The 113,941-nt window shown below is 56.5% G+C and carries 112 protein-coding genes and 1 tRNA gene (2 of these 113 only partly in view); 50 read left to right on the top strand and 63 right to left on the bottom strand.

Annotation, left to right across the window (positions count from 1 at the left end; all coding sequences use genetic code 11):
* The 16 genes from NBV64_RS17585 to tatC all read left to right on the top strand — a co-directional run.
* Positions 1 to 346: the 3' end of an ABC transporter ATP-binding protein gene (locus NBV64_RS17585; protein ID WP_009455490.1), read on the top strand. Its footprint begins 446 nt before the window's first position; the window shows 346 of its 792 coding nt (coding positions 447-792); its start codon lies beyond the left edge, outside the window; it ends in the stop codon at positions 344 to 346.
* Positions 347 to 441: 95 nt separating this feature from the next.
* Positions 442 to 1,200 (top strand): ABC transporter permease, encoded by a 759-nt coding sequence (locus NBV64_RS17590; RefSeq protein ID WP_051359148.1) that lies wholly within the window; start codon positions 442 to 444, stop codon positions 1,198 to 1,200.
* 4 nt (positions 1,201 to 1,204) lie between these two features.
* Entirely contained in the window at positions 1,205 to 1,453 is a 249-nt protein-coding gene (locus tag NBV64_RS17595; RefSeq protein ID WP_009455487.1) for a BolA family protein, read from the top strand.
* A complete protein-coding gene (gene murA, locus NBV64_RS17600; RefSeq protein ID WP_250756254.1) occupies positions 1,446 to 2,708 on the top strand; it encodes a UDP-N-acetylglucosamine 1-carboxyvinyltransferase in 1,263 nt (420 codons plus the stop codon). The genes NBV64_RS17595 and murA overlap by 8 nt, the downstream gene beginning before the upstream one ends.
* A complete protein-coding gene (gene hisG / locus NBV64_RS17605) occupies positions 2,705 to 3,379 on the top strand; it encodes an ATP phosphoribosyltransferase (RefSeq protein ID WP_009455485.1) in 675 nt (224 codons plus the stop codon). Before murA ends, hisG begins: the two co-directional genes overlap by 4 nt.
* Positions 3,380 to 3,508: 129 nt before the next feature.
* Positions 3,509 to 4,813 (top strand): histidinol dehydrogenase, encoded by a 1,305-nt coding sequence (hisD, locus tag NBV64_RS17610; protein WP_250756255.1) that lies wholly within the window; start codon positions 3,509 to 3,511, stop codon positions 4,811 to 4,813.
* A 25-nt stretch (positions 4,814 to 4,838) separates the two neighbouring features.
* Positions 4,839 to 5,426: an imidazoleglycerol-phosphate dehydratase HisB gene (hisB, locus tag NBV64_RS17615; protein WP_009455482.1), complete on the top strand. Its 588-nt coding sequence runs from the start codon at positions 4,839 to 4,841 to the stop codon at positions 5,424 to 5,426.
* Between the two features lie 20 nt (positions 5,427 to 5,446).
* Positions 5,447 to 6,094 carry an imidazole glycerol phosphate synthase subunit HisH gene (hisH, locus tag NBV64_RS17620; protein ID WP_250756256.1) on the top strand — a complete coding sequence of 216 codons (648 nt, stop codon included), beginning with the start codon at positions 5,447 to 5,449 and terminating at the stop codon, positions 6,092 to 6,094.
* A 77-nt stretch (positions 6,095 to 6,171) separates the two neighbouring features.
* Positions 6,172 to 6,912: a 1-(5-phosphoribosyl)-5-[(5-phosphoribosylamino)methylideneamino]imidazole-4-carboxamide isomerase gene (gene hisA / locus NBV64_RS17625; protein WP_009455480.1), complete on the top strand. Its 741-nt coding sequence runs from the start codon at positions 6,172 to 6,174 to the stop codon at positions 6,910 to 6,912.
* Positions 6,909 to 7,700, top strand: a complete 792-nt coding sequence (gene hisF, locus NBV64_RS17630) for an imidazole glycerol phosphate synthase subunit HisF (RefSeq protein WP_250756257.1) — start codon at positions 6,909 to 6,911, stop codon at positions 7,698 to 7,700. The genes hisA and hisF overlap by 4 nt, the downstream gene beginning before the upstream one ends.
* Positions 7,700 to 8,104 (top strand): phosphoribosyl-AMP cyclohydrolase, encoded by a 405-nt coding sequence (gene hisI / locus NBV64_RS17635; RefSeq protein ID WP_009455478.1) that lies wholly within the window; start codon positions 7,700 to 7,702, stop codon positions 8,102 to 8,104. Before hisF ends, hisI begins: the two co-directional genes overlap by 1 nt.
* Positions 8,101 to 8,454: a phosphoribosyl-ATP diphosphatase gene (locus tag NBV64_RS17640; RefSeq protein ID WP_021447244.1), complete on the top strand. Its 354-nt coding sequence runs from the start codon at positions 8,101 to 8,103 to the stop codon at positions 8,452 to 8,454. The genes hisI and NBV64_RS17640 overlap by 4 nt, the downstream gene beginning before the upstream one ends.
* 83 nt (positions 8,455 to 8,537) lie before the next feature.
* Positions 8,538 to 8,906: a histidine triad nucleotide-binding protein gene (locus tag NBV64_RS17645; protein WP_026483636.1), complete on the top strand. Its 369-nt coding sequence runs from the start codon at positions 8,538 to 8,540 to the stop codon at positions 8,904 to 8,906.
* A 12-nt stretch (positions 8,907 to 8,918) separates the two neighbouring features.
* Positions 8,919 to 9,152 carry a Sec-independent protein translocase subunit TatA gene (gene tatA, locus NBV64_RS17650; RefSeq protein ID WP_021447245.1) on the top strand — a complete coding sequence of 78 codons (234 nt, stop codon included), beginning with the start codon at positions 8,919 to 8,921 and terminating at the stop codon, positions 9,150 to 9,152.
* A gap of 22 nt (positions 9,153 to 9,174) precedes the next feature.
* The gene (tatB, locus tag NBV64_RS17655; protein WP_247966298.1) at positions 9,175 to 9,669 is read left to right on the top strand and encodes a Sec-independent protein translocase protein TatB; all 495 of its coding nucleotides are present in this window, start codon (positions 9,175 to 9,177) and stop codon (positions 9,667 to 9,669) included.
* Positions 9,666 to 10,433 (top strand): twin-arginine translocase subunit TatC, encoded by a 768-nt coding sequence (gene tatC, locus NBV64_RS17660; RefSeq protein ID WP_009455473.1) that lies wholly within the window; start codon positions 9,666 to 9,668, stop codon positions 10,431 to 10,433. Before tatB ends, tatC begins: the two co-directional genes overlap by 4 nt.
* 279 nt (positions 10,434 to 10,712) lie before the next feature.
* Here tatC and NBV64_RS17665 read toward each other — a convergent pair whose 3' ends face one another.
* On the bottom strand, positions 10,713 to 11,885 hold the full coding sequence (locus NBV64_RS17665; protein ID WP_009455472.1) for a S1C family serine protease: 1,173 nt from the start codon (positions 11,883 to 11,885) through the stop codon (positions 10,713 to 10,715).
* 25 nt (positions 11,886 to 11,910) lie between these two features.
* On the opposite strand from NBV64_RS17665, the gene NBV64_RS17670 reads away from it, so the two are divergent.
* The gene (locus tag NBV64_RS17670) at positions 11,911 to 12,687 is read left to right on the top strand and encodes a Nif3-like dinuclear metal center hexameric protein (protein ID WP_009455471.1); all 777 of its coding nucleotides are present in this window, start codon (positions 11,911 to 11,913) and stop codon (positions 12,685 to 12,687) included.
* A gap of 181 nt (positions 12,688 to 12,868) precedes the next feature.
* On the opposite strand, the gene mscL is transcribed toward NBV64_RS17670, so the two are convergent.
* On the bottom strand, positions 12,869 to 13,324 hold the full coding sequence (gene mscL / locus NBV64_RS17675; protein WP_009455470.1) for a large conductance mechanosensitive channel protein MscL: 456 nt from the start codon (positions 13,322 to 13,324) through the stop codon (positions 12,869 to 12,871).
* A 126-nt stretch (positions 13,325 to 13,450) separates the two neighbouring features.
* Between mscL and petA the strand changes: the two genes are divergently transcribed.
* From petA to NBV64_RS17700, 5 genes are all read left to right on the top strand, one after another.
* Positions 13,451 to 14,095 carry a ubiquinol-cytochrome c reductase iron-sulfur subunit gene (gene petA, locus NBV64_RS17680; RefSeq protein WP_035269839.1) on the top strand — a complete coding sequence of 215 codons (645 nt, stop codon included), beginning with the start codon at positions 13,451 to 13,453 and terminating at the stop codon, positions 14,093 to 14,095.
* A gap of 50 nt (positions 14,096 to 14,145) precedes the next feature.
* The gene (locus tag NBV64_RS17685; protein WP_009455468.1) at positions 14,146 to 15,534 is read left to right on the top strand and encodes a cytochrome b; all 1,389 of its coding nucleotides are present in this window, start codon (positions 14,146 to 14,148) and stop codon (positions 15,532 to 15,534) included.
* 19 nt (positions 15,535 to 15,553) lie between these two features.
* The gene (locus tag NBV64_RS17690) at positions 15,554 to 16,408 is read left to right on the top strand and encodes a cytochrome c1 (protein ID WP_009455467.1); all 855 of its coding nucleotides are present in this window, start codon (positions 15,554 to 15,556) and stop codon (positions 16,406 to 16,408) included.
* Positions 16,409 to 16,534: 126 nt separating this feature from the next.
* Complete coding sequence (locus NBV64_RS17695; RefSeq protein WP_009455466.1) at positions 16,535 to 17,143, top strand: glutathione S-transferase N-terminal domain-containing protein; 609 nt, start codon at positions 16,535 to 16,537, stop codon at positions 17,141 to 17,143.
* A 6-nt stretch (positions 17,144 to 17,149) separates the two neighbouring features.
* The gene (locus tag NBV64_RS17700) at positions 17,150 to 17,575 is read left to right on the top strand and encodes a ClpXP protease specificity-enhancing factor (protein WP_009455465.1); all 426 of its coding nucleotides are present in this window, start codon (positions 17,150 to 17,152) and stop codon (positions 17,573 to 17,575) included.
* Positions 17,576 to 17,795: 220 nt separating this feature from the next.
* On the opposite strand, the gene cysW is transcribed toward NBV64_RS17700, so the two are convergent.
* The 3 genes from cysW to cysP are packed head-to-tail and all read right to left on the bottom strand — an operon-like array spanning position 17,796 to position 20,536.
* A complete protein-coding gene (gene cysW / locus NBV64_RS17705) occupies positions 17,796 to 18,641 on the bottom strand; it encodes a sulfate ABC transporter permease subunit CysW (protein WP_051316283.1) in 846 nt (281 codons plus the stop codon).
* Entirely contained in the window at positions 18,638 to 19,528 is an 891-nt protein-coding gene (cysT, locus tag NBV64_RS17710; protein WP_051359144.1) for a sulfate ABC transporter permease subunit CysT, read from the bottom strand. The genes cysW and cysT overlap by 4 nt, the downstream gene beginning before the upstream one ends.
* Before the next feature lie 3 nt (positions 19,529 to 19,531).
* Entirely contained in the window at positions 19,532 to 20,536 is a 1,005-nt protein-coding gene (gene cysP, locus NBV64_RS17715; protein WP_250756258.1) for a thiosulfate ABC transporter substrate-binding protein CysP, read from the bottom strand.
* 247 nt (positions 20,537 to 20,783) lie between these two features.
* Between cysP and NBV64_RS17720 the strand changes: the two genes are divergently transcribed.
* Positions 20,784 to 20,859 (top strand) — tRNA-Thr (locus NBV64_RS17720).
* A 324-nt stretch (positions 20,860 to 21,183) separates the two neighbouring features.
* Here NBV64_RS17720 and NBV64_RS17725 read toward each other — a convergent pair.
* Positions 21,184 to 22,152 (bottom strand): Bug family tripartite tricarboxylate transporter substrate binding protein, encoded by a 969-nt coding sequence (locus NBV64_RS17725; protein WP_250756259.1) that lies wholly within the window; start codon positions 22,150 to 22,152, stop codon positions 21,184 to 21,186.
* 22 nt (positions 22,153 to 22,174) lie between these two features.
* On the bottom strand, positions 22,175 to 23,497 hold the full coding sequence (locus tag NBV64_RS17730) for an arylsulfatase (RefSeq protein WP_250756260.1): 1,323 nt from the start codon (positions 23,495 to 23,497) through the stop codon (positions 22,175 to 22,177).
* A gap of 163 nt (positions 23,498 to 23,660) precedes the next feature.
* Between NBV64_RS17730 and NBV64_RS17735 the strand changes: the two genes are divergently transcribed.
* Positions 23,661 to 24,578 carry a LysR family transcriptional regulator gene (locus NBV64_RS17735; protein WP_250756261.1) on the top strand — a complete coding sequence of 306 codons (918 nt, stop codon included), beginning with the start codon at positions 23,661 to 23,663 and terminating at the stop codon, positions 24,576 to 24,578.
* Between the two features lie 21 nt (positions 24,579 to 24,599).
* Here NBV64_RS17735 and NBV64_RS17740 read toward each other — a convergent pair whose 3' ends face one another.
* The 13 genes from NBV64_RS17740 to NBV64_RS17800 form a co-directional block, all read right to left on the bottom strand.
* The gene (locus NBV64_RS17740) at positions 24,600 to 24,998 is read right to left on the bottom strand and encodes a GFA family protein (protein ID WP_250756262.1); all 399 of its coding nucleotides are present in this window, start codon (positions 24,996 to 24,998) and stop codon (positions 24,600 to 24,602) included.
* A gap of 58 nt (positions 24,999 to 25,056) precedes the next feature.
* On the bottom strand, positions 25,057 to 26,190 hold the full coding sequence (locus tag NBV64_RS17745; RefSeq protein WP_250756263.1) for an alpha-hydroxy acid oxidase: 1,134 nt from the start codon (positions 26,188 to 26,190) through the stop codon (positions 25,057 to 25,059).
* A gap of 466 nt (positions 26,191 to 26,656) precedes the next feature.
* Positions 26,657 to 27,607 (bottom strand): 2-hydroxyacid dehydrogenase, encoded by a 951-nt coding sequence (locus NBV64_RS17750; protein WP_250757268.1) that lies wholly within the window; start codon positions 27,605 to 27,607, stop codon positions 26,657 to 26,659.
* On the bottom strand, positions 27,607 to 27,933 hold the full coding sequence (locus NBV64_RS17755; RefSeq protein WP_009455446.1) for an NIPSNAP family protein: 327 nt from the start codon (positions 27,931 to 27,933) through the stop codon (positions 27,607 to 27,609). Before NBV64_RS17755 ends, NBV64_RS17750 begins: the two co-directional genes overlap by 1 nt.
* Positions 27,934 to 27,948: 15 nt before the next feature.
* Positions 27,949 to 29,241: a TRAP transporter large permease gene (locus tag NBV64_RS17760; RefSeq protein WP_009455444.1), complete on the bottom strand. Its 1,293-nt coding sequence runs from the start codon at positions 29,239 to 29,241 to the stop codon at positions 27,949 to 27,951.
* Positions 29,234 to 29,737 carry a TRAP transporter small permease gene (locus tag NBV64_RS17765; protein ID WP_235332453.1) on the bottom strand — a complete coding sequence of 168 codons (504 nt, stop codon included), beginning with the start codon at positions 29,735 to 29,737 and terminating at the stop codon, positions 29,234 to 29,236. Before NBV64_RS17765 ends, NBV64_RS17760 begins: the two co-directional genes overlap by 8 nt.
* 68 nt (positions 29,738 to 29,805) lie before the next feature.
* Positions 29,806 to 30,846, bottom strand: a complete 1,041-nt coding sequence (locus NBV64_RS17770; protein ID WP_021447249.1) for a TRAP transporter substrate-binding protein — start codon at positions 30,844 to 30,846, stop codon at positions 29,806 to 29,808.
* A 53-nt stretch (positions 30,847 to 30,899) separates the two neighbouring features.
* Entirely contained in the window at positions 30,900 to 31,847 is a 948-nt protein-coding gene (locus NBV64_RS17775) for an NAD-dependent epimerase/dehydratase family protein (protein WP_250756264.1), read from the bottom strand.
* A 3-nt stretch (positions 31,848 to 31,850) separates the two neighbouring features.
* A complete protein-coding gene (locus NBV64_RS17780) occupies positions 31,851 to 32,681 on the bottom strand; it encodes a hydroxypyruvate isomerase family protein (RefSeq protein ID WP_250756265.1) in 831 nt (276 codons plus the stop codon).
* A 13-nt stretch (positions 32,682 to 32,694) separates the two neighbouring features.
* The gene (locus NBV64_RS17785) at positions 32,695 to 33,591 is read right to left on the bottom strand and encodes an NAD(P)-dependent oxidoreductase (protein ID WP_250756266.1); all 897 of its coding nucleotides are present in this window, start codon (positions 33,589 to 33,591) and stop codon (positions 32,695 to 32,697) included.
* A gap of 1 nt (position 33,592) precedes the next feature.
* Positions 33,593 to 35,305: a dihydroxy-acid dehydratase gene (gene ilvD / locus NBV64_RS17790; RefSeq protein ID WP_031232959.1), complete on the bottom strand. Its 1,713-nt coding sequence runs from the start codon at positions 35,303 to 35,305 to the stop codon at positions 33,593 to 33,595.
* Positions 35,306 to 35,340: 35 nt separating this feature from the next.
* Positions 35,341 to 36,033 carry a GntR family transcriptional regulator gene (locus NBV64_RS17795; RefSeq protein WP_250756267.1) on the bottom strand — a complete coding sequence of 231 codons (693 nt, stop codon included), beginning with the start codon at positions 36,031 to 36,033 and terminating at the stop codon, positions 35,341 to 35,343.
* 170 nt (positions 36,034 to 36,203) lie between these two features.
* A complete protein-coding gene (locus tag NBV64_RS17800) occupies positions 36,204 to 36,692 on the bottom strand; it encodes an Lrp/AsnC family transcriptional regulator (protein WP_009455426.1) in 489 nt (162 codons plus the stop codon).
* Between the two features lie 114 nt (positions 36,693 to 36,806).
* Between NBV64_RS17800 and NBV64_RS17805 the strand changes: the two genes are divergently transcribed.
* The 4 genes from NBV64_RS17805 to NBV64_RS17820 are packed head-to-tail and all read left to right on the top strand — an operon-like array spanning position 36,807 to position 39,160.
* Positions 36,807 to 36,986: a hypothetical protein gene (locus NBV64_RS17805; protein WP_021447252.1), complete on the top strand. Its 180-nt coding sequence runs from the start codon at positions 36,807 to 36,809 to the stop codon at positions 36,984 to 36,986.
* A 19-nt stretch (positions 36,987 to 37,005) separates the two neighbouring features.
* A complete protein-coding gene (gene kynA, locus NBV64_RS17810; RefSeq protein ID WP_021447253.1) occupies positions 37,006 to 37,878 on the top strand; it encodes a tryptophan 2,3-dioxygenase in 873 nt (290 codons plus the stop codon).
* Positions 37,878 to 38,783 (top strand): alpha/beta hydrolase, encoded by a 906-nt coding sequence (locus NBV64_RS17815; protein WP_250756268.1) that lies wholly within the window; start codon positions 37,878 to 37,880, stop codon positions 38,781 to 38,783. Before kynA ends, NBV64_RS17815 begins: the two co-directional genes overlap by 1 nt.
* Positions 38,783 to 39,160 (top strand): RidA family protein, encoded by a 378-nt coding sequence (locus tag NBV64_RS17820; RefSeq protein WP_250756269.1) that lies wholly within the window; start codon positions 38,783 to 38,785, stop codon positions 39,158 to 39,160. Before NBV64_RS17815 ends, NBV64_RS17820 begins: the two co-directional genes overlap by 1 nt.
* Before the next feature lie 63 nt (positions 39,161 to 39,223).
* Here NBV64_RS17820 and NBV64_RS17825 read toward each other — a convergent pair whose 3' ends face one another.
* Together NBV64_RS17825 and panB are read right to left on the bottom strand one after the other, a co-directional pair.
* On the bottom strand, positions 39,224 to 40,189 hold the full coding sequence (locus NBV64_RS17825) for a LysR family transcriptional regulator (protein ID WP_009456820.1): 966 nt from the start codon (positions 40,187 to 40,189) through the stop codon (positions 39,224 to 39,226).
* Positions 40,190 to 40,253: 64 nt separating this feature from the next.
* Positions 40,254 to 41,075: a 3-methyl-2-oxobutanoate hydroxymethyltransferase gene (gene panB / locus NBV64_RS17830; protein WP_009456821.1), complete on the bottom strand. Its 822-nt coding sequence runs from the start codon at positions 41,073 to 41,075 to the stop codon at positions 40,254 to 40,256.
* A gap of 301 nt (positions 41,076 to 41,376) precedes the next feature.
* Here panB and NBV64_RS17835 point away from each other — a divergent pair, with 301 nt between their 5' ends.
* Complete coding sequence (locus NBV64_RS17835) at positions 41,377 to 42,231, top strand: aldo/keto reductase (protein WP_022983645.1); 855 nt, start codon at positions 41,377 to 41,379, stop codon at positions 42,229 to 42,231.
* Here the strand turns inward: NBV64_RS17835 and NBV64_RS17840 are convergent.
* Positions 42,228 to 43,643 (bottom strand): MFS transporter, encoded by a 1,416-nt coding sequence (locus NBV64_RS17840; RefSeq protein WP_250756270.1) that lies wholly within the window; start codon positions 43,641 to 43,643, stop codon positions 42,228 to 42,230. The two genes, NBV64_RS17835 and NBV64_RS17840, sit on opposite strands and share 4 nt — an antisense overlap.
* 127 nt (positions 43,644 to 43,770) lie before the next feature.
* Positions 43,771 to 46,524, bottom strand: coding sequence for an aconitate hydratase AcnA (acnA, locus tag NBV64_RS17845; RefSeq protein ID WP_137430534.1), 2,754 nt, complete (start codon positions 46,522 to 46,524; stop codon positions 43,771 to 43,773).
* A 267-nt stretch (positions 46,525 to 46,791) separates the two neighbouring features.
* Here acnA and NBV64_RS17850 point away from each other — a divergent pair, with 267 nt between their 5' ends.
* On the top strand, positions 46,792 to 48,381 hold the full coding sequence (locus tag NBV64_RS17850; protein WP_250756271.1) for a sensor domain-containing diguanylate cyclase: 1,590 nt from the start codon (positions 46,792 to 46,794) through the stop codon (positions 48,379 to 48,381).
* Here the strand turns inward: NBV64_RS17850 and NBV64_RS17855 are convergent.
* The 6 genes from NBV64_RS17855 to NBV64_RS17880 form a co-directional block, all read right to left on the bottom strand.
* A complete protein-coding gene (locus tag NBV64_RS17855) occupies positions 48,378 to 49,226 on the bottom strand; it encodes a putative RNA methyltransferase (protein WP_250756272.1) in 849 nt (282 codons plus the stop codon). The genes NBV64_RS17850 and NBV64_RS17855 overlap by 4 nt on opposite strands.
* Positions 49,227 to 49,306: 80 nt before the next feature.
* Positions 49,307 to 50,110: an N-formylglutamate deformylase gene (gene hutG / locus NBV64_RS17860; protein WP_009456846.1), complete on the bottom strand. Its 804-nt coding sequence runs from the start codon at positions 50,108 to 50,110 to the stop codon at positions 49,307 to 49,309.
* Between the two features lie 29 nt (positions 50,111 to 50,139).
* Positions 50,140 to 50,964, bottom strand: coding sequence for a carbon-nitrogen hydrolase family protein (locus tag NBV64_RS17865; protein WP_009456848.1), 825 nt, complete (start codon positions 50,962 to 50,964; stop codon positions 50,140 to 50,142).
* Between the two features lie 22 nt (positions 50,965 to 50,986).
* Positions 50,987 to 51,832 (bottom strand): serine hydrolase, encoded by an 846-nt coding sequence (locus tag NBV64_RS17870; RefSeq protein ID WP_009456850.1) that lies wholly within the window; start codon positions 51,830 to 51,832, stop codon positions 50,987 to 50,989.
* 19 nt (positions 51,833 to 51,851) lie between these two features.
* Positions 51,852 to 53,264 carry a gluconate:proton symporter gene (locus NBV64_RS17875; RefSeq protein ID WP_022983649.1) on the bottom strand — a complete coding sequence of 471 codons (1,413 nt, stop codon included), beginning with the start codon at positions 53,262 to 53,264 and terminating at the stop codon, positions 51,852 to 51,854.
* Positions 53,265 to 53,385: 121 nt separating this feature from the next.
* Complete coding sequence (locus NBV64_RS17880) at positions 53,386 to 54,870, bottom strand: N-acyl-D-amino-acid deacylase family protein (protein WP_009456854.1); 1,485 nt, start codon at positions 54,868 to 54,870, stop codon at positions 53,386 to 53,388.
* A gap of 106 nt (positions 54,871 to 54,976) precedes the next feature.
* Here NBV64_RS17880 and NBV64_RS17885 point away from each other — a divergent pair, with 106 nt between their 5' ends.
* Positions 54,977 to 55,921, top strand: coding sequence for a LysR family transcriptional regulator (locus NBV64_RS17885; RefSeq protein ID WP_026483606.1), 945 nt, complete (start codon positions 54,977 to 54,979; stop codon positions 55,919 to 55,921).
* Positions 55,922 to 56,174: 253 nt separating this feature from the next.
* Positions 56,175 to 57,707, top strand: coding sequence for a glycine betaine/L-proline transporter ProP (gene proP / locus NBV64_RS17890; protein ID WP_022983652.1), 1,533 nt, complete (start codon positions 56,175 to 56,177; stop codon positions 57,705 to 57,707).
* Positions 57,708 to 57,907: 200 nt separating this feature from the next.
* On the opposite strand, the gene fabG is transcribed toward proP, so the two are convergent.
* The 4 genes from fabG to NBV64_RS17910 all read right to left on the bottom strand — a co-directional run bounded on the left by fabG (position 57,908) and on the right by NBV64_RS17910 (position 61,664).
* A complete protein-coding gene (gene fabG / locus NBV64_RS17895; RefSeq protein ID WP_009456856.1) occupies positions 57,908 to 58,648 on the bottom strand; it encodes a 3-oxoacyl-ACP reductase FabG in 741 nt (246 codons plus the stop codon).
* A 312-nt stretch (positions 58,649 to 58,960) separates the two neighbouring features.
* Complete coding sequence (locus tag NBV64_RS17900) at positions 58,961 to 59,902, bottom strand: pirin family protein (RefSeq protein ID WP_250756273.1); 942 nt, start codon at positions 59,900 to 59,902, stop codon at positions 58,961 to 58,963.
* A gap of 91 nt (positions 59,903 to 59,993) precedes the next feature.
* A complete protein-coding gene (gene ycaC / locus NBV64_RS17905; RefSeq protein WP_009456862.1) occupies positions 59,994 to 60,620 on the bottom strand; it encodes an isochorismate family cysteine hydrolase YcaC in 627 nt (208 codons plus the stop codon).
* A gap of 165 nt (positions 60,621 to 60,785) precedes the next feature.
* Positions 60,786 to 61,664: a pirin family protein gene (locus NBV64_RS17910; RefSeq protein ID WP_250756274.1), complete on the bottom strand. Its 879-nt coding sequence runs from the start codon at positions 61,662 to 61,664 to the stop codon at positions 60,786 to 60,788.
* 108 nt (positions 61,665 to 61,772) lie between these two features.
* Between NBV64_RS17910 and NBV64_RS17915 the strand changes: the two genes are divergently transcribed.
* The gene (locus tag NBV64_RS17915; protein WP_250756275.1) at positions 61,773 to 62,678 is read left to right on the top strand and encodes a LysR family transcriptional regulator; all 906 of its coding nucleotides are present in this window, start codon (positions 61,773 to 61,775) and stop codon (positions 62,676 to 62,678) included.
* Positions 62,679 to 62,758: 80 nt separating this feature from the next.
* Here the strand turns inward: NBV64_RS17915 and NBV64_RS17920 are convergent, their stop codons facing one another.
* The 4 genes from NBV64_RS17920 to NBV64_RS17935 all read right to left on the bottom strand — a co-directional run bounded on the left by NBV64_RS17920 (position 62,759) and on the right by NBV64_RS17935 (position 67,882).
* The gene (locus NBV64_RS17920; RefSeq protein WP_009456875.1) at positions 62,759 to 62,956 is read right to left on the bottom strand and encodes a CsbD family protein; all 198 of its coding nucleotides are present in this window, start codon (positions 62,954 to 62,956) and stop codon (positions 62,759 to 62,761) included.
* Between the two features lie 53 nt (positions 62,957 to 63,009).
* Positions 63,010 to 63,354 (bottom strand): BON domain-containing protein, encoded by a 345-nt coding sequence (locus NBV64_RS17925; RefSeq protein ID WP_009456877.1) that lies wholly within the window; start codon positions 63,352 to 63,354, stop codon positions 63,010 to 63,012.
* A gap of 596 nt (positions 63,355 to 63,950) precedes the next feature.
* On the bottom strand, positions 63,951 to 65,768 hold the full coding sequence (locus tag NBV64_RS17930; RefSeq protein WP_250756276.1) for an NAD(P)/FAD-dependent oxidoreductase: 1,818 nt from the start codon (positions 65,766 to 65,768) through the stop codon (positions 63,951 to 63,953).
* Positions 65,769 to 65,926: 158 nt separating this feature from the next.
* Positions 65,927 to 67,882, bottom strand: a complete 1,956-nt coding sequence (locus NBV64_RS17935; RefSeq protein WP_250756277.1) for a sigma-54-dependent Fis family transcriptional regulator — start codon at positions 67,880 to 67,882, stop codon at positions 65,927 to 65,929.
* A gap of 334 nt (positions 67,883 to 68,216) precedes the next feature.
* Between NBV64_RS17935 and NBV64_RS17940 the strand changes: the two genes are divergently transcribed.
* The 5 genes from NBV64_RS17940 to NBV64_RS17960 all read left to right on the top strand — a co-directional run bounded on the left by NBV64_RS17940 (position 68,217) and on the right by NBV64_RS17960 (position 72,705).
* Entirely contained in the window at positions 68,217 to 69,020 is an 804-nt protein-coding gene (locus tag NBV64_RS17940; RefSeq protein ID WP_083054950.1) for a helix-turn-helix domain-containing protein, read from the top strand.
* Positions 69,021 to 69,429: 409 nt separating this feature from the next.
* Positions 69,430 to 70,926: a radical SAM/SPASM domain-containing protein gene (locus NBV64_RS17945; protein ID WP_250756278.1), complete on the top strand. Its 1,497-nt coding sequence runs from the start codon at positions 69,430 to 69,432 to the stop codon at positions 70,924 to 70,926.
* A complete protein-coding gene (locus tag NBV64_RS17950; protein ID WP_083054954.1) occupies positions 70,889 to 71,665 on the top strand; it encodes a 2OG-Fe dioxygenase family protein in 777 nt (258 codons plus the stop codon). Before NBV64_RS17945 ends, NBV64_RS17950 begins: the two co-directional genes overlap by 38 nt.
* Positions 71,666 to 71,669: 4 nt before the next feature.
* Positions 71,670 to 72,401, top strand: coding sequence for an AzlC family ABC transporter permease (locus NBV64_RS17955; protein WP_274984786.1), 732 nt, complete (start codon positions 71,670 to 71,672; stop codon positions 72,399 to 72,401).
* The gene (locus NBV64_RS17960) at positions 72,394 to 72,705 is read left to right on the top strand and encodes an AzlD domain-containing protein (protein ID WP_009456887.1); all 312 of its coding nucleotides are present in this window, start codon (positions 72,394 to 72,396) and stop codon (positions 72,703 to 72,705) included. The genes NBV64_RS17955 and NBV64_RS17960 overlap by 8 nt, the downstream gene beginning before the upstream one ends.
* Before the next feature lie 56 nt (positions 72,706 to 72,761).
* On the opposite strand, the gene phnX is transcribed toward NBV64_RS17960, so the two are convergent.
* The 10 genes from phnX to glmS form a co-directional block, all read right to left on the bottom strand.
* Positions 72,762 to 73,589, bottom strand: coding sequence for a phosphonoacetaldehyde hydrolase (gene phnX / locus NBV64_RS17965; protein ID WP_035269761.1), 828 nt, complete (start codon positions 73,587 to 73,589; stop codon positions 72,762 to 72,764).
* Between the two features lie 36 nt (positions 73,590 to 73,625).
* Complete coding sequence (locus NBV64_RS17970; RefSeq protein WP_250756279.1) at positions 73,626 to 74,495, bottom strand: LysR substrate-binding domain-containing protein; 870 nt, start codon at positions 74,493 to 74,495, stop codon at positions 73,626 to 73,628.
* Between the two features lie 22 nt (positions 74,496 to 74,517).
* Positions 74,518 to 75,813 (bottom strand): MFS transporter, encoded by a 1,296-nt coding sequence (locus NBV64_RS17975; protein WP_035269757.1) that lies wholly within the window; start codon positions 75,811 to 75,813, stop codon positions 74,518 to 74,520.
* A 127-nt stretch (positions 75,814 to 75,940) separates the two neighbouring features.
* Positions 75,941 to 77,023 (bottom strand): iron-containing alcohol dehydrogenase PsrA, encoded by a 1,083-nt coding sequence (gene psrA / locus NBV64_RS17980; RefSeq protein WP_203145342.1) that lies wholly within the window; start codon positions 77,021 to 77,023, stop codon positions 75,941 to 75,943.
* A 172-nt stretch (positions 77,024 to 77,195) separates the two neighbouring features.
* Positions 77,196 to 77,534 carry a DUF6616 family protein gene (locus tag NBV64_RS17985; RefSeq protein ID WP_250756280.1) on the bottom strand — a complete coding sequence of 113 codons (339 nt, stop codon included), beginning with the start codon at positions 77,532 to 77,534 and terminating at the stop codon, positions 77,196 to 77,198.
* 278 nt (positions 77,535 to 77,812) lie between these two features.
* On the bottom strand, positions 77,813 to 79,054 hold the full coding sequence (locus tag NBV64_RS17990) for a YncE family protein (RefSeq protein WP_250756281.1): 1,242 nt from the start codon (positions 79,052 to 79,054) through the stop codon (positions 77,813 to 77,815).
* Between the two features lie 31 nt (positions 79,055 to 79,085).
* On the bottom strand, positions 79,086 to 81,620 hold the full coding sequence (locus tag NBV64_RS17995; RefSeq protein WP_250756282.1) for a TonB-dependent siderophore receptor: 2,535 nt from the start codon (positions 81,618 to 81,620) through the stop codon (positions 79,086 to 79,088).
* A gap of 289 nt (positions 81,621 to 81,909) precedes the next feature.
* Positions 81,910 to 82,860 carry a FecR domain-containing protein gene (locus NBV64_RS18000; protein WP_200914617.1) on the bottom strand — a complete coding sequence of 317 codons (951 nt, stop codon included), beginning with the start codon at positions 82,858 to 82,860 and terminating at the stop codon, positions 81,910 to 81,912.
* A 59-nt stretch (positions 82,861 to 82,919) separates the two neighbouring features.
* Positions 82,920 to 83,489 carry a sigma-70 family RNA polymerase sigma factor gene (locus NBV64_RS18005; RefSeq protein WP_336973611.1) on the bottom strand — a complete coding sequence of 190 codons (570 nt, stop codon included), beginning with the start codon at positions 83,487 to 83,489 and terminating at the stop codon, positions 82,920 to 82,922.
* A gap of 233 nt (positions 83,490 to 83,722) precedes the next feature.
* Complete coding sequence (glmS, locus tag NBV64_RS18010; RefSeq protein ID WP_250756283.1) at positions 83,723 to 85,549, bottom strand: glutamine--fructose-6-phosphate transaminase (isomerizing); 1,827 nt, start codon at positions 85,547 to 85,549, stop codon at positions 83,723 to 83,725.
* 201 nt (positions 85,550 to 85,750) lie between these two features.
* Here glmS and NBV64_RS18015 point away from each other — a divergent pair, with 201 nt between their 5' ends.
* On the top strand, positions 85,751 to 86,227 hold the full coding sequence (locus NBV64_RS18015; RefSeq protein ID WP_250756284.1) for an Lrp/AsnC family transcriptional regulator: 477 nt from the start codon (positions 85,751 to 85,753) through the stop codon (positions 86,225 to 86,227).
* 7 nt (positions 86,228 to 86,234) lie between these two features.
* On the opposite strand, the gene NBV64_RS18020 is transcribed toward NBV64_RS18015, so the two are convergent.
* From NBV64_RS18020 to NBV64_RS18035, 4 genes are all read right to left on the bottom strand, one after another.
* Positions 86,235 to 87,353, bottom strand: coding sequence for a glycosyltransferase family 4 protein (locus NBV64_RS18020; RefSeq protein ID WP_250756285.1), 1,119 nt, complete (start codon positions 87,351 to 87,353; stop codon positions 86,235 to 86,237).
* A gap of 108 nt (positions 87,354 to 87,461) precedes the next feature.
* Entirely contained in the window at positions 87,462 to 88,832 is a 1,371-nt protein-coding gene (glmU, locus tag NBV64_RS18025) for a bifunctional UDP-N-acetylglucosamine diphosphorylase/glucosamine-1-phosphate N-acetyltransferase GlmU (protein ID WP_250756286.1), read from the bottom strand.
* Between the two features lie 26 nt (positions 88,833 to 88,858).
* The gene (locus NBV64_RS18030; RefSeq protein WP_250756287.1) at positions 88,859 to 89,734 is read right to left on the bottom strand and encodes a PhaM family polyhydroxyalkanoate granule multifunctional regulatory protein; all 876 of its coding nucleotides are present in this window, start codon (positions 89,732 to 89,734) and stop codon (positions 88,859 to 88,861) included.
* Positions 89,735 to 89,778: 44 nt separating this feature from the next.
* Positions 89,779 to 90,606 (bottom strand): NUDIX hydrolase, encoded by an 828-nt coding sequence (locus tag NBV64_RS18035; RefSeq protein WP_009457498.1) that lies wholly within the window; start codon positions 90,604 to 90,606, stop codon positions 89,779 to 89,781.
* 275 nt (positions 90,607 to 90,881) lie between these two features.
* Between NBV64_RS18035 and coxB the strand changes: the two genes are divergently transcribed.
* The 5 genes from coxB (at position 90,882) to NBV64_RS18060 (ending at position 95,008) form a co-directional block, all read left to right on the top strand.
* Positions 90,882 to 92,042, top strand: coding sequence for a cytochrome c oxidase subunit II (coxB, locus tag NBV64_RS18040; RefSeq protein ID WP_009457497.1), 1,161 nt, complete (start codon positions 90,882 to 90,884; stop codon positions 92,040 to 92,042).
* A 75-nt stretch (positions 92,043 to 92,117) separates the two neighbouring features.
* The gene (gene ctaD, locus NBV64_RS18045; RefSeq protein ID WP_009457496.1) at positions 92,118 to 93,725 is read left to right on the top strand and encodes a cytochrome c oxidase subunit I; all 1,608 of its coding nucleotides are present in this window, start codon (positions 92,118 to 92,120) and stop codon (positions 93,723 to 93,725) included.
* A gap of 17 nt (positions 93,726 to 93,742) precedes the next feature.
* A complete protein-coding gene (locus tag NBV64_RS18050; protein ID WP_009457495.1) occupies positions 93,743 to 93,856 on the top strand; it encodes a cytochrome oxidase small assembly protein in 114 nt (37 codons plus the stop codon).
* A gap of 1 nt (position 93,857) precedes the next feature.
* Positions 93,858 to 94,082, top strand: coding sequence for a DUF2970 domain-containing protein (locus NBV64_RS18055; RefSeq protein ID WP_003805158.1), 225 nt, complete (start codon positions 93,858 to 93,860; stop codon positions 94,080 to 94,082).
* 50 nt (positions 94,083 to 94,132) lie between these two features.
* Positions 94,133 to 95,008: a cytochrome c oxidase subunit 3 gene (locus NBV64_RS18060; RefSeq protein WP_009457487.1), complete on the top strand. Its 876-nt coding sequence runs from the start codon at positions 94,133 to 94,135 to the stop codon at positions 95,006 to 95,008.
* Positions 95,009 to 95,052: 44 nt separating this feature from the next.
* On the opposite strand, the gene NBV64_RS18065 is transcribed toward NBV64_RS18060, so the two are convergent.
* Positions 95,053 to 95,259 carry a twin transmembrane helix small protein gene (locus NBV64_RS18065; RefSeq protein ID WP_009457485.1) on the bottom strand — a complete coding sequence of 69 codons (207 nt, stop codon included), beginning with the start codon at positions 95,257 to 95,259 and terminating at the stop codon, positions 95,053 to 95,055.
* A gap of 28 nt (positions 95,260 to 95,287) precedes the next feature.
* On the opposite strand from NBV64_RS18065, the gene NBV64_RS18070 reads away from it, so the two are divergent.
* The 4 genes from NBV64_RS18070 to cyoE are packed head-to-tail and all read left to right on the top strand — an operon-like array spanning position 95,288 to position 98,611.
* Complete coding sequence (locus NBV64_RS18070; RefSeq protein ID WP_009457483.1) at positions 95,288 to 96,070, top strand: SURF1 family protein; 783 nt, start codon at positions 95,288 to 95,290, stop codon at positions 96,068 to 96,070.
* A gap of 1 nt (position 96,071) precedes the next feature.
* Positions 96,072 to 96,701, top strand: a complete 630-nt coding sequence (locus NBV64_RS18075; protein ID WP_009457482.1) for an SCO family protein — start codon at positions 96,072 to 96,074, stop codon at positions 96,699 to 96,701.
* Positions 96,702 to 96,705: 4 nt separating this feature from the next.
* Positions 96,706 to 97,779, top strand: coding sequence for a COX15/CtaA family protein (locus tag NBV64_RS18080; protein ID WP_022983661.1), 1,074 nt, complete (start codon positions 96,706 to 96,708; stop codon positions 97,777 to 97,779).
* Positions 97,718 to 98,611 carry a heme o synthase gene (gene cyoE / locus NBV64_RS18085; RefSeq protein WP_022983662.1) on the top strand — a complete coding sequence of 298 codons (894 nt, stop codon included), beginning with the start codon at positions 97,718 to 97,720 and terminating at the stop codon, positions 98,609 to 98,611. The genes NBV64_RS18080 and cyoE overlap by 62 nt, the downstream gene beginning before the upstream one ends.
* Before the next feature lie 43 nt (positions 98,612 to 98,654).
* On the opposite strand, the gene NBV64_RS18090 is transcribed toward cyoE, so the two are convergent.
* Positions 98,655 to 101,279 (bottom strand): cation:proton antiporter, encoded by a 2,625-nt coding sequence (locus NBV64_RS18090; protein ID WP_022983663.1) that lies wholly within the window; start codon positions 101,277 to 101,279, stop codon positions 98,655 to 98,657.
* Between the two features lie 283 nt (positions 101,280 to 101,562).
* On the opposite strand from NBV64_RS18090, the gene NBV64_RS18095 reads away from it, so the two are divergent.
* Both NBV64_RS18095 and NBV64_RS18100 read left to right on the top strand, forming a co-directional pair.
* Positions 101,563 to 102,000 (top strand): DUF2946 family protein, encoded by a 438-nt coding sequence (locus NBV64_RS18095; RefSeq protein ID WP_060185486.1) that lies wholly within the window; start codon positions 101,563 to 101,565, stop codon positions 101,998 to 102,000.
* Between the two features lie 98 nt (positions 102,001 to 102,098).
* Positions 102,099 to 104,150 carry a TonB-dependent copper receptor gene (locus NBV64_RS18100; protein WP_250756288.1) on the top strand — a complete coding sequence of 684 codons (2,052 nt, stop codon included), beginning with the start codon at positions 102,099 to 102,101 and terminating at the stop codon, positions 104,148 to 104,150.
* 251 nt (positions 104,151 to 104,401) lie between these two features.
* Here the strand turns inward: NBV64_RS18100 and rpoH are convergent, their stop codons facing one another.
* The 9 genes from rpoH to NBV64_RS18145 form a co-directional block, all read right to left on the bottom strand.
* Positions 104,402 to 105,298, bottom strand: coding sequence for an RNA polymerase sigma factor RpoH (gene rpoH / locus NBV64_RS18105; protein WP_009457472.1), 897 nt, complete (start codon positions 105,296 to 105,298; stop codon positions 104,402 to 104,404).
* A 286-nt stretch (positions 105,299 to 105,584) separates the two neighbouring features.
* Positions 105,585 to 106,478, bottom strand: coding sequence for an S-formylglutathione hydrolase (gene fghA, locus NBV64_RS18110; protein ID WP_009457471.1), 894 nt, complete (start codon positions 106,476 to 106,478; stop codon positions 105,585 to 105,587).
* A gap of 127 nt (positions 106,479 to 106,605) precedes the next feature.
* Positions 106,606 to 107,712 carry an S-(hydroxymethyl)glutathione dehydrogenase/class III alcohol dehydrogenase gene (locus tag NBV64_RS18115; protein ID WP_022983664.1) on the bottom strand — a complete coding sequence of 369 codons (1,107 nt, stop codon included), beginning with the start codon at positions 107,710 to 107,712 and terminating at the stop codon, positions 106,606 to 106,608.
* A gap of 152 nt (positions 107,713 to 107,864) precedes the next feature.
* Entirely contained in the window at positions 107,865 to 109,106 is a 1,242-nt protein-coding gene (gene clsB, locus NBV64_RS18120; RefSeq protein ID WP_250756289.1) for a cardiolipin synthase ClsB, read from the bottom strand.
* Between the two features lie 41 nt (positions 109,107 to 109,147).
* Positions 109,148 to 109,999, bottom strand: coding sequence for an endonuclease/exonuclease/phosphatase family protein (locus NBV64_RS18125; protein ID WP_009457467.1), 852 nt, complete (start codon positions 109,997 to 109,999; stop codon positions 109,148 to 109,150).
* Between the two features lie 18 nt (positions 110,000 to 110,017).
* Positions 110,018 to 111,805 (bottom strand): aspartate--tRNA ligase, encoded by a 1,788-nt coding sequence (aspS, locus tag NBV64_RS18130; protein ID WP_009457464.1) that lies wholly within the window; start codon positions 111,803 to 111,805, stop codon positions 110,018 to 110,020.
* A gap of 42 nt (positions 111,806 to 111,847) precedes the next feature.
* Complete coding sequence (locus NBV64_RS18135; RefSeq protein ID WP_009457462.1) at positions 111,848 to 112,507, bottom strand: DUF502 domain-containing protein; 660 nt, start codon at positions 112,505 to 112,507, stop codon at positions 111,848 to 111,850.
* Between the two features lie 11 nt (positions 112,508 to 112,518).
* Positions 112,519 to 112,722, bottom strand: coding sequence for an FmdB family zinc ribbon protein (locus tag NBV64_RS18140; RefSeq protein ID WP_371478382.1), 204 nt, complete (start codon positions 112,720 to 112,722; stop codon positions 112,519 to 112,521).
* Between the two features lie 263 nt (positions 112,723 to 112,985).
* A protein-coding gene (locus tag NBV64_RS18145; RefSeq protein WP_009457459.1) for a putative Na+/H+ antiporter crosses the window boundary here: on the bottom strand, positions 112,986 to 113,941 show its 3' portion. The gene runs 304 nt beyond the window's last position; only the last 956 of its 1,260 coding nucleotides appear in the window; its start codon lies beyond the right edge, outside the window; the stop codon is at positions 112,986 to 112,988.

Below are 113,941 nucleotides of genomic sequence, written 5' to 3' on the forward strand. Positions count from 1 at the left end.
ATTGTCCGGCGGCATGAAGCGCCGCGTTCTGGTCGCCCAGGCGCTGGTGCACCGCCCCCCTGTCATTATTCTGGATGAACCCACTGCCGGCGTGGACGTGGACCTGCGCCGCACGCTGTGGGAGTTCATCATTCGCCTGAATCAACAAGGCCACACCATCTTGCTGACCACCCACTATCTGGAAGAAGCCCAGGCCCTCTGTGGTCGCCTGGCCATGCTTAAAAGTGGCAAGATCGTCGCCCTGGATACCACGCAAGCCATTATGGAGCGCGCAGGCGGCCACGATCTGGAGGATGCATTTGTGCGCATCATGCACAACGAAGGAAAAATGGGAGTCGCACTGTGAACCAGAACAATTCTCCCAAACACTGGGGCGTGCCTCAAAACACGGACGCCCCCGCTGCCAAGATCGGCACCCTGAGCCTGCCCCCTCAGCCCAAGATGGGCTCGGGCTTTCCTACGCTGCTGCGCAAGGAGCTGATGCGTTTCTGGAAAGTGGGCTTTCAGACCATTGCTGCGCCCGTACTGACGGCGCTAATGTATTTGCTGATTTTCGCCCACGTGCTGGAAGGCCGCGTCACGGTATACGACTCTGTGCCCTACACCGCCTTCCTGATTCCGGGCCTGATGATGATGAGCATGTTGCAAAACGCTTTTGCGAACCCGTCCTCATCACTGATCCAAAGCCGCATTACAGGTAATCTGGTCTTTATCCTGCTGCCACCGCTCTCGCACCGCGAGATTTTCGCCGCCTATCTGCTGGCGTCCATCGCCCGCGGTGTCTGTGTGGGCCTCTGTGTGTGGCTGGTGTCGCTGTTCTTCGTGACCCTGCCTGTGGCCAAGCCTTTATGGGTATTGGTGTTTGCCGTCATGTCTTGCGGCATCATGGGAGCCTTGGGTCTGATCGCCGGCTTGTGGTCTGAAAAATTCGACCAGTTGGCGGCATTCCAGAACTTCCTGATCATGCCTGCTACCTTTCTGTCGGGTGTGTTCTATTCCATCCATAGCCTGCCACCCTTCTGGCAAACTGTTTCACACTGGAACCCGCTGCTCTATACCATTGACGGGTTCCGCTACGGTTTTTTTGCCGCCTCGGATATTTCTCCCTGGTTCAGCCTGACCGTTGTCGCCAGCGTCTTTGTTGCGCTGTGTCTGATTTCGCTACGCCTGCTTGCCTCAGGCTATAAATTACGGAATTGATTTCATGTTGCCGACCCCCGAACAAGTTCACCAATACATTGCCGACAACCTGCCCTGTGAACACTTGCAAGTGCAAGGCGATGGTTCGCACTTTGAGGCCCTGATCGTCAGCACCGCCTTTGAAGGCAAACGCCTGATTGCGCGTCACCAACTGGTTTACAAAGCCCTGGGCGACCGGATGAAAGCCGAAATCCACGCCCTGTCCATGCGCACGCTTACCCCCGACGAATACAAGGCCAATCCGAATGGATAAATTACGCATCACAGGCGGACAACGCCTGAATGGCGAGATCACCGTCTCTGGCGCCAAAAACGCCGCCCTGCCCATTCTGTGCGCCAGTCTGCTGACTGCTGACACGGTGTACCTGGACAATGTCCCGCGTCTGCGTGACATCGACACTACTCTGAAGCTGTTGGGACAGTTGGGTGTCACCCAGAAGCGCAATGGCACGCTGGAGCTGAATGCAGGCAACATCACCAATCTGGAAGCGCCCTACGAACTGGTGAAAACCATGCGCGCCTCCATTCTGGTGCTGGGCCCCCTGCTGGCGCGCTTTGGCGAGGCACGCGTCAGCCTGCCCGGTGGTTGCGCCATTGGCCAACGCCCTGTGGATCAGCACATCAAGGGTCTGGCGGCCATGGGTGCAGAAATCCATGTCGAGCACGGCTTTGTGAATGCCCGCGCCAAACGCTTGCGCGGTGCCGTGGTGCGCACGGATATGGTGACAGTCACCGGCACCGAAAACCTGATGATGGCCGCCGTTCTGGCTGAAGGCCAAACCATTCTGGAAAACGCAGCCCGCGAACCGGAAATTATTGATCTGGCCGAGCTGCTGATCAAAATGGGTGCCAAGATCCAGGGCCACGGTACCGACCGTATCGTCATTGACGGTGTCGAGCGCCTGCACGGTGCCAAACACACCATCTGCCCCGACCGTATTGAAGCCGGTACGTTCCTGTGCGCCGTTGCCGCTACCGGTGGCGAACTGACCTTGCGCAATACCGATGCTGACGCCATGGGCGCCACGCTGGACAAGCTGCGCGAAGCCGGTCTGCAGATTGAAACCGGCTCGGACTGGATCAAGGCCAGCATGAATGGTCGCCCCAAGGCGGTCAGCTTCCGTACCAGCGAATACCCCGGCTTCCCCACGGACATGCAGGCTCAATTGATGGCACTGAACACCATTGCCGACGGCACCGCCTCGGTCGTGGAAACCATCTTTGAAAATCGCTACATGCACGTACAGGAACTGAACCGACTGGGTGCACAGATCGATATCGAAGGCCATATGGCCGTCGTTACCGGCGTTCCTTACCTGACTGGCGCCACCGTCATGGCAACCGACCTGCGTGCGTCAGCCAGCCTGGTCATTGCAGGCCTGGCGGCTCGGGGTGACACTACCGTCGAACGCATCTACCATCTGGACCGTGGCTACGACCGCATGGAAGCCAAGCTTCAAGCCGTAGGCGCCAACATCGAGCGAATCAGCAGCAAGGAAACCCAATGAGTCCCGCCGGTTTAAATCAACCTCTGACGCTGGCCTTGTCCAAAGGCCGGATTTTTGACGAAACCCTGCCCTTGCTGGAAGAGGCAGGCATCAAGGTGCTGGAAAGCCCCGAAACGTCGCGCAAACTGATCCTGCCCACCAATAACCCGGACCTGCGCCTGATTATTGTGCGTGCCACCGACGTGCCAACTTACGTGCAATACGGTGCCGCCCATATCGGGATTGCCGGCAAGGACGTGCTGTACGAGCACATGGAACAGCACCCCGGCGGTCTGTACCAGCCCGTGGACCTGAACATTGCCCGTTGCCGCCTGTGTGTGGCCGTGGCCGAAGGCTTTGACTACCATTCGGCCGTCAAGCAAGGTTCGCGCCTGCGTATCGCCACCAAATACACCCGCGCTGCCCGCGAGCACTTCGCCAGCAAAGGCGTATATGTGGACTTGATCAAGCTGTATGGCTCCATGGAACTGGCTCCGCTGGTCGGTCTGGCCGACGCCATTGTGGACCTGGTCTCCAGCGGCGGCACCTTGCGTGCCAACAAGCTGGTGGAAGTGGAAGACATCACCCCCATTTCCTCGCGCTTGATCGTCAATCAGGCTGCCATGAAGAACCGTGGTGCCCAGTTGCAACCCCTGATCGACGCTTTCTCTCGCGCTTCGGTAGACGAGTAAAACTTCCCCTGCCACGGGCGGGGGATAAACAGCCTGACAATCCTGCTTGCGCAAAAGGCGCAGACCGCCTTTTGCCTAAGCGAAATGTTATACACTGGCCTTTGAACCTTAGCTTTTTCCCATAGCGACATGTCACTGATCCATCGCCTGACCTCCCAATCCGCCCAGTTCGATGCCGAACTGCGCACTCTACTGGCTTACGAAGCGTCCGAAGACGCGTCTATCGAGCACGCTTGTGCCGAAATTCTGCATCGTATCCAGCATGAGGGGGACACGGCCTTGCTGGATTACACCCAGCGCTTTGACCGACTGGCTGTTGAACAGGCCTCGGCACTGGAAATCTCCAAAGAAGAACTGTTTGCGGCTCTGGACAGCCTGCCTGTCGATCAGCGCAAGGCACTGGAACAGGCCGCCGAGCGTGTGCGTCGTTACCACGAGCATCAGCGCACTGAAACCTGGACCTACACGGAAGCCGATGGCACCGTGCTGGGCCAGCAAGTTACCCCCTTGGACCGTGTGGGACTGTATGTCCCCGGTGGCAAGGCCGCTTACCCCTCCTCGGTTCTGATGAACGCCATTCCTGCCAAAGTGGCTGGTGTTCCAGAACTGATCATGGTCACGCCTACACCCGATGGCGTGCGCAACCCCATCGTGCTGGCGGCTGCCGCCCTGGGCGGTGTCGATCGCGTGTTCACTATTGGTGGCGCGCAGGCTGTAGGCGCTTTGGCTTACGGTACGGACACCATCCCGCCGGTAGACAAGATTGTCGGCCCCGGCAACGCCTATGTCGCCGCTGCCAAACGCCGCGTCTTTGGCGTCGTTGGCATCGACATGATTGCCGGCCCGTCCGAAATCCTGATCATCAGCGACGGCAGTGCTCCTGCTGACTGGGTGGCCATGGACCTGTTCTCCCAGGCGGAACACGACGAGCTGGCCCAGGCCATCTTGCTGTGTCCCGATGCGGACTTCCTGGACCAGGTTGAAGCGGCCATCGAACGTCTGCTCCCCACCATGCCACGCGCGGACATCATCCGTCGCAGCCTGTCTGGTCGCGGTGCCCTGATCCACGTCCGCGATCTGGACGAGGCCTGTAAGATCAGCAACCATATCGCACCGGAACACCTGGAAGTCTCTACCCGTAACGCCCAGGACTTGTTGAGCAAAATCCGCCATGCTGGCGCCATTTTCCTGGGCCCTTACAGTTCCGAATCGCTGGGCGATTACTGTGCCGGGCCTAACCATGTCCTGCCGACGGCACGCACTGCGCGTTTCTCGTCACCTTTGGGCGTCTACGATTTCCAGAAACGCAGCAGCATTATTCAGGTTTCAGAATCAGGCGCCCAAACACTGGGACCCATAGCCGCTACGCTGGCACAAGGCGAGGGCCTGTACGCCCACGCTGCCAGCGCGCAATTCCGATTGAACCAATCCTGATACCGGCCTTGCCGCCGGCACTGATATGCGTACCGCCGAGATTACCCGCAATACCAATGAAACCCGCATCCGCGTGGCCGTTAACCTGGACGGCACCGGCCGTCACTCGCTCAACAGCGGCGTGCCCTTTCTGGACCACATGCTGGACCAGATCGCCCGCCATGGTCTGATTGACCTGGACGTGCACTGTGAGGGCGACACCCACATCGATGATCACCACACTGTCGAGGATATCGGCATTGCACTGGGCCAGGCTTTTGCCAAGGCCGTAGGCAGCAAAGCCGGTCTGCGCCGCTACGGCCATGCCTATGTACCATTGGACGAGTCGCTCTCGCGCGTAGTGGTGGACTTCTCCGGTCGCCCCGGCCTGTTTTATTTTGTGCCCTTTACCCGCGCACGAATCGGCCAGTTCGATGTAGACTTGGCACGCGAGTTTTTCCAGGGTTTTGTCAATCACGCCCTGGTTTCTATGCACATCGATAACCTGCGCGGCGAAAACGCACACCACCAGTGCGAAACCGTGTTCAAAGCCTTTGGCCGAGCATTGCGTATGGCTCTGGAGCTGGACCCACGTAGCGAAGGCGTGGTGCCTTCGACCAAAGGGGTTCTGTAAACGTCCTTCGGACACACATCGTGACCACTATCGCTATTGTCGATTACGGTTCGGGCAACATCTTCTCGGTTGCCCGAGCACTGCATGCCGCCGCAGCTGATGCGCGCATCGTTCTTGCTCAAACCCCTCAAGCCATTCTGGATGCGGACCGGGTTGTCTTACCCGGCCAGGGTGCCATGCCCGATTGCATGGCCCACCTGGACCAATCCGGTTTGCGTGATGCCTTGCTGACAGCCGCCCGCAACAAGCCCTTATTGGGCATTTGCGTAGGCGAACAAATGCTGTTCGATTCCAGTCAGGAAGGCAATGTCCCCTGTTTAGGTCTGATTCCCGGCCAAGTGCGCCGTTTTGAGGGCCCGAACTACAAAAGCAGCGACCACGCCTCCGGCCCCGGGCTGAAAGTGCCCCATATTGGCTGGAACCGCGTACACCAGACTCAGGATCATCCCTTATGGGCTGGCATTGAGGATGGCGCGTTCTTTTACTTTGTTCATAGCTACTTTGTCGATCCGCTGCATATAGATCAAACTTGTGGTTCGACGCAGTATGGCCAACGCTTTACCTCGGCGATAGCAAACGCTAATATTTTTGCGTTGCAATGCCATCCTGAGAAAAGCGCAGACAACGGCCTGCAACTGTTCCGGAATTTCGCCAACTGGAAGCCATGATTTTTCAAGCAAGCTTCCCGGCGTTGTTCTGACTTTTTCCGACCCAGTATTTCTTACGTTTTTTACGGCTAAAGACCATGCTTTTGATTCCCGCCATCGACCTCAAAGACGGGCGTTGTGTGCGCCTTCGCCAGGGTGACCTGGACGATGCCACTATTTTCTCGGATGATCCGGCCAAAATAGCAACACAATGGCTGGAACAAGGGGCCCGGCGCCTGCATCTGGTGGACCTGAACGGCGCTTTTGCCGGTAAGCCCAAGAACAGCGAAGCCATCAAATCCATCATTGCTGCCATCGACGGTGAAATTCCCGTACAGATCGGCGGTGGTATCCGCGACCTGGATACCATCGAGCGCTACCTGGACGCTGGCATGAGCTATGTCATTATTGGCACTGCCGCTGTCAAAAGCCCTGGTTTCCTGCAAGACGCCTGCAGCGCCTTTCCTGGCAACATCATTGTTGGCCTGGATGCCCGTGACGGCAAAATCGCCACCGACGGCTGGAGCAAGCTGACCCGCCACGACGTACTGGATCTGGCCAAGAAATTTGAAGACTACGGCTGCGAGTCCATTATCTACACCGATATTGGCCGCGACGGCATGCTGACTGGCGTGAACATCGAAGCCACCGTCAAGCTGTCCCAGCACGTGAAGATTCCCGTCATCGCCTCCGGCGGTGTTACCAACCTGAAAGACATCGAAGACCTGTGTGCCGTAGAGCACGAAGGCATCGAAGGTGTAATTTTGGGTCGCAGCATTTACGAAGGCACCCTGAATTTTGCCGAGGCGCAAACCTTCGCTGACGAGTACCAGGCATGAGCCAGGACGTCACCAACGAATTAGCCTGCCGCATCATTCCTTGTCTGGACGTGACCGCTGGCCGTGTGGTCAAAGGCATCAACTTTGTGGATCTGGTCGATGCCGGAGACCCGGTCGAGATCGCCCGCAAGTACAACGACCAGGGTGCCGACGAACTGACCTTCCTGGACATTACGGCCACCTCGGACAACCGTGATCTGATCTTGCCCATCATCGAACAGGTGGCCAGCCAGATTTTCATCCCCCTGACAGTGGGCGGTGGTGTGCGTGAAGTGGCCGACATCCAGCGCCTGCTCAATGCCGGTGCGGACAAGGTGTCCATTAACAGCGCCGCCATCAGCAACCCGGACCTGGTGCGTGCCGCCAGCGATCACCATGGCAAGCAATGCATGGTCGTCGCCATTGATGCACGCCGTGTCAGCGCCGAAAACGAAGCCCCCCGCTGGGAAGTCTTTACCCACGGCGGTCGTCGTGGAACCGGCCTGGACGTGGTGGAATGGGCAGCCCGCATGGCCGAATACGGCGCCGGCGAACTGCTGCTGACCAGCATGGACCGCGACGGCACCAAATCCGGCTTTGATCTGGAACTGACTCGTGCCGTGTCCGAGGCGGTCTCCATTCCCGTTATCGCCTCTGGTGGAGTGGGCGGCCTGCAAGACTTGGCCGATGGCGTGATCAAGGGCGGCGCCAGTGCCGTACTGGCCGCCAGCATCTTCCACTACGGTCAACACACTATTGCCGAAGCCAAGGATTTCATGGCTGCGCAAGGTATTCAGGTGCGACGCTAATGGCTGACTTACCGGCCTGGCTGGCTGAAATCCGCTTTGATGAACAAGGCTTGATCCCCGCGATTGCGCAGGACCAGGCCACGGGCAAAATCTTGATGGTCGCCTGGATGAACCAGGAGTCCCTGCAAGAGACCGTCAGCACCGGCCGCGCCGTGTACTGGTCGCGTTCCCGCCAGCGCCTGTGGCGCAAGGGCGAGGAATCCGGCCACGTGCAGCACGTCAGCGACTTGCGCCTGGACTGTGATGGCGACGTTATTTTGCTTAGCGTGGAGCAGGTTGGCCAGATCGCCTGTCATACGGGTCGTGAAAGCTGCTTTTATCGCCAGCTGCAAGGCCAGAGCGATCAGGCACAATGGGTGGCGGTTGACCCCGTCCTGAAAGACCCGGAGCATATTTACCGATGAGCGAACAACCTACTGTCGAGACCATCCTTGATCATCTTGGCCGCACCCTGAAGTCCCGCCTGCCTGCACAAGGCGGGGACCCATCCTCTTCCTACGCCGCCAAGCTGCTGGCCAAGGGACCGGATGCATTCCTGAAGAAAATCGGGGAAGAAGCGACCGAGCTGGTCATGGCTGCCAAGGATGAAGAACGCGAGCGCATCGTCTACGAAACGGCAGACCTGTGGTTTCATAGCCTGGTGGCCCTGACTTACTACGGCCTGGAGCCCCGCGATGTCCTGACAGAACTGCTGCGCCGCGAAGGTACATCAGGCCTGGAAGAAAAAGCTTCGCGCCCTAAGGACCAGGTGTAATTCTGTCATTTAGACGCGCTACACTGTCCTGATACCTAGATTTTTGGCACTTGCCCAGCAAGTGCTTCGCTACCGAGGTTGCTATGAGCGAGAACTGTCTGTTTTGTAAAATTGCTGCCGATCAGATCCCGTCCAAAAAAGTGTACGAGGACGAGGACTTTCTGGCATTTCACGACATCAACCCAGCTGCACCTATCCATATCCTGGTAATCCCCAAGAAACACGTCGTGTCCATGCAGGACGTATCGGGCCAGGATAGCGAATGGTTGGGTAAAATGATGGCTTTGGCACCTTCCCTGGCCGCAAAGGCTGGTTGTCGCCCCGGCCCTGAAGGCGGTTTCCGCATTGTCATCAACAACGGTTTGGATGGCGGGCAGGAAATCAACCATTTACACATGCACATCTTGGGCGGTGAGCGCCCATGGCAACAACGCGCAGCCATGGCTGCTTAAGGGAGATACATTATGGGTAGCTTTAGCATTTGGCACTGGCTGATCGTTCTGGTCATCGTTGCCCTGGTTTTCGGCACCAAGAAACTGCGTAATATCGGCTCGGATCTGGGCGGTGCAGTCAAAGGTTTCAAAGAAGGCATGAAAGACGTGGGTGAAGAAGAAAAAACACCCGAAACCGTCAGCCAACGCGCTGCCGATCCTCAAACGATCGACGTGCAGGCCAAGGAAAAATCCGATCGCGCCTGATCCCCTTCTTGTGTGAGTCTGAATGTTTGATGTCAGCTTTAGCGAACTGCTCCTGATTGGAGTGGTTGCCCTGATCGTCATCGGTCCCGAACGTCTTCCTAAAGTAGCGCGCACCGTCGGCCATTTGCTTGGCCGCGCGCAGCGCTACGTTAACGAGGTCAAGACCGATATCCAACGCGAAATCAATCTGGATGAGGTGAACAAGCTCAAAGACCAGATGGAGGACGCCGCGCGCTCGGTGCGCAGTTCGGTCGAGGACACGGGCAAAAGCATCAGCCAGCCTCTGACAGAAGCCCGCGACACCCTGCAAAACGCGTCGGAGTCCGCACGCAAGGCCTTCTCGGATACCGCCGAGAACGTCAAGGCGAGCCCCGACGCCATCCCCGCGAAAGAATCGGCTGCCAGTCAGCCCGATACGGATGCAGCCGCCCAGCCAGCGCCCAGTGCGCCAGCCAGTGACGACGCTCCCCGTCCTACGGATGCTCCCGCCCAACCCTCTAAAGGACCGACGGCATGAGCACCGAAGCGCCTCAAGAAGATACCTTCATCTCCCACCTGGTCGAGCTGCGCACACGCCTGCTACGCGCGGTCATTGCCGTGGTCGGGATTTTTATCGTGCTGTTTACGTATCCTGGCGCTTCGGCCATTTATGATGTGCTGGCCCAGCCCATGATGAGCTCTCTGCCCGAGGGTACGCGCATGATTGCCACCGGGGTGATTACCCCTTTCATGGTGCCGGTCAAAGTCACCTTGATGGCATCGTTCGTATTGGCCTTGCCTATCGTGCTCTACCAGGCATGGGCCTTTATTGCGCCAGGTTTGTACAACCACGAAAAGAAGCTGGCTCTGCCGCTGATCATGACCAGCACCTTGCTGTTCATTGCCGGCATGGCGTTTTGTTATTTCGTGGTGTTCCGCACCGTGTTTCACTTCATCGCCTCGTTTGCCCCGCAATCGATTACACCAGCACCGGACATCGAAGCCTATCTGGGCTTTGTCATGACCATGTTCCTGGCCTTTGGCATTACCTTTGAAGTGCCTATCGCCGTGATTTTGCTGGTGAAAACAGGCGTTGTAACGGTAGCCAAGCTGCGCGAAATCCGTGGTTATGTAATCGTGGGCGCGTTTGTAATCGCCGCTATCGTGACTCCGCCCGATGTGGTCAGCCAGATCTTGTTGGCCGCCCCGCTATGCCTGCTTTATGAATTAGGGATTCTGGCCGCCAGCCTGATCAAGAAACGGGAAGCGGAAAACAGCGAAGGCCGCGAGCTGGATCTGTAAAACGATCAAAGCAACACCTGTTTGTACGCGTCACATGGCGTGCAGACCCAAAAATGGCTCTCTTGCCTTGCTCCAAAAGGAGTAGCCCAGAGAGCCATTTTTTTAGATACCTTGCCAAGCCTTCGCGCCACTACGATCTGCAAAACAGCGTAGCCAAATGCAAATCGCCTGACCACGCAAGCATCACACACTACCCAAGAGCCTGTACGGCCTGCAAGGCCTTGAACGCACCGTTACGCCCTTTCAGTGAACTCCAGCGAAGAGGAGAAGCTGCCGGCCCTATTTGCGCACCTGAGGTCGCATACCGACCTTGACGGGAACGTCCAGCTCCTTGCCATCGCGCAATACGCTTAATGTCACGGTCTGCCCGGGTTGCACTGGGCCAATCTGATTGAGCAGGCCAATTGAATCGGCCACCTGCTGACCATTCAAGCGCAACACAATATCGCCCACCTGCAAATGCGCCTCGGCAGCCGGACCGTGACGTTGCACACTGGCAATAATCACACCTGCATCACTCTTTAGTTTGAAAGACTTGATCAGGTCCGGGGTAATGTCCTGTGGCTCCAGGCCCAGCCAGCCGCGCGTCACTTCACCATTACGGATAATTTCGTTCATGATGGCCAGCGCAGTCGAGGACGGAATGGCAAAACCGATACCCAGCGAACCGCCCGTTTCGGAATAAATAGCGGTATTGATTCCCACCAGACGGCCAACCGCATCCACCAGGGCCCCACCCGAGTTGCCGGGATTAATGGCGGCATCGGTCTGAATGAAGTTTTCGTAAATATTGATGCCCAGGCGATTGCGTCCCAAGCCGGAGACAATGCCCATCGTCGTGGTCTGACCCACTCCGAAAGGATTGCCAATGGCCAGCACCACATCGCCCACCTGCAACTGATCCTGTTCCTGGGTCTGGATCACAGCCAGCTTGGGCAGATCCACTTTCAGCACGGCCAGATCGCTTTCAGGGTCCGAGCCAATCAGACGCGCCTTGGCCTGACGTCCATCCGATAATGCCACCTCGATGGCATCAGCCGCTTCAATCACGTGGTAATTGGTCAGGATATAACCCTGCTCGTGTACGATCACGCCCGAACCCAGGTTGATTGTGGAGCGGCGACCCATCAAGTCGGGCAGTTCGCGAAACAGGCGCTGCAGATCAGGATCTTCCAGCAAGGGGGAATTGCCTTCCAAATGCTTGCTGGTGTACACATTAACGACCGCCGGCGCGGCGCTAGTGACAGCCGAGGCATACGACAGCGGGCCATCCTGCTCCATAGCAGCCGCGGGGACCAGGGGCGGAACCGGTGCAGGCAAAACCACCGTATTCGTAGAACGGACGGGAGCCTCGGGCGCGCCCACCCACTGCGGCCGCAGCGTCACTACAATAAAAAAGCCCGCCAGACAAATTGTCACCGCTTGAGCAAACACTAGCCACAATCGACGCATAGCACTCTTTCAGATAAGGATTTCCATGACTCAGGTTTCAACAGCCGAACTGGCCAGCTGGCTCAATAGCACCTTGGATGTCGCCCGTTTCAAGGACTATTGTCCCAATGGGCTTCAGGTCGAAGGCAAGCCCTATATTGGCAAACTCGTCACCGGCGTGACGGCCTCGCTGGCACTGATTGATGCCGCTATTGCCCGCCAGGCGGACGCAATTTTGGTGCACCACGGCTGGTTCTGGAAAAACGAAAACCCGTGCATTGTAGGCGCCCGAAAAACTCGTATCGAACGCGTCCTGACGCATCAGCTTAACCTCCTGGGCTATCACCTGCCCCTGGACGCTCACCCTGTCCTGGGCAATAACGCCCAGTTGGCTCGCCAGTTAGGCATCGAGGTGCTGCGCGACGCAGACGGCGTGGCACAAACCTGTGGTCCGGATGGACTGGTCTGGCTGGGTGAACTGCCAACCCCAGTTTCACTGGAAACATTCAGCCTGACAGTTTGCAATAATTTACAACGGCAGCCACTGGTTGTTGGCGATTTACAACGGAAAATCCGCCGAATAGCTTGGTGCACAGGAGGGGCACAGGGCTTTATTGATAGCGCCATCGCTGCGCAGGCCGATCTCTACATCAGCGGCGAGGCTTCGGAACAGACATTTCACAGTGCGCAGGAAAACAATATTGCCTTCATGGCAGCCGGCCATCACGCAACCGAACGCTATGGGGCCAAGGCTTTGGGCGAAGAAATCGCTCGCCAGTTTGGCATAGAAGTGGAGTTCATCGATCTGGATAACCCGATCTGATTTCATCAAAAACCCGCGCATATGACCTTGAACAAGCTTTAAAGCGCCACAGGCTAGACAAGCCCAGGCCCTGAAAGGCTAAAATCAGGCATCCGGCGCGGGCAAACTTGACCCTGCCGGTGGGTTTACATAAACAAAAAGGTGCCGAAAGGCACCTTAAAGCTTTGATAAGTCCGGGCTTTTATTTTTTCAGCGAATCCCTGATCTCGCGCAGCAAGATGACGTCTTCAGGGGTTGGTTCGGGTACGGCCTCAGCAGCTTCAGCCTTGGCCACGGTGGCACGCATACGGTTAATCATCTTGACCATGCAAAACACCACGAAGGCCAGCAAGATGAAGTTGATGAAAATGGTCAGGAAGTTACCCCACGACAAAACAACAGCACCGGCCGCATTCAGAGCTTCCAGGGTTTCTGGGCCGGTAAAGCCCTCTGGTGTACGCAAGACCGTGAACTGGTTGGTAAAATCCACTTCGCCGCCAAGGATGAAACTGATGACGGGCATGACGATGTCTTTTACCAGCGAGTCGATAATCTTGCCAAAAGCAGCGCCAATAATGACACCGACCGCAAGGTCCATCATGTTGCCCTTAACTGCGAACTCCCGGAATTCGTTCAGGAAACCTCGAGCCTTGTTCATATGTTCACCTTTGATCAAGTTATGCTGCGCTGGGTAACGCGTATAATGTGCGGTTGAATAATATACCCAGGCCCAAATCCGTAAATTGTGGTATTGCCCGAGTCGGGCAGGAATAAGGATACTAGAATGAGTCAGAATACGACACAGCCCGATGCCATAGGCGCGGTTGATTTCAATCTTCCGCCCGATCCTTCGCGCCGCACCTGGGTCGCCACCGCCTGTGCATTAGGTGGTGTCGCTGGTGTGGCGACAGCTGTTCCCTTTGTCAGCTCCTTTGCTCCTTCCGAGAAAGCAAAAGCGGCCGGCGCTCCCGTAGAGGTCGATATTTCCGGTATCGCCCCCGGTCAGATGCGCACCGTGGAATGGCGCGGGAAACCCGTCTGGATTCTGCACCGCACCAAAGAGCAGCTGGACGCACTGCCCAAGCTGGACAGCCAGCTGGCCGACCCTGACTCGGATCGCCCCGGTTACACCCCTGCGTACGCCAAGAACGAATACCGTTCGCGTCGCCCTGAAATCTTTATCTGTATCGGTATCTGCACCCACCTGGGGTGCTCCCCTACCCCGCATCTGGCTGCTGGCGCTGGCGCTGGTCTGCCCGGTGGTTGGGAAGGCGGCTTTCTGTGCCCCTGCCACGGCTCCACGTTCGACCTGGCCGGCCGCGTCTACAGCAACAAGCCTGCTCCAGACAATCTGGAAATCCCGCCCTACGAGTTCTCGGCTGACGGCACGATGGTTACCATCGGCGTAGACGAAAACAACAAGGCCTAAGGCGGCTGTAACCCAATACGTACTATTTAAAAAGATAAAGGAGCCGTTTCATGGCTGGCGAGAAAACCGTCGAAACGACAGGACTCTTGGGATGGATTGACAGGCGTTTCCCCCTGACATCCATGTACAAAGAGCACATGTCAGAATATTACGCGCCGAAGAACTTCAACTTCTGGTACTTCTTTGGCTCTCTGGCACTGCTGGTGCTGGTTATCCAGATCGTGACTGGTATTTTCCTGGTCATGAACTACAAGCCAGATGCCAAGCTGGCCTTTGAGTCGGTTGAATACATCATGCGTGAAGTGCCCGGTGGCTGGATCATCCGCTACATGCACTCCACAGGCGCTTCCATGTTCTTCGTGGTGGTGTACCTGCACATGCTGCGCGGCTTGTTCTACGGTTCTTACCGCAAGCCACGTGAACTGGTCTGGATCTTTGGCGTTGCCATTTTCCTCTGTCTGATGGCTGAAGCCTTCATGGGCTACCTGCTGCCATGGGGCCAGATGTCCTACTGGGGCGCCCAGGTGATTGTTAACCTGTTCTCGGCCATTCCTTTCATTGGTCCTGACCTGGCTATTTTCATCCGTGGTGACTACGTGGTGTCCGACGCCACCCTGAACCGCTTCTTTGCTCTGCACGTGATTGCGGTGCCTCTGGTCCTGCTGGGTCTGGTTGTGGCTCACCTGATCGCTCTGCACGAAGTGGGTTCCAACAACCCCGACGGTGTGGAAATCAAGAAAGGCCCCAAAGACGCTCAAGGTCGTCCTTTGGATGGCATCCCCTTCCACCCTTACTACACCGTGCATGACATCCTGGGTGTGGCGGGCTTCCTGATTGTGTTTGCCGCGATTGTGTTCTTTGCCCCTGAAATGGGCGGCTACTTCCTGGAGTTCAACAACTTCAGCCCTGCCGATGCACTGAAGACTCCTCCGCACATTGCTCCTGTCTGGTACTTCACGCCGTTCTACTCCATGCTGCGTGCCACGACTGCCGACTTTACCTGGGTTCTGGCCGGTGCTTCCGTGCTGGGTGCTCTGGTGCTGTTCGTCAAAGGCAAGCTGCCCGGTATCTGGCGCCTGGTCGTACCCGCTGTCCTGATCGCTGTTGCTGTGCTGCTGCGTGTTATCGACGCCAAGTTCTGGGGCGTGGTGGCCATGGGTGGTACGGTCGTGATCCTGTTCTTCCTGCCTTGGCTGGATAAATCGCCTGTGAAGTCGATTCGCTACCGTCCTACCTGGCACAAAGTGCTGTACGCGATTTTCATCATCAACTTCCTGATCTTGGGTTACCTGGGCACACAGGCTCCGAACGACTTGTTCAACCTGCTGAGCCAGATCGGTACGGTGATCTACCTGGCCTTCTTCCTGCTGATGCCAGTATGGAGCCGCATGGGTACGTTCAAACCCGAACCTGATCGCGTGACTTTCCGCCCTCACTAGGCCCCCAACACGAAACGGAATGACCATGATTAAGAAACTGCTTGGCGCTCTGGCCTTGTCCCTTACCTGCACGGTGGCTGGTGCCGCCGAAGGTGGCTATGCCCTGGAGCGCGCGCCCGACCGCATGAATGACATGGCGGCGTTGCAAAATGGCGCAAAACTGTTTGTGAACTACTGTCTGAACTGTCATAGCGCCAACTCCATGCGCTACAACAAGCTGACAGACATCGGCCTGACCGAAGAGGACATCAAGAAAAACTTGCTGTTCTCCTCGGACAAGGTGGGTGATCTGATGAAGATCGCCATGACCCCTGAAATGGGCAAGAAGTGGTTTGGCGCTGCTCCTCCGGACCTGTCCGTGATTGCGCGTGCCAAGTCCACCAACCTGGGCCCTAGCGGCGCGGACTACATCTACACCTACTTGCGCACTTTCTACCGTGACGCATCCCGCCCAACCGGCTGGGATAACCTGGTCTTCCCAAGCGTGGGTATGCCTCACGCCATGTGGGAGCGCCAAGGTGGCGTCACCTTGCACCGCACGACCGTGGCCCAGGAAGCCAAGGACGATGGCAGCAAGGAATGGGTCAAGACCACGGCTACTTACGATCCAGCCGGTTTCTCCGACGTCAAGAAAGAAGTATTGGCCGATTACACCGGTCACGCTACTGACACCGTCAAGCTTGAGCCTGTTAACGCCAAGGCTGCTGCCAAATACGACAGCGACGTGGCCGACCTGGCCAACTTCATGGACTGGATGGCCGAGCCTGTGCAGCTGGAGCGCAAGAAAATTGGCGTGGGCGTGATCCTGTTCCTGCTCTTGTTCTTTGCCGTTGCATGGCGCCTGAACAGCGTTTTCTGGAAAGACATCAAGTAAAACGCTATGCTAGACGGGCAGGCCTAACTAGCCTGCCCGGCTTTTTATTGTTAAAACCCCTTGCAGGGTTTTAAATTCTGAGCCGTGAGGCTCTTGTTTTTATTTCTACGACTGGAATCTCCTACCATGATGGTGCTCTACTCTGGAACAACTTGCCCATTCTCACAGCGCTGCCGTTTCGTGTTGTTTGAAAAAGGCATGGATTTCGAGATCCGCGACATCGACTTGTACAACAAGCCTGAAGATATCGCCGTCATGAACCCCTACGGACAGGTGCCGATCCTGGTAGAACGTGACCTGATCTTGTACGAATCGAACATCATCAATGAATACATTGATGAGCGTTTCCCGCATCCTCAGCTGATGCCTGCGGACCCCACCATGCGCGCCCGCACACGCCTGTTCCTGTACAACTTCGAAAAGGAACTGTTTGTGCACGTGGCCGCCCTGGAAGACCGCCGCAACGCAGATGCCAAGGCACAAGAACTGGCCCGTCAACAAATCCGCAACCACCTGTCGCAGCTGGCTCCCATCTTGCTGAAGAACAAGTACATGCTGGGCGAAGAGTTCTCCATGCTGGACGTGGCGATCGCTCCCCTGCTCTGGCGCCTGGACCACTACGGTATCGAACTGCCCAAGAGCGCTGCTCCTGTGCAAAAGTACGCCGAGCGCGTGTTCTCGCGTCCTGCTTACATTGAAGCACTGACTCCTTCCGAAAAAGTCATGCGTCGCTAATCCACTATGCAAGAAACCTCGACCAAGCCTTACCTGCTGCGCGCTCTACATGAATGGTGTTCCGACCACGGATACACCCCACACATCGTGGTCACGGTAGACGCCAACACGGTTGTTCCACGCGGCCATATTCAGGATGGACAAATCACCCTGAATATCGGACATCTGGCCACCAATGGCCTGATCCTGGGCAACGACTACATTGAATTCCAGGCCCGCTTTGGCGGCGTCACGGAAGACATTTTCGTACCCGTGGCAGCTGTATCGGCCATTTACGCACGCGAAACAGGCGCTGGTATGGGTTTTGAGGTGGTGGAGTCCGAGCCTTACGCAGAAGGTGACACACCGGACGCCGCTCCTGAAGCTGCACCGGAAGCTCCCGCTGCCAAGAAAGACGCTGACAAGGTCTCGCACCTGAAGATCGTCAAATAAGGCGCGTTCGACGCAGACAAAAATAGAGCCCCGCATGGGGCTCTATTTATTTGGGTTCCAAGCTCGGCATTCACCCTAGCTTTGGCTTTAGCTTGGCTTGGCTTGGCTTGGCTTGGCTTGGCTTGGCTTGGCAGATCAGTATCAGCTGCTTAAACCACCTCAGGGAATACTCAGCCACCTAACGCCACTGAAAATATTTCCCGAACCTCCAGCCCACCATCTACCCTTGTACTGCCTCCGCTTGATTACGGCGACGTCCAGCCGCCACACGCCACTCCAGCAGACTCTTGAGCATCACAGACACAATCGCGAATACCGCCAGCAGCGCAGCCGCTGTAAAGGCCGCTGCAGCCTTGTTATCGTTGTTCAGCTGATCCACCAGCAAGGACAAGGTCAAAGTCTGATTCATGATGGTGCCCGACACCACGGACACGGCCCCAAACTCCCCAATCGCACGGGCATTGGTCAACACCACGCCATAGAGCAAGGCCCATTTGATATCCGGCAGCGTCACATGCCAGAAGATCTGCCAGCCATTGGCGCCCAGACTTAGAGCCGCCGCCTGTGCATCCGAGCCCTGAGCCTGCATGATGGGAATCAGGATACGAGCCACATAAGGCGTCGTCACAAAGATAGTGACCATCAAGATACCCGGCCAGGCGAACATCAACTGAATATCACGCGCGCTTAGCCATTGCCCCAGGGACGACTCCACACCGTAGACCACCAGGTAACACAGGCCCGCCACCACCGGAGAGACCGCGTAAGGCAAATCCACCAAGGTACTTAGCAGACGACGACCACGGAACTGGTAATGCGTCAGACACCAGGCCAGCAAGATGCCAAAGACCATATTCAGGGGCACCGTCAGCACCGCCACAAACAGAGTCAACCCGATGGCATGCAGCATATAGTCCTCTTGCAGATTGCTCCACAAGGCAGGCAAACCATCGCCCAAGGCTTTGGAGAAAATCAGTACCAAGGGGACTACCAGCAGCCCCAGCACCAACACAATGCCCAAGGCCAAAATCAGGCGGTCTGCCGTGCTTTTAGGTGTTTTTCTCATGGTGCCCTCCGCTGCCAGCCTAATAGACGATTCTGCACCATCTGCAAGGTGAACAAGAGCAGCAAGGATGCGATCAAGATCACCGAGGCAATCGCGGCAGCGGCCGGGTAATTGAACTCTTGCAGCCGCACAAAAATCATCAGGGACGACACTTCAGTTTTGAAGGGAATATTGCCCGCAATCATGATGACTGCGCCAAACTCACCCAGGCTACGAATAAAAGCTTGAGACGCTCCAGTCACCAGAGCAGGAATCAGCGGTGGGAACACCACCTTGCTGAAGGTCTGCCAGCCACTGGCACCCAAGGTGTGGGCAACCTCTTCATACTCGGCACCCAGCTCTTCAATCACGGGCTGCACGATACGCACCACAAAGGGCAAACTGGTGAACGTCATGGCCAAAACAATACCGGGGTATTGATAAGCAACCTTCCAACCCTCCGGCAGAAACTGGCCAAACCAGCCACCAGGCACAAATAGCGTCGCCAAGGTCAAACCTGCTACCGACGTTGGCAAGGCAAACGGCAGGTCCACTAAAGCATCAATCAGACGGCGCCCCGGAAACTCAAAGCGCGTGATAATCCAGGCAATGATGAAGCCCACCACACTGGCAATCACAGTGGAGTAAAAAGCGGCACTGATCGTGACCTGATAACTGCTGACAACGCGTTTATCAGTCACCGCACGCCAGTAATCGGCCAGACTCATGTCACTGACGTACATGAACAAGGCCGACAAAGGCAGCAGCACAATAATGGACAGGTACAGGACGCTAAAGCCAAAGCTCAGTCCAAAACCCGGCATGACGGGGCGGCGCAGAAAGAAGATGGGCTTTAGCGCAGCCTTCGCCCCGGAATCCTGCGCCCCGCCCACAAGAGTACGACTCATGAATTACTTGGCCAGCAACTGGTCCAACACCCCGTTAGCAGCAAAGTGGCGGCTCTGGATGTCAGTCCAGGAACCCAGAACATCAGTAGGATTGATCAGCTTGACCGACGCGTACTTGGACTCGAACTCCTTGGCCACGGCAGGATCCGTCACACGGTAGTTGAAACCAGCCAGCAGGCGCTGAATCTCGGGGGTGTACTGGAACTTCAGATATTCGGTTGCTTCCTTGCGAGTGCCTTTCTGGTCGACCACACGGTCCACCACGGCTACCGGGAACTCGGCCAATACGCTGACAGGGGGCACCACCACTTCCAGCTCGCTGCCCTTGAACTCGTCGCTGGCAGCAATATTGATCACTTCGGATTCAAAGGTCAGCAAAACGTCGCCCTGACCATTCTGGGCAAACGCCACGGTCGCACCACGACCACCTGTGGGGAAGCTTTCTACATTCCCCAGCACCTTGCCGACAAACTCCTTGATCTTGGCTTCGTCACCGCCGAAAGCCTCATTGGCGTACAACCAGGACGCCAAATAGGTGTAGCGGGCATTACCCGAGGTCTTGGGGTTCGGGAACACCAGCTTCACATCGTCACGCACAAGATCGTCCCAGGACTTGATGTTCTTGGGATTGCCCTTGCGCACCAGAAAAGCGATGGTGCTGTAGTAAGGCGAGCTGTTGTTCGGGAACTTGCTGGCCCAGTCCTTGGCCACCGCGCCGCGCTCGGCCAGGAATTCAATATCAGTAACCTGGTTGAAGGTGACAGTGTCTACTTTCTTGCCCTGAATAATGTCCTGGGCCTGACGGGAGGTGCCTGCAAACGACTGGTCAATCTTGATGTCTTCACCAGTCGTCGCTTTCCAGTGTTCAACAAACTTGGGATTGATCGCCGCAAAGGTCTCGCGCGCCACGTCAAACGAGGCGTTTAGCAAAGAAACTTGGGCACTGGCCGTGCCACCCAGCAAAGACGCCAACAACAAGGCAGAGCCAACAACAGACTTCAATTTCATGGTGTTCCCCAAAGGTCCCGGACGCGGCCTTCGGAGCCCGTCACTGATGTTCAATCGCGTGCTATCTATATAAGCGCAGCTTGGATAGATCAGATTATGGGTAGGGGAAAAGGCATTTAAAACGACATTTTCATCATGCTCTTATAACCAGAACCTACTTACTGGCCGAGCCTGTGAGTCTTGGGCAACAGCACTATTTTTCTGGTGATTGCTTCTTCTCAAAAATTCCGGCTATAATCATCAATTCGCCGGCTTAGCTCAGTTGGTAGAGCAGCGCACTTGTAATGCGAAGGTCGAGGGTTCAACTCCTTTAGCCGGCACCACGAATAAAACAAAACGCCAAGCTTTCAAAAGCTTGGCGTTTTGTTTTTTGCTGCTTTATCTATCTGGCTAATCGAGCTCGGGGCCATATTGACCCGCGCCCCATCACCCTACTCTTGGCACTGTCGGGCCTTTTCCTTTGGCCAGCGAAAACGCATTTCACTTGGGTCTACCTGAGCCCTGGCGCCAATGTTGAATATTAACGTCAAAGATGGCCGATCGCGAACGCCGTGAAGTTTGACCGTTTTTTGATCTCTACCAAATGCAGCGGTCTTACCCCCATTGCCAGCAACCGGACTTTGGCTACTTGGCAAGGGGCAACTTCCTTACTCCAGCTCCAACTTCACGTCTTGGGCAAGTTTTTTCCAGGCCTCATTGTCCTGCTTGATAAACGCCTCTGCCTGCGAAGGGCTCAGGGCACTGGTAACCGCACCGGCAGTCTCCAGGGTGGGCTTAAGCTCGTCCGAGGACATGATTTCGTTGATCTTGGCATTGAGCACCTGCAAGGTGTCATCTGCCAATCCTTTAGGTGCAAGCACACCATACCATTGCGTTGCTTCGTATCTCGCCACGCCCGCCTCCTGCATAGTTAGCACGTCGGGCAAGCTCGCCAATCGAACGCTTGAAGTCACCGCATAGACCTTCAAGCGCCCCTCTTGGATTTGGGGTAGCAACGGTGCCACACCCAGCATTCCTAAGGGCACTTGGTTACCGACTACGTCGGAGATCGCCTGCCCGCCCCCTTTGTAAGGGATGTGGGTCATCTTGGCGCCTGTCAGGTGGCTCAAAAGCTCGCCGGCCAGATGCTGGGAGGAGCCCAAGCCGGAGGTGGCATAACTCCATTGATCCGGATTAGCTTTCACAGCTTGTAACAACGAAGCCAGGTCTGGCTGAGCAGTGGATACGGGTCCCACCAGAGCCATAGGCCCACGCGCCAGCACGGCGACCGCTGCCATATCGCGTCCCACTTCGGGCAGGGGGCGCGCGGACAAGGCGGGGCCGGGGATCGTGATCAACGTATAGCCATCGGGTGCCGCCTTGCTGACATGCAATAGCGCAATCGCTCCGGCAGCGCCAGGCCGATTTTCAACAACGATGGTCTGTCCTAACTCGTCCTCCAGCCGGCGAGCAACTTGGCGTGTTAACGCATCTATGCTTCCGCCTGCGACGAACCCCACCACCCACGTAATCGGCTTTGCCTGAGGCCAGGCAAGCTGTTCATTGGCCAGCGCCTGAGAGACCACCCCCGTGGCGATTGTCGCAGCCAGAGTCCATCTTTGAATGCTTTTTCTCATGAATGACTCCTTGATCGCCCGATCAATCGTCCGTACCGGGACGGGTGTTGGGATACTGCACACAGCTGTCGTTGAACTGTTTGACCATGCGCAAGATCGGATTGAATGCCCAAGTGTTAAAAACCGATACGTCGTGCTCTTCCTTAGGATCTCGGATCAAATTGAACAAATAGGGAGACTCGAGTTTGCCTTTACTTTCATTGACTTCGGGCTCCCAGTAGAAATGCAGCTTCCATTCCCGCCACTTCACGGCCCGCAACGTGTCCTTGATGTAAAACAGAAAACCCTCGCGAGCGGACTTACTTTGCTTGCCGCACAAAAAATCAAGCTGGTTAACCCCGTCTATCGGCCGATCCTGTGGAATAGCGGCGCCTGCAACGTGGGCTAACGTGGTGTAAATGTCCGTGACATGCACGATCTCGTTGCTGACGATATCCGCAGCGATCTTGCCGGGCCAACGGGCAATGAACGGCACGCGCAGACTACCCTCCATTGCAGTGTGATACGTTCCACGCCAGGGCCCAGCCGTGCCGCGGTAGGGTTGACGAAACTCGGGGCCGTTATCGCTGCAGAAAATAAGCAGTGTGTTCTCGGCAATACCCAACCTGTCTACCTGATCGATCACTTGGCCGACACGAAAATCCATTTCCGCCATGGAGTCGGCAAACTCTCCCTGACCGGTACGCCCGACAAAATCCGGATGCGCCAAGGTCGGAAAGTGCAAGTGAACCAAAGGGAGATACAGGAAAAAAGGCGTGCCCTGTGCATGATTGCGTGCCATGAAATCCAGGGAGTGTGCCACCAGTTCTGCATCGATCTGGCGGCGTGCCGCCAGATCATATTCTTTCACTTGGATGGACGACTCGCCTACCTTGCCCTGCATGATATGCGGCAAAGGCGCCACCGAGGGATCGTAGCCGATGGTGGCCGTGAACTGACTTTCGTCCGTTGTTCTAGGGATGCCGTACCATTCGTCAAAGCCGCGATCTGACGGATAGCGGCCAGCCACATCGCCCAAATGCCATTTGCCAAAATGGGCAGTCGCATACCCTTGGCCCGACAGCAATTGTGCCAGTGTGATTTCCCGGCGACTAATACCCTGCGGTAATCCGGCCGGCACTGATTGCAAGGCACCGGTGCGGATAGGATGGCGCCCTGTCATCAGTGCCGAGCGCGTCGGCACGCAATCACTTTCAACATTGTAGTTGTGCAGCAAAATGCCTTGCTTTGCCAGTGCATCAATGCGCGGCGTTGGGGCGCCACGTAAGGCTCCGCCTCCATAGCACCCCAGCTCCCCCCACCCAAGGTTGTCGGCCATGATCAAGACAATATTAGGCTGTGTCATCAGTTTGTCTCCTTATATTATTGAAGTAAAAACTTTATCTAAATCACTATTCTTCTCCATAACCAAAGAGTGAAAAATACATGACAATAAGGCATACTGAAATTTCCCCGAGGCAGCCGCGCTGACAGGGGCGAAACCCTGTACATACACTTTCAAGTCTGTCATGGCCTATTCATACAACGATCTTGCTTGCTTTCTGGCCGTCGTGGATCATGGTCAATTCAGCCGCGCGGCAGACGCCTTACAATTGACGCAACCAGCGGTCACTAAAATCATCCGACGTCTGGAGGCCGCAGTGGGTACGCCTCTGTTTCATCGCAGCAATCACGGCGTCGTATTGACGGTAGAAGGACTGCAGTTTCTGCCGCCCGCTCGCAGACTAGTCCAGCAGCATCTGGACTTGCAACGCGCCGCTAACGATATCCAAGCAGGGCATATTGGTCTGGTTCGCATAGGCCTGACACTGGCAACCTCGGCCAGTATCATTCCCCAAGCTATCGCAACACTGATTCGCCGTCGCCCCGGTTTACGCGTCAAGCTCGATGTGGACAAGTCAGCCCAGTTAACGCTCAAGCTGGACAATGGCGCGCTCGATCTCATCATCATCCCGAACTACGATCCCATCGCGCAGATCACCCACCAGACTGACTTGGGCAGCGATGAACTCGTAGTGGCTGCACGGATCGGCCACCCTTTGGCGCTGGCGATCCAGCAATCGCGCCAGCCCATTGACCTTGCACAGACACTGGCCTACGGTTGGGCGTTGCCCAGCCGGGGGGACAAGGCCAGAGATCACATCGAATCTTGCCATCACTCCCTGGGGCTGGCTCCCCCTAAGGTCATACTTGAAATTCAACACAATATCGAAGCTGTCATCGACATCTTGGCCCATACGGATCTGCTGTGTTTTATTCCGACGCAGATTTTGCGAAAAGCCCAAGATCGCCTGGAAAAACTGCCGCTTAACGAGTTGAGCTTGCAACGTCGATGGCTGGCCATCCATCGTCTTGATTCCCCATGCAGCGCTCTGATGCTCGACCTGCTGACGCTCTTGCAAACCGTTCCACACAAACGACTATAGGCATTTGAGAGACAGCACCATCTAACTGGGTGCCCATCCCTCATATTGGGGCAAGTCATCCCCAATCTCATGCCACGAGGCTTTTGAGCCCACGAAAACGTGACAAGTGGGCCGCAGACCCGGGTCATCGTCCAACACCCCTAACGCCAAGCCCAGCTCTTCTGGTTTTTGATCGAATTTAGTCAGAATATTTGATCCGCACTGGGAGCAAAAACCCCGGCGCTCTCCTGGCGATGACTCATAAAACCGCAGCAGCTCCTGACCGCAACGCCAATGAAACTCCTGGGTCTTGACCTTGCCCCGCGCCCTGAACGCAGACCCATGCGACTTGCGACACATGCTGCAATGGCAATAGAGCAGGTTCGTAATGGAGCCAGTAATCTCAAAGACCACGCCTTGGCAAAGACAGCTTCCTTTCACAAGCCATACCTCCGAAGAGTAAATTTCTCGCCGCGGATTGCAGCGGGCGTCGGATACCTTACTCGATAGAGCATACAAGACATTGGGCCAGATCCTCCGGACATGCAGCCCCTAGCAGGACCATCGTCCGCTCCAGCTCCTGAGCGACCAAGCCCAACACGTCAGAGACACCCTGCTCGCCACCTTGTGCCAAACCGTAAGCGACAGCACGTCCCAGGAATGCACCCGTCGCCCCACAAGCGATGGCTTTGGCGACATCGGCACCACGCCGAAAGCCGCTATCGATAAACACCGGCATCTGCGTTTGGATGATCTCCATGATGTGCGGGAGAACGCTGATTGTTGAAGGAGCACAGTCCAGTTGTCGGCCACCGTGATTGGACACAATCAGCCCATCGACACCGTAATGCAAGGCCTGACGTGCATCTTCAGAATGGAGCACACCTTTGACCAGCAACGGACCGTCCCACTTGGAACGTAGCCAGGAAACATCATCCCACACCAGACGACGGTCCATACTCCGTGCCAGCAAGGCCGCTTGCGCCTGGGCTGAACTGGCCCCTTCTGTAGGCATCAAGTTGACGAACTGGGGCTGTCCCGCCCAGGCTTGGCGCCACAACCAGCGCGGCTGCGAAGCCATATCCAGCAATAAGCGGGGGCCTGGACGGAACGGCAGTTTGAAGCCATGGCGTATGTCCTTTTCTCTATAGCCGCCTACAGGCACATCGACGGTCAAAACCAAGGCCTCGAACCCGGCTTGGCGGGCGCGATCCAGAATGGAGTTGGCCATGCCTCTGTCTTGCATCACATACAACTGCATCCAGCATGGGCCTTCACAGGCCTCACGCACTTGTTCCAAAGGGCTATTGGAGGCGGTGGACAAAATGTACGGCAAGCCCGCCTTGCCTGCGGCACGCGCCGCGTGCAGATCCCCACGTGGACGCACGACATCGATCAAGCCAACGGGAGCGACACCAAAAGGCGCAGCCCATCGGCGTCCAAAGACCTCTATTTCTGTTGATACCGCCGACGTATCACGCAGACTACGTGGCGATAAAGTCAGAGCCTGCAAATCTGCCTGATTGCGTGCCAGACAAAGCTCATCCTCCGCCCCGCCTGCGACATAATCATAGACAAAGCGTGGCAGGCTACTTTGAGCCGCTAACTGAAAATCCTGAATATTGAGCCGCATGATGCAAGCTGTCTCCCACCTGATGCCGGGCGTTCAAGACCCGATTCAATTTAATTGTTTAAGCATCAAGTATATAGTTGAAAGCACCGCTCCATGCAAAGAAAACACGTCTGTTTCTGCTCAGCCAAAGGAGAAAGTTTTGGCAAGAACAGGCGACCAATCTGACGACGGGCAAACGGTGGATCGTACAAGGGTCGACCAAAAAGATACACCGACACCTTGGCTAGCTAACTCCTGCTCTTCACGGACTTCTCACTAATACGACCCATCTCCAGATTCAGCACTTGGTCGTCAGTCGAAAACAGAGCCGTTATTCCAACCCTATAAATAGGGCAACTTCGTAACCTGGTGCTTAACAAGTACTCAACACTTTGCAAACCAGACAATACTGGCTAACACTTGCTCAGAAAGAAACAGCGGTTCAAGCCAGAAGCTTGAAACCGCTGCATTATTCCTGAGGCAGTCTTTACAATCTAACCGGCGTCACAAGACTGCCTTGCGTAACGAAACGCTCCACATTCTTCACCACCAGTTCGCACATGGCGGCTCGGGTTTCACGGGTTGCGCTCCCTACATGGGGTAGCACTACTACCCGCTCGTTACTCAGCAACGCGGCAGGCACATCGGGTTCGTTCTCGAACACATCCAGCCCGGCGCCGCCTAATTGGCCATTCTCAAGGGCCGCCACCAATGCTTTTTCATCCACCACAGACCCACGAGCGACGTTGATAAGGTAGCCGTTGGGCCCGAGAGCTTTCAAGACCTGGGCAGACACCAGATGATACGTTTCTGGGCTGCCTGGGCAAGCGACAATAAGGAAATCGCACCATTGCGCCAAAGCCAGCAATGAAGGTTCGTGCCGCCAAGGCAATTGGGGCTTCGCACTGCGTGTGTGATAGCGGATTTCCATATCAAAGCCGATCGCGCGACGTGCAATCGCCTGGCCTACTCGGCCCATGCCTAACATGCCCAGGCGCTTGCCACTGACCCGAGTGCTGGGCATGGTCGGGCCGACACGCGGCCAGTCGCCACGCCGGACATGACGGTCAGAGGCCGAAATGCCACGCACCACATCGATCAACAAACCAATAGCCAAGTCGGCCACACAATCGTTGAGAACATCCGGCGTATTGCTCAGCATCACCCCACGCGCACGGACGGCATCCAGGTCGATGGCATCGTAGCCAACGCCCAAGCTACAAATCGCTTTCAGGTTTGGCAAGGCATCAATCAGTGCCTTGTCTGCACCCTGCGTTCCGGTGGTGATCAGCACCGTGAATTCAGCTCCGTGCTCACGCAAGAACGCCGCTTGATCAGGCGCATCGCTCAGGGTTTCGACCGGGCACAAGGCGGGCAGTTTGCCCGCCAGCGGTGATGGCAAGGGGCAGGCTTGAAGAATTTTCTGGCTCATGGTCATCATTCGCTCGTAAAAACGTCGAAATCGACTTGTTTCAACAGTGCATTGCTCTGGCGTATGACATGCCCCGCAGCGGCGGCTTTACGGCGATAGGCCAACCAGCGGGGGTCAGCCTCCAAGGCATTACGACGGGCCTCTCGGTCAGCCATATCTTCGTATGCCCACAGGTGCACCACCTGATTCAACTCGCCCACTTCCGTGGTGTAGTAACCGTGGCAGGGGCCCAGATGCTCAATCTGTACGGCACGTCCTTCCGTCGCATACAAGGACAGGAAATCGCGCAGCAGGCCGGTGGGAATGGTGTAGGTTCTTTGGTCGATAATCATATTGCGATTCCGTTTTTATCCAAGGTATTTGGGCAAAAGCAGTGAGATGACCGGGAAGGCCAAAAGCACGGCCAGGCGGAAAACATCGGCTACCACGAAGGGAGTCACACCCCGATACAGCGTGCTCATCTTCACGTCGGGCAGCAGGCTTTTCAGGACCATCACGTTCATGCCCACGGGCGGGGTGATGAAGCTGATTTCCGTAACCACCACCACGATGATGCCGAACCAGATCAGGTCAAAGCCCAGGTGCTGCACCAAGGGGTAGAAAATAGGCACGGTCAGCAAGACCATGGACATACTTTCCAACACACTGCCCAGCACGATGTAAATCGCGCAAATCAGCAGAATCACCACGATCGGGCTCATATCGAACTGTTGCACCCAATCCTGCAAATCGCCAGGCATGGAGGTGAAGTTGATGAAGCTGGAAAACAGCAAGGCTCCGATCAGCACCATGAACAGCATCCCCGTGGTACGCGCCGACTCGACCAGCACGTTGGAAAGCACTTGCCAGGTCAAACGGCCACGCAACAGCGCGAACAGGAAGGCACCACACGCACCAATCCCCGCCGCTTCGGTAGAACTGAAGATCCCGCCGTAAATACCGCCCATGACGATGATGAACAGCACCAGCACGCCCCAGACATCGCGCAACGCAAGCAAACGCTCTTTCCAGCTCATGCGCTCGCCGGGAGGGCCCGCATTGGGGTCACGCCAGATCGTCCAGCGCACCGCCAGAAGATAGAAAATAATGGCCAGCAGGCCTGGCAAAATACCGGCAGCAAACATCTTGCCTATGCTTTGCTCGGTCAAGATGGCATAGACCACCATGACAATAGAGGGCGGAATCAGAATGCCCAGCGTGCCACCGGCAGCGATGGAACCGGAAGCCAGCGCACGGCTATAGCCCAGTCTGCGCATTTCCGGATAAGCCACCTTGGACATGGTGGCCGCTGTTGCCAGGCTGGAGCCACACACCGCACCAAAGCCACCACAGGCCACCACCGTAGACATGGCCAAACCGCCTTTACGATGGCCCAGGAAGGCATACGCCGCGGCATACAGTTCTTTGGACAACTTGGCTTGAGTAATGAAATTACCCATCAAGATGAACAGCGGCAGTACGGACAGCAAGTACTGAAAACCGCTTTCACGCACGACCGAGCCGGTCATGGCATAGGCAGAGGGCCAATTGCGCATGATGCCAACGCCAATAAAGCCCACCAGGGCCATGGAAAACGCCACCGGTACCCGCAGGAAGATCAAGAGGAGCATGGCTGCAAAGCCAATCAGTGCTTCAGTCATTCTGTGCCTCTTCTTCCAGATGGGCGGTGTCTGCGTTCAGATCCCGGCGAAGCTGAGCCAGCTCCACGATGGTGTTGACGAACAGCATGATGCTCATGAAATAAACAACCGGAGCCAATGGCAGCCCCAGCAAAGTGGTCTGATCCAGGTATTCGGCCGCCGACTCGGCTTGTGTCCAGCTGACCATGGCCAGCAAGGCACTGATTCCAGCAGCCAGCAGGTGGCTGGTGACATGGACTACACGGACACCCTTCTCCCCACCCGGAATAGGCACTAAATCAACAACAACGTGTTCACGCTCCATGGTGGCAAACACGATGCCGCAGAAAATGACACCTACCATCAATATTTCGGTCAGCTCTACCGCCCCCATGACCGATACGTTGAAAATGTAGCGCCCTAATACATCAGCCAGAGTCAGCAAGGCCAGCGAGACCATGCATAACTCGGTCAAACGTCGAAGACCCGCTCTTAATAAAGAGAGAATGGAGTTCATGCTTTGTAGCTCCGGGACTGCTGGCGCACGAGGCGCACAGCAGGTTCAAGACAGTCTGCGTGTGCTGATCAATTCGCGCTTTCCCGCTGCTTCAGGTCGGCACGGAACTCGGCCAGTACAGCAGGCCCGTCTATGCCCTTGGCCTTGGCGGCATCCAGCCATGCCTGCTCGAAGGATGCCGTGCGCTCTTTAACGGCGGCGATCAGCTCATCGCTGGCAGGGTGAAACTGCACCTTGTGCTCTTCCAGGATCTTCATGGCGGCCACGTCTGCATCCCCCCAGGCCTTGCCGCCCAGGCGAGCAATATGCTCACCGGACAGGCTCATCAGAATCTCGCGGTCTTTTTCAGACAAACGATCAAAGGCGCTCGGGTTCATGATGATGCCGTGCAGATCCGCATAGAGGCCACCGGGAAAAACCGTGGCGTGCTTGACCACCGTATCCAGGCGGAAAGAGGCCACAGACTCGGGCGGGAACAGCACGCCGTCCACCACGCCAGTGCTCAGCAGCTCATACGATTCGGAGGCGGGCTTCACAACCGCGTTCACCTTCAGGGCCTTGGACAAGTCGGCCTGCATGCCACCACCAATGCGCAGCTTCAGGCCCTCGAAGTCGGCAATGTTCTGTACCTGCTTGTCAGTGGTGTAGACGCTGCCTGGGCCATGACCATAAATGCCTAGCAATTTGATACCGCGATGCTCTTTGGCATCTTGCAGGTACTTGCTATAGATGTCCCAGGCCGCCAGCGAAGTAGACTCGGCGCTATTGCCCGAGAACGGCAGCATGGCAAACTTCATCAAATCAAAATTGCCGGGGTAATAGGAGTAGGAAATAAAGGCCAGATCCACAATCCCATTGCGTACCGCATCCAGGTGCCCAACCGGGTTGGTCACGGCCTTGGTCAGAAAGTTGATCTTGACGCGCCCTTCAGTGGCCTGCTCCACCTCTTTGGCCCAGGGCTTCATGAAGTTCGCCACCAGCACATGCGTTTGCGGAATCCAGGCAGAGAAAGTCAGCTCCACAGGCTTGTCCGCTTTTGCGGGACCAGCTGCCACTGCCAGGCTGGTTAAGGCCATACCCAACAGGCGAGAAATCCATCGGTTCTTCATGGGGAAATCCTTTTTTGGTGGTAGATCGTTATAGGTATAGTTAGCCAGGCCCGTCAGGAGACAAGGGCCTGCTCAATCAAGGTTTCGGCATCGCCGTCATGGTGCATACCCAACTGCGTGGCGATTGCCGTTGTCAAAGGCGGCCACTGGGCAAACTGCTGGTCAAACTGAGGGTTGGACTGAAAGCTCAATCCCGCATCGGCCTCCCGGCCATAGCGGGATTTGGCAGCCTGTACCAGGTCTGCCACCTGAAGACGCTGGGCGGGAAGATTCCACACTCGGCTAGCGGGCAAGCGAGCGGCTTCCAGGCTCGCTGTTGTCAGAAGGTGCCGCACACAGGCGGGCAAGGAAAGCAGCCAGATCCAGCCTTGGGGGCCGATGGGGCACTCGTAAGTGCTTCCAGCAGCCAAGGCATGGATCAAAGAGCTGGCAAATGAAGACAAGGCTGTTTCAGCAGTCATGGGGCGGGCAACCACAGTAGGCAAGCGAACCGAGCGGCCATCCAGAAAACCCCGGCGGCTGTAATCGGCAAGCAGCAGTTCCACCATCCGCTTCTGCGTCCCGTAACTTAAAGTGGGTGCGACGGGCGTGTTGTCATCCACATGCTGGGGCAGTGGCGTACCAAAGACACCGATACTGCTGGCATACACCACAACGGGACACTGGCCTTGCTGTCGCAGATGCTCAAACAAGCCTATCGTGCCGTCTATATTGACGCGCAAACCCAGTGCAAAATTCTCTTCAGCCAGCCGACTGGTCACCGAGGCCAGATGGAAAACCGTGTCGGGTGCTGGCCTTAGCACCGCCTCCAGCACGGCTTTATCGGACAAGTCACCACTAATGCAGCGCAGCCCAGGCAGATGGTGATAGCCTTGCTCTTCAAAATCCAGATCCGTCAGCGTCAGGCTTTGAATCTCTTTGGCTTCAAGCAGTTTGGCCGCCGCACGAGCAAGCGCTTGACCGATGTAGCCGTTGGCGCCGGTAATCAAGACGTGCTTCATGGCTTATCTCCCGGCAGCCTGCATGCAAGCAGCATCACGCTGACGTGGCGCAGCCAGCACACCACGATCACGCAAGGGCTGGCACCAAGCCAAACCTTCTGAAGGCAAGCCGCGAGGCTGATACTCGCAACCCAGCCAACTGTCGTAAGCCAAGGCGGGCAAAGCGGCTACGCCTGCCAGCAAATCATGCTGTGCAATATCAGGCTCGTAGCGACCATCGGCACCCGCGATCTGCACATAGCCAATCCAGGGAGCACAGGTCGCCACGCTGGACGGGACATCCAGGCTTTCTTTGACGCAGTGGTAGTAATCAAACTGCAGACGCAGGCGCGGGGAATTGAAATGCTGGAGCACCTCAATGACCTGCTCGGGCAAATAATAGAAATACCCGGCCATATCGCTGCGGTTGAGCGCTTCCAGCGTCAGCACCAGATCATCCGCTTCAGCCAAGGCCAAAGCCTGTTCCAGATTGCCAAGCAGTGCAGCCCGGCAATCTTCCTGCGCGAAGGGGCTGACATCGCCCGCCATCACATGGATACGGCGGCAGCCGGTAGCCTGTGCCACAGCACGGGCGCGATCAAAAGCTTCCTGGAACTGTACCTGTGCGCCGGGAATGGCCGCCCAGCCCAACCTGCCCTGCCCCTCGCCTATCGGCGTATTGATCAGTGTCAGTTCCAGCTTGGCGGCTTGCAACTGACTGGCGTACCAGCCGGGTGCATAGTCATAGGGCAGTAAAATCTCGACGCCCTGAAAACCGTCAGCCGCTGCAGCCTCGAAACGTTCGCTCCAATCCAGATGCCGATACAACCAGCTGAGATTAGCGGATAGTTGCATGGGGCCGCCTGTCTTATGCGTCTATCTGGCGAAGGAAGGCATCACGCTGCTCAGGCAGCACAACGCTGACCAAGGCAGACACTTCGGCCTGACCCAAACCCATGGCGCTTGCCACGCGCAACATTTGCTGCACGCTGGCCGCAACCGGCATAGGCGCACCGCTTTGTTGAGCATTGGCGATCAAGGTATCGATATCCTTGAGCATGGTGGACAGCGCACCGATGCTTTTTGCCTGGGCTTCTATCATGCGCGGAGCAAAGATCTGCAAAGGCTTGGAATCCGCCCAACCGCCCGCCAGCGCGGGTGCCAGCTTGTCCACATTGATGTTATTGCGCTGGGCAAAGCCAATGGCTTCGGCCAACGCCGCAATCGAGGTCGCCACGATGGCCTGGTTGCACAGCTTGGTCGCCTGCCCGGTACCGGAAGGCCCCATATGCGTAATATTGCCGGCATAGGCGCGCATGGCGGCCTCGGCTTCAGCCATATGGGTTTCACTGCCGCCCGTCATGATGGCCAGCGTACCGGCCTCCACACCTGGAATACCGCCAGACACCGGAGCATCAATCCAGTCCGCTCCGCAACTTTCCAGCAAACGGGCGGCCAATTTGCGTGTGGCCTCAGGGTCAATACTGGAATGATCCACCAGCCATTTAAGGCCCACAGCCTGAGCAATCCCGTCCGCACCGAACACCACGGCCTCGGCAGCCTTGGCATCAAACAGGCATAACAAGACGCCGTCGGTGCCTTCAGCCGCTTCACGTGGCGTGCCCACAATCTGCGCGCCGAGCGCTGCCAGCGGCTCGGCCTTTTCCCGGGAGCGATTCCAGACTTTGACCTCGTGACCCGCTTTCAGCAGGCGCTGCACCATGGCAGCACCCATCAATCCCAAACCGCAAAAACCGAGTTTCATCTTATACGTCCTCAAGCTGCTCTTGCGGCCACTCGGCAGCACCCGAATGAGTCACTGCCCCTTCATTGGTCGGTCCAACCAGGCGTGCGTACTTCTCCAGCGCGCCAGCCAAACGATCTCGTACGAAGGGTTTCCATTGCTCTCTGCGTGCAGCCAGCTCCTCGTCGGACACATGCAGCTGCATGCTGCTTTGCGTGGCATCGATGGTGATACGGTCGCCGTCGCGCACCAAGCCGATGTTCCCACCGGCTGCCGCCTCGGGGCTGGCATAGCCAATACACATGCCACGTGTCGCGCCGGAGAAACGGCCATCGGTCAGCAGTGCTACTTTCTCGCCATTGCCATGGCCGTAAATAGCGGCGGTAACGCTTAACATCTCGCGCATGCCGGGGCCGCCTTTGGGCCCTTCGTTGCGGATGATCAGTACATCGCCAGTCTCGTAGGCCTGCTTGGATACCACGGCCATGCAATCTTCCTCGGTTTCAAAGACGCGAGCACGGCCTTCAAAAACCAGAGACTTCAAGCCGGCAATCTTCAGCAAGGCGCCATCGGGGCACAGATTGCCCTTGAGCACGACCAGACCGCCCGACGCATGGATGGGCTGATCGCTGCTACGCACGATACGGCCATCCACATCGGGGAAGCTCTCCAGGGCTTCGGCCAAGGTTTCGCCGGTAATGGTCAATACATCGCCGTGCAGGTGGCCGCTTTTCAACAGTGCCTTGAGCACTACAGGCACGCCGCCAATCACGTCCAGATCGCGGGCCAGATAACGGCCGCCGGGCTGCAAATCGGCAATCAGTGGCGTGCGGTTGAACACCTCGGCCAAGTCATCCATGGTGAAGCGAATGCCCACTTCGTGTGCAATGGCAGGGATATGCAAGGCCACGTTGGTCGAGCCGCCAGTCGCTGCAACAGCCGCTGCGGCATTTTCGAGGCTCTTGCGGGTGATGAGATCACGCGGCAAAGGACCCCCGTTTTCCAGAATCTCCATCACGCGGCGACCGGCTCGGCGAGCCAGTGCGTGCCGCTGGCTGTAAACCGCCGGGGTGGTCGACGAACCCAGGAAGGACATGCCCAAAGCCTCTGCCACCATACCCATGGTATTGGCGGTGAACTGGCCCGGACAGGAGCCCACGGTCATGGCACAGGTGCGCTCAATGCCGTGCAGTTGCTCCAGGGAAATCGCCCCAGTCTGATAACGACCCACACCCTCAATGGCAGTCAGCACCGTGTTTTCAGTGCCATCGGGCGAGTAGCCCGGCAACATGGAGCCACCGTAAATGAAAACCGAAGGGACATTGAGGCGCGCCATGGCCATCAGGGTGCCGGGCAGCGTCTTGTCGCAACCGCCCAAACCAACCAGAGCGTCATAGGCATGGCCACGCACGGCTATTTCCATGCTGTCGGCAATCATCTCGCGCGAGACCAGGCTCATGCGCATGCCAGCGTGGTTCATGGAGGTGCCATCGGACACGGAAATCGTGTTCATCATGACGGGTACGCCACCACCTTGGGCTACACCCAGGCGCACGCTGTCTGCTTGTGGGCCCAGCGATTTGGAACAGGGTGTGTTGTCTCCGGCGGTTCCAATGATGGCGACCATCGAACGGTCCAGATCATCATCGTCCAGGCCTGTTGCACGCAGAAAGGCTCGGTGTGGGGTGCGAGTCACGCCCTCGGTCACTGCTTTTGATCTATGTTTTTTTAGCATGGTCTTTGGTGGTGATGAGTAGTTGAGAGATCGACTTAATCGGCCAGGTCCAAGCGATCAAAGATCCAGGAAACATCTTCCTGAATGTATTGGCGCGCCTGGGAAAAATTGCCCGCGCGCAGCGCTTTGACGGTGGATTCGTGCAGGTGATCGGCAGAGTCTTCGTTGTGCAGTTGCTCGCGGGTTTCACGCAAGTAAGCGCCCGACTGCAGCCACAGGCTCTCGATCATGGCGAGCATGACGGGAGACTGAGCAGCTCCGTAAATCGTGAAATGAAAGATCCGGTTTTTTTCCAGACTGCTGGCCACGCCTTTGGGCGTGCGGCGCTCTTGGGTGATTTCTTGCGCCAGTTGTTCCAGCTGATCCAGCACGGACGGAGTCAGGAAAGGTCCCGCCCATTCGGTGACGGTGCCTTCGATCAAAACACGGGCGCGGCGAATATCGCTCAGGCAGGCTTTGGTAATCAAAGGGACACGGGTAGTGCCGTTAGGCAAAGGCTCCAGCCCCTGCTGTGCCACCAGACGGCGCAATGCTTCGCGCACGGGCATGGTGCTGGTGCCCAGCGCATCGGCCAGGTACTGAATGCCAAGCACTTGGCCCGCACGGTACTCACCGTGCATCAGCTTGTTACGTAGGGCTTGATAGACCGCTTCGTTGACGGATTGCCGAACGATGGGTTGAAAAGCTTCGAGCGGAGCGCTTGTGCTTGCAGCATCTGAATGTTTCATTAAATTCCGTCACAACGTGAATTCGAGCAAAGATTTGTGATTTTTGATCAATTCTAAGGACGGACTTCTACGACAACAAATCAGAGCTAACCCTTAGCCACCTGATTCGTGATGAGCGACTCGACACGCTTTGTGAGCGAGCCGCGCATCAGCTTTTGCAGAGCACTTGATCAGGCTGCAGAGCCGGCCATTGCTGGGATTGGCAGCGCGTTAAGGCCCTTGAATTCCTGCAAGGAAAAACTGGTCTGCGCTTGCCGAACACCGGGTAAACGATGCAATTTTCGTTGCAACAATTCCGAATAGCTGTCCAGATCCTTGGCCACGACCATCAGCAAAAAATCCGCCGGACCGGCAATGCCGTGGCACATCACCACCTCCGGAATATCGCGCACGGCCTCCACAAATTGCACCGAACGCTCTTCATTTTGAAAGTCCACACTGATGCTGACAAAGGCCACCACGCCATAACCCAGGCCACGCCGATCCAGCCGGGCGTGGTAGCCTGAAATAAGCCCGGCTTCTTCCATACGTCGAATCCGGCGCCAGCAAGGCGACTGCGATATGCCCACTTTTTGTGCCAGCTCGCTTGTTGTCAGCCGGGCGTTTCCTTGCAGCTCGGCCAGCAAACTGCCATCCACCTGATCCAGTTCTATTTGCATAAAAAAACCCGTTTTTTAAGTTTTTCAGAAAAAGTTATGCTTCTATAAAAAACAGCTTGGCGCAAGACCCTTAAATCCATAAGATCAACGCATAAATTTAAGTGGGATGAAATTATGAAACCACAGACCCATTTCAGCTTTACCCCTATGCCCGCCTACTCAGGTGACCGCATCCTGCCGCTGATGGAGACCTTCGGGCAAGATGCATTGCAAACTCCCCTCGGCGCGCAACGCGACTTTGATTTTCTATCGACCCACGCGACCTGTTCCACAGGTCGCGCAGATCATTATTAACGTACCGGGAACAGAACAAATGAATGCTTCCAAAGCATCGGCTGACAAGGGAATCAGCGAGACAGAGCGCATTGTTTCGGAAGAAAAAGCGCAGTTGGATTTCAGCCAATCCATGAGCTATGGCGACTACTTGCACCTGGACGAGGTGCTGGGCGCTCAACACCCGCTCTCGCCTGCCCACGACGAAATGCTGTTCATCATCCAGCACCAGACCAGCGAACTCTGGATGAAACTGATGCTGCATGAAGTGACCGCCGCCACTGCAGCCATCGCAGCCGACCGCTACGCCGACACCTTCAAGATGATGGCGCGGGTCTCGCGCATCATGGAGCAGCTGGTCAGTGCCTGGACCGTGCTCTCGACCATGACCCCGCCGGAATACACGGCGATGCGCCCTTATCTGGCCAGCTCCAGCGGTTTTCAAAGCGCGCAGTATCGCTGCATTGAATTTGCTCTGGGCAACAAGAATGCGGCCATGCTCAAGCCCCATGCCCATAGGCCAGACCTGCTCCAGATGGTCGACAAGGCGTACCGTGCCCCCTCGCTCTATGACGAGTCGCTACGCCTGCTGGCCCGCCAGGGCTTTGCCATTCCCGCCGATCACCTGGACCGTGACTGGACACAGCCCTACGAAGCCAGCCCCGAGGTGGAAGCTGCATGGTTGGAGGTCTACCGTGACCCGCATGCACACTGGGATCTATACCAGCTGGGCGAGAAGCTGACCGACATTGAGGACGCCTTCCGTCTTTGGCGTTTCCGCCATGTCACGACTGTTGAGCGCGTCATCGGCTTCAAACGCGGCACGGGCGGCACAGGCGGCGTCAGCTACCTGCGCAAGATGCTCGATGTGGTGCTGTTCCCTGAAATCTGGACTGTTCGGACCGCGCTGTAATGCAGGCTCCACACGACTTACTCTCCGCGCAGGAGCGCGAACGCGAATATTCGCCCAGCTCCTGTATAGGCGGGAACTACGCGCCCTACATCGAGGACTACGCCACACTTAGCGCAGCAGCTTTGCAAAGCGGAGCTCGGCATGCCGAGCTTGCCTATGGCAATGCCGCTGCGCATAAGCTTGACCTCTTTTTACCTGCACCCCACGACTCGGAATCCCTCCCGCCGCTGCTGCTGTTTATTCATGGCGGCTACTGGCAGGAGCTTTCCAAGGCTTCCTCTTTATTCTCGGCCCCGAACTGCACCGAGGCCGGCATTGCCTTTGCCGCCATTGATTACACCTTGGCACCGCAAGCCTCTGTCCACGACATGGTGCTGGAGTGCCGCCAGGCTCTGCGCTGGCTGCATCAACATGGCGAAGAACTGGGCTTTGACCCGCAACGTCTCGTCGTGTCCGGCAGTTCTGCTGGCGCGCATCTGGCTGCCATGTGCTGCTTGCGTGGATGGAAAGATGATGCCGATTTACCCGTAGGGGCACCCGCAGCGGCGGTACTGGTTTCAGGCATTTACGACCTGCAGCCCCTGATTGGCACCAGCATCAATGAGGCACTGTCTCTGGACACGGCGAGCGCACAGGCGATCAGCCCCCAACTGCTTGATCTGACGGGCTTTCCGCCCGCCATCATCAGCTGGGGAGAAATCGAAACCTCGGAGTTCAAACGCCAGAGTCAGGCTTTTGCCGATGCGCTGGATGCATTGGGTGTCCGGTATCTGCCCCCCATCGAAATGCCAGCACGCAACCACTTCGATGTCATTCTTGACCAGGCTCGTCCCAACACCCGCTTGGGCGATGCCACGCACGCGCTCTTTGCGTCCTTGCCGGTCACCTCTACTCGGAGCAAGTGATGAAAAAAGTTGTCGACGTCGGGCTGCCACCCCTGAAGCAAGCGTTTTCCTGGGCCGTCAAAGCCAAGGGGGAAATGCTGTTTACGGTGAACGGACCTGTCCGGCCGGACGGCAGCATTGATACGGGAAGCATCGAGCAGCAAGCTCGCCTGACCTTTGCCAATCTGCAACGGGCCACGCAAGCGGCCGGTGGCAGCCTGGAAAATGTCACCCAAGTGCTGATCTACATGACCGATGTTGCCGACATGGACAGCATCGACAAGGTGTACAGAGAGTTTTTCTCCGCGCCCTTCCCCAACCGCGCCAGTGTTGGCGTTGCAGCCTTGGTGGAGCCGGGCATGAAGCTGGAAGTTCTGGCGTACGCGATGATCCCCTAAGGCCTGCAGAGGCGGACGAGCATCCAGCAAAGCCGCCCGAGCCTTGATCAACAAGCGTGTTGATTACAGTGAGTCAAACGGGTCTTGCGTACTTGGTAAGCCGGTGTCGTCCCCCAGCACAAAGCGCGGGATGAATTGCAGCACATACTGCCGCATGGCTTCGACCAGGCGCTGCGCATCCGGACGCAGTTCGCGGGATCGCAAGGACACCACACCGACCATATAAGGCACGTGGATATCAATCGGGCGCAGCACGACGTTGGGCAGTGGCAGGCCGTGGGCGGTAAAGGGGTCAATCAAGGACACGCCTACACCCTGGCTAGCCAGAACCAGGCCTTCCAACGACGAAGCAACCTCGATATGACGGATATCTTCCGGAGCTTCCGGACTGGCACGCAGCAAGGCGGTTGCCAGGGTATGACGCAAGCGGTGGCGGTTCTGGATGGAAATCAGGGGGGTGCCCTGAATATCACTGAGACGCACCAGTTCCTGTTTGGCCAGGGGATGATTGACGGCCATGCCCAGCAGGCAGGGGCTTTGACCTGACCAATGCAAGGTGCAACCATCAATGTCCAGCGGCAAACTGGTCACCGCCAGATCGGCCCTCCCTTCGTCAATGGCTTGCACCACTTCTTCCGGCTTTACCGTATCAATAATCAGCTTTTGCTTGAAGGCCGGATCGTGCTGCTCCATGATGCCCAGCGCTTGCGGCACCAAGCCAATCGCCAAGGCGTGAGTAGTCACGATGCGCAGAGGTCGCAGGCCCCCACGGGCGATTTCCAGAGCGCGGCTTTGCAGCACCTCCAGATTCATCAGCACGGGCCGGGCTTCCAGATAGAACTCGCGCCCTTGTTCAGTCAAGGTGACCTGCGGACGGGTGCGGGTAAAAAGCCTGAAGCCCAGTTCCTGTTCCAGCTCCTGGATCTGGCGGCTAACCACTGGCTGAGAGCGGTCCAGCAGTCTGCCAGCAGCGGTAACACTGCCAGCAGACATCACCGCTGCAAAGGCTTCTAATTGGCGAATTTCCATGTCGTTCTATGTGAATGCCGCATTTATCAACACGGAATATTCTAATGCGGAATAGTTAGCCGGACTAGCGTTTCACACCGAAACATTGATCCAGCGTGGGGAAAGAACCATCACGCACTTCAGCCGCGTATTGACCGGCTGCCTGGGAGATCAAGGCACCCACATCCGCGTAGGGTTTGGCGAATTTGGGGATCTTGCCATTGGTCAGACCCAGAATGTCTTCCGTGACCAGAACCTGGCCATCGCATGCGGGAGAAGCACCGATACCGATGGTCGGAATGGCGATGGTTTCAGTAATACGGCGACCCAGACCTTCTGCCACCCCTTCCAGCACCACACCCCAGGCACCCGCCTGTGCGTGAGCCACAGCGTCTTCCAGCACACGTTGGGCAGCGGCATCTGTCATGCCTTGAGCCTTGTAACCGCCCATGGTGTTGACGTACTGGGGCATCAAACCCACGTGTGCCAGCACGGGCACGCCGCGCTCGACCAGGAAGCGCGTGGTTTCAGCCATGGCCTGACCGCCTTCCAGCTTCACCGATTGGGCACCGCTGATGGCGAGCATACGCGATGCATTGGCAAATGCCTGCTGGGGTGATTCCTGATAGCTGCCAAACGGCATATCCACGACAATACAAGCATGTTGAGTCGCACGCACCACGGCAGCCGCATGGGCCGCCATCATATCGACCGTAATGCTTAAGGTATCGGGCATGGCATAGCCCACCATAGCGGTCGAATCGCCCACCAGAATCATATCCAGGTGCTCGTCCAGCATACGTGCGATAGGCGCGATGTAGGCTGTTAATGAAGCAATTTTTTGTTTGCCCTTGCAGGCGATCAAGGCGGGTACGCTAACGCGGACCTGCGTGGTATGTACGCTCATACTTACTCCAGCTGGAATCCCATAGAGCTAAAGCTTATATGGGATCATGAATGATGCAGATTGCAACATCTTAAGAAAAAATCCAGTCGACGCCTCTATAATCGCCGCAGGACAAAAAACAATAAGCTAATTTCCTGCCTACGTACAAGCTTCGCGTGTCCATCCCATGCGGATTCATGTCCTTTAAAGGACTTTTGCTTTGACACCGCCTGTACTCTAGAGCCCGATCGTTCCCAATGCGCGGTGGTTTCATCAGCCATGTCCTGGCTGTTTTGCCGTGCACTCAACCGAGGAGAGACCTATGTCGACTACCCCCCCAACAATCACCTTCCACGACGATAACCGTGCGCCACAACTGGGCATGGGCGTGTGGCAGGTACCTGCCGAGCAAACGGCCGATGTGGTGTGCAGTGGCATCGAAGCAGGCTACCGCCTGATCGATACCGCCGCCATCTACGGTAACGAGGCCGAGGTGGGCCAAGGGATTCGTCAGTCCAAGGTGCCACGCGAAGAGCTGTTTGTGACCACCAAGCTGTGGAATGACATGCATGGCCACGACAATACCCGTGCAGGCTTTGAAGAAAGCATGGACAAGCTGCAGCTGGACTATGTGGATCTGTACCTGATTCACTGGCCCGTGCCCAAGAACCGCCAGTACATCCAGACTTGGGAGACGCTGATCAATCTGCGCAATGAAGGTCGTGTGAAGTCGATTGGGGTGTGCAACTTCCTGCCCCAGCACCTGCAAACCTTGCTGGACAAGACAGGTGTGCTGCCCGTACTGAACCAGATCGAGCTGCACCCCGGATTTCAGCAGGCTGAATCGCGCCATTACCACGAAGACCACGCCATCCAGACGCAAGCCTGGAGCCCGCTGGGATTGGGCACGCTGTGGGACAACCCGGTGTTGAACAAGATTGCCAAGGAACATGGCCGTTCCGTGGCGCAAATCATGCTGCGATGGCAGATTCAGCTGGGCAATATGGTGATTACCAAGTCCAACTCCCCCGAACGCCAGCGCGACAATATGGACATTTTCAGCTTTGAGCTAAGCGAAGCCGATATGGCCGCCATTGCCAGCCTGGATCAGGCCGACGGCCGTCTTGGCCCGGATCCAGAACTGTTCCGCCTGCCCAAAAGCACCGTCCAGGACTAAGCCCTGGGGCGCACCCGACGCGCAGGCCCGGACAAGAAGGCTGCAAGAAGGGGCGCCAGGGCAAACAACCACAGCAGAGCCTGCGCCGACTGGCGTGCGCCCTGCACCCCACCGGGGTCCACAAAGCCCGAGGCTGTCGTAATGATTCCTGCCAAGGCCGCACCCAATGCCATCGTGAACAACTGCAAGGTGGTAATGGCGGCCGAGGCAATATTCTCCTGCCCCTTGGGCGCGGAATGAAATACCCGCGTCAGCAAATGCGGCCAGGCCAGACCAATCCCCACTCCGACTCCCAATAAAGACAGGTACAAGGCCCAGGAATAGTCCGTGCCTTCACTCAAGCCTACCCACGGGATAAAGACACCCAGCGCTACCAGAGACAGGCCCGACAATACAGGCCCGGCAATAATCATGCGATCCCCGGTTTTCAGCCCCCGACTGGAGCTGGCAATAGAACCCAGGGTCCAGCCGCCTGACATCAAGGCCGTCAGGTAGCCTGCTTTCAGCGGGCTCATGTGGTGGATGATCTGCAGGAAATACGGAATGAAAATTTCCGTTGCCACGGCCACGCTGACCAGACCAATACCGGCATACAGACTGCCCAAGGCCGTGCTGATGGAGTAAGTACCCTGCGGAAACAGGCGACTGGCCGACTTGCTGTCGGCACGCGCCATCAAATAAACCAGAATCGCCCCGCCCAGCACACCGGCCAGATTGATCATCCAGGAAGTAGACAGGCTACCTGCGGACATGACCAGCACAGAAGCGGTCAGCAGCAATACCTTGCCCAAAGTGGAACCGGATTTACGAGTTTCAGGCGCACGCGCATCGCGCAATTGCGTCCAGACCAGAATAGCCAGCAAAGCAGCACAAGGAAGGACACTCCAGAAAGCCAGACGCCACTGCCCCATCTGGGCAAATATCCCACCAATCGCCGGGCCCGACAAGGTTGCCACGCCCCACATACTGGACACCAAGGCCATGACGCGCGGCCAAAGTCGCTCTTCAAATACCAGCCGGATCGAAGAATAGCTCAGGCCCAGCAGCAAGCCGCCGCCCAAACCTTGAATCGTGCGGGCAAAGAGCAGGAAAGGCATGGAAGGCGCTGCCGCGCACAGGGTCGTGCCAATGGCAAAGAACAGCAAGGACATCAAGAAGCTGTGACGCAGACCCAGTTTTTCCAGAACTTGTGGCGACAGGGCCGAGCCCAGAATCGAGGCCACCACAAATAGCGTGGTATTCCAGGCGTAGTACTCCAGCCCGCCGATATCCTCCACCACCGAGGGCAGAATCGTGGTCGCCACGTACACGTTGATCGCATGAACGGCCACGCCCCCGGCCAAGGCCAGTGAGCGCAAGCCATTACGGCCAGACAGGAGTTCAGACCAAGACGCTTCTTGGGTATTTGCCATTTTTCTTTATCCAAACAAAGAGCCGGCAACCGTGCCGGCCCTTCAAACACACCAGTGCGCCAGTTGCACAGGGCACAACTGACGCACTGTTGGGCGTGCATGCACACGCCTTGACCTGCTGCCGGGCTTACGCTTTCAACAAGCCCCGCAAAACGTACTGCATGATACCGCCGTGACGGTAGTAATGCGCTTCGCTAGGCGTATCAATTCGGACCAGAGCCTCGAACTCGATATCGCCCGCACGCACTTTGACCTTCTCGGGAATCTTGTCCTGATTCAGGGCGGTAATGCCTTCAATATCAAAGATTTCATCCCCCGCCAGGCCCAAGGTTTCGGCGTTCTGACCAGCCGGGAACTGCAAAGGCATCACGCCCATGCCCAGCAGGTTGCTGCGGTGAATACGTTCGTAGGACTCGGCAATAACTGCACGGACGCCCAAGAGCACCGTACCTTTGGCCGCCCAGTCACGCGAAGAACCCGAGCCGTATTCCTTGCCGGCCAGAATCACCAGCGGGACAGCGGCATTCAAGTAATTGCGCGAGGCATCGTAAATCGTGGCCACTGGTGCGCCATCTTGCGTGAAGTCGCGTGTATAGCCGCCTTCCGTGCCCGGAGCCAATTGGTTGCGCAGACGCACGTTGGCGAAAGTGCCGCGAATCATGACTTCATGGTTACCGCGACGCGAACCGTAGGAGTTGAAATCCTGCGGTTTGACATCGTGATCCATCAAGTACGTTGCCGCAGGCGAGGTACGCGCAATCGAACCGGCGGGACTGATGTGATCGGTTGTCACTGAATCGCCCAGCTTGGCCAGCACGCGCGCACCTCGAATGTCCGAGACGGGGCTTGGATCGCGCTTCAGATCAATGAAGTAAGGCGGTTTGCGCACGTAGGTGGAATCATCCTGCCACTCGAAACGATCCCCTTTGGGGGTAGGCAGAGAGCGCCAGCGCTCGTCACCGGCGAACACATCGGCATAACCATCACGATACATATCCGAGGCAATCGCCTTGCTGATCACGTCCTGCACTTCAGCGGCAGACGGCCAGATGTCTTTCAGGAATACATCCTTGCCATCGCTGCCCTGCCCCAAAGGCTCGTGGTACAGGTCAATATCCATGGTGCCCGCCAAGGCGTAGGCGACCACCAGCGGTGGCGACATCAGGTAGTTCATCTTCACTTCGGGGTGAATACGGCCCTCGAAGTTGCGGTTACCGGACAGCGTGGACACCACGGCCAGATCGTTCTGGTTAATGGCCTGGCTGACCTCTGGAATCAAGGGGCCAGAGTTACCGATACATGTAGTGCACCCATAGCCAACCAGATCAAAACCCAGCTTGTCCAGATAGGAAGTCAGGCCTGCACGCTGGTAGTAGTCCGTGACCACGCGCGATCCGGGGGCCAGACTGGTTTTCACCCAAGGCTTGCGGCTCAAGCCCTTTTCCACGGCTTTCTTGGCCAGCAGACCAGCGGCCATCATGACGCTGGGGTTGGAGGTATTGGTACACGAAGTAATCGCGGCAATGACGACCGAGCCATGATCCAGCGTGCACTTGCTGCCATCGGCCAGCGTAAACTCCACCGCCGCTTTCCGAGGTGCTGGCGGCTTGTGCGAAGGCACGTCCGACGCGGGGAAGCTTTCTTCCACGGCCTCATCGTAGGTCGCTACATCGTCGCCCAGCAAGTCGCGCACAGCGGTACGGAATGCCGGTTTGGAGGAAGACAAGGCAATACGGTCCTGAGGACGCTTGGGACCAGCAATCGAAGGCACGACGGTGGACAGATCCAGCTCCAGGCGCTCGGAGTAGCGAGGCTCGTGCTGCGGATCGTGCCACAGGCCCTGAGCCTTGGCGTAGGCGCGTACCAGTTCGATCTGCTCTTTGCTGCGGCCCGTCAGCTCCATATAACGCAGGGTTTCCTCGTCGATGGGGAACATGGAGATGGTGGAGCCGTATTCAGGGCTCATATTGCCGATAGTGGCACGGTTGGCCAAAGGCACAGCGCTGACGCCGGGACCGTAGAACTCCACAAACTTGCCGACCACCCCATGCTGACGCAGCATATCGGTAATCGTCAGCACCAGGTCGGTAGCCGTGGTGCCTTCAGGCATTTGACCCGTCAGCTTGAAACCCACAACGCGAGGGATCAGCATGGAAATGGGCTGGCCCAGCATGGCAGCTTCGGCCTCGATACCGCCTACGCCCCAGGCCACCACGCCCAGACCGTTCACCATAGGCGTGTGCGAGTCCGTACCCACACAGGTATCGGGATACGCCAGCTGACGGCCTTGTTCATCGCGCGTAAAGACCACGCGGGCCAAATGTTCCAGGTTCACCTGGTGAACAATACCGGTGCCCGGTGGCACGACCTTGAAGTTATCAAAAGCACTTTGGCCCCAGCGCAGGAACTGGTAGCGCTCCATATTGCGCTCGTATTCGATTTCCACGTTGCGTTCAAACGAGCTGGGCTTGCCAAAGTCGTCCACGATCACCGAGTGGTCAATAACCAGCTCTACCGGTGCCAGGGGGTTGATTTTTTGCGGGTCACCGCCCAAGGCCTGCATGGCTTCACGCATGGCGGCCAGGTCCACAACGGCTGGCACACCGGTAAAGTCCTGCAGCACAACGCGTGCGGGGGTAAAGGCGATTTCACGATCGGGCTCGGCAGCAGGGTCCCAGGCGGCCAGGGCGCGAATATCATCGGCCGTGACATCGCCACCGTCTTCGGTGCGCAGCAAGTTTTCCAGCAGGATCTTCAAGCCATAAGGCAGGCTGGCAACATCCAGGCCATCTCCACGAACCGCATCTAACCGATAGTAGTCGTAGGACTGCCCGCCGACATCCAACTGGTGCAAAGCCTTAAAACTATCTACGCTTTTCATATCGGGATCTCCATGGAAAAGTGCCGGCCGATACCATCCAATCTACCCAGCCAGCGATACACATGTGGTAACTGTCTATTGGTCTAGACCATTTCACATCTTACACTCTGGCGTAATCCCCTGCCCTGCGCGACGTCCTTCCTGTGGCCTTGGGTCACACCTCCTCAAACTCGGAAACATTCTTTACGTATAATGCTTTAGGCGTCTTACGACCGTCTGTTCGGCCTCCCCAGCCCCTCCCTTTACTTCGAGCGTTCGCCCATCCTCATGTTTTTTGTTGATCTGCGCCGGCTGATTCTCTTGCTGGCTACTGCCAGCAGTCTGCTGACCATGGGCTACACCTTGTATGGAGCCTATTCAGCGGAGCGTTCCTTGCTGATCGAGCAAGCGCTGGAAAAGAACCGCGCCTACGCGCTGAAACTGGCCAGCAGCACCGATGCCTTCATCGCCAATTTGCAACAGCAACTTCGTTATAGCGCCAATGAACTCTCCCGCTCCCTGAATCAGGGCAACGAGCCCATGCTACGTGACGAGGTAAGGCGCCTGAAAGAACAAAACAATAGCTTTAACTCGGTTTTGATTCTGAATACCGAGGGCCGGGTTCTGGCCAATGCTCCTCAACAGCTCAACCTGCTTGGCACGACACTACGAGGGGAGGGCACAAAACTGGCACTGAAAACCAGGAAGCCCGTGGTCAGTCAGCCCTATCTGTCCGCAACCGGGCGCTTGCTGATCTTCCTGTCCCACCCGATTTTTGATGCGGAAGGCAATTACAAGGGCCTGGTAGGCGGTTCCATCTACCTGCACGAGCCCAATAGCCTGAACGCCTTACTAGGCGAGCACTTTTATCGTGATGGATCTTACATTTATGTGGTCGACCAGCACAAACGGCTGATTTTCCACCGTGACGTCGCCCGGATTGGCGAAGTCATACACGGCAACCCGGCCATTGACGCTGTCAGCCAGGGCGAGAGTAGCGCTCTATCCCTGCGCAACGTGAAAGGTGTAGACATGCTGGCCGGTTTTGCGCCCAGCAACGATGTGAAATGGGGCGTTGTGGTGCAAAGTCCCACCAAAGTGGTGCTGGATGAATTAACGGTCCTGCTGGGCAAGGTGCTGCGCAATTCCATCCCCTTTTTCCTGGCGGTGCAGATCCTGATCTGGATGTTGGCCATGCTGATCGCCAAACCCTTGCGACAACTGGCTCGCCAGGCTCCGCATCTGGACTCAGCCAAGGCCAGTTCGCGCATCGAGCAAGTTCACGCCTGGTATTTTGAGTCCCGCCAGATCAAGCTGGCCATGTTGCTGGGCTTGCAGCGTGTGAATCGCAAAATGGGCGTCATGGATGTGGAGCGCAATACCGACCCGCTGACCGGGCTGAACAACCGCCGAGGCATGGCTGTTGTGCTGCAACAATGGAAAGAAACGGACACCCCCTTTTCCGTGCTGACAGTGGATATTGACCACTTCAAACGCGTGAACGACACCTACGGGCACGATGTGGGCGATCTGGTGCTGAGCTTTCTGGCCGACACCATGCGGGCCTGCACCCGCGATACGGACCTGATCTGTCGGGTCGGGGGTGAAGAGTTCTGTATTTTCCTGCCCGATCAGGATGTAGACCAGGCCGTGCAACTGGCCGAGCGCCTGCGCATTTTGATCAGCGAAACCAATAGCCCAACTGGCTCACCCATTACGATTTCCATCGGGCTGGCACACTGGCCCTTGCATGCCCGAGAACACAGCACGGTGTTGAAACTGGCGGACGAAGCGCTTTACAAGGCCAAGCGCAATGGACGCAACCGCGTAGAAATTTGCGATCCTGCTGCCAGCGACGCTCAGAGCAGATCAGCTTAAAGACGACGCAAGACCTTGATACGCACATCCACCTGAAGATCCAGGCTCGTCAATTGACGAGCCTGCTCCAACCCTTGCGCGCTGGCTCGGAACAAATGTGGCGTCATCAAGAGCAGATCGGCAACTTTCTCTTGTGAATCAAGGCTGATCTGACAACGGACACGTTCAACAGCTTCCAGACTGAAACCGACCGGGGACTGCAAAGTCTCGTCCTTATCGGCTTTCAAGGTCGGATAAATAATGCGGCGCAGCTCCAGCAAATGGTCTGGGCCCGCTTCAACCTGCACCCAGATACCGCCCGGCTTCAGCGCACGCAAGAACTCCTCGGGCACGGCAAAACCAAACATGCACAGCAAGGCATCCAAAGCACCATCTGGCACGGGCAATTGTGCATTGCTACCCACCAGCCAACGTATGTCCGAGGAACTACGCGCCGCCGCCATGACAGCCCACTTGGAAATATCCAGACCAATCAGGGCCAACTGCCCATCCTGATCCTGCTGACGCAAATAACGCGGGTAATAGCCTTCGCCGCAGCCCGCATCCAGACAGGCATAAGGCGCCTCCCCTTCCAGGCCATCTATCAAGGCACGCCACACGCCAGCGGCGATAGGCTCGTACACCCCGGACCCCAGATAACGACGCCGCGCCGCCACCATGTCCTTGCTGTCGCCCGGATCACGTGAACGCTTGTTTTGTACAGGAAGCAGATTGATATAGCCCTGGCTGGCCGTATCGAAACAATGGCCCGAGGGGCAGCGCCAGCTGGGAGCCTCAAACGAGAGCGGCAAGCCGTCCAAAGGACAGCACAGTTTCTCGAACAGGGGCGGGGAAAGGTCAGACATGAATGAGTCGCTCTACGGCCACCGTGGCCAAGGCGATAGTGTAGCGCCCCGGCCTGTCTGTGCCGGGGCTCAGGATGAATTTACGACTCGGTCGCAAAGGCCAGCGCGTCGCGCAGCAAGGCCTCAATCAGGGGTTGAATGTTGCGGGCAGCCTCTTCCTTGTACTCAAAGGGCCACTGCTCTTCCATATAGCAGCACTGTGCCATTTCCAGCTGCACAGCATGGATGTTCTGCTCGGGACGTCCATAGTGGCGGGTAATGTAGCCACCTTTGAAACGACCATTCAACACGCTGCTGTAATCTTTGTTGGCCGAGGCGGTTTTCATCAGACGTTCGCTCAAGGCTGGATCGCAACTCTGACCATTGGCGGTCCCGAAATTCAGATCCGGCAGACGGCCTTCAAAAAAGCGCGGCACGACCGAACGAATCGAATGCGCATCCCACAGGACCACACGGCCATGCAGGGCCAGCAAACGCGTCAGCTCTTCTTCCAGCTTCTGGTGATACGGCAACCAGATGGTCTCGCGACGCTGGGCAACCTCACGCTCGTCCGGTTCCTGGCCAGGCTGGTAGATGGGTTCATCGCCAAACGTGTCCACGGGACACAGGCTGGTGACGCTTTGACCGGGATACAGGCTGGCATTGTCAGGCGGGCGGTTCTGATCCACCACAAACCGCGAATACGTCGCCACCAGCACGGACGCACCTAATTTTTGGGCGCACTCATACAAGCGTGGAATATGCCAATCCGTATCCGGCACCTGACGCGCTGACTCCGTAAAACGCGCCAGCAAGTCCGAAGGCACGTAGGTGCCCGAGTGGGGCATGGAAATCAACAAGGGGGCAGTGCCCGGATAAAACTCAAAGGCAGCAGGTACGGTCATGGCAGACTCCAGTCTGTTTCAGCACACAATCAAGAAGGAATAGGATACAGATCACCCCGGCGGTGCTGCCAGGCCGGAAGTGATTCACGCATGCGCTGCACGCGAGCGGGGTCCAGATCGGCGCAAATATAGCCTGGATGATCAGGCATACAGGCCAATACGGTGCCCCAAGGGTCAATAATCATGCTGCGACCCAAGCACGGCATGGCAGGACCGGGACCGCCGATCTGCGCGGCGGCCAGCACGTAACACTGATTTTCAATGGCTCGGGCGCGCAACAGCACTTCCCAGTGGTCACGGCCGGTATGCACATTAAAGGCGGCAGGCACTACCAGCACATTCGCGCCACGGGCACGCAAGGTACGGAACAGCTCGGCAAAGCGCATGTCATAGCAAATGCTCAGACCCAGATTCAGATCCCCGACCTGCACATTTTGCAGACGCTGGCCGTGGCAGAAATCGTCGGACTCGCGGTATTCCAGACCGTTCACCACCGCATCGTACAAATGCACTTTGCGGTATTGCGCCACGATTTCACCCTCTGGTGAAAACGTCACGCTCGTGTTGCCCAGGCGATGATCATCAGGACGGCGCTCGTGCATGGAACCCAGATGAATCCAGGCACCGGTGCGGCGCGCCAGGCTGGCCATGTGATCGGTCACCAGACCCGGAATGGGCGTGGCATTTTGCTGCAACCATTCCGTATCACCACGTACATCGCTGTACTCGGGAGTCACAATCAGTTGTGCGCCGTCTTTGGCAGCGGCCAGCACCCAATGTTCCAGCTGGTCCAGATTGGTTTGGCGGTCGCGGCCGCTATCCAATTGAACCAGGGCAACACGTGTCGTAGACATACTTTTATCCTTTCGGACCGGCTCAATACTGCAAGGCGCGGGCCGTTTCCAAGGCCAGACGGGACAAGACACCCGCTCCCTGGCCACCGTATAAAGAGGTGCTGGTGCGGCCATCGGTAAAGCCATCGGCCATCACGGCCAGCACCACACTGCGTTCGCCCATCGTCAAGATACCGGCATCGTGACGCAAGCCGGGCAAGGAGCCGGTCTTGTGAGCCAGTTGGGCGATAGAAGGCAAAATTGCCGCAAAGTGACCTCGTTCACGCTGATCCGCCAGCATGTCCAGCCCCTGCTGACGCAGGCTTTCCGGCAGGGCAGGCGAATGCAATAGATACAGCAAGGTCGAGCAGGCATCCTGAACGGTCGTCCAGTTGTCTTTACCGGCCTCGCGCGCCTTCATGTCCATCATGTGGCGCTGCAAATCCGTATGCTGCAAACCGGCCTGGGCGCTCCAGGCGTTGATGTTATCCATGCCCAGCAAGTCGATCAGGGCATTGGTGGCGACGTTATCGCTCAGGATAATCATCAGCAGGGCCAGCTCGCGCAGGCTCAGGCTGGGCACGCCGGGCAGCTGGCTCAAGATGCCAGTGCCAGGGGTACGGTCGCCCTCGGGCAGAGGGTAAACCGTATCCAGCGACAGCTTGCCCTGAGCAACTTGCTCGAGCAGGCACAGGAGCATGGGCGTTTTGATCAGGCTGGCCGAGGGCATGACGCGCTGCGCATGCCACTCGAACAAGGAGGTACCGTCGGTAGCGTAGACCGCCATCGAAATACGGGCGGACTCCTGGGTCAGCAAAGGCTCCAGTCGTTCCTGCAGGCGCTCACGAACCAGTGGCGCATCCAGCAACTCGCTTCCTAAGGTAAACATACACACTCTCCTTCAGTACTCAGACCAAAATCATGAACAGACCGGCGAACATCAACAAGTTGATGATCATGACCGCCCAGCCGTTATACAACATGTATTTGAGCTGAGTGGATCGCGCCAGGCCCATCTGGCCGAACATGTCCGAAGAGGGGAAAGGACCAAACCAGTCAATCTGCGAGCTGCCCAGAATAACGGCAGCGGTAGCTGCAGGGCCCACACCAGCCGCAGCCAGAACGGGGCCAAAAATCTTGGCGGTAAAAGTCATCTGCGCGACGGCCGCACCCGGTATGTGACCGACCACGTTAAAGGCCACAATCAACATGCACAGCACAGCGCCACTAATACCCACCAGATACGGTTGTACCGAGTCCAGCAAGGCGTGGTAGGCGTTCAGCTGATCCACCAGCACCAGCACCGGGTTGAACAGCCAGAACAGGAAGAAAATCCAGATCAGCTTGCCCGCACCGGCATACATGGCCTGCAAAATTTCACGTGGGTTCATACCACCGGCCAGACCGGTTGCCGCACCCAGAGACACCATCACGATAATGGCGTAAGCAAAGCCGGCCTTGGAGGCGATACCCACCGCAGCCAGACCCACGATGGTGATGCAGAAAGCCCAGGCAGCGCGCACAGCCTTGGGCGAAGCCTTGGCATTCACGTCAAAAGCAGCCTGACCTTGCGAGGCTTCTTCGTACTGGAAATAGTCCTTGGTCATCTTCTGAATGCGACCGGACATGAACCAGCCGGTCAGCAAGGTCGCCGCTGCCATGGGCAAGCCAGCAACCAGCAGGTAATCGGTGTAGCTCAGACCGGTCAGACCCGTCACGGTCACCACGTTAGGGGTGAATGGGCCCAGCACCAGACCGGCGGAACCGGCACTTTGGAACAAGGCAGCCACAGCGGGAGGGGACAGACGCACGGCCGCGGCAATTGGAATCACCACCGCAGCAATAATGGCGTTACCGCCAGCCAGCGTACCCAGAGCGCCACAGATCAAGGTGGAGGCCACCATGATGCCCAGACGCACACGCACCGGATTGGACAAGCCAATACGCTTCACAATGGCTCGCACCAATTGCTCGGCGGCACCCGTACGGGCAGCCACTTCACCCACCCCGGCGCCCAGCACAATAATCAAACCCACCACGGCAATGAACGAGCCCAGGGACTCGGCCAGCAGTTTGCCCATGGCAATGGGCGTCGTACTGGTCATGATGGCACCCAATACAATCGCACCAATCGTGGCCAGAACAATATCCACACCCAACAAGGCGATAAGCGCAAACACCACTACCGGCGTCAAGCCCCACAGGGAGCTTTCACCCGGCATGTAAAAGTGGGTGTACAAGGCAATCGCCATGCCAATTAAAAACACCACCATGGCAGCATTGCGCTTGCCCGTTGGCATTTGTTGCTGAATGACACTCATGTCGTCTCCTTAACGATCCTTCCTGGCCAGTTTTCAAAAACCGGCCTGCATGTGATGCAATCGCCCTGCCCTGGTTGACCGCCCCAGGTCACAGCGACTGTTTTCTTGTCCGACGCGCCGCTTATAGCGGGATAATCGGCGCATCCAGGCTTTGTGCCTGAGCGGCAAAGGCGCGATCAAGCACCTGGCCGGGCCGCTGCTCCGGGGCAACAGGATGAACCTGTACGCCATTCACAAACACGGTCTGCACACCTTGAGACGGTAAGGTGGGCTCTTCCCAAGTGGCGCAATCTTGCACCGTTTCGGGATTAAACACCACCAGATCCGCCCAGGCGCCGACTTGCAACACGCCGCGGTTTTCCAGCCCGAAGACCGAGGCAGGCATGGCGGTCATTTTGGCAACCGCCTGCTCCAGGGACATCAGGCCATCTTCGCGTACGTACCGCCCTAAAATGCGCGTGAAACTCCCCCACAAACGAGGGTGGGGATGCGCATCCGCAGGCAATCCGTCCGAGCCCACCATGCAACATGGGTGGCTGAAAATGCGCTGGACTTCTTTCTCGTCCATCGCAAAATAAATCGCGCCAGCAGGCAGCAAACGCCGTGCGGCAGTTTCCCGGTCGCAGCCCCACTGCTCGGCAATCTCGGCCAGATACAGGCCATTGCACTCGGGGTGAGGCTCGGACCAGGTAATACGAATCTGGTCTATGGTGTGGGCGCGCGCGGGGATCAGGATCGTGGAGCTGCCCGAATAGGGATAAATATCCAGGGTGGCCTGCACGCCATCGGCGCGGGCCCGATCAATATTGGCCAAGGTATGGCTGCTGCGGCCCCAGTTGGCCGGCATCATGCACTTGTGGTGCGACACCAGGGTGGCGCACTGCGTCTGGCGGCCTACCGCCAGCACTTCTTCTACCGACTCCTGCACCGTGTCGCCTTCATTGCGAATATGGCTGGTGTGCAAGGAGCCCTTGGAAGCGGCAACACGGGCCAGACCTTCCAGTTCGGCCGGCTCGGCCATGCAGCCGGGCTCGTAAGCCAGGCCGGTACTAAAGCCCACGGCGCCTTCTTCCAAGGCCTTGGCCAGCAAGGCTTCCATGGCCTTTTGTTCATCGGCATTCGGCTGGGACAAGGGGTCCTGCATCACGGCCATGCGCAGATTCGCGTGACCGACCAGAGCCGCCACGTTGATCATGGGCTTGAGCTTGCGCACGGCTTGCACGTACTGCGCCATGTCTGCAAACAAGGGAGAATCGCCCAGCAAGGCCAAAGCCGCTGCCGAGTTGCCAGGCAAAGGAGCCGGGAAAGCGCTGACGCCACAATTGCCGACCACAACCGTCGTAATGCCCTGGCTGGTTTTCCAGTCCAGAACAGGCCGCTCGATGAACATCAAATCATCATGGCCGTGAGTATCAATAAATCCAGGAGCCACCACATGGCCGCTGGCGTCCACCGATTGATCGGCGTGCCAGGCGCTCAAGTCGCCCACGGCGACAATCCGTCCTTCTCGAATACCCACATCACCACGCCAACGCGGGGTGGCCAAGCCATCAATAATCCAGCCATTGCTGATCTTGACGTCCAGCCTGCGGTCGTCTGTCTGCATCTACGTCTCCACTAACCCTCCCACAAAAAGGGGAGTTGACCGCATTATCCAAAGGTATTATTAATATGAAAAATTGTTTAAGTTAATTGATTAATCAGAAAATGATATGGACAGACTTCCCAAGCACATCACGCTCAAGCACTTGAACGCGTTTGTCGCCGTGGCCCAGGAGGCCAGTTTCACCCATGCCGCGCGTCGTCTTTTTCAAACACAATCCTCGGTCACGGGCCTGATCCAGCAGTTGGAAGTTGCCCTGAATACCACCTTGTTCAACCGCACCAGTCGGCGTGTATCCCTGACGCCTATTGGTCAGGAGTTCCTGCCGCGCATCACCCGCCTGCTGGCAGATTTTGATGGCGCCATCAGCGATGTCATGCGTTATGGGGAATTGAAAAGCGGGCGGGTCAGTGTGGCCGCAGCGCCGTCGGCCATTACGGATTTGATAGCACCGGCAGCCGCCAATTTCTCCCAGCAGCATCCGGCGGTCCGTCTGTATTTACGGGATGACAACTCGGGACGCATTCAACGCCAGATCGTGGCCGGGGAGATCGACTTTGGTCTGACCAGTCCCTGGGCGGATGTCCAAGGGCTGGACAGTCAACCCTTGCTGGAAGACCAGTTTGGCGTGCTCTATCGCAGCGACGACAAGCTGATCAAACCGGATGCCAACAACACGGTCAGTTGGTCTGCTCTGAATGAGCGCAAGCTGGTGGGCGTCGTAGACGAAACCGGCATCATGGCAGTGCTGCAGTCCCGACCGGACCTGCCCATCGAAACCTCGGCCCCGTTTTATGAAGCGTCCAGCACCACCTCGCAAGCAGCGCTGGTGCAAAGTGGTCTGGCCATTGCCCTGCTGCCCGCCTTGGCTGCACAACGGGTCTTGATGCCCGGTCTGAGCTTCTCCTTGCTGCAGGCCCCCACGCTGGTCCGTACCTTGTGTCTAATGTTTCACCAAGAACATGACTTGACGCCCGCGGCAGCGGCATTGGTCGATGAGGTGCGAGCCTACGTGAAAAAAGCTCCTTTACCGCCTGGATGCCGCGCTCTGTAAGCATGTGCAAATGTGGTGGGAGACAGGCTTGGGCTCAGTAACAATAAGGACGGCAAGTCGCGTCCCGTTTTCCTCGCGACTTGGCCCTGACTGCTCGACCCTTTCCCTTCGATAGACGAACAGCAAAGCTGGACGTAGAATCGCCTCCAAGCCTCGCCTGATCACAATGCCGTCATGCCAGTGCTCCTTCTCTGGGATCGACAGCACAAGGGCGAACCTGCAGGTCATTGTCCTGCTCTCCAGGAGAAGCCATATGACGCAGTCCTCCGCGGCATCCAGCAACGCCAAGCCGCTTCACATTGACGACATTACCGTCGTAGACAACAGCAAACTTAAAAAAGCCGTAACCGCCGCTGCCTTGGGCAACGCCATGGAATGGTTTGACTTTGGCGTTTACGGCTTTGTGGCCGCCACCTTGGGTAAAGTCTTTTTCCCCGATGCCTCTCCCGCAGTACAAACCATTGCAGCCCTGGGTACCTTCTCGGTGCCCTTTTTGGTGCGGCCTCTGGGAGGTGTGTTCTTTGGACTGATGGGGGACAAGTTCGGTCGTCAGAAAGTGCTGTCCCTGACCATTATCATCATGGCCATCAGCACCTTCCTGATCGGCCTGATTCCCTCTTATCTATCCATCGGCATCTGGGCACCCATTTTGCTGCTGCTGTGCAAGCTGGCCCAAGGCTTTTCCGTAGGCGGTGAATACACTGGCGCGGCAGTTTTTGTGGCCGAATACGCGCCCGACCGGCAGCGCGGGTTCCTGGGTAGCTGGCTGGACTTTGGCTCTATCGCGGGCTTTGTTCTGGGCGCCGGTTTGGTCGTGCTGCTGCAAACGTCCCTGACCGAAGAGACCTTCCAGGATTGGGGCTGGCGCATTCCTTTCCTGATTGCCGGTCCACTGGGTATTTTGGGCTTGTACCTGCGCCATGCCGCTGAAGAGACTCCCGCCTTTACCGAGCAACTGGAAAAGATGGAGAAAGAAGACCGCGCCGCCCTGACAGAGCGCCCCACGGTTTCCTTTGGCGAGATATTCTCCAAGTACCGCAAAGCCCTGCTGATTTGTATTGGCATGGTGCTGGTCACCAACATCACCTATTACATGTTGCTGACCTATATGCCTACCTATCTGTCCAGCAGCCTGGGCTATGCCGAAGAACATGGTGTCTTCATTATTGTGGTGGTGATGATAGGGATGCTGTTCGTGCAACCGGTGGTAGGTTTTGTCAGCGACAAGATAGGTCGCAAACCCTTTCTGATGGCCGGTAGTCTGGGCCTGCTGATCTTTGCGATTCCCGCCTTTCACTTTATTGGTAGCGACAGCAATGTGCAGATCTTCCTGGGGCTGCTGATTCTGGCCGTTTTACTGAACTGCCTGACCGGGGTCATGGCCTCTACCCTGCCCGCCCTGTTCCCGACCCGGCTACGTTACAGCGCCTTGGCCGCCTCCTTTAACATCGCCATCATTGTGGCGGGCCTGACGCCTACAGTTGCGGCCTGGCTGGTGGAGCAGACCAACAACTTGCTGGTGCCTGCCTACTATTTGATGTTTGCCAGCGTCATCGGCTTGATTACCGCCCTGTTCCTGCCCGAAACGGCGAACCGCCCCTTGCGCGGCGATACACCTACCGCCTCCAACCGCAAGGAAGCCAAGGAACTGCTGCAAGAAGCGTATGACCACATCGAACAAAGCGTGCAAGATGTGGAAGAAGCCATTGCCAAGGCCGAGGAAGAACTGGAAGCCTTGAAGCAAAAACGCCAGCGTCTGGTGGACCGCCACCCCGAGCTGGATTAATGAAACAGTCCTCTCTATATAGAGGGTAGGTGCTGTCGGATGGGGGGCCTGAACCGCCCCCTGCAACTTTCACAGCGGCAACGCCAAACCGCTTGTTCCCGTAGAAAAAGCCTGAATCTGCTTCAAGTCAGATTCAGGATTTTTTGTGGCGGCTCAGGATTCAAACAAGAATCCTCCAAGCCATCGTTCAGAGCACGGTATTAAACCGTCAAACCGCCCGACACTTCCAGCGTCGTGCCATTGATGAAGCTGGCTTCATCCGAGGCCAAAAACGCATACACATTGGCGATCTCTTCAGGCTTGCCCATGCGGCGCAACCAACAATGATCACGAAAGCCTTGCAGCACTTTTTCGGGGATGGTTTTCAGGATGTCTGTTTCGATAAAACCGGGACAGACGGCATTGACGCGTATCCCCTTGGGGCCCAACTCCCTGGCCCAGGTTTTGGTAAAGCCTATCACCCCGAACTTGCTGGCCGCGTAATTGGTTTGACCATAATTGCCGTACAAACCCACCACGCTGGAAGCATTGAGAATGGAACCGCTTTCCTGCTCCAGCATCACCGCGGCCACGGCCTGAGTGAAGTTGAAAACCGCTTTCAGGTTCACATCAATCACATCATCAAATTGCTGCTCGGTCATGCGTACCAGCTTGGCGTCCTTGGTGATCCCGGCATTGTTCACCAGCACATCAATGCGGCCAAACTTTTGCTTCACATCCGCCACCATAGCGTCAATCTGTGCACGGTCCGTCACATCCACGGTGTAGCCTACGGCGGTAACGCCATTACCACTTAAAGACTGCGCTGCTTGATTGACGGCATCCGCATTACGATCGCACAACACCACAATCGCCCCTTCCTGGGCAAACTTCCTGGCCGTTGCCAAACCAATTCCAGCTGCCGAACCGGTGACTATGGCCACTTTATCTTTCAATCGCATTCCAGCTACCTTTTAGAAATTGTTCAACGCTGTTGTGCAAACAAAAGGGCTTGACCGCAGCCGTACAGACCTTTTCCTGTGGACCTGCTTGCACCAGCACACTGTTTTGTACTCCGATCACAAGCAGACCGCCAGTCACGGTGGGCAAACTGTACACAGACACAATGGCCCCGAAAGGGGCCACTTGAACAGCGGGATAAGGGCGAAATACACATGCGCCATAGCCCTGCTCGGAAACCAGGACAGGCAGCCAGCAAACCACGGCCAGCGTCATCGCAATAGACGATCAGAACCAGCAGCCGTCAATGAAAATCAGTTGCTTGCCCATGGCAGATCCGGCGCAATCAAGGGCTTACCGTCATAGCCATGCACCACACCAAAGCGCTCATGGGCCGCACGCCAATCGCGTTGTGCCTGGCCGATCACGTCCTTGTTTTTACCAACAAAATTCCACCACAACACCAGTTCCTCGGTATACGGCTCGCCACCCAGCACAATGACTCGGCTGCCGGCGCTCAGACTCAAGCTCAACTGCGTCAGGCCACGGCCCACATAGGCCAATTCATTGGCCTCGAACTGCTCGGAGTGAATACCCAGGGTGCCTTGCACGACTAAAAAGCCATACTCAAACTCGGGGTTCAAATTCAGTCTCACTTCCCCAGCCTTGGAGCTGCTCAAATCCATCCCCACCATAGGCGAATACATTTTGCTGGGTGCCTGATGCTGTGCATAGGTACCGGCCAGCAGGGTAAAGTCGCACTCGCCCTCACGCCAATGAGGCAAGTCGGGATGGTGGTCAAAAGCGGGTTCACAGGTGGCGTCCTTGGACGGCAAGGCAATCCAGAGCTGAACCGCATGCAGCTTGTCCTCGCCGGGCAAAGACTCCTCGGTATGGCTGATACCGCGTCCCGCTGTCATCAAGTTCACCTGACCAGGCTTGACCACTTGCACATGGCCCAAGCTGTCACGGTGCAGAACCTCGCCCTGAATCATCCAGGTAAAGGTTTGCAGGCCAATATGTGGATGAGGGCCCACACGCAGGCCGGATCCCGACGTGAACACGGCGGGCCCTGCATGATCCAGGAAGCACCAGGCCCCCACCATACGCCGTTGCGAGGAAGGCAGAATCCGGCTGACGGTAATGCCCCCACCCACTTGTGCGCCGCGCCCGGCAACACGTTGAACATGTTTTTCGCCGTTGATGTCTTCGGGACAATCAAAGGATGAAGAGACTTCGGAACTGTGTGTACTCATGGGTCGAACTCCTGAAAACAGATCTGGGGGCTGGGTTTCAAACAGCCAAAAGCGCTGGCCACTCAAGTGACCAGCGCAGCGCCGAAGCGATTTACTTACCGGATGTGAACTTGGTGTGGCTATTGATCAAGTTGCGGTAGTCGGGGATATGGTTGGAGAACAAGGCACCCAGACCTTCCACGTCGTTACGCCAGTCGCGGTGCAGTTCGCAAGCCACGCCAAACCAGGTCATCAGTTGAGCACCGGCCGAAGACATGCGATCCCAGGCCGAGTGACGTGTCAGTTCGTTGAATGTGCCCGAGGCATCGGTGACCACGAACACATCAAAGCCTTCTTCCAAAGCCGACAGGGCCGGGAAAGCCACGCACACTTCAGTCACCACACCGGCAATGATCAGCTGCTTCTTGCCCGTTGCCTTGATGGCTTTGACGAATTCTTCGTTATCCCAGGCATTGATCTGACCAGGGCGAGCGATATAAGGCGCATCCGGGAAGGTTTCTTTCAGCTCCGGGACCAAAGGACCATTAGGGCCTTCTTCAAAACTGGTGGTCAGAATGGTGGGCAAGTTGAAGTACTTGGCCAGATCGGCCAGAGCCAGCACATTGTTCTTGAACTTGTCTGGATCAATGTCACGAACCAGGGACAGCAATCCGGTTTGGTGGTCAACCAGCAAAACAGCGGCTTGGTCTTTATCAAGACGTTTGTAGGGCGTAGTCATCTCAGTTTTCCTCAAAGGGGATTGAAAAGATCGGGTACCACAGGGTAGTACCCGGTACTGCCACAGCGCTGGTGGTATCGCGCTGCAAATTACGTATCAGGGCAGCCATCGGCCCTCTGTTCAAACTGCGAGGGCGGCTCACGCAGCCCCCCCAGCCTTGCACTACTACGATGCCGATCCCGATGCCATGGCACCAAAGCGGCCATTATTGAAGTCATCCATAGCCTGCAAGATCTCTTGCTTGCTATTCATGACGAAGGGGCCGTGTCTCACAATGGGCTCATCAATGGGTTCACCACTGATCAGCAGGACAACGGCGTCGTTATTGGCTTCCACGCTGAACTGGCTGCCTGTCCGATCCAGCACGACCAGTTGCCCTTCACGAGCCACGCTTTGACCATTGACCAGTACGGTGCCTTGCAGCACCACCAAGGCGGCTGTCCAGCCTTCAGGGCTTTCCAGCTCGGCAATACCACCCTGATTCAGACGCATATCCCATACATTCATGGGGGTAAAGGTCTTGGCAGGGCCAGCAGCACCATCCTTTTCACCGGCAATGACGCGCACCATGCCAGCAGCATCAGGCAGTGCGACCACAGGAATTTGCTGATCGGTAATGGCCTGATAGCCAGCGGGAGCACGCTTGTCTTTGGCAGGCAGGTTGACCCACAGCTGTACCATTTCCAAAGTGCCGCCAGAACGAGCAAAAGCGTCGGAGTGATACTCCTCGTGCAAGATGCCCGAGCCGGCCGTCATCCACTGCACATCACCGGGGCCGATCGTGCCGCCCTGACCCGTGGAGTCGTGGTGTGAAACCTCGCCCTTGTAGACGATGGTGACGGTTTCAAAACCCCGATGTGGGTGCTGGCCAACGCCGCGCTTGTGGTTGCTGGGAGCAAACTCGGCAGGGCCGGCATAGTCCAGCAGCAGGAAGGGGCTCAACTGTTTTGCGTGTGTGTGGTACGAAAACAGGGAGCGAACGGGGAAGCCGTCGCCCACCCAGTGAGGACGGGGAGCGCTATAGATACCAAGAATTTTCATCATGTCCATCTCCTTGTTTCAACATAAGAGACAGAATAAACTCGGGACAACGAAGCCAGTAGCCCCCTAAATCGGCCATCTATGTTCCATTTATGGAACGATAAAACTGCCATGCAAGATTTAAACGACTTGTACTTCTACGTTCAGATTGTGGATCACGGCGGCTTTGCCCCGGCCGGTCGCGCACTGGGTTTACCCAAATCCACGCTTAGCCGCAGGCTGGCTGCACTGGAAGAGCGCCTGGGAGTGCGGCTGATCCAGCGCTCCACCCGCCGCTTTACCGTGACCGAGATTGGCCAGACCTATTACGAGCACTGCAAGGCCATGCTGGTAGAGGCCGAAGCGGCACAGGCAGCCATCGAACTGACACGTGCCGAGCCGCGCGGTGTGGTGCGCCTCAGTTGCCCCATCACCTTACTGAACGCCCATGTCAGTGATATGTTGGCCGACTTCATGGTCAGCTACCCGCATGTCACGGTGCAATTGGATGCCACCAACCGGCGCGTGGACCTGATCGGGGAAGCGCTGGATATGGCGATCCGCGTGCGCCCGCCACCATTGCAAGACAGCGATCTGGTGATGCGTGTTCTGTCCGACCGCAGCCAATGTTTGATAGCCAGCCCGGAGCTGATTGCCAGCCACGGAATGCCCGGCTCACCCGCTGATCTGGCGGACTATCCCAGCCTGGCATTGGGGCTGCCACAACAAAGCCATACCTGGACCTTGTATGGTCCCGATGGCGCACAAGCCGTGCTGCATCACACGCCCCGCCTGATTACCACCGATATGACGGCCTTGCGCTGCGCAGCACTAAAAGGCGTTGGTGTGGTGCAGTTGCCTACCCTGGTAGTCTGCGATCAATTGGCCGACGGCTCTTTGGTGAAACTGATTCCGGACTGGGCTCCACGACGCGAAATCATTCATGCCGTGTTTTCCTCCCGCCGGGGGCAGATGCCAGCTGTGCGAGCATTGCTGGATTACCTCGTCGAACGCTACCAGCAGATGGATGAGGACTGACAGCAACCTTGCCAAGACACAAAGAAAAACGCCCTGCATATGCAGGGCGTTTTATAGTCCTGGGCAATCAAGCCAGGGGATCAGGCGCCGCCATTAAAGTCGCGAACTTGCTTTTCAGCTTCCTCACGCGCAATGCCGTAGCGCTCCTGAATTTTACCGACCAGATATTCGGTATTGCCTTCGGCAACATCAATATCGTCATTGGTCAGTTTTCCCCATTTGGCCTGAATCTTGCCAGACAACTGTTTCCATTTACCTTTGATCGTATCTTCATTCATAGTCGCTCTCCTGTTTCAACGGGAATTCACAATTAGGATTGATGACGGAACTTTTATTCCGGTTTTACTTTCAATCCCGACGAATCGACTTTCACAACGCCTTTCACACTTTCCGTTGCAGCAACGGCTTTCTTGTGCTCAATTTCACTGGGCACGGTACCGGTCAATGTTGCGACGCCATTATTGGTTTCAACAGAGATATCCGTGCTCTTCAAATCCTTGGTGCTGGCCAGATCAGCCTTGATCTTGGTGGTGATCCAGGTATCGCTGACGGCTTCGCCTGCGCTTGCCGAGTGATCCTGATTAACGGCTGGTTCATTAGCCATTGCACCGCTTTGCAGACCAAAACTCAAAGCAGTCGTCATCAACACACTGGATAGGATGGCGGATTTTTTCATATAAGTTCTCCAATATCAGAAAGGGAATTTTTAATTTAAAAACCCTTTATCCCTGCTATTAAAAGGAGTCCAAATCAATCAACAAAAATTTCGTTGTTTGCGATGGATGGTTCCACCGTAACATTCCCGACCAGGCTGAAAACTACAAAATGCTACAAGCAATTTCTTTATAAGTATTTTCTTCAAACTTCATACATCCCTATTCACCTCACTTATGGAAAGCGGCTTGTTTCAGGCCAATCCTGGCCATCATGCAGGCCAGACAAAATCCGCCCTGACACGCAGCACGGCTGGTTTCCATACGTTCCTGACGAAGAAACGGAGGCCCCTTTGAGGCGAAAAATTCTGGGCACGAACAGAGCAGTCAAGCAGAGCCTCGCTCACTGGATAGGAGCCGCTCAGGGCAGATACATAAAGTAAAAAATTTAGCAGGGCTGCTAACAAAACCACCGCCTTAACCGCGATGCTTGTCGCGCAAACACGCCCTCCGCAGCCGACAAGCGAAAAAAAGCCAGATCATCGAATTGATAATCTGGCCAAAATCAGAACAAGGTGCAGACTGCGCACTCTTACCCAAGCAACAAAGTCACTATCGATCAACGCAGATGATGCACCTCCTGCATCCCGTAAACCTGCACCGGCAAGCCAGCCTGACGCGCTTTAAGCTGCAAGGCCAGGTATTGGGAATAATGACGCGACTGATGCAAATTGCCGCCGTGGAACCACAAGTTCGGCTGTTGCGTTGGCTTCCACATATTGCGCTGCTCGCCCTCCCAGGGCCCTGGATCTTTGGTGGTTTCCGAACCCAGACCCCAGCACTTGCCTACCCTATCCGCCATTTCCTGGCCTGCCAGATCGGCCACCCAGCCATTCATGGAACCGTAGCCCGTGGCATACACCACCAGGTCCGCAGGCAGTTCCGTGCCGTCTGTCAGTACCACAGCGTTCTCTGTCAGATGGCTGATGTCGGTCCGGGACTTCAGCTTGATGCTGCCATCAATAATCAGTTCGCAAGCGCCCACATCGATGTAATAACCCGAAGCACGACGCAGATACTTCATGAACAAACCGGAGCCATCGTCACCCCAATCCAGCATGAAGCCTGCCTCCTCCAGCTTCTGATAGAACTGTGCATCGCGCTCGCGGATCTTGTCGTACACAGGGATCTGGAAGTCCGCCATGATGCGGTACGGCAGAGAGGCAAAGAGCAAATCTGCCTTGCGCGTGGTGACTCCCGATGCCAGTGCCCGTTCAGAATACAGATCTCCCAAGCCGATCTCCATCAAGGAGTCGGATCGCACAATATGCGTGGACGAACGCTGCACCATGGTGACATCCGCCCCCGCCTCCCACAGCGCCGCGCAAATATCGTGCGCCGAGTTATTGGCCCCGATCACCACTACTTTCTTGCCCGCATATGCTTCTGGTCCGGGATGCTGCGAGGAGTGCTGCTGTTCGCCCTTGAACACATCCTGCCCCTTTATGCTGGGCACGTTTGCCTTGCCGGACATGCCCGTAGCAAAGACCAATTGCTGTGGCCGTAACGTCATGGGCTTGCCATCACGTTCGATCTCCACCTCCCAGGTCTGGCTGGACTCGTCGTAGCGCACCTTCTTGCATACGGTGCTGCTCCAGTAATTCAGCTCCATCACCTTGACGTACATTTCCAGCCAGTCGCCAATCTTGTCCTTGGGTGCAAAGACAGGCCAGTTATCGGGGAAAGGCATGTAAGGCAGGTGGTCGTACCAGACGGGGTCGTGCAGGCACAGCGACTTGTAGCGTTTGCGCCAGCTATCGCCAGGGCGGGCATGTTGATCAATGATGAGCGCGGGTACGTTCAACTGCCGCAGGCGCGCGCCCAGCGCAATACCACCCTGCCCGCCGCCGATCACCAGCACATAGGGCTGCTCGGTCGTGCCCAACTCAGCCTGCTCCTGTTGACGACGTTCCTGCCAGGTCTGACGCCCACGGCGAATGCCATGCTCGGCCCCCATGGGGCGGCGCACACCCAAAGGCTCCTCGTGCCCTTTCAATTCCGACATGGTGGTCAGGAAGGTCCAGATCTTCCCGTCCTTGACCCGAATATGGCCGTAGCCACGCGCCAGGTCAGTTTCCACACGAAACCAGCCCTCCACCAGACCTTGGCCGTCGTCACTGACCGGCTCGGCACTGTCGCGCTCGAACCTGGCTGACACGGCGCCTTGTTGCTGCTGCGTCAGCATGTCGCGGATCTGGTCGCGCCCTTCCATGGTTCGGATATTCCAGGTGAACATGACCAGATCACGCCAAAAACATTCTTCGGCAAACAGGGCTGCCGCATCGTCCGGTGCATTGCTGGCAAGCGCATGGGTCAGCTGTTCAAGAACCGTGTCCAACTGTCGCGCAGACGGCTGCAGTTGCTGCTGTGTTTGCATGATTTGTCTCCATATCGTTTTAATGTTGCGCCGGGCTTTTGTTGCCCAGCTATGGAGTACATAGCAAACACCGTGCCAAACCGGGAGTGGCTTGTTTTAAAGGGGCGCTGCCTGTTTTAAGGCGGTGAAACTGTGCCAGCGGTGACACAGGTGGTGCATCAGGTGTCGCAACCTGTGCCAGAGGGCGACTCTTGGCGAGCTACGCCTGCCCGTTTGATATAACGATGCAAGGTGGACCGGCTGATACCCAACTGCCGGGCCGCTGCACTCACGTTATCGCCACAGGCCTGCAAAACCTGCTGCCAGGACGACTCTCCGGCAGAGACGGCTGCGGCCGTTGGGCTGCCTGTAGATGTGGCCAGACGCCGCTCTCGCAAGGCCTCCGGCAAATCCTGCACCTCAATGCAGGAACCTTCCGCCAAGGCCAATGCCAGCACCAGCGCATTGTCCAGCTCGCGTAAATTACCCGGCCACTCGTAGGCTTGCAGCGCTTGCCAGGCCTCGGGAGACAAACCGGGCACATCGCCTTTATTACGCCGATGCAATATCTGCTGCACCAACCATTCCAGATCACTACGCTGACGCAAAGCGGGCAAGGCCAGCACTGCCGCATTCAAGCGATACAGCAAATCCGCACGAAAGCGGCCTTGCTCTACCAAGGCACTTAAATCATGGTGGCTGGCTGAAATCACACGCAGGTCCACGCGCTTGCTTGTGCGTGCGCCCAAAGGCATCACCTCGGATTCGGCCAGCACACGCAGTAAACGGCTTTGCAGGGCCAGCGGCATATCGCCGATCTCGTCCAGGAACAGGGTGCCTCCATCAGCCGCCTCGATCAAACCCGCACGGCCCCGTGCAGCACCGCCGGTGTACGTACCGGCCAGATAGCCAAACAATTCGCTTTCAATCAGGCTCTCGGGCAAGGCCGCACAATTGACGGCCACAAAATTCCCGCCACGACCGCTGGCCGTGTGAATCGCACGTGCCAAATACTCTTTGCCCGAACCTGTTTCGCCCTGCAACAACACCGGCATTTCCCGCGTTGCCAAACGCGCGGCTTTCAATAGCATGGACTGCATGGCCGCATCTGTGCCTGCCAAACCTCGCAAGGCCTGTGGCAAGGCGGCATCCACGGCTGCCCCATCCATCCCCACAGACCGGTTGCTCAACACACGTCGGGGTTCAATGGCATGGGCAAACAGCACACTGCCATCACGTGCCATAACGACACGCTCCTGCGTGGGGCGGTAACGCATCAAGGTAGGCAACTGGTCCACTTCCAGATGCAGAAAGCGCATCAAGCTCTGCCCCAACAAGCCCGCAGGATTACGCCAATCCACCCCCGCCGCCCGCGCCAGAATGCGAGCACCCGTATGCGTCATGCCCTTGATACGGCCGGAGCCATCAATCGCAATAGCCGCTTCCGGATCAATATCCAGAAACTCCGGCGACTGCGACAAGCATAAAATCCATTCCTGACGGTGACAGGCCATCAAATTGGCCAGCTCAATACGGCGGGTCGCCGCATTGGCAAGGTGCAGGGCCAAACCTTGGCTGGCCTTGGCCTGCGGCGACTGCAGCAAGGATAAATCCAGCACCGCAGCCAGCTCGCCGTCGTAATGATAGATAGGCGCCGCCGTGCAGGACAGGGGCGCATGCATATGATCGAAATGATCGTTTTGATGAATGGTCAGGGCCTCGCCCGTGTGCAGACAAGTGCCCACCGCGCACGTTCCCGCGCGCTCTTCAGACCATTCCGAGCCCATATACAGACCGGCCTGCCGCAAGGCATCACGCTGTCCATCCGAGCCCAGGAAATCAACCGTGACGCCCTTGTTATCGGACAGCAGCAACACGTAATTCAGCCCGGAGACCTGCTGATAAAGCCGCTCCAGCCCGGAGCGCGCAATATTGATCAGGGCTTCGGACTGCTGACGATGCTCGCGCAATTGGGAGTCCGGCACGATATAGGCCTCGCAAGCCTGCGCCGGGTCCAGTCTGTGATGCTCAATGCATCGTCTCCAGCTGTGGACCACAGCCTGATCGCGCCGGGACAGGCTGCCCTGCCAAACAGCCGTGATCTCTTGGACGTGTGCCACATGTGAAGACTGCATCAGACCTCATCCCGAAAATAGGCCAAGCCCCGGGCGGGCGTGGCCTATCTTTCAGTGTGCCGCCATGCTTAGCCGCCGTACATGGAGGTTTTCCTTGAGATGCGGTGCAGCAAGCTCGCCATTCCCCTGTCATGTCATAGTCAATAAATCACACATCAATAACCAAAAGAAATTTCCATATAAGAGTTTTTTATATATTCAAAAATCAACAAAAAACAGAAACCAAACAATGGATATGAAAAAAATAATAAAACAATATAAAATGATTAACAAATCACAAAAACAATTAACCGCCTAAGGAAATTCACTAAAAATCAGAAACCCAGGCCAAAAAATGGAAAACAAAAAAGATTGGACAAGAATCACTCAAACAAGCTCAAAAATAGAAAGGATGGAAGCCTTCTTTTCTGGTTATGGATTTGCACCTCATAGGCACGACACATATGCACTAGGCATCACCCTCAATGGTGTTCACAGCTTTAACTACCAAAAAACCATGCGGCATAGCCTGCCAGGAAATGCAGTAGTGATTCACCCCGACGAACTGCATGATGGTGAGGCAGGAACGGAGGCAGGTTTTCACTATAAAATTCTTTATATTCAACCTGAAATAATTCAGGAAATAATTGGTGGAAATCCTTTACCTTTTATTCCTGGAGGTGTTTCATCAGACCAAAGAATTGTGTCAGCCATTTCTAATATGCTCATTAGTTTGGATTTTCAACTTGATAGTCTGGAAGAAGAAGATGGAATCTATGATATTGCCCAAGCTCTTCATAGTGCATCACAGACAGGTAGGCAAAGAAGAAAGCTAAATTACAAAGCAGCTGAGCTAGCCCGGCAATTCATGCTCGACACATCCAGTGCGATAGTTACCATGGATCAACTAGAACAAATTTCAGGCACAGATCGATGGAGCCTCTCAAGAGACTTTCGCGCCTTATTTGGAACAAGCCCTTATCGCTACTTGAGTCTAAGACGTCTGGATAAAGCCAAAAGAATGATTATCACTGGCACAGCCTTAGTTGACGTCGCTGCCGCTTGTGGCTTCACCGACCAAAGCCATATGACGCATCACTTCTCCAAGGTGTACGGGCTTCCACCTGGCCGTTGGGCCGACCTAATGCTCCGCAGCTAACGCAAAATTTGCACGATCGTACAAGACCTTTTTACATTTTTATAACTAGCATCTCTCTGAATTCAAAAAAATTACTGAATATTTATTTGTACATTCTGTTTATTTTCTTTGACTTCAAAACGAAATTTTTTACTCACAAATAAGGTAAAAAATTCTTTTAAAAATGCTTAAAAAGGAAAGACCATGACATTTAACAGCAAAGTAAACCCAATGGCTGGTACGGTCGGCGGTACTGTGGGTGGCACAGTTGGTGGAACGGTTGGTGGGACGGTTGGCGGTACCGTAGGTGGCACTGTAGGTGGGACTCTTGGTCAGCCTGGTGTGGAATTAGCTACTCGTTTAACCAAGTAGCTTACCGAGCCACCCGCAAGGGTGGCCTCTCACACATCTACAGGATGAGGATTGCTTTGTGATAAACGCAGTGAAAACCCAAATATTTACTCTATCTAAAGACACTGTCCAGAAACGTATCGGCGATAGAACTGCAACCTACCACAGACTGCTGGGAGGCCTTTTCTTATTGGATGACGCTGGCCAAAATATTCTCCAGTCCTTTAAAGACGGAAAATCGGTTTCAAGCCACCTCTTTACAGAGGGTGCAAGAGATAGAGAAGAAGAGCTGATCCAGCAACTAATAGCAAGAAAAATATTGATAGAAGACAAAGAGGAAAAAACATCAAAGAAAGAAATAAATAAAAAAATAAATATTATTCAGTTAGTCTTAGCCAATGCCTGCAACTTTGGATGCACCTACTGCTTTGAAGGAATTCAAGGCAAGGAAATGTCGGCAGAAGATGAAATAAAAAAAATAGAAGAATCCAGAATCGTCGCTAAAGACAGCATAAAAATAAACATTGAAAACTCAATGTATGCATCTAAAGAGCGATTCGAACACCAATACAGTCCAAAAAATCGCTCCATGAAACCAGAAGATGGGGTGACCTATGTAGAGTCCGCACTCAACGTAGCGCGGTCCGAGGGGGTTCAGGAGGTCATGGTTCAATTCTTTGGAGGGGAGCCTCTTCTGAACTGGCGAACCATCAAAGCGGTTCTTGAAAGATTTGGGCGTGGAGAAAATGATGGAATGGTTATCCACTATTCAACGGTAACGAATGGCTCTCTAATCACCGATGAGGTAGCCGAAACATTCCGCAAATACCAAGTTGCCGTCTGTGTCAGTGTGGACTCACCAAACAGTCCCAGCCGCCCACTAAAAAATGGGAATGACAGTATGCCCATTGTCATGAACGGCCTGAAAAAGCTACAGCAGCACAACAATCGAGTAGCCCTCAACGCAGCTCTGACCTCTGCTACATGGGACGACTTCAATGAAGGGATTGTAGATTTAGCCGTTGAGGTAGGAGCTAAAGAAATTGGGGTTGTAGTCGACTTTGACCCTACTTTTTACTCTACATACGGTACCGCTAACATCGTTGATCGACTCTGGCATGTTATCCAGTACGGCCGCCAAAAGGGTGTGGTTTTAACTGGTTACTGGCACCAGATTTTTCAGGTCATGCTGGGCTTCAACACAGTGAGTTACCGGGGCTTCAAAAACTGCTCGGCTAAAGGTGCTCAATTCAGCATAGAACCTAATGGATCAGTATTTTCTTGCAAAGCAGGCTCCACTTTGCTGGGAGATATTCGTGATGAAACCAAAATCTTGAACGAAAAACCCTATTTGGAGCACGCGAGCCTACGACAACAGAATCCAGACTTCTGTCAGGGCTGTGAAATAGAAGGGTTCTGCGCCGGACTTTGTCTGGGTCCGTTAGAGAAAAAATTCGACTCAATAAGGGCAGTAGAAGAGTCAGCCTGTGATTTCTATCGCGGCATTACAAGAAAACATATTGAAGCTTTGCAGCCATATGAAATTGCCACTTTCGATCTCAAGCCCGCCCAATAAAGGACAAAAAATGACTCCTATAGCTGAAACAACTGTTCTTGGAAAAAGTGTGAACCACGACTACGCCGAGCACGGATACTGTGTGATCACTATGCCTGAGGTACCCCAAAGCCTATTGAACTCATTCAACGACATGCCAAGAGACATGCATAGTTTAGGTAGGCTTAGGGAAATTCGCTTGACCCAATACATAGGGTACTGGGAAGCAAACGAGTGGGTTTTCGCTCCCCTACCCCAGAGAAAATATGTTCAGTCTGCCCACTACATACGGCTAGCAGAAGCAGGTGGAGTGGCTCGGCACCGAGAACAAATTGTTGGGGACCCAACAATGTTGATTGCTGCGGTCTTAGATGAGTTACCCGTTGATCTCACTCAGATGTTTCAGATTAATGTGAACCAGATCCGGGTCACCGCAAATGCCGACTACAAAGGCATCACGGTCCCCGAAGGACCGCATAGGGATGGTCATGAATTCAGCGTTATCGCGATAGCAAAGAGAAGTAATGTGAAGGGTGGTGAAACCCAGGTCATCGATCCCCAAACTCGCGAAGTTTTGTTCCGCACTACCTTGGCAGAAAACCAAGCCATTCTGATTGATGATGAACGCTTCATTCATTACGCCAGCAATATAGAACCGGAAGAAGGTGATATCGGTTACCGAGATATATGGGTCATTGAAATCAACCGCTGGAAAAACCGCGCATACGGCCCCACTCACGAACAAGCTTCTATGGCCTAAGCATATGCCCGACTCCCCAAAAATAGAAGCACGCCCAAGCCTGAGCCAGAAAGCCAGCTCACTCCACCTAAAGTCCTCTCTCAGAGTGCTTCCATCCGCTCTGGCTATTGTTCCTGTGAGCATGTTGTTCGGCGTTTTAGCGTATCGAGCCGACTGGAGCACTCTTGAAATTCTGGCTGCTGGTCTGCTGGGTTTTACGGGTAGCGGGCAGTTTGCTGTACTACCGCTGGCTGAGTCCAACGCCAGTTTTCTGACAATACTGATTATTTGCGCATCTATTAACTGCCGCTACTTTCCTATTGCCCTCACAACTGGCAAGCGGCTGCCCAAGCCCTTTGTCTCTCGGGTTCTGGTGTCGCACATGCTGGGGGACGAGGCGTATGCCACGGAAAGAAATAACGACACTGTGGCAGAGACTATCTGCATACGACTCACCATATTCACATTCTGGGTAGTTTCAGGGGTGTTGGGAGCAGTCATTGCCAAGTCCATTCCACCTGCCTGGCTGAGCACCAATATTCATCTTGGTTTTCCCGCCAGTGTGGTGCTTGTCTATCTGTCTGCCCTGCAACTGAAGACAAGAATCATCGGCATTTACCGCAAGCAGATTGTGTTGATTGCCCTATGCATGGCCTTGGCGATCGCTTTCTATTCCTTGCTTGGAGCAACATATTTTTGGCTCCCTAGCGTAATGATCAGCGCCCTACTTTTAGATAAATGGAAAGCCCGTGAATGAAGGAATCAGTAGTTCAATCGCCGCACTCTTTTTAACCAGCCTGCTAGTTCGAGTCTTACCCGTGGCTTTTAATTTTCAGTTTCCTGATAGGCTTGCCAAATGGATGGAGACGATCTTACCGTCAGCTGTTTTTCTAAATTTCCTTGTTTATATTTTCATGCAGGAAATACAAATTGCAGCCATACCTGCTCTGCTTGCTCTCAGCATCACCGCCCTTCTGGCTTACTGGAATCGCGGCGGCCTGTTCTTAGGCGTGCTAGGCGGCTGCAGCTCGTACTATTTGTTGAGTACTGTGTTTGTTTGAGATAGAAAACCCAGGTCCAGCATGATGCCAAACCTGGATTTCGCAAATACCTCAAATCAGCTGCTTTGAGGCATCTCCCCATTGGCCAAGCGGCGGTTGATGTCTGCCAGCACCTCGGGCAGATCAACAATGGTATCGATCAGATAATGCGGGCGCGAATCGCTGAACATGGCCCCAATACGCTCGCGTTCGCTTTGCAGCTTGTCGGCAGGCAGCTTCTTGAACTCGTCGTAGGTCAGACCCAGAGCATTGCCCGAGCAGGTTAGTGCCACGGTCCACATCCCGGCACTGCGCCCCTCCACAATGCCGGGCCAGGTGTCATCTACTTTGACGCAGGCGGCCACGTCCGACACACCCAAGGCAATCACGTTGGCCAGCGACTGAGCCGGGTACGGGCGGCCATTGGGCACCTCATCCGTTGCGACCACGCATTCTGCCATGTAGCCATTTTTCGCTGCCAATTCGACCACTTTATCCATGACCACTTTGGGGTAGCCAGAACACGATCCTACTTTGACACCGGTACTTTTCAGGTTGGAGATCACTTCCAGTGCCCCCGGAATCAGGGCCGAGTGCTCGGCAATTTTTTCGATCTGCAAAGGCATGAAGCGCTCGTAAATCGCCGTGACATCGTCGTCGCTGGGGACACGGCCAAACTTGGCTTTATAGCGCTCGGCAATCTCGGGCACATTGCACAAGGTGCGAATGTGATCCCACTTGCCCATCCCCATGGGGCCACGAGCTTCTTCCAGGGACACTTGCACACCAAACTCGGCAAAAGCCTCGACAAAAATCTGCGTGGGTGCAAAAGAGCCAAAATCAACGACAGTGCCTGCCCAGTCAAAAATAACGGCCTGTACTTGTTGAGGTTGCTGATACGTCATCATCGTTCTCCAAACGCGAAATGCGGTGTAAACAAGCTAATGGGTGGATTCCAGATCCATGAACAAATCATTAATAAGTGGTCGGTCTTTTCGTAATTCCAGGCAGCACAGGTAGTAGTCGATATAAAAAGGATGCTGGTCGAACGTGATCAGCCGGGTACCGGGAATATCCACATACTCCGGCGCTGAGACAAAACCAATGCCCAGCCCTTTACGTATGGCATGCACAATGGCCTCGCGGCTGTTCAGTTCCATCACGCAATTGATCCTGATCTGATGCTGCCTGCAACCCTCCTCAATAATCTGGCGGGTGCGTGACCCTTGCTCCCTCAGCACGACAGGCTCATCCTGAAGCTGCTGAACCGATACCCGACCCTGCGAGCACCAGGGATGCTTTTCGGGCACCACAGCCACCACCGGATAGCGATGGTAAAGCCGGGTGTACAAGCTTGGATCTGATTTGGGATGCGCCAGCAAGGCCACATCCACATCAAAGTCGTACAGCTTTTCCAGCACCTCGCTGGCCGAGGCAAAGTAGGTTTTCAATTCAATATCCGGATTGTTCTGCCCCAGCTTGAAAATCAGATCCATCGCGATAGGTGGCGAGACCGCCCCCACTCGCAACAGGCCGGATTTACGCTGCTTGAAACTCTCCAGCAATTGCACCGCTTCCTCTTCAAGATCAAACAAGGGCTTGGTGATCTCGTAGAGCTGCTGTCCGGCCGAGCTCAGTTCCAACTGATTGCCGGAGCGATAAAACAGCTCGACATCAAAACGCTTTTCCAAAGCCCGGACTTGTTCGCTGACGGTAGGCTGCCCAATGCTGAGATAACGTGCGGCCGAGGTGAAACCGCCGGTATGGGCGACGGCGTAAAACGATCTCAACCATTTGTGGTACTGGTGCATGGACAAGCCTCAGGAGTGATGATTAACGACGTATGAATAGTGCCACCAGCGCACTGCAGGCACACGCAATCAACACAATCACAAAGATCAGCGAGGTATCCCCCGTCGAATCCAGGACGCTCCCGATCATGGGCTCGGCCAGACCGGCGAACAGATAGGAAGAAAAGTTCATGACACCGGTTGCCGTGCCCGAACGTTTGGCTCCCACCAGATCGGGACACAAGGCCCAGAAGCTGGAAGCGGGTCCATACACAAAGAAACCGCACAGAAACAGCGCCACCAGGCCCAAAGTGCTATGAACCGGCAAGGTCCACATCCACAGGCTGGTCAAGGCACCCAGGCTCGTATAGAGCATGATGGCCAGGTAACGCTTGGAGCCAAACAGGCGGTCTGAAATCCAGCCATTGCTCAGCGCTCCAACGGCCATGCCCACTGGCAGAGCGATCGTGATCCACTTGGGATCAATCAGGCTGTCGCCCGTCTTCCAGTCCGCGCCCAGAAAATGGACCGGCACCCAGACAATCAAGCCGTATCGGGCTGCATTCTGAAAGCCCAGGGACAAGGCCGCAATCAGCAGGCGCTTGTTTTTCAGAACAGCCTTGTAACGCTCCCAGGAGGACTCCTTCTCCCCTTCCAGCGCCTTGGCCTGATCGTTGGCATTGGCCACTCCCGTATCGGCCAAAGGCTCAAAACCCATATCCTCTGGCCGCTCGCGAGCAACCAGATAAAACACGATTCCGCCCAGCAACATCAGCAATACGGGCAGCCGGAAAATCCAGCGCCAGTCCAGATGCATGACATCGATCACCACGATCGAGGTGACATACGACAGAATCGACGCACAGCCTGCAGCAAACACGTATAAGCCATAGGCCTTGCCGCGCTCGGACACACCCCACCAGTTGGAGATCAGGCGACTGCCCGGTGCCCAGCCCAGCGCCTGAAAGTAGCCATTGGCACCCCAGGGAATGATCAGGCTGAAAAAACCGGTGGCAAAGCTGGCTACCCAGTTCGCACCACACGACAGAATCGCGCCAGCAGACATGATGCGACGACCGCCATACTTGTCCGCCAGATTGCCATTGATGGCTTGTCCAATGGCGTAGGCCCATAACAAGGCGGCCGATACCCAGCCCAGGGCAGCACTGCTAAAGCCAAACTCTTCTTTCAAACCCGGAATTGCAAACCCGAAAGTCTGCCGCCCGGTATAGAAAAATAGATAACAGAACATCGCGGCCAGCAGCATGCGCCATTGGGCCCGACGAAACGAAGACCCGGATGCCGCCGTGGCCCCCGACAGACTTGTTGCGTGATTCATAACCAGCTCCTTTCACTCCCCCGCTGCTGGCAAGCCAGGCCAGAGGAATGCTCTATTCATGCGGTATGAGAAGGGGGGGAATCTTTCCTCTCTCCCTTCATTCGTTTGTCTCTCGTTTTTTTATGACTCAGGCGGCGATAAAGTTCTTGCCGCGTGCACCCTGCATGGCATAAGTAATCATGGCAGCCTGCTCGTCCGGCCCTACGCCGTAGTCCTCAAACTCGGTCTTGACGCCCACACTGAGCAAGAAGTCCCGCAAGTGAGCTTGAGCCTGCTTGCGATCAGGGCCAAACAGGCTTTCAAACACCAGATCCCGGGATGGATCACAGCCCCAGGCCAGGCCCAGTACAAAGGGCAAGGTAAAGGAGCAAGCAATGCCATGCGGCAAGCCGTGACGCAAGGTCATTTCGTAAGAGATGGAGTGCGCCAGGGCGGTCTTGGTATTGGAAAACGCCATGCCCGCTTTCAAGGCCGCCAGCGCCATTTTGGAGCGCAGCTGGATATTACCCAGATCCTTCTGCAGCAAGGGCAAATAGGTAAGGATGTCCTGAATGGCAGAGACCGCAAAGGTGTCGGAAATGGGGTTGGCATTCACATTCCAGATCGACTCCAGGGCGTGCGACAAGGCATCCAGCCCGGTCGAGACTGTCACTTTTTCCGGTACTGTCAGCATCAACTCCGGATCAATAATGGCAACGGCAGGCCAGGTTTGTTCCAGATGCAAAGAGTATTTTTTCTGTGCTTGCTGATCCCAGATCGTGGCCCACGGAGTGACCTCGCTGCCGGTCCCTGCGGTCGTAGGCACCGCAATCAAGGACTTGGCCTGAACAGGAGTAAAAGCCTTGCCGGTGGACAAGAGATCCAGCAGTTCCTGGAAGGTGCCCGTCTGAGTCCCCACAATCAGCGCCTTGGCCGTATCAATGGCACTGCCCCCGCCCACGGCCAGCACAATGTCCGTTTGCCCGGCTTGCTGCCAGAAGGACTCGTAGACATCCTTCAAATAACTGACATCGGGATTTGGCTGCACATCTTCGACAACATGAATCAGCCTATCGCCCAGCAAATTCCCGATACGCTCAACCAAACCCAGTCCACGAGCCTCCGGAAAGGTCACCAAGGTGACTTTCTTGTTGGCCGCCAAGGTAGAAATTTCATTCAAACTTCCCGGGCCGAAGCAGGTCCGAACCGGGTTGGAAAAATACGCTGTCATGGTTTGCCTCCTTATTGTTACTAGTCATCGTAGAGAGGCATACCAAGGGGGACAAATCGATTAATTCGCACTGGCTATCGATGCAACCAATACCTTTTTTACAGAGGCAGCTCACATGGGCCGCCCCTTGCACAGCGTATCTCTTCTGATCTTCCCAATACAAATGAAGCAGTCAGACTTTCGCCAACTCCGCCAGATGTTGAGCAAAACCTCCTTCTGCCCCCGCCGCATTCACATGGTCGAAATACTCGTACCAACCACTGGCTTTGATGCCAGCCAGCAAAGCCTGGCAAGCTTGTTGATCAGGGAAGCGCCACACACCCATAAAGCGGTGCTCACTGGCCTGGTCAATATCGTGCTCGGTAGCGGTCAGAGCCAGCACCTCAATACCAAGGTTTGAGAGGCCTCCCATCGCCTCCTGAAGACCTGCCAGGAAGGACTGGCGCTGCTCGACGGGCAAGGCATTCCACTTGGCATTAGGCGTGTAAAGCTCGATCAAATAATGAGACATGGGCTGTTTTCCTTTCACTGAGGAGACGTAATAGGGACTGAAGAATTGGATATGTCGCGTTTACAGGTGGGGCAACAAAGAAACTGCGTGCAGCGCAAGACTGCAGCACTGTTTCACCCTTTCCACATGGAACATGTCATTTGATTAGATATCTAATCTTATAGATTACAAATAAATTTCGCAAGCAATCCATACGCGTAAAAAAGCCCGAGTTCAGCATGACGCCGAACCCGGGCTTTGGATCCCACCTTGTCAATCAATCAGGCTGCTTTGGCCTTTTAGAACTGGATGCGCACCATACGCTCTTTAGTCCCTTTTTCCTTGCTGTTGCCGTCGTTCTTCACCGACACATACAAGGCTTTTTCAGCGGGGATGTATTCCAGACTGTTGGGGTGTGGAGCCAGCTCAATGGTTTGCAGCGGCTTGTAGTTCACCGTATCAAAAATACTGACCGAACCCTTGCCCTCTTTCTCGCGCACACCGCCTCGGTTAGCGACAAACAGACGCTGGGATTCGGCGTCAAAACGCACACCAATAGGCACTTCGCCGGTAGGCATGGTTGCCAGGGTTTTACCGTTGGATGCATCCAGCACAAACACTTGATGACCAGCGCTGCGGCGCTTGTATTCACGCTCCAGATGCAGGTTACGCGCGTCATCACGGTCAATCCCCTGGTCCACCCCGAACAATCGGTTCTGCGCCGGGTCATACGCCAGGTTCAGCAACTGGTCGGCTTCAATTTCCCAGACCTGATCGATGTTCAAGGTCTGGCTATTTACCACCATGATTTGGCCCTGCATATTGGAGACAAACAAGCGGTTATTGGCCTCGTCCAGGGTGATGCCCACGACGTTATAGCCAAAGCCCTGCAGCACTTTTTCCAGCTCCAACGTCCGGGTATTCACCACGAACAGCACACTGTCAAAACCCAGGCCCAAGCCAGGCGCGAACACACGGTGGTTTTTCTTGTCCACGACCAGTTCACGCGTCTTGTACTGGAAGTCCTCGGTAATCTTGAAACGCTCCATCATCTTCAACAAGCCATCTTTACGTGCCTGACCGAAGTCAGCAGCATTGATGGCGTCCTGGAAATTGATTTTTTCCTGCACAGGAATGCGCTTCATTACCTCGTTCTTGGCAGTATCGACCACGGCGATCGTGCCGTTGAAGCCTTGAGTCAGATACAGGCGGTTGGCGGCATCATCCAGAGCAACCCCAAAGCTCTTGGCTTCCATGGGAATCTCTTGCTTGATTTCCAGGGTCTTGGGGTCCAGCACCAGCGTGCGCGACAAGGTCTCGTCCTTCCAGTTGGGCGAGGACACGTACAAGCTGGATTGAGCGGGGCTGAAGACAATTTCCAGAACTTCGGCGGCAGTCGGTTTTTGCATGATCTGTGCTTGGGTAACGGCTTGGTAGCCCACAGGGGCAGGAGTCTTGGCGTGTACGTAGCCCGTGGACAAGGCCATTGCAACAGCAAGGTACAGACCACGAACAAGATGGCGAGTCGTAATTGGCGTCATAAGGGTAGGCTCGAGATAAAGGAAAAAGGAATTACCACTGGTAGTCGATCGACAAGTGCACGTTGCGCGGCGCACCATAGCGGGCACGGAAAATCACGAAGTTGTCGTAGTAACGCTTGTCGAACAAATTGTTTACCGTGAGCTTGGCATTCCAATGCTGGTTCACGCGGTAATTGGCGTGCAGGCCAACCAGGGCATAGCTGCTGTGGGTGTCTTCCAGCGCCTTGCCGTTGCTGGCCGTATAAGGACGGCCAGCCGTCCACAGATCACGCTTGCCAAACCAGTTCACGGTGGCGCCGGCGCTCAAGCCTTGCAACGCACCGGAGAATTGGTACATGGTGCCCAGACGGAAGGTTTGGCTGGGAATGTAGGTGTTGATCCGCTCGCCTTCACCGTTTTTAGTGCTGGCGTAGCTATAAGAAGCAAACACATTCCAGTTGTTGGTCAGTGCGCCGCTTAGCTCCACTTCAAAACCTTTGGTTTTGTTGCCAGCGCCCGAAGACACGTAGGGGCGGCTGCCATCAGGCAATAGGAAGTCATCCGGCACCGAAGGGTCCAGCACGGCCAGATTGTTCTGACGGGTCTCGAAAGCGGCCAGGGAGAACTGCAGGGCCTCCTCCATCAAGCTGCCTTTCAAACCAATTTCACGGTTAACCCCGGTAATGGGATCCAGGAAGTTCTCGTTGATGTCCTTGTAGCTTTGCGGCTGGAACAGGCGGGTATAACTGGCATAGGCCGTCAGGTTCGGGTTGATGTCATACGTCACCCCAAAGTACGGCGTAATTTCATTGCGGTTACGCAGCTCGTTGGACACGCCAGTGAACTGGCCGGTTTTACCGTAGTTATCACGGTAGGTTTTGTAATCCGACAAGCGCAGGCCCATGATCACATTCAAGGGATCAATAATGTTCAAGCGCGTACCGGCAAAGAAACCGTATTCGCGTGTGTGGACGCGGTTCCATTCACCTGTGCGGCTGACGCTGGGCTCGGGCATATAGCCGTCCCAGTCGTAAATATTGGGGATGAACCAGTTGCGGGTATCGCTGACCTGCATGGTATACGTGGTGTCACGTTTGCGAGTGCCGTTAAAACCGAACATCAGCTGGTGCTCGCGGCCAAACAGCTCGAAAGGACCATTGGCCGACAACTCCAGGTTGTCCTGATGGCGATAGCCATTGGCGGCCAGGTTGGCGCGGATGCCTATACCGGATCCGTCCGGGCGCACCACCGGATTCACGCCCTGCCCCAGGCCAGTAATCAGGGCATCGCCATCGTCACGTTGATGGCTGTAGCTGAGCTTGGCATTCCACTTGTTTTCAAACTCATGCTCGACCGAGAAGAAAGCGTTTTGATGCTTCTTGTCCCAGTAGGTCCAATCCGGCACCAGCGACGTGGAGCGCGAAACGTCAATACGGTCGCCCTCGCTGGTAAACAAGGGCACACCCATATTGCCTTCGCCTCGCAGCTTGGCGGTCTGGTAGTCGTAGCCAGCGGTCAGCAAGGTTCTGTCTGTCAGGTCAAATTCCAGCATGCCGGATAGCAAATCGTTCTTGTGGTCCTGGCGATCCATGAAGGAGTCCGCCTGCTTGCGCGAACCAATAACACGCATACGCAAACGGCCGTCTTCAGTCAGCGGGCCGGTCACATCCGCCGTCACGCGTTTGTCGCTCCAGGAGCCGTAGTGGGCGCTTAACTTGCCGCCAAATTCTGCTTGCGGACGTTTGCGAATCAAGTTGATCAAGGCGGAGGGCTCGCCGGTAGGCGACAACAAACCTGTCGCTCCGCGCACGACTTCCACACGGTCGTATAAATCCATATCCAGAGAAATAGGATTGAATGCTCCACGTCCGGCAGCACGGTAGCTGCTTTGCACGCCATCCACTTGCACATTGCTGATGTCAAAGCCACGGGCCTGAAACTGAAACCCGCCTCCCACCGCGGCCGTATTGGCCGTCACGCCAGTGGTAAAGTTCATCACATCATCGAAGCTGGTCAGGCCGAAATCGTCCATTTGCTGGCGCGTCATCACACTGACCGACTGCGGCGTGTGCTGGGTGTCCATATTCAAACGAGTAGCGGTGCTGCTGGTGCCATTGAGCGTGTACAGGCCGGTGTCCTCAGTCGCCCGATTCAGGGTGCCTTTGACACGCACGGGTTCCAGCTGAGTTGTTTCCGTGACGGGCCACAAGTTCACCGTACTGGCATCGCGCGAGTAACGAATGCCCGTGCCTGCCAGCAAAGTATCCAAAGCCTGCACCACGCTGTAATTCCCTTTCAGGCCCGAGCTTTGCTTGCCTTCGGCCACGCTACCTGCGCCGACCAGGTAGACCCCGCTTTCTTGCGAGAAGCGCATCAACACCCGGCTCAAGGGGCCTGCTGGTATGTCATAACGCTGTGTCTTGTCTGCCGTCGGGCTGTTTTGCGTGGTCGCCTGAGCAGGCTGGGTACTCACGACAAAGGCGCTGCCGGCCATCAAGACATACAGGGCCAAGGCCAGTGGATGCAAAGGGGCGCAATGCGATCCTGCATCCTTGGACAGGGAAAGGGGATCGGGGCGACGATGCATAAGAAGACATCCTTCAAAAACACGGGTCAATCACAATAAAAACGATGAACCTGAACGATGTTCTTGCGTTGATGTTCAGTACTGAGCAGCCACGGCGGGCTGCCTCCTGCTTCATTGGCCTCACGCCAATCAGGTCCTCTTACTGTCTAAAACCACCAAGTCTCCAAAACCCGGAACCTGCTTTTGCATCTTTTTTGAGATTTTTGGGCCAAAATCCGGCAAGCCTTTGAATCTGATAGGTTTTTATTTTTATTATTTATGACCATCGTTGGTGAAATGCCCTGCTCAATCAATCCAGAGCTTGCACACTGGTCCACCAGGGCATGGGCTGATCGATGCGAATCGGCAATGCTGAAGCCAGCATTTTCAGCACGCGGTCCGTGTCATGAATGGGGAAGCTGCCATAGACCTTCAGATCGGCCACTGCCTCATCTACACCGAGATAGCCTTTGCGGTAACGGCTCAATTCCTTGATCACGCTACGCAAGGCAATGTTGTCAGCCACCAGCACGCCTTGGGTCCAGGCTTCGCGCGCCTGATCGGCGTCCATGCTTTGCCGGATACGCTGCGCACTAAAGTGCACCTGCTTGCCCGCCTGTACCGTGGCGGTGTTTTGACCTTTTGCCGTAGACACCTGCACAGCCCCTTCGTAGACCGCCAGCTGCGTACAGTCCTTGTCCATACGCACATTGAATTGCGTGCCCAAGGCCCGCATATTGCCCTGCGGGGTTTGAACGGTAAAAGGTCTTTCCGTATCGTCCTTGGCCGTCTGAATGAAGATCTCGCCGGAGATCAAAACAATATGGCGAGCCTGCGCGGTGAACTGCACATCAATCGCAGAGGCGGTGTTCAGCCACAGCCGGGAGCCATCTGCCAGCACAATCTGGCTCTGCTCGCCGGTTTGTGTGGAATGGTCGGCGGCCAGGGCCAGAACACTGGATGGCAGCCAGGACTGACGCCAGCCCAGCCAACTTAGAACCCCCGTTCCTGCCAGCGCAGCCACGCTGGCCAGAACGCGACGGCGCTGATGCAAACGCTCGTTGGCCGTGTGCAATTTCTCCACCACACGACGTGAATCCGGCGCGGTACGCACTGGCTCAAAACTGCGGCTGACTTCCTCCACATAACGCCAGGCAGTGCTGTGCATCTCGTCCTGTTTGAGCCAGTTCTGCCAGGCAGAGCGCTGCGCCGCACTGGCTTTGCCATCGCGCAGGCAGGCATACCATTCAGCGGCTTGCATCAAAACGGCGTGGGGAGGTGTAGCGGGAGAAGAAAAACTGGAGCCGTGCTTCATGAGGCTTAGTATTGAGGTTCCTGACGCAATTCGGCGACGGTCTGGCAAGCATGCAGGCTGATGCAGCCCAACATGGCTTGTGCCACGTACTTGCGCACCATGCGGCCGGAAATGCCCATTTCCGCGCCGACCTCATCGTCTGTCATCTCGCAAATGACGGCCAGGGTAAACGCCTTGGCCGCTTTGGGAGACAGGCTGCTGAGCATGGCGCTGATCTCTTCCAGCGCCTGCAAAATCATGGCCTGGCGTTCTGCCGAAGGGTAAAAGTTCTCGGGTGTAGCAGCCAGAATATCCAGCCAGGCCTGTTCAATTTCCTGACGTCGCCACAGATTGATGCACAGGTTTTGTGCCGTCTTGCGCAAGTAGGCGCGGGCCTCGCCAGGACTGGTAAATTGCCAGCGAGAACGGCTGCTTAACAAACGTACAAAGGTGTCCTGCGCCAAGTCAGCCGCCTGGTCCGCGCCACCCAAGCGGTGATGCAGCCAGCGCTGCAACCAACTATGGTGGTCGCAGTACAGTGACTCGACCGACTCGGCCGAATACATGCCTGACAAGGGAAGAACTGAAGATGACACGAGGGTACTCCGCACCGCTAGATAATGAGAATCGTTATCAATTATAGAGTGTGAGCTGCAAAATCCGCTAGCGGTGTGTGTTTGCAGCGACACATAAACTGGCTTTCAGGCAAGGCTCACCCTCTTTCGCAGGATTTAGTTCCCTATAAAAACCACTCGAAAATTGCCAAACGGCGAAGAATGCAAAAAGAGCCGCATAAGCGGCTCTTTACGGTCGATGTAATCTGAAAAACTTATTCGACAGTCACACTCTTGGCCAAATTCCGTGGCTTATCCACGTCCGTGCCGCGCGAGCAAGCGGTGTGATAAGCCAGCAATTGCAAGGTCACGGTGTGCAAGATGGGGGACAGCTTGCCGTAGTGCTCCGGCATACGGATCACATGCACACGCTCGCTGCTGCCGATACGGGTATCGGCGTCCGCAAACACGTACAGCTCACCACCGCGTGCGTGGACTTCTTCGATATTGGATTTCAGCTTTTCCAGCAGCTCATCGCGTGGGGCGATGGTGACCACGGGCATGGCTTCGGTAACCAGGGCCAGAGGGCCGTGTTTCAGTTCACCAGCGGGATAGCCTTCAGCGTGGATGTAGCTGATTTCTTTCAGTTTCAACGCGCCTTCCATGGCGATGGGGTAATGCATGCCACGGCCCAGGAACAAGGCGTTTTCCTTGCTGGCGAAACGGTCTGCCCACGCCATGATTTGTGGCTCCAGAGCCAGCACAGCCGCGATAGCGGTAGGCAAGTGGCGCAGGGCTTTCAGGTAGTCGCCTTCCTGCTCCTGATTCAAGTGACCTTTGACTTGAGCCAATGCGATAGTCAGCAAGAACAAGGCGGTCAGCTGAGTGGTGAAGGCTTTGGTGGAAGCCACACCAATTTCCACACCAGCGCGGGTGATGTAGGACAGCTTGCACTCACGCACCATGGCGCTGGTGGCCACGTTGCAGATGGTCAGGGTCTGTTCCATGCCCAGGCTGCGGGCATGTTTCAAGGCGGCCAGCGTGTCAGCCGTTTCGCCGGACTGGGAAATCGTCACCACCAAAGTGCGCGGGTTGGGCACGCTGTCGCGGTAGCGGTACTCGCTGGCAATTTCCACATTGACGGGGATTTTGGCCAGAGACTCGATCCAGTAGCGGGCGGTCAGGCCGGCGTAGTAGCTGGTGCCGCAAGCCAGAATCAGCACATTGTCGATGTCCTGGAAAACCTTGTAGGCCTGGTCACCAAACAACTCGGGTGTGACGCTTTCAATGTCTTGCAAGGTATCGCCTACAGCGCGGGGCTGCTCGAAGATTTCCTTGTGCATGAAGTGGCGGTATGGGCCCAATTCAGCGGCTGCGGTGTGCAGATGTACGGTATGTACAGGGCGATCGACGGCGCGGCCGTCCTTGTCCATGATCCACACTTTATTGATCTGCAGATCAATCACATCACCGTCTTCCAGGTAGATGATTTGATCGGTGGTGCCGGCCAATGCCAAGGCATCCGAAGCCAGGAAGTTTTCATTCTGACCCACACCTACAACCAAAGGCGAACCGTGGCGAGCACCTACCACGCGATGTGGCTCGTCCTGACAGAACACGGCAATCGCATAAGCACCGGTCAAGCGACGGATGACCTGCTGCACGGCCTCGAACAGATCCCCGTTGTACAGATGATCGATCAGGTGGGCGATCACTTCGGTGTCGGTTTGGCTCTCGAACACGTAGCCAATGCTTTGCAGCTCGGCGCGCAGTTCGTCGTGGTTTTCGATGATGCCGTTATGCACCAGCGCAATACGTGCTTTGCCCTTGCCGGAGAAATGCGGGTGAGCATTGTGAGTAGCAGGCGCGCCATGGGTTGCCCAGCGAGTGTGAGCAATGCCGGTAAAGCCTTGCAGATGATCTGCCTTGACCTGTTCTTGCAGTTCGGCCACGCGTTGAGTACTGCGTGCCCGCAACAACTGGCCCTGCGCATGAACAGCAACGCCGCAAGAATCGTAGCCCCGGTATTCCAGACGCTTCAAACCTTCCAGCAGCACGGGGACAATATCGCGTTGCGCTACCGCGCCAACAATTCCACACATAGCCAACTCCTGTTCATGGCCCCTTTCGGCGGGCCAACTAATCAATTCAATCCGCTTATTCTGATCTGAATCACGAAAAATTTTATGTCTATTTTTTCCTCGAAATGAATTAAAATTTCATTTAATAATCAATATGAAAGAAAAGATAAATTCATTTTATTTAACGGAATTTTATTTCATCATAGATAGATAAACATTGTCATGATTGAACTGGACGAGCTGGATTTACGCATTCTGGAGCAACTGCAAAATGATGCTTCCATCAGCAATCAAGCGCTGGCTTTGCGCGTGCATGCCTCTCCCCCGACCTGCCTGCGGCGAGTACGTCGTTTAAGCGAACAAGGGGTAATTCGCAGGCAGGTTGCCTTGCTGGACCCGGAGCAACTGGGCCCCAGCTTGACGGCCATTGTGGAGATTACGCTGGACCGTCAGGGTGAAGAATACCTGCAGCACTTCGAGCGCCTGATGGCCCCCGAAGCAGCAGTGACGCAATGCTATCGCGTCTCGACCGGGGTGGATTTCATTGTGATCTTGCAGGTCAGCGACATGACGGCGTATCACAAGCTGGCTCACGCTTTATTCACCAGTCAGGCGAATATCCGCAATATACGAAGCTTCTTTTCGATTCATCAGGCCAAGTTCGAGACGCGGGTGCCTTTACCTGCACCAAAGATGTAAGCCGGGCTCAGTTCCGTACACGTTGCTGTACCAGTTGCTGATACAGACGCAAGTAACGCTGCACCATGACAGCGGGGTCATGCTCCTGCTGCACCCAGCGATGCGCCAGCGCTGCCTGTTGCCGCGCTGCTGTCGGATTGCTCAAAGTGTCATCCAGAGCCTGTGCAATGGCTTGTGCATCCCCTACCGCGCATAACTTGCCACGGCCATTATCCAGCAGCTCACTCAAACCGCCCGCCATCGTGGCCGTAACGGGCACGCCGTACACGAACGCATCCAGGACGCTGGAGCCCAGGGCTTCATGCCGGGAACTCAAGACAAAGCCGTCCATCAAGCGATAAGCCTGTTCAGGGCGGGCTTCAAAGCCAGCCAGCTTGTAGCAGTCTTCCAGGCCCAACTGCATAATCAGTTCCTGTGCCGCCGAGGTCTCGGAGCCAGGCGCACCGAAATGCAGAAACACAAAGTCCTGACGACGCTGATACAAGGCATGAACCGCGCGTATCAAAGTCTGGGGGTCTTTCTCGGACGTCAGTGCCGCCATCGTCCCCAGAACGTGCAAGCCCTGCGGATTCCACCGCAGCCGCAAGTGGTTCACATAGGCTTCATCCTGCTCGACGTACTCGATGGCACTAGGAATCACATCTACGGAAAAGCCCAGGCGACGCGGCTCTGCCGCTGCTGCCTGGCTGATCGCTACCAAACGATCCGCCTTGCGCCACTTCCAACGCGTGCGTCGTTCCTTGGAAGTCAAAGCGCTGTCTGGCTGCTGTCCGCTACGTTGCTCGACGCGTTTGCGGTCAATCGGAAAAGCCGTGCGGCGCGTAAAGACCACCCGTTTGGGCAACCAGAAATGCAGCAAGGCCAGCCAGCTCATGCAGGACGCGGTTTGGGAATGGACGATATCAAAACCCCGGCCATGCACCAGTAAATAGCGCAGCGCGGCACCTACGGAGGCGCATTCCACCACACTCACGCCCTGCTCTTTAGCACGCCTGGCCAACTCTTCATCACGTCGGGCCAATAGACTGACCTGATGACCAGCCTGTTGCATCTGCTGGATGCTCAGCAGGGTTTGCCGCTCGCCACCGCGCCAGCCGCGCTCGAAGTTAAGCTGCAGAATGCGCATGACGACGATCCAGAATCAGCCCATCCGGGCACTGTGTGCCACAAGAGCAAGCAGCAATGCTCCCCTTGCGATGCAAAGGGAGAAATACCGAAGATGGGCTAACACACATCAAGATTTGCGAACCGGGCGCTTCCAGCCGGACACGCTGCGCTGTTCCGAACGCGACAAGGTCAGCTGATCATCCGGTGCATTGCGCACCAGGGTCGTACCCGCGCCAATCGTTGCGCCACGGCCTACCGTCACCGGAGCCACCAGCTGCGTATCCGAGCCGATGAAGGCATCGTCACCAATCACGGTGCGGAACTTGTTCACGCCATCGTAATTGCAGGTGATGGTGCCTGCGCCAATGTTCACACGCTGCCCCACATCGGCATCACCGATATAGGCCAGGTGATTGGCTTTGGAACCTTCACCCAGCTGGGTGTTCTTGATTTCCACAAAGTTGCCCACGTGGGTGTGATTGGCCAGAACAGCACCAGGACGCAGACGGGCGTAAGGGCCGATACGGGCTTCTTCGCCAACCTGGGCTTGTTGCAGATGGCTGAAAGCTTCGATTTGCGTACCGGCACCAATCGTCACGTCACGCAGCACGCTATGCGGGCCGACACGCACGCCGTCTTGCAACACAACCTTGCCTTCAAACACGCAACCCACATCAATGAACACATCACGGCCACACTCCAGTGTGCCGCGCAGATCAAAGCGGGCCGGGTCGGCCAAGGTCACGCCTTTTTCCAACAGACGGCGAGCCTGTTCTGCTTGCCACAGACGCTCCAGCTCGGCCTGTTGAATGCGGCTGTTCACACCCAGGGTTTCCCAACCAGCAGCTGGCTGAGCAGCTTGCACGGGCACGCCATCGGCAACCGCCAAGGCAATGATGTCGGTCAGGTAGTACTCGCCCTGAGCGTTGTCGTTGGTGATGCGGGTCAGCCAATCTTTCAGGCGCGCCGTCGGGGCTACCAGAATGCCGGTGTTCACTTCCTTCACGGCACGCTCGGCTTCGCTGGCATCCTTGTGCTCGACAATGCGCTGTACGGTGCCATCTGCACCGCGAATGATGCGGCCGTAGCCGGTAGAGTCTGCCAGTGTTTCGGTCAGCACGGCCACGCCTTGGCCACGCGCTTGCAGCAAGCGGCGCAAGGTGTCAGCCTGGACCAAAGGAACGTCGCCATACAGAACCAGCGTGGTGTCATCTTCCTGGTCGCCACCGACCAGTTCAGGCACGGCCTGTTGCACTGCATGGCCCGTACCATGCTGAGGTTGCTGCAAGGCAAAGGCCAGCTCGGCCTGTGCGAAGGTTTGCTGAACGCGCTCGGCGCCATGACCCACCACGACCACAACTTTTTCCGGCTCCAGTTCACGTGCGCTGTCGAGCACGTGGGCCAGCATGGATTTGCCGGCGATAGGATGCAGTACTTTGGGCAGGTCAGACTGCATACGCTTGCCCATGCCTGCTGCCAGAATCACGATATTAAGCATAAAAATTTACCTACAAGGTTGGTCGATCAGTTCTTTTTGGTACTGCTTTTGGTGCTGCGCGTGGCGGTTTTTTTAGCCGCCGTTTTGGTGGCCGCCTTGGCCGCAGTTTTAGTGGCGGCTTTCGCTGCCGTTTTCACCGGCTTGGCTGCTGCCGGAGCACTGGTCTTGGCCGACGTCTGGGCATTGGCAGCTGCCGGTTTGGAAGGTTTGGCCGACGAGCCTGCCGCTTTAGCCTTGCTCGCCTGCTGACGATAATTTTCCACCTGCTGCATTGATGCGGCTGTGGCGGTCGCCATGGCATCAAACTGCTGTTGCAGCATGTTCCACCACGCTTGTGCAGCGGGATTGCCTGCACCGGCATCCTGCTGGGCACCGGGCTGTTTATCTTTTGGGGCGTCCTGCTTGGCAGCCGCTTCGGGCTGTGGCGCAGCTTGTTGTTGAGGCTGTGCCGAAGCATGCTGAGATGCCGTTTGCGATGCCGCTTCCGGCTTGTTGGCCCCAGACTTGGAATCTGAGGCAGCCGCGCTATCCGCCGCTGCCGCCATGGGACTGAAGGCCATAAAGGCTTCAAAGGGATTTTTCCCGCCCGCAGCCTGCGTACCTTGCTGTGCCATGGTCTTGATAGCCGCCAAGGTGGAGCGCTGAATCTCCAGACCCTGGATAGTCGTGCTCAGCATGGACAGGTTCAACTGCAACCAGCTTTCCACGGCACGCAAGTCACGAATACGACGATCCAGATCATCGGGGGACAAGCTGGGCATCATGCCCGAACTCAAATCGCCCGCACCACCGCTGGCCATGTTTTTCCAGGCCTGCGCCATCATGTCCATGCTGCGCAGCAAGGGATTGTTGCCGCCGCCCAGGGCATTGAAATCAGGTATACCAAAAGGATTCGGGTTCATGCGTAGCTCCCATCGGGTTGGTGCCTGCCCGGTGATTCCCAGGTTCAGGCCAGCTGTTCCAGATGCTGCTTGATGCTGTCGATCAGCACCACTTGCGCTTCCAGGGTGAACAAATCTGCTTCTATCATTTGCCAGGCTTCATCCAGCGTCAATAAGCGAAACTCACTAACCTCGCCGTCCATATTGCAGGGCCGTACATCGTCGGCCAGCACGCAATCGCTAACCAGAGCATTTTCCACTTGGTAGCCTTCCGGCAGGCGACGGTGCATGCGCAAGGACACACGCAAGGGGGTGCAATTGTCCAGCACGGACTCGGCCAACCCCGCTTCTTCATAACTTTCGCGTATGAGAGAGGTATGCAGCGATTCACCACTGACCGCCAATCCACCGACCAGCGTGTCCCACATATTCGGGTCTGTTGACTTGGTGGGTGAACGACGTGCGGCCCAGATACGGCCGTCTGTGGACCAGCCATTCAAATGCACGGCTTGCGTCAAAAAGCCCAAGGGCCGTACCGCACCGCGTTCAATGCGCGACAGGCACTGCCCTTCTCCGACCACGTCCAGCAACTCGTCACGCCAGGCCCGAATGCAACCGCCTTCCTGCAAACGCAAGGCGACCTGATCCAGGACCTGAGCCAAGCTCAATTCCTGGCTGGGGCAATCGCTCAGACGCAAGACATCTTCTTCAATCGAGACCCCTGGCAAAGGCTCAATACAACGAGCAGCCTTGGGGGTGATCCATCCGGCAACGCGCCCATCAACAGTGACAGGACGGCTGCCCGGTGGAGGCAATTGTTGCAGCTGACTGGTCAAGCTGGCCATGCGCTGACGCAGGGCCTGAGTAAGTGATCGGTTCTGGAACAAAGTCATAGTCCGCGATTGTAATTCAAGCCTTGCCCCATTACGGCTTTTGTAGCGTTTAGTCCAACCTTGTCTTCTAGGGACATACCCTGCCCTTGAAGGCTAAAGCAAGTTCTATATAATTTCCGTGAACAGATAAGCTACTAAAAACTTCGAGCGGACCAGCACTTAGCTGCGACAAGCCCGCCACTGCAACACAGCAGTTTCTTCCAGCGTTGGATTTTTCGGAGCGTTGACGCAGCCGAACCCCGGTTTGGCATGGCAACACCAAAAGAGGGACAACAATGAAGATGTGGAGAAGTTTATTTGCTCTGACCGCCTGTTCGACGGCAGGGCCAAGCCTGGCTCAGATCACCCACATGGAGGGTGGTCCCCGTGTCAATCAGCTCAATTTGCATAACGGGGTTACCCCCATCGCCCAGGACATTGCCTGGCTGCATTGGATGATGCTGATCATCTGTACCATCATCTTTATTGGCGTGTTCGGCGTGATGTTCTATTCCATCATCCGGCACCGCAAGTCCAAGGGCGCGATTGCCGCCCGCTTTCACGAACACCTGGGTGTGGAAGTGGCCTGGACCATCATCCCTTTCCTGATCGTGATCGGCATGGCACTGCCTGCCACCAAAACCGTGGTGGCCATGAAGGACACCAGCAGCGCCGACCTGACCGTCAAGGTCACTGGCTATCAGTGGAAATGGGGCTACGAGTATCTGGACGGTCCGGCCACGGGTGTGAAATACCTGTCCAACCTGTCCACCCCGCGCGCCCAGATTGAAGGCCGCGAACCCATTGGCCCGAACTATCTGATGGAAGTGGACAAGCCACTGGTGGTGCCGGTTAACAAGAAAGTGCGCGTCATGCTGACGGCCGAGGACGTCATCCACTCCTGGATGGTGCCCGAGTTTGGCGTCAAGCAAGATGCCATCCCTGGCTTTTTGCGCGATACCTGGTTCCGTGCGGACAAGGTCGGCACCTACCGCGGTCAATGCGCCGAGCTGTGTGGCAAGGACCACGCCTATATGCCCATCGTGGTGCAAGTGATGGCGCAAGAAGACTACGACAAGTGGGCCCAGGAGCAGAACGACTTGATGACGGCTCAGGCCGACGATCCCAATAAAGAGTGGACCAAGGACGAATTGACCGAGCGCGGCAAACAGATCTTTGCGCAGAACTGCGTGGCTTGCCACCAGGCCAACGGCAAGGGCGTGCCCGGCACCTTCCCCGCTCTGGATGGCGATACGAAATTTGTGCTCGCCCCCAAGAAAGGCCAGATCGACACGGTGTTGAATGGTCACCCTGGCACCGCGATGGCCGCCTTCCGCAATCAACTGACCGATGTACAGATTGCTGCGGTCATTACCTACACACGCAATGCCTGGGGCAACGCTGGCAAAGGGCCTGACCCTGTCGTGATGCCCGCCGACGTCAAGGAACAGCGCTAATTTTGCGCGCGCCGCCTATCACACTATCAATCTATCCCTGACTACGGCCAGGGGGAGTGCAGCAAGGAGTCAAGCATGAGTAGCGTCACCGTCGACCATGTAGCGAACCCGAGCGGACATGATGATCACCATCATGCCCATGCCACCCCTAGCGGCTGGCGTCGCTGGCTGTTCGCCACCAATCACAAGGACATCGGGACCATGTACCTGATCTTCTCCTTTGTGATGTTGCTGGAGGGCGGTGTGCTGGCCTTGCTGCTGCGTACCGAACTGTTCCAGCCGGGCCTGCAGTTTTTCCGGCCAGAGCTGTTCAACCAGTTCACCACCATGCACGGCCTGATCATGATTTTCGGCGCGATCATGCCGGCTTTTGTGGGCTTTGCCAACTGGATGATTCCGCTGCAAATTGGCGCATCGGACATGGCTTTTGCCCGCATGAACAACTTCAGCTTCTGGCTGCTGCCCGTAGGCGCGATTCTGTTTACCGCGTCCTTCTTTGTGCCTGGCGGCGCGCCTGCCGGTGGCTGGACCATGTACGCCCCGCTGTCCTTGCAAATGGGACCAGGCATGGACTTCACGATTTTCGCGGTCCACATTCTGGGCGCGTCCTCCATCATGGGGGCCATCAATATTGTGGTGACGGTATTGAACATGCGCGCGCCTGGCATGACGCTGATGAAAATGCCGCTGTTTTGCTGGACCTGGCTGATTACCGCTTATCTGCTGATTGCCGTGATGCCCGTGCTGGCCGCTGCCGTGACCATGCTGCTGACGGACCGTCACTTCGGTACACACTTCTTTAACGCCGCCGGTGGTGGTGACCCGGTTCTGTACCAGCACATCTTCTGGTTCTTCGGTCACCCCGAGGTCTACATCATGATCTTGCCGGCCTTTGGCATTGTCTCTGCCATCGTACCTGCCTTCTCGCGCAAAGCCCTGTTTGGCTATGCCTCCATGGTGTACGCCACCGCCGCCATCGCGATTCTGTCCTTCCTGGTGTGGGCCCACCACATGTTCTCCACGGGGATGCCGGTAACCGGGCAGCTGTATTTCATGTATGCCACCATGCTGATCTCCATTCCGACCGGGGTGAAGATCTTCAACTGGGTAGCCACCATGTGGCGCGGCTCGCTGTCCTTTGAAACGCCCATGCTGTTTTCCATCGGCTTTATCTTCGTGTTCACGATTGGCGGCTTTACCGGCCTGATCCTGGCCGTGGCCCCGATTGATATTGCGGTACACGACACCTATTACGTGGTGGCCCACTTCCACTATGTGCTGGTGGCCGGATCGCTCTTTGCCCTGTTTGGCGGTGCCTACTACTGGCTGCCCAAATGGACCGGCCGCATGTACAACGAGCGTCTGGGCAAGATCCACTTCTGGTCCACCATGATCTCGTTCAACGTCACCTTCTTCCCGATGCACTTCCTGGGTCTGGCGGGCATGCCACGTCGTTATGTGGACTACGCCGGTCAGTTCACGGACTTCCACCAGATTGCCACCATTGGCGCCTTCTGGTTCGGTCTGTCGCAATTGCTGCTGATCTACATCGTGATCCAGGCGGCGCGTGGCAAGGGCGAAGTGGCCAGCGCCAAACCCTGGGAAGGTGCCGAAGGTCTGGAGTGGACTGTTCCATCGCCCGCTCCGCACCACACCTTTGAAGTACCCCCTGTCGTCAAGTAACACTGGAGGAACACCGTATGACCCCCGAACAACGCCGTCGCAACCGCCGTCTGGGATTGCTCCTGGCCGTGTTCGTCATTGCCGTCATGGCCTGGACCTTTCTAAAAGGCAGTCAATTTTTAGGACAGTGATATGGATGACGATTTTCGGGACCTCACACGGCGCAAGCTCAGTTTTTTCCAGACATTGAAAGCCATTGCCTGGGGATTTTTTGGAGTCCGTCGTGGCCGCGACCATGAGCAGGACATTGCCAAGATCAATCCGGTCTATCTGATTATTGCCGCCTTGATCGCCACGGTTGTTTTCGTTGTGGGCCTGATTATGGTGGCCCGCTGGTTCATTGGTCAGGCCAGCTGAACCCTGGCCGGATACTGCGCCCAAGGGCACATGACCCGAAGGAGAACACTATGCATGTCGAGACTACGGCTCACCCGTCCAAGGCGCCGTATTACTACGTCCCCGGCTTGTCGGGGCATCCGGTACGCGCCAGCCTTTCCCTGTGCCTGACGCTGTTGGGTGCGGCGACCTGGATCAATAACTGGCCGGGCGGCTTCTGGGTGTTTCTGGTCGGGATTCTCAGCTTCTTGCTGGTGCTGTTCTTCTGGTTCAGCGACGCCGTGCGCGAGTCTGAAACGGGTCTGAACAGCACCCGTGTCGATATCTCCTATCGCTGGAGCATGTCCTGGTTCATCTTTTCCGAAGTGATGTTTTTTGCGGCCTTTTTCGGGGCACTTTGGTATACCCGCGAAATTGCCACGCCGCTGCTCAGCGACCTGGATCACCGCGCCCTGCTCTGGCCTGACTTCACCGGCACCTGGCCGAATCAAGGCCCGGCGGGCACTGTTGCTCCTTTCCAGACCGTAGGCCCGCTGTGGCTGCCTACGATCAACACGGCCTTGCTGCTGACCTCGGGCGTCACCCTGACCATTGCTCACCACGCGCTGCGAGCCAGCAAGCGTAGTAGCGCTATTTTCTGGCTGTTCATGACGGTTGCGCTGGGCTTTGCCTTCGTGGCCTGCCAGGCTTACGAATACATGCACGCCTATGCCGAACTGAACCTGAAGTTCACTTCCGGCGCTTACGGAGCCTTGTTCTACATGTTGACGGGCTTTCACGGTTTTCACGTGATTATCGGTGCCACCATGCTGACGGTGATGCTGATACGGCTGATGCGCGGGCACTTTACCGCCGAGCACCACTTTGGTTTTGAAGGGGCCGCCTGGTACTGGCACTTTGTGGACGTGGTGTGGCTGGGCTTGTATCTGTACGTGTACTGGTTCTAGCCATTCATGCTCCAGGCCCGTGTCTTCGGGCCTGGATTTTTACTTCAAACCAAAGGCACGCCAGTGCTTTCAATCCAACCCAGATGATGGGCCAGCAACACAAACAGAAACAGGGCCACGGACAAGCCCACTCGCCAGGTCAGGGCATAGGCCATGCGATTGGAATTACCCCGGTCCCGCATCAAATACACCAGGGCCGAACCCAGCGAAACAATAATCCCCAGAAACACGATCAGGACTAGCACACGCATTACGTCTCCCCCGCTTCAGGTTGAATGGATGTCCAGCAACAATTCTCGTTCTTCTTCGACTCGATCCCTGCTTGCCCTGGTTTGTCTGGGTTTGCTGATGCTGCTGTTCATTAGCCTGGGGCGCTGGCAACTGAGCCGCGCGCAGGAACGTCAAAGCCTGGCGCAACAAATAGAACAAGGCCGCCAGCAAGCTCCCCTTCATATTGATTCCCAGGCCAGCCTGGATAAAGGTGCCTTGTGGCAGTCTGTCGCGGTGCACGGCTCCTGGCGCAGTGAGTTAACTGTACTCCTGGATAATCGCAATTTCAAAGGTAAGCCGGGCTACTGGATTGCCACCCCTTTTGTGCTGGATGAGGGCGATTTGGCGGGCTCCAGCCTGCTCGTGCTACGTGGTTGGCTGGCTCGCGTACCGGGGCAAACCCCTAGCGTTCCGGCTGCTCCTTCCGGCTCCGAAACCATTTCCGGCGAGTTGATGGAGCGCGTACCGCGTCTGTTTGAGCTGGGTAGCAGCCCCTTGCCTGCACACTTGCCCGACCCGTCTGGCACGCCCCCCGTCGTGCAGAACCTGGCCCTGGAAGATCTGCGCAGCCGTATTGATCTGCCTGTGCTGCCGCGCGTGCTGGCCCAGACGGCTCCCGCTTCGGAGCTGCAAACCAATTGGCCCGACCCGAATATCGACTTTGAAAAGAACCGTGGCTACGCACTGCAATGGTTCGGTTTTGCCCTGATTGCCCTGTGTGCCTGGATCGGTGTAGCGTGGAAATGGCTGCGACGCTCCAGACTCAACTCTGCCCCTACAAGGAAAACCTGACGTGGACACGACTCAACCCCCTACCCGCCCGCGTTCCATGACTCCGCTGTATCTGCTGCTGGCGATCAGTCTGGCGCCGGTACTGTTTGCACTGGCTGCCTACTACATGCCATCACTGGGACTGCGGCCAGACGAGAGCAATGCCTACGGCCAGTTGATTCAGCCTCAACGCAGCGTGCCTGAACCTGCCGCACTGCCCCTGCGCAATCTGCAAGGCGAGGCCTTTGATCTGCAATCGCTGCGAGGCCGCTGGGTGCTGGTCAGTGCCGATGAAAGCGCCTGCCCCGAAAGCTGCGTGCGCAAGCTGTTCATTCTGCGCAACTCCCACGCCAGCCAAGGCAAGAACGTGGAACGCCTGGCACGCGTCTGGTTTGTGACTGACCAGGGCCAGCCAACCGAGCAAATTCTGGAGGCCTATCAAGGTACGCATATGCTGCGCGCCGATCCGCGCCAGCTGGCCGAATTTCTGACTCCTGACGCTGCTGGCAAGGCCCCCGAACAAGCCGTCAAGAATGGCATGTGGATCATCGACCCCAATGGCAACTTGATGATGCTGTTCCCCGGCGATGCCGACCCGCTCAAGGTTCGCACCGATATACGCAAACTGCTGAACAATTCACGCATCGGATAAGTTTATGGCCGATATCCGCCAACGCTACCGCAAGCTGGTTTACCTGACTTGGTTCCTGACCCTGGACCTGATCATGTTCGGCGCGTTTGTGCGTCTGACAGATTCGGGCCTGGGTTGCCCGGACTGGCCCGGTTGCTATGGCAAGCTCACGCCGCTGGGCGCGGGCGCACATATCGAACAAGCCTATCAAGCCATGCCCTATGGCCCGGTCAGTTGGGGCAAGGCCTGGATTGAAATGATCCACCGCTACGTGGGCGCGGCTTTGGGCATGCTGATCATTGCCATTGTCTGGATGGCATGGCGGCATCGCCATACGCTGGGGCATTCGGCCAGGCTGGCGGCTTTCACCTTACTGGCTGTGTGCGTGCAAGGGGCCTTTGGTGCCTGGACCGTCACTCACAAGCTGATGCCCATTATTGTCACCACTCACTTGCTGGGTGGCATGAGCGTACTGGCCTTGATGACCTGGCTGGCCGTGCGCGAAAACCCAGGACCGCCAGTCTCACCTGTAACCCGCCGTTGGCGACCCTGGCTGATCGGGGCCTTTATCCTGCTGACGATTCAGATTGGTCTGGGTGGCTGGGTCAGCACCAACTACGCGGCGCTGGCCTGCATGGACTTCCCGCAATGCCACGGTCAATGGATACCGGAGATGGATCTGCACGGCGGGTTCTCGCTGTTTCGCGCGTTGGGCGAGCTGCCTTCCGGTGAGATGATTTCCCAGGCCGCGCTGACCGCCATCCATTGGGTCCATCGCAATATGGCCTTTCTGGTGTTTCTGGTTCTGGGTTCCGTTGCGTGGAAATTACGCGCCGATCCCATCTTGCGTCGCCCCGCGACTTTGGTGCTTTTGCTGCTGCTGGCCCAGCTCATCACGGGGTTAACCACGATCTTTTTCCAATGGCCTCTTTTGATTGCCGTCCTGCATAATGGGGGAGCTGCCGGTCTCGTTTTATGCTGCGTCACCCTGTTGGTACGGCTTTCCCGCAAGTCGACTGTCCCCCAAGGAATACAGTATGACAAACACCGCTACCCTGGCTCCCGCCTCGCTCCTGCGCCAGTATCTGGTACTGACTAAACCCAGAGTCACCCAGCTGGCTGTTTTCTGTGCCGTTATCGGCATGTTTCTGGCTGCTCCCGGCCTGCCCGATCCGGGCACCGTGGTCGCGGGTACGCTGGGCATATGGATGCTGGCGGCTGCCGCCTTTGCCATCAACTGCCTGATCGAAAGCCAGATTGATGCCCGCATGTTGCGCACCGCTCGACGCGGTACGGCACGCGGCACCATTACCCCGCCGCAAGTGCTGGCCATGTCCGGTTTGTTGGGCGGCATGGGCATGCTGGTGCTGTATTACTGGGTGAACCCGCTGACCATGTGGCTGACCTTGGCCACCTTCATTGGTTATGCGGTGATCTATACCGTGATTCTCAAACCCCTGACCCCACAAAACATCGTGATCGGCGGTTTGTCCGGTGCCATGCCACCTGCTTTGGGCTGGGCCGCCATTGCCAACGCCGTACCGGCTGAGGCCTGGTTGCTGGTGCTGATCATCTTCATCTGGACGCCGCCGCACTTCTGGGCCCTGGCGCTCTACCGTCAACACGACTACCAGCGCTCCGGCCTGCCCATGCTACCCGTCACCCACGGCAAGACCTTTACGACGCTGCATGTGCTGCTCTACAGCTACATCCTGATGGCCTCCAGCCTACTGCCCTTTATCATCCGCATGAGCGGGCCGTTGTACCTGGCTGCGGCTATCTTGCTGGGCGCACGCTTCATTCAATACGCCCACCAACTGCACCGCAACTACAGCGATGAACTGTCTCGCAAGCTGTTCCGCTTTTCCATTATTTATCTGGCGGTCTTGTTTGGGGCATTGCTGCTGGATCACTGGGTGCGCTTGATCTGATCACGCCCAATAAAAAAGCGAGCCGTGATCGGCTCGCTTTTTTTTATGCCTGTCCCTCGGGGGGCTGCGCCTGTCGTACCCAGTCCGGGGGTAAAGGCGGGCCGACAAAACTTTCTGCCTCGCTCAAGGCATGAGCCAAACCAAACAGCGGTGGCAGTTCCTCATGTTGGCGTTGGCCGGACTCGAACTCTTGCCACACTTGATACGCGCGTTGGCGCTGTCGCACCACGGCCTCGATCTTTTCACTGAAGATGGGATCTTTGCCGCGCAAGGTATCGAAATCACGCTCAGTCAGCATCAGCAAGCGGCTATAGCCCAGGGAGCGCACTTCACCAACGTGGTCGCTATGTTCCACGACATTGACTTCACCAATCGTTTGCCCTGTCCCCAGTTCCACCAGGCTACCATCAGGCAAAGTCAGCTCCAGCGCCCCGGACGCCACAAAGAACATGACACGCATGCCACCATAACGCAGATGAATTTTCTGGTCTGGCAGCGCCAGACGTGGGCGTAAACGTCGCGCCAGCTCCTTCTTGGCTTGCTCGGAAATGCCATCGAACATGGGCACCTGGGCAATCAGTTCCATGGCGCTCATGGTCATGTCCAGCGTGGGACGCTCGTCCAGATAACGCCAGCGTTGTGTGATCTGCTTGACCAGATCAGCGTACATCTCGCTGGTAATCAGAGAGTGGGACAACATGGTGCGGTAGTGGGCGCGTTCTTGCGAAGCGGCGACGCGCGCCAAATAGGACTCTTGCAGCCACTGCGCGAACACCGGGTATTGCAGCGTCAAGGAATGCAAAGCGTCTTCCAGTTGAGACAGACGCAACTTGTGAGCCTGCACAATCGTGCCCGTAGCCTGTTGTCCCAGTAAAGGAGCCAGCTCGGTTTCGGCAAAACGTATCAGACGCTGGGCCACCGAGCGCTTGGCGATCAGGTTCGAGAAACGCTTGTCCAGTTCCCGCACCAGCCAGCCTTGCAGGCCAAACAGATAGTGCAAGCGCAAAGCAGACCGGAAACCTCGGGAATAGCGCAAATCATTGGCAATGGCGGCCTCGAAACCGGCCAAGCCAGCCAGACGCACCGTATCATTCATGCGTTCGGCGCGGCTCAACAAGGACTCGGCGGTTTTCCAATCCACAATCTGCGATTTCAGCAGTTCGTAAAACAGCTCCACCTCGCGGGCCGACAGAATCGCCATCCCCATTTTTACTTTCTGTGCTTCGGTCAGGCTTTGGATCTGGCCGGATGCCACACCGGCCTGACTGGCATCGAACACCGTACACAGGCGCTCGATGACCTGTGGCTTGATCTGCTCTTGCCGACCCAGTTCTTCGGTCTTGTCGCGCAGCTCTTCCAAGGCCAGACTCACCGCCTGATCGCGCAAGTGGCGCTCCAGCGGGGTCAGCTGATTCAGGCCTAAACGACGAATCAAGGGGCGTAAACTGATCCCGTTCACAAACAGGGTCAGCAACACAAAGCCCGTGGTGGCCACACCAATGAACTGGCGCACATCATGCGGAATGGCGTGCTGTTCCGTAACCGCCAGGGCCAGTGCCAGGGAAACAGCGCCACGCAGGCCGCCCCACAGAATCACCACCCGATAGGGGCGACTGACTCGGGTGCCAAAGCGGGTGCGCCCCAGCAAGGGCAGAACGGCAAACACCATAACGGCCCGTGCCAGCAAGGTCACCACAAACAGCAAGGCCACCAGGCCGATCTGCATCCAGGTGATTTCAGCCATCAGGCGTGGAATCAGCATGGCGGCAAACAGGAAGATCAGGGAGTTGGCCAGAAAACCCATCTGAGTCCAGGAGCTGCTCAAAAGCTCGAAGGTCGCAGGCGACATGCGGGTGCGGCCTGTCGAGCCCACCACCAGGCCGGAAATGACCGTGGCGACCACACCGGATACGCCCAGATAGTGCTCGGACACAAAAAAGGCCAGGTACGCCAAGGCAATGGTCAGCGTGACTTCAGCAGCCGGCCAACCGCGCAAGAGCACGAACAGGCCGCTAGCCAGACGACCCATCAAGAAACCCGCGACACCACCGCCCAGAAAACTGAACAGGAAGCTGCCCAACACCTTGCTGCCACTTAATTCCCCACCCCCCGTCAGGACTGCCAACAGCACGGAGTACAAGGCAATGGAAGCCGCATCGTTAAACAGAGCCTCGCCTTCCACCAAGGTAGACAAGCGTTTGGGTGCGCCCACTTCACGGAAAATGCCCACCACGGCCACAGGGTCCGTCGTGGCCACAATCGCGCCCAACATCAAACAGACCACCAGACCATAAGACGAAGCCGCGTTCAAGGCGTAGCCAACGGCAAAGGTACAGACCACTACGGCCACGATGGCCATCATCAAGATGGCGCCGATATCGTCGAGCAGGCGGCGCAAGTTCATGGCCAGCGAAGTCTCGAACAGCAGGATGGGCAGGAAAGCGTAGAGAAAGGTCTCGGAGGAGATGTCAAAGGCCTGCAAGGTATCCAGGAAGTCGGACACCATCTTGGGCGCCCAGGCATGCAGGTGTAGCAAAATGCCCAGCGCAAAGCCGATCAAGGCCAGAAGTACGGAGTACGGCAGTCGCAAGCGTCCAGCCAAAGGCGGCATAAAGGCAACCAGCCCCAGCAGGCCTGCCAACCCAAAAACAAACTGCCCAATCTGCATCGCGACATCCTTTGTCATCGGCATTGAGTCGATCGGCATGTACATACGCATTCAGGCATGGGCAGGCCAGATCGGCACGGAAAATCCCCCCGCTTTCCGCATGAATCAGAATAGCGCCTTTTTCCGGACACACAGCCGCCGAATTATCTTTTTCTCGCAAAATTTACGTTTTTTGGCCTATGGACCCGCATTCAGAAACACAAATGGACGGTGATACGGCGGCAAGCCAAAATCTGCGCCAGCGCAAGTTCACGTCTGACATAACTCGTTATACTTTCGCATCATGAATTTCCCGCGCACCTTCCTCGCTGCGACTCACTGGCCCCATCGTCTGGGCCTGTGCTTGTTGTTGCTGGCTGTGGTGCTGCGCGGCATGGTCCCTGCGGGCTATATGCCCAAGCAGACAGATCAGGGGTATGCGCTGGCCTTCTGTCTACCTTCAGGACAAAGCCTTCCCCCTGAAATGATTCAGCACTGGGCGGCCTTGTTAGGAGAGGACACCACGTCCCATTCGGACGAGGCTACCACCAGCGCCACCTGTCCGTTCTGCGTCATGCTGCAAGCCGCATTGACGCCCGCGCCGATTGCTATCGTCACGCCTTTGAGCCTGGGCCAGTTCCGGCCCTTGCTGCTTCCCCCTCTTAGCCCCGCTCTGGCGCAGGCCTTTATTCGTGGCCCGCCTGTGGGGCAACGCGCCCCACCCTCTCTTCTTCCTGCCTGATTCCCCGCGTTCGGCTCTGCCGCCACGCCTTTTCTCCTTTGTTGCCATCGCCCAAGCGGGTTTGCCGCTGGACGACGGCTGCTCTTCGGAATTTAGTCATGAAGAAATTAATAAACCCCGGCCTGATCAGCGCCGGTGTGCTGGCCTGCGTGCCTTCTATTGCCCTGGCCCAATCCACCGTTATTGAACAACTCAGCCCTATCGTAGTGACCGGAGTGGCTCCTGAATCCCCCTTGCAGTTCAGCACCAACCCCAAACTGCCCCGCCTGCCCTTGCCTGCCAGCGACGGCACGGACTACTTGAAAACCATTCCTGGCTTTGCGGCCATTCGTAATGGCGGCAGCAACGGGGACCCGGTGCTGCGCGGCATGTTTGGCTCGCGTCTGAATGTGCTGACCAATGGCAGCTCCATGCCCGGTGCCTGCCCGTCACGCATGGATGCGCCGACCTCCTACATTTCGCCCCAATCCTTTGATGAACTGACCATCATCAAGGGCCCTCAAAGCGTGCGCTGGGGCCCGGGTGCTTCTGCCGGAACGGTACGCTTCGAGCGCAAAGCGCCCGGCTTTACCGAGAACGACGCCACGCTGGACGCCAGTATTCTGGGCGGTTCGGCTGGCCGTCACGCAGGCAATGTGGACTTTGCGGCTGGCAATGCCTCTTACTATGCCCGCCTGACTGCCAATCAAGATCGCGCTCAGGACTACAAGGACGGTGATGGCGAACGTGTGCCCTCGCGCTGGAAGAAATGGAATACGGACGTCGCCATTGGCCTGACGCCGGATGCCGATACCTTGCTGGAGCTCAGTGCAGGCACAGGCGACGGCTATGCCCGCTATGCTGGTCGTGGCATGGATGGCACAAAATTCAAGCGTGAAACCTTGGGTCTGCGTTTCAAGAAGGATATGCACGAAGGCGTGCTGCGCAATGTAGAGGCCCTGCTCTACTACAACTACGCCGATCACGTGATGGACAACTACGGGCTGCGCACCTTCAAACCGGGAGGAGGCATGTCCATGCCTATGGCCTCCAATGTGGACCGCTTGACCTGGGGTGGCCGTCTAAGCATGGACTGGGCCTTGAGCGAGGACCTGACCTTGACCACAGGTGCCGATTTGATGCGCAGCCGCCATCGCAAACGCAGTGGTATGGGCATGCAGGACTACCGCGATCAGGACTGGGTGAAAGATGCCGAGTTCGACAATATTGGCCTGTTCACCGAAGCCCGTTGGGATTTGAACGACGCCAGCCGTTTGATTGGTGGTGCACGCCTGGATTGGGCCAGCGCCCGTGACCTGCGCCCCAGCCTGGGCAGTGGCATGATGAGCAAGCCCAACCCCGGTGCGAACGAGCGCCGTAGAGAAACCCTGCCCAGTGCCTTCCTGCGTATCGAGCATGATCTGGATTCCCTGCCCTTGAGCCTGTACGCCGGTATTGGTCATGTGCAGCGCATGCCGGACTACTGGGAGCTGATTTCCCCGGCCAGCGGCCCGCAAGGCAGCGCCAGTGCCTTCCTGGGCATTCAGCCTGAAAAGACCACACAGCTGGATTTTGGTGCTCAGTACAAGGATGAAACGGTCTCGGCCTGGGCCTCTGCCTATATTGGCCAGATCCAGGATTACATCCTGTTCGACTACCTGCCCGGTGGCATGATGGGCATGAAAACCCAGGCCAGAAACGTCAAGGCCCGCATCATGGGTGGCGAATTGGGTGCGGACTGGAAAGCGACGCCCAACTGGACTTTGGGCGGCAGCCTGGCCTACGCCTGGGGCCGTAACAGTACGGATGGCCGAGCCCTGCCGCAAATGCCCCCGCTCGATCTGCGCCTGACAGCGGATTATGTGCAAGGCCCCTGGTCTGCCGGCGGTGTCTGGCGCATTGTGGCCAAGCAAAATCGCTATTCGCAGGGACAAGGGAATGTGGTGGGTTACGACTTCGGGCCTACAGGTGGTTTCAGTACCTTGTCGCTGTATGGCGGCTACAAGATCAACCGCAATCTGTCCCTGACTGCCGGTGTGGATAATGTGTTCGACAAGACTTACGGCGAACACCTGAATCTGGCCGGGAACAGTGGTTTTGGTTTTGGCGCAGCAAGCCGCTTTAATGATCCTGGCCGCACCGTCTGGCTGCGTGCCGCGTTGACCTTCTGATCGATTTTGCCTACTGGGTCGGGCTGACTCGGCAGGCAAAACAGCTGAAAAATCAGGACAAAAAAAAGGGACACCTAGCTGGTGTCCCGTAAACATCCGCTTCAAAAGGGAGGGGAAGAGGAGAAGCCGAAGCGGATGCGCAAATGCCGAATTGCATAGGTGGCAAAAATCAGCAAATGTATTGTTTAGTCCGCGAAAATCAGCTTAAGTTCTTCGGATTCCCCCGAAAAGTTGTAACTCTTTAAAACGACTCAAGCCGCAGGCGCCAAGGCGACGCGCAGCTTCTTGAACGCCGCCACTTCGATCTGACGGATACGCTCTGCCGACACGCCGAATTCGGCGGCCAGATCGTGCAAGGTGGCACCGCCATCGTCCTGCAACCAGCGGGCGCGCACAATGCGCTGCGAACGCTCGTCCAGCGTGTCGATCGCTTCTTCCAGGCCGCTGCCTTCCAGCATATCCTGGGCACGACGCTCCAGCACGCGTGTGGGTTCCTCGTGTCCTTCATCGGACAGGTAGGAGATAGGCGCGAAATTGTCATCGTCGTCGTTGGCCGGGGCTTCCAGGGCCATATCGTGACCGGACAGACGCACTTCCATCTCGCTGACGTCCTGAGGACGCACATCGAGTTCACGTGCAATCGCGTCTACCTGGGCCGTATCCAGCGTTTGACCGTCCGGACGCATGCGGCGCAGATTGAAAAACAGTTTGCGTTGGGCCTTGGTGGTGGCCACTTTCACCATGCGCCAGTTGCGCACGACATATTCGTGGATCTCGGCCTTGATCCAGTGCACGGCAAAGGACACCAGACGTACACCGCGATCGGGGTCAAAGCGTTTGACGGCCTTCATCAGGCCCACGTTACCTTCCTGAATCAGGTCGGCATGCGGCAAGCCGTAACCCAGGTACTGGCGGGCAATGGAGACCACCAGACGCAGGTGCGACAAAATCAGTTCACGCGCAGCATCCAGGTCATCCTGGTCGCGCAGGCGCTGACCCAGCTCGGTTTCGCGTTCGGCGCTGAGCATGGGCAGGCGGTTAACAGCAGAAATATACGCTTCGATCGTCCCCAGTGCGCCTGGATTAGACACGGCGGCGACGAGTTCATTACCAGACGTCAGGGCCAAAGCGTTCGCTTGTTGTGTCATGGAAAATCCTTCAAAAGTCAGCCGGCGAGAGCACTAAACAAGGCTCTCAAACCGCAGAAAACGTATTTCAACAATCATTGAGTTTAGCACTCGATGGTCTGGAGTGCTAAAAATTTCGAGTACAGGAATAAGAGCGTCGCAGCAAGAAAAAGTTCACTACTTGAGGGAAAACTGCGGCAAATCGGTGGGCAGGACGCCACAAACAGGCAAAAAACCGTGGCTGCCTGAGAGTAACGCTTTAACGCCCACCTGAAAATAACAAAGTGCGACCTTGTTTATCCAGCGATCACAGTCGCTCGGCGTGGAAATTCAGATGGTCCTGAATGAAGGTCGAGATGAAATAGTAGCCGTGGTCATAGCCGTCGTGACGGCGCAGGGTCAAAGGCTGTTTGGCCTGCTCGCACGCCTGCTCGAATACTTCCGGATACAGTTGTTCGGCCAGAAAGGCATCGCTCAAGCCCTGGTCCACCAAGATACCGGCAGGATACGGCGTACTGGTCTTGGCCATCAGGGCACTGGCGTCGTGTTGTTCCCAAGCCTGGCGATCCTGACCCAAATAGGCACCAAAGGCCTTTTCGCCCCAAGGGCAGCGGGTCGGCGCCGCAATGGGCGCAAAGGCCGACACGGAGCGGTACTTGCCAGGGTGGCGCAAAGCCAGCGTCAAGGCACCGTGCCCGCCCATGGAGTGACCAAAGATACCGACACGGCGGGCGTCGCCGGGCAAGATGGTCGTGACCAGATCAAACAGCTCCTGGGTCACATAGCTTTCCATGCGGTAATTCTTGCTCCAGCCGGGCTCAGTGGCATCCAGATAGAAACCGGCACCGGTTCCCAGATCCCAGCCATCGTCCTCCCCGTCCACGCCAGCACCACGCGGGCTGGTATCAGGAGTGACCAGCATGATGCCGTGCTCGGCAGCGTAACGCTGGGCACCGGCCTTGATCATGAAGGTTTCTTCCGTGCAGGTCAGGCCGGCCAGAAAAAACAGCACAGGCACACGGCCTTGCCCGATAGCCTCTGCCAGGCTGGCAGCCCCTTTCTGAGCGCTGGCCTGTAGTTGCGGCGGCATGTACACAGAAAAACGCATGGGCAGGCCAATTGTCTGCGAAGCGTGTTGGTAGTAGCGCTGCCAACCATTAAAACAGCGGTGTTCGTTGAGCAGTTCCAGTGTCTGAGTCATAGCCCCCTCGTGTTCTCAATTGCAGATCCGGCCTAAAGCCCGTGGCACGCCCAAGGGCAGCATACGAGCTCTGAAACCGGGATAAAGAGTGCAGGCGACTGCCTGCGCCCTTCTCAAGCGACGTCTATCAGTACATCACCACCGAACGGATGGATTTACCGGCATTCATCAGGTCAAAGCCTTCGTTGATGCGCTCCAGCGGCAAGGTGTGGGTGATCAGATCGTCGATATTGATCTTGCCATCCATGTACCAGTCCACAATGGTCGGGACGTCGGTACGGCCACGAGCGCCACCAAAGGCAGAGCCCTTCCATTCGCGACCTGTGACCAGCTGGAACGGTCGGGTGGAGATTTCGGCACCGGCTTCGGCCACACCAATAATGATGGACTGGCCCCAGCCGCGGTGGCAGCACTCCAGTGCCTGACGCATCACCTTGGTGTTGCCGATACATTCGAAGGAGTAATCCGCGCCGCCGTCAGTCAGTTGAATAATGTGGTCGACCACGTTTTCAACCTCATTGGGGTTCACGAAATCGGTCATGCCAAACTGGCGAGCCATGGCTTCGCGCTCGGGGTTGATGTCCACTCCGATGATCTTGCCAGCGCCGACCATCTTGGCGCCCTGGATCACGTTCAGGCCAATACCGCCCAAACCGAACACCACCACGTTAGCGCCCGCTTCCACCTTGGCGGTGAACAGCACAGCGCCCAAACCGGTAGTCACGCCACAGCCGATGTAGCACACCTTGTCGAAAGGTGCGTCGTTACGAATCTTGGCCAAGGCAATTTCCGGCACCACGATGTGGTTAGCGAAAGTCGATGTGCCCATGTAGTGGTGCACTGGCTTGCCGCCAATGGAGAAACGCGAGGTGCCATCGGGCATCAGGCCCTTGCCCTGAGTCGAACGGATCGCGGTACACAGGTTGGTCTTGCGCGACAGGCAGGATTTGCACTGGCGGCACTCGGGTGTGTACAGAGGGATCACGTGATCGCCGGGACGCAGGCTAGTCACGCCAGCACCTACATCCAGCACCACGCCTGCACCTTCATGGCCCAGAATCGCTGGGAACAAACCTTCTGGATCAGCACCGGACAAGGTGTAGTAATCGGTATGGCAAATGCCCGTCGCCTTGATTTCGACCAGCACTTCGCCCGCTTTGGGACCTGCCAGATCGACCTCTTCAATCGTTAGCGGAGCGCCCGCTTTCCAGGCAACAGCTGCACGTGTTTTCATGTGGTCCACCCTCCGGGTAAAAGTAATTATGGTTACGGCAAACTCGGTCCTTCGGGACCAAACTCTTAAAGTATAGAGAGTATTTTATAAGGCGCTGCCCGGCTGGCGGCACCTTGTATGGGTAAAGACCCGTACAAATCACCTGGCAGGCATCAATACAAGGACGATTTACCCGTCAGCAGCACGCCCAGGCGCAACATGCCATAAGCCAGATAATCGCCCAGTCGACTGAACAAACCCAGCCGCTGATACTGCTCCGGGTAGACGCGCGCTGCATTATGCTCGATCTCGTACTCCAGCTTGGCCTGCAGGTCCTGGGCGAAAGGCACATCCTGAATCAGCACATTAGCCTCGCGCGCCAACAGCAGACTGAACGGGTCCAGATTGGACGAGCCCACCATGGAGTAATCGTCGATAACGGCGACTTTAGCGTGTAAATAGCTGGCCTTGTACTCGTACAGTTCGATGCCATGATCCAGCAACTTCCCGTACATGAATCTACAGGCCCGATATTGCAGGAAGTATTCGGCATGGCCTTGCAGCAACAAACGCACCCGCACGCCTCGTTCCGCCGTCTGTTCGATACGGCGACGCAAGGTACGGCCCGGAAAGAAATAGGCATTGGCCAGCACCACCTGCTCCTGCGCTTTGCCGAGCAAGTGCAGATACGCCTGCTCAATCTGCTGCCGATGGCGCACATTGTCCCGCAGCAGCAAGCAGGCCCGTACTCCTTCAAAAACCTGCCCGGCCTGCTCCGCCTTCTTGCGCGCCTGACGCCGCTTGCGCCATTCACGCCACAGGGTAAAGCGCTGGGTGAAGCTGTCCCAATCCTTGCGTCTGCGCCAGGCCATGCGCAGCCATAAAGCCTGCTGAGCACGCACCATATCGTCGACAATGGGCCCTTCGCAGCGTACAGCAAAATCAAAGCGCGGCCTGCCCTGTCCATTGATCAGGGGCACCTCATCAAAGTCGTCCAGAATATTGATGCCCCCCACAAATCCAATGCGCTCATCGACCACCAGCATTTTCCGGTGCAGTCTGCGCAAACGTCGCAAGGACAAGCGCGGTTCGCGCCACCCTTGGGGTTTGGGGCGATAAATCCGGTAGCGGGCACGCATGGCCTTCAACTGCTCGGCAATCTGCAAGGCATGCACATCACTGCCAAAGCCATCAATCACCACACGTACGCGTACACCCCGCTCACAGGCTCGTCGCAAGGCGTCCAGAACGCTGTGACCGCTGTCATCCAGGTTGAAGATATAGGTTTCCAGATGCAGACGCTTTTTCGCCTGATCGATAGCTTCGCAAATGGCCGGAAAGAACTCCTGGCCGTTTTGCAGCAAGGTGATTTGATTACCTTCGTGCCATAGTGGATCGCGCTTCAGACTCGGCATGCTTGCTAGGCCTATGCGTTAAGAAACCACTGAACGCCCCTTTACGGCAGCTCCAGCTCGGTCAGGATGGGGGCATGGTCGGACAACTGTTTCCAGGGGTCTCCCACCAGTACACGGGCATTACGCACTGCAAAACCACGCTGGTAGACGCGATCCAGACGTAGCCAGGGAAATGCCGCGGGGAAGGTACGAGGCGGTGGCGTCATGCGTGCGGCACCGTTCACGCCCAGCTGAATGCCTTGATCCGGCACGACCAGCCCGCTTTTGCGCATGGTACGCAGCCATTTGATGGGCTGACGCAGTCGGAAACGGTTATCGGCCTGACCACGAGGCGAGAACGAAAATACCTCGTACAGATTCAGCTGCTGCACAAAGATGGGTGCCAGGCGGTTATTCCAGTCGTTGAAGTCGCCTGCAATCAGCAAGGGCTCGTCCGCAGGGACAATGCGCTTGATGCGATCGAGCAAGGCCTGAACCTGACGAACTCGGCCGCTGTTGAACAATCCCAGGTGCACCACAATGCAATGCACCGGACGGCCATCGACATCAATGACGGCATGAAGCAAACCGCGCTGCTCCATACGATGGTCGGAAATGTCCTGGTTTTCGTACTGCAGAATGGGAAAGCGCGACAGCAAGGCGTTGCCGTGGTCCGTATGAGGGCGAACCACGTTGCAGCCGTAAGCCGTATTCATGCGCAAGGCAGCGGCCAGGGATTCGTGCTGGGCGTCCAGACTGCCTTGCAGCTGGTTACGCCCCTGCACTTCCTGCAAGAACAACAAGTCGGGAGACAGGCCGTAAAGTCCCAGGCGCAGATCCGCCAAAGACTCCCGTTTGCCCGAAGCCGAGCGGCCTTTGTGAATGTTGTAGCTAACTACCCGAATCACTGACACGCCGTCCCCCGTTCTGACTTACTTGTTTTCAACAGCCCGCAGACGAATGTGCAACTCGCGCAGCTGCTGCTCGTCCACAGCCGATGGGGCCTGGGTGAGCAGACACTGAGCACGCTGTGTCTTAGGGAAAGCAATCACGTCACGGATCGAATCGGCACCGGCCATCAGGGTGACCAGACGGTCCAGACCCATAGCCAGACCACCGTGTGGAGGTGCGCCGTATTGCAGCGCATCCAGCAGGAAGCCGAACTTCAGTTGTGCTTCTTCAGGGCCGATCTTCAAGGCATTGAACACTTTGCTTTGAACGTCAGCACGGTGGATACGGACCGAGCCGCCACCCACTTCCCAACCGTTCAGCACCATGTCGTAAGCCTTGGCAAAGGCCTTGCCGGGATCTGTTTCCAGCAGGTCTTCGTGGCCGTCTTTGGGGCTGGTGAAGGGGTGGTGAGCTGCAAAGTAGCGGTTTTCGCCCTCGTCGTATTCGAACATGGGGAAGTCCACCACCCACAGGGGTTTCCAACCTTCTTCAACCAGACCGTTCGCCTTACCGAATTCGCTGTGACCGATCTTGATACGCAGGGCACCAATCGCATCGTTCACGATCTTGGCCTTGTCAGCGCCAAAGAAGATCAGGTCGCCGTTCTGGGCGCCCGTGCGCTCCATCACCTGTTTCAGAACCTCAACATTGATGTTCTTGACGATAGGCGACTGCAGACCTTCAGGGATTGAGGTCACATCGTTGACCTTGATGTAAGCCAGCCCCTTGGCACCGTAGATGCCGACGAACTTGGTGTATGCGTCGATTTCGCTACGTGGCATGGCGCCACCACCAGGAATGCGCAGAGCAACCACGCGGCAGGAGGGGTCGTTGGCCGGTGCGGAGAAGACCTTGAAGTCCACTTCACGCATCAGGTCAGCCACGTCCACGAACTCCAGCTTGACGCGCAGGTCAGGCTTGTCCGAACCGTAGCGCTGCATGGCCTCAGTCCAGCTCATGGTGGGGAACTTGGGCAGTTCCACGTTTTGCACAGTGCGGAAAATGTGCGTGACCATGCCTTCAAAAATATCGCGAATCTGCTCTTCGTTCAGGAAAGAGGTTTCGCAGTCGATCTGGGTAAATTCAGGCTGGCGGTCAGCACGCAAGTCTTCGTCGCGGAAGCACTTGGTGATCTGGTAGTAACGGTCAAAGCCCGACACCATCAGCATTTGCTTGAACAGCTGGGGCGACTGGGGCAATGCAAAGAATTCGCCTGCGTTCACACGCGAGGGAACCAGGTAGTCGCGAGCGCCTTCAGGGGTGCTCTTGGTCAACATGGGGGTTTCAATATCAATGAAACCCAGGTCGTCCAGGTAGCGACGGGATTGCATGGCCACTTTGTAGCGCAGCATCAGGTTGTTCTGCATCTGCGGACGGCGCAAATCCAGCACACGGTGCGTCAGACGCGTGGTTTCGGACAGATTGTCATCATCCAGCTGGAAAGCAGGCGTGACCGAAGCGTTCAGGATTTCGATTTCGTCGCAAACGATTTCAATCTCGCCCGAACGCAGATCAGGATTGACCGTGCCTTCAGGACGAGCCTGAACGCGGCCGGTAATGCGCAGGCAGTACTCATTACGGATACGTTCGGCCACTTCAAAGGCCTGAACGTTGTCAGGGTTGACGACAACCTGCGCCAGACCCTCACGGTCGCGCAGATCAATGAAAATCACACCCCCGTGGTCGCGGCGACGATGTACCCAGCCAAACAAATTGACCGTCTGGCCCAGGTATTCTTTGGAAACCTCGCCGGTATAACACGTACGCATCTAGGATGACTCCGAAATAGTAAAAACTGCAAATTGGAAAATTCAGGTTCCAGCCAAGGGGGGTGTCCCTTTGGGACCCTCCGGCTGGTCAGAAACAGGGGGCAAAGCGATCGGCTCGGTAGGGCTGACCACTCCCATGGATACGATGTATTTAAGCGCCGCATCCACTGTCATGTCGAGCTTGTGTACATCCGCCCGAGGCATCATCAGGAAAAAACCGGAAGTCGGGTTGGGCGTGGTGGGCACGTAGACGCTGACAAAGTCCTCTCCCAGAATCTGCGCCACTTGTCCGCCCGGCGTGCCGGTCAAAAAGGCAATGGTCCAGGAACCGGCCCTGGGATACTGCACCAGAACGGCCTCGCGAAACGCCTGACCATCGGGTGCCAACACCGTATCACTGACTTGTTTGACGGAATTATAAATGGAACGCACCAAAGGAATACGCCCAAGTAGCAATTCCCAACGATCCACAACGGCACGGCCCAGGTAATTGGCCGCCAGCAAACCCGTACCAAACAAGACAGCCAGCACCAGCACAATTCTAAAGCCGGGAATCCGCAGGCCGAACAGGGCCTGCGAAGACAGAAACTCCGGCACTACGCTCTCCAGCGTTTCGATCAGCAAGGTCAGCACCCAGACGGTGATGACCAAGGGCACCCAGATGAGCAGGCCAGTGACGAAATAACGCTTGAAGGGGCGCATAAGAAATGGTGTTAGCTGGACGATGAGGAAGAAGGTGTCGTCGCAGGCGCGGGTGTGGACGTAGCGCCACTGTCCGCGGGCTTGCTGCCACCCTGGTTACGAAAATCCGTTACATACCAGCCCGTACCCTTGAGCTGGAATCCGGCCGCCGTTACCTGTTTGGTAAAGGTAGGCTGGTTACATTCTGGACAAACCTCCAAAACGGGGTCCGACATTTTTTGCAGCACATCTTTTTCGTATTGGCACGAGCTGCATTTATACGCATAGATAGGCACGACTCACCCTAACAAAAAGCCGAAACAAACTTCGAGATACAAATAAGTAGGGTCGAAACCAGCAAATTCAAGCCGGAGACCCGTTCAATCAGCAACCGCAAAGGGTTCCCAGGGGCGCTTCTGCCGTGATTTTAGCCCTTTTGGCGTTCAATCGCACTGAACTTCGCCCCGGCCAGACAGGCCGCCCCTGGCGGCCATCCGGTTCAGATCAAAAACAGGCAGGCTGCGACCAGGGTTGGCACCATGGCACTGAGCAGCAAACGCAGAGGCGAGATCGCACCATCCGGGAAGCTGCCTTTCAGAATGGAGAAGCCGGCGGGGTTGGGCGCGTTGGCAATCACGGTCAGACCACCGCCCGTAACCGCACCGGCCACCAGCATATAGCGCCAGATATCCGAGGTGCCTTCCACCAGAGAGCCCAGATAGGTCAGTGCCGCGTTATCCGTTACTGCCGTCAAGGCCGTCGCCCCCCAGAACAGCACGGTGGGCGACAAGCCGCCCAGCAGATCCTGCAGCCACCACTTCTGCAGACCGCCCAGGACCACCAGACCGGCCAGGAAGAAACCGACCATCAGGCCTTCACGCACCAGCAAGGGGTTCTGGTAATGCTTGTAGGAGTGGGCATAGCCAATAAACAGCATCAGCAGAGCCATGAACACAATGGGGTGATGCGCGCCCAGCACAATCGCCACCAGGAAAGCCACGTGAATGGCCATGACGGTAATGGGCACCGGGCGCTGCGCTTGTTTTGTTTCAGGCATACCCTGCCCCATTTCCATCAAGGCTTTACGGCAAACCAGGGTGACCAGGGTGGCATTGATCAGGACGGCCATCACAGCACGCCAACCAAAATGCGTCGCCATAAAGGCGGTGTCCCAGCCAAAGGTACTGGCCACCATCAAGACCGGAGGGGCTGCATAGGCAGTCAGCACGCCACCAATAGAGACGTTCACAAACAGCACGCCCACGGTCAAATACTTGAAACCGGCATGGCCTTGATGACGGAAATAGGCTTTGTGCAACAGCAGCGCCGCCAACGTCATGGCAGCGGGCTCGGTAATCAGGGAACCGGCCAGAGGCACTACCGACATAGTGATGAAGTAGGTGGAGATCTTGTCAGACACGGGCACAGCACGCGCCAGCACCGCCACCGTCTTGT

The organism is Alcaligenes sp. DN25, assembly GCF_023674485.1.
Taxonomy (GTDB): domain Bacteria; phylum Pseudomonadota; class Gammaproteobacteria; order Burkholderiales; family Burkholderiaceae_B; genus Alcaligenes; species Alcaligenes phenolicus.

Coding starts and splice junctions, on each gene's coding strand:
- NBV64_RS17875 (WP_022983649.1), bottom strand. CDS start 53,264: ATGAGTGTCATTCAGCAACAAATGCCAACGGGCAAGCGCAATGCTGCC.
- aspS (WP_009457464.1), bottom strand. CDS start 111,805: ATGCGTACGTGTTATACCGGCGAGGTTTCCAAAGAATACCTGGGCCAG.
- NBV64_RS17915 (WP_250756275.1), top strand. CDS start 61,773: ATGCAAGATTTAAACGACTTGTACTTCTACGTTCAGATTGTGGATCAC.
- NBV64_RS17920 (WP_009456875.1), bottom strand. CDS start 62,956: ATGAATGAAGATACGATCAAAGGTAAATGGAAACAGTTGTCTGGCAAG.
- fghA (WP_009457471.1), bottom strand. CDS start 106,478: ATGACTCAGACACTGGAACTGCTCAACGAACACCGCTGTTTTAATGGT.
- NBV64_RS17780 (WP_250756265.1), bottom strand. CDS start 32,681: ATGCAACTATCCGCTAATCTCAGCTGGTTGTATCGGCATCTGGATTGG.
- kynA (WP_021447253.1), top strand. CDS start 37,006: ATGAATGCTTCCAAAGCATCGGCTGACAAGGGAATCAGCGAGACAGAG.
- NBV64_RS17825 (WP_009456820.1), bottom strand. CDS start 40,189: ATGGAAATTCGCCAATTAGAAGCCTTTGCAGCGGTGATGTCTGCTGGC.
- NBV64_RS17760 (WP_009455444.1), bottom strand. CDS start 29,241: ATGACTGAAGCACTGATTGGCTTTGCAGCCATGCTCCTCTTGATCTTC.
- cysT (WP_051359144.1), bottom strand. CDS start 19,528: ATGAGTCGTACTCTTGTGGGCGGGGCGCAGGATTCCGGGGCGAAGGCT.
- NBV64_RS18050 (WP_009457495.1), top strand. CDS start 93,743: ATGACCCCCGAACAACGCCGTCGCAACCGCCGTCTGGGATTGCTCCTG.
- ilvD (WP_031232959.1), bottom strand. CDS start 35,305: ATGCTAAAAAAACATAGATCAAAAGCAGTGACCGAGGGCGTGACTCGC.
- NBV64_RS17775 (WP_250756264.1), bottom strand. CDS start 31,847: ATGAAGCACGTCTTGATTACCGGCGCCAACGGCTACATCGGTCAAGCG.
- hisA (WP_009455480.1), top strand. CDS start 6,172: ATGCTTTTGATTCCCGCCATCGACCTCAAAGACGGGCGTTGTGTGCGC.
- ycaC (WP_009456862.1), bottom strand. CDS start 60,620: ATGACTACGCCCTACAAACGTCTTGATAAAGACCAAGCCGCTGTTTTG.
- NBV64_RS17590 (WP_051359148.1), top strand. CDS start 442: ATGGGCTCGGGCTTTCCTACGCTGCTGCGCAAGGAGCTGATGCGTTTC.
- NBV64_RS17930 (WP_250756276.1), bottom strand. CDS start 65,768: ATGCAAACACAGCAGCAACTGCAGCCGTCTGCGCGACAGTTGGACACG.
- cyoE (WP_022983662.1), top strand. CDS start 97,718: ATGACAAACACCGCTACCCTGGCTCCCGCCTCGCTCCTGCGCCAGTAT.
- NBV64_RS17815 (WP_250756268.1), top strand. CDS start 37,878: ATGCAGGCTCCACACGACTTACTCTCCGCGCAGGAGCGCGAACGCGAA.
- NBV64_RS18090 (WP_022983663.1), bottom strand. CDS start 101,279: ATGCAGATTGGGCAGTTTGTTTTTGGGTTGGCAGGCCTGCTGGGGCTG.
- NBV64_RS18055 (WP_003805158.1), top strand. CDS start 93,858: ATGGATGACGATTTTCGGGACCTCACACGGCGCAAGCTCAGTTTTTTC.
- NBV64_RS17855 (WP_250756272.1), bottom strand. CDS start 49,226: ATGTCTGACCTTTCCCCGCCCCTGTTCGAGAAACTGTGCTGTCCTTTG.
- tatA (WP_021447245.1), top strand. CDS start 8,919: ATGGGTAGCTTTAGCATTTGGCACTGGCTGATCGTTCTGGTCATCGTT.
- coxB (WP_009457497.1), top strand. CDS start 90,882: ATGAAGATGTGGAGAAGTTTATTTGCTCTGACCGCCTGTTCGACGGCA.
- hisG (WP_009455485.1), top strand. CDS start 2,705: ATGAGTCCCGCCGGTTTAAATCAACCTCTGACGCTGGCCTTGTCCAAA.
- NBV64_RS17700 (WP_009455465.1), top strand. CDS start 17,150: ATGCAAGAAACCTCGACCAAGCCTTACCTGCTGCGCGCTCTACATGAA.
- proP (WP_022983652.1), top strand. CDS start 56,175: ATGACGCAGTCCTCCGCGGCATCCAGCAACGCCAAGCCGCTTCACATT.
- NBV64_RS17850 (WP_250756271.1), top strand. CDS start 46,792: ATGTTTTTTGTTGATCTGCGCCGGCTGATTCTCTTGCTGGCTACTGCC.
- NBV64_RS17750 (WP_250757268.1), bottom strand. CDS start 27,607: ATGACCATGAGCCAGAAAATTCTTCAAGCCTGCCCCTTGCCATCACCG.
- NBV64_RS17770 (WP_021447249.1), bottom strand. CDS start 30,846: ATGAAGAACCGATGGATTTCTCGCCTGTTGGGTATGGCCTTAACCAGC.
- NBV64_RS17755 (WP_009455446.1), bottom strand. CDS start 27,933: ATGATTATCGACCAAAGAACCTACACCATTCCCACCGGCCTGCTGCGC.
- NBV64_RS17885 (WP_026483606.1), top strand. CDS start 54,977: ATGGACAGACTTCCCAAGCACATCACGCTCAAGCACTTGAACGCGTTT.
- NBV64_RS18065 (WP_009457485.1), bottom strand. CDS start 95,259: ATGCGTGTGCTAGTCCTGATCGTGTTTCTGGGGATTATTGTTTCGCTG.
- NBV64_RS17975 (WP_035269757.1), bottom strand. CDS start 75,813: ATGAATCACGCAACAAGTCTGTCGGGGGCCACGGCGGCATCCGGGTCT.
- NBV64_RS17880 (WP_009456854.1), bottom strand. CDS start 54,870: ATGCAGACAGACGACCGCAGGCTGGACGTCAAGATCAGCAATGGCTGG.
- NBV64_RS17665 (WP_009455472.1), bottom strand. CDS start 11,885: ATGCGTCGATTGTGGCTAGTGTTTGCTCAAGCGGTGACAATTTGTCTG.
- cysP (WP_250756258.1), bottom strand. CDS start 20,536: ATGAAATTGAAGTCTGTTGTTGGCTCTGCCTTGTTGTTGGCGTCTTTG.
- tatC (WP_009455473.1), top strand. CDS start 9,666: ATGAGCACCGAAGCGCCTCAAGAAGATACCTTCATCTCCCACCTGGTC.
- acnA (WP_137430534.1), bottom strand. CDS start 46,524: ATGAAAAGCGTAGATAGTTTTAAGGCTTTGCACCAGTTGGATGTCGGC.
- NBV64_RS18070 (WP_009457483.1), top strand. CDS start 95,288: ATGTCCAGCAACAATTCTCGTTCTTCTTCGACTCGATCCCTGCTTGCC.
- NBV64_RS17840 (WP_250756270.1), bottom strand. CDS start 43,643: ATGGCAAATACCCAAGAAGCGTCTTGGTCTGAACTCCTGTCTGGCCGT.
- fabG (WP_009456856.1), bottom strand. CDS start 58,648: ATGCGATTGAAAGATAAAGTGGCCATAGTCACCGGTTCGGCAGCTGGA.
- NBV64_RS18140 (WP_371478382.1), bottom strand. CDS start 112,722: ATGTCGGACCCCGTTTTGGAGGTTTGTCCAGAATGTAACCAGCCTACC.
- NBV64_RS18030 (WP_250756287.1), bottom strand. CDS start 89,734: ATGAACCCGAATCCTTTTGGTATACCTGATTTCAATGCCCTGGGCGGC.
- NBV64_RS17690 (WP_009455467.1), top strand. CDS start 15,554: ATGACCATGATTAAGAAACTGCTTGGCGCTCTGGCCTTGTCCCTTACC.
- NBV64_RS18000 (WP_200914617.1), bottom strand. CDS start 82,860: ATGCAAGCCGCTGAATGGTATGCCTGCCTGCGCGATGGCAAAGCCAGT.
- NBV64_RS17990 (WP_250756281.1), bottom strand. CDS start 79,054: ATGACGCCAATTACGACTCGCCATCTTGTTCGTGGTCTGTACCTTGCT.
- NBV64_RS17870 (WP_009456850.1), bottom strand. CDS start 51,832: ATGTTTACCTTAGGAAGCGAGTTGCTGGATGCGCCACTGGTTCGTGAG.
- hisI (WP_009455478.1), top strand. CDS start 7,700: ATGGCTGACTTACCGGCCTGGCTGGCTGAAATCCGCTTTGATGAACAA.
- petA (WP_035269839.1), top strand. CDS start 13,451: ATGAGTCAGAATACGACACAGCCCGATGCCATAGGCGCGGTTGATTTC.
- NBV64_RS17800 (WP_009455426.1), bottom strand. CDS start 36,692: ATGCAAATAGAACTGGATCAGGTGGATGGCAGTTTGCTGGCCGAGCTG.
- NBV64_RS17820 (WP_250756269.1), top strand. CDS start 38,783: ATGAAAAAAGTTGTCGACGTCGGGCTGCCACCCCTGAAGCAAGCGTTT.
- NBV64_RS18060 (WP_009457487.1), top strand. CDS start 94,133: ATGCATGTCGAGACTACGGCTCACCCGTCCAAGGCGCCGTATTACTAC.
- NBV64_RS17955 (WP_274984786.1), top strand. CDS start 71,670: ATGCCCGACTCCCCAAAAATAGAAGCACGCCCAAGCCTGAGCCAGAAA.
- NBV64_RS18115 (WP_022983664.1), bottom strand. CDS start 107,712: ATGAAAACACGTGCAGCTGTTGCCTGGAAAGCGGGCGCTCCGCTAACG.
- NBV64_RS17950 (WP_083054954.1), top strand. CDS start 70,889: ATGAAATTGCCACTTTCGATCTCAAGCCCGCCCAATAAAGGACAAAAA.
- hutG (WP_009456846.1), bottom strand. CDS start 50,110: ATGACCGTACCTGCTGCCTTTGAGTTTTATCCGGGCACTGCCCCCTTG.
- mscL (WP_009455470.1), bottom strand. CDS start 13,324: ATGAACAAGGCTCGAGGTTTCCTGAACGAATTCCGGGAGTTCGCAGTT.
- ctaD (WP_009457496.1), top strand. CDS start 92,118: ATGAGTAGCGTCACCGTCGACCATGTAGCGAACCCGAGCGGACATGAT.
- NBV64_RS17835 (WP_022983645.1), top strand. CDS start 41,377: ATGTCGACTACCCCCCCAACAATCACCTTCCACGACGATAACCGTGCG.
- NBV64_RS17935 (WP_250756277.1), bottom strand. CDS start 67,882: ATGCAGTCTTCACATGTGGCACACGTCCAAGAGATCACGGCTGTTTGG.
- NBV64_RS18015 (WP_250756284.1), top strand. CDS start 85,751: ATGATTGAACTGGACGAGCTGGATTTACGCATTCTGGAGCAACTGCAA.
- NBV64_RS17900 (WP_250756273.1), bottom strand. CDS start 59,902: ATGAGTACACACAGTTCCGAAGTCTCTTCATCCTTTGATTGTCCCGAA.
- rpoH (WP_009457472.1), bottom strand. CDS start 105,298: ATGACACAACAAGCGAACGCTTTGGCCCTGACGTCTGGTAATGAACTC.
- clsB (WP_250756289.1), bottom strand. CDS start 109,106: ATGCCGAGTCTGAAGCGCGATCCACTATGGCACGAAGGTAATCAAATC.
- NBV64_RS18135 (WP_009457462.1), bottom strand. CDS start 112,507: ATGCGCCCCTTCAAGCGTTATTTCGTCACTGGCCTGCTCATCTGGGTG.
- psrA (WP_203145342.1), bottom strand. CDS start 77,023: ATGACAGCGTATTTTTCCAACCCGGTTCGGACCTGCTTCGGCCCGGGA.
- NBV64_RS17645 (WP_026483636.1), top strand. CDS start 8,538: ATGAGCGAGAACTGTCTGTTTTGTAAAATTGCTGCCGATCAGATCCCG.
- murA (WP_250756254.1), top strand. CDS start 1,446: ATGGATAAATTACGCATCACAGGCGGACAACGCCTGAATGGCGAGATC.
- NBV64_RS17785 (WP_250756266.1), bottom strand. CDS start 33,591: ATGAAACTCGGTTTTTGCGGTTTGGGATTGATGGGTGCTGCCATGGTG.
- NBV64_RS17940 (WP_083054950.1), top strand. CDS start 68,217: ATGGAAAACAAAAAAGATTGGACAAGAATCACTCAAACAAGCTCAAAA.
- glmS (WP_250756283.1), bottom strand. CDS start 85,549: ATGTGTGGAATTGTTGGCGCGGTAGCGCAACGCGATATTGTCCCCGTG.
- NBV64_RS17985 (WP_250756280.1), bottom strand. CDS start 77,534: ATGTCTCATTATTTGATCGAGCTTTACACGCCTAATGCCAAGTGGAAT.
- NBV64_RS17925 (WP_009456877.1), bottom strand. CDS start 63,354: ATGAAAAAATCCGCCATCCTATCCAGTGTGTTGATGACGACTGCTTTG.
- NBV64_RS18080 (WP_022983661.1), top strand. CDS start 96,706: ATGGCCGATATCCGCCAACGCTACCGCAAGCTGGTTTACCTGACTTGG.
- phnX (WP_035269761.1), bottom strand. CDS start 73,589: ATGACGTATCAGCAACCTCAACAAGTACAGGCCGTTATTTTTGACTGG.
- NBV64_RS17670 (WP_009455471.1), top strand. CDS start 11,911: ATGACTCAGGTTTCAACAGCCGAACTGGCCAGCTGGCTCAATAGCACC.
- NBV64_RS17865 (WP_009456848.1), bottom strand. CDS start 50,964: ATGTCTACGACACGTGTTGCCCTGGTTCAATTGGATAGCGGCCGCGAC.
- hisF (WP_250756257.1), top strand. CDS start 6,909: ATGAGCCAGGACGTCACCAACGAATTAGCCTGCCGCATCATTCCTTGT.
- NBV64_RS17685 (WP_009455468.1), top strand. CDS start 14,146: ATGGCTGGCGAGAAAACCGTCGAAACGACAGGACTCTTGGGATGGATT.
- NBV64_RS17595 (WP_009455487.1), top strand. CDS start 1,205: ATGTTGCCGACCCCCGAACAAGTTCACCAATACATTGCCGACAACCTG.
- NBV64_RS18100 (WP_250756288.1), top strand. CDS start 102,099: ATGAAGAAATTAATAAACCCCGGCCTGATCAGCGCCGGTGTGCTGGCC.
- NBV64_RS17725 (WP_250756259.1), bottom strand. CDS start 22,152: ATGAGAAAAAGCATTCAAAGATGGACTCTGGCTGCGACAATCGCCACG.
- NBV64_RS18035 (WP_009457498.1), bottom strand. CDS start 90,606: ATGACTTTGTTCCAGAACCGATCACTTACTCAGGCCCTGCGTCAGCGC.
- NBV64_RS17970 (WP_250756279.1), bottom strand. CDS start 74,495: ATGCACCAGTACCACAAATGGTTGAGATCGTTTTACGCCGTCGCCCAT.
- NBV64_RS17910 (WP_250756274.1), bottom strand. CDS start 61,664: ATGATGAAAATTCTTGGTATCTATAGCGCTCCCCGTCCTCACTGGGTG.
- NBV64_RS17745 (WP_250756263.1), bottom strand. CDS start 26,190: ATGCGGCTCAATATTCAGGATTTTCAGTTAGCGGCTCAAAGTAGCCTG.
- NBV64_RS17805 (WP_021447252.1), top strand. CDS start 36,807: ATGAAACCACAGACCCATTTCAGCTTTACCCCTATGCCCGCCTACTCA.
- hisB (WP_009455482.1), top strand. CDS start 4,839: ATGCGTACCGCCGAGATTACCCGCAATACCAATGAAACCCGCATCCGC.
- panB (WP_009456821.1), bottom strand. CDS start 41,075: ATGAGCGTACATACCACGCAGGTCCGCGTTAGCGTACCCGCCTTGATC.
- NBV64_RS17640 (WP_021447244.1), top strand. CDS start 8,101: ATGAGCGAACAACCTACTGTCGAGACCATCCTTGATCATCTTGGCCGC.
- NBV64_RS17730 (WP_250756260.1), bottom strand. CDS start 23,497: ATGACACAGCCTAATATTGTCTTGATCATGGCCGACAACCTTGGGTGG.
- NBV64_RS17735 (WP_250756261.1), top strand. CDS start 23,661: ATGGCCTATTCATACAACGATCTTGCTTGCTTTCTGGCCGTCGTGGAT.
- NBV64_RS17795 (WP_250756267.1), bottom strand. CDS start 36,033: ATGAAACATTCAGATGCTGCAAGCACAAGCGCTCCGCTCGAAGCTTTT.
- NBV64_RS17995 (WP_250756282.1), bottom strand. CDS start 81,620: ATGCATCGTCGCCCCGATCCCCTTTCCCTGTCCAAGGATGCAGGATCG.
- cysW (WP_051316283.1), bottom strand. CDS start 18,641: ATGAGAAAAACACCTAAAAGCACGGCAGACCGCCTGATTTTGGCCTTG.
- NBV64_RS18020 (WP_250756285.1), bottom strand. CDS start 87,353: ATGCGCATTCTGCAGCTTAACTTCGAGCGCGGCTGGCGCGGTGGCGAG.
- NBV64_RS18095 (WP_060185486.1), top strand. CDS start 101,563: ATGAATTTCCCGCGCACCTTCCTCGCTGCGACTCACTGGCCCCATCGT.
- hisD (WP_250756255.1), top strand. CDS start 3,509: ATGTCACTGATCCATCGCCTGACCTCCCAATCCGCCCAGTTCGATGCC.
- NBV64_RS17695 (WP_009455466.1), top strand. CDS start 16,535: ATGATGGTGCTCTACTCTGGAACAACTTGCCCATTCTCACAGCGCTGC.
- glmU (WP_250756286.1), bottom strand. CDS start 88,832: ATGCTTAATATCGTGATTCTGGCAGCAGGCATGGGCAAGCGTATGCAG.
- NBV64_RS17765 (WP_235332453.1), bottom strand. CDS start 29,737: ATGAACTCCATTCTCTCTTTATTAAGAGCGGGTCTTCGACGTTTGACC.
- tatB (WP_247966298.1), top strand. CDS start 9,175: ATGTTTGATGTCAGCTTTAGCGAACTGCTCCTGATTGGAGTGGTTGCC.